This is a genomic window from Parahoeflea alexandrii, assembly GCF_024105735.1.
GTDB lineage: Bacteria > Pseudomonadota > Alphaproteobacteria > Rhizobiales > Rhizobiaceae > Hoeflea > Hoeflea alexandrii.
In genome coordinates, this window is record NZ_JAAAML010000005.1 from 1 (window position 1) to 113,167 (window position 113,167).

At 58.5% G+C, this 113,167-nt stretch carries 116 protein-coding genes and 4 pseudogenes (1 of these 120 cut by a window edge); 51 read left to right on the top strand and 69 right to left on the bottom strand.

Going from position 1 to position 113,167, the window contains the following annotated elements; all coding sequences use genetic code 11:
* Together scpB and GTW23_RS21990 are read right to left on the bottom strand one after the other, a co-directional pair.
* Positions 1–649, bottom strand: a 649-nt coding sequence (scpB, locus tag GTW23_RS21985) for an SMC-Scp complex subunit ScpB (protein ID WP_252917491.1), incomplete at its 3' end; no start/stop codon positions are given.
* A gap of 2 nt (positions 650–651) precedes the next feature.
* Positions 652–1,605: a DUF1403 family protein gene (locus GTW23_RS21990; RefSeq protein WP_252917492.1), complete on the bottom strand. Its 954-nt coding sequence runs from the start codon at positions 1,603–1,605 to the stop codon at positions 652–654.
* 125 nt (positions 1,606–1,730) lie between these two features.
* Between GTW23_RS21990 and GTW23_RS21995 the strand changes: the two genes are divergently transcribed.
* Positions 1,731–2,861, top strand: a complete 1,131-nt coding sequence (locus GTW23_RS21995) for a site-specific integrase (protein ID WP_252917616.1) — start codon at positions 1,731–1,733, stop codon at positions 2,859–2,861.
* 256 nt (positions 2,862–3,117) lie between these two features.
* Positions 3,118–4,221 carry a protein adenylyltransferase Fic gene (fic, locus tag GTW23_RS22000; protein WP_252917617.1) on the top strand — a complete coding sequence of 368 codons (1,104 nt, stop codon included), beginning with the start codon at positions 3,118–3,120 and terminating at the stop codon, positions 4,219–4,221.
* 240 nt (positions 4,222–4,461) lie between these two features.
* Here the strand turns inward: fic and repC are convergent, their stop codons facing one another.
* The 3 genes from repC to repA all read right to left on the bottom strand — a co-directional run bounded on the left by repC (position 4,462) and on the right by repA (position 8,220).
* Complete coding sequence (gene repC / locus GTW23_RS22005; protein WP_252917493.1) at positions 4,462–5,778, bottom strand: plasmid replication protein RepC; 1,317 nt, start codon at positions 5,776–5,778, stop codon at positions 4,462–4,464.
* A gap of 192 nt (positions 5,779–5,970) precedes the next feature.
* Entirely contained in the window at positions 5,971–6,966 is a 996-nt protein-coding gene (gene repB / locus GTW23_RS22010) for a plasmid partitioning protein RepB (RefSeq protein WP_252917494.1), read from the bottom strand.
* Positions 6,967–7,044: 78 nt separating this feature from the next.
* The gene (repA, locus tag GTW23_RS22015) at positions 7,045–8,220 is read right to left on the bottom strand and encodes a plasmid partitioning protein RepA (RefSeq protein WP_425602799.1); all 1,176 of its coding nucleotides are present in this window, start codon (positions 8,218–8,220) and stop codon (positions 7,045–7,047) included.
* A gap of 545 nt (positions 8,221–8,765) precedes the next feature.
* On the opposite strand from repA, the gene trbB reads away from it, so the two are divergent.
* From trbB to qatD, 17 genes are all read left to right on the top strand, one after another.
* Entirely contained in the window at positions 8,766–9,737 is a 972-nt protein-coding gene (gene trbB / locus GTW23_RS22020) for a P-type conjugative transfer ATPase TrbB (protein ID WP_252917496.1), read from the top strand.
* Positions 9,727–10,101: a TrbC/VirB2 family protein gene (locus GTW23_RS22025; protein WP_267660771.1), complete on the top strand. Its 375-nt coding sequence runs from the start codon at positions 9,727–9,729 to the stop codon at positions 10,099–10,101. The genes trbB and GTW23_RS22025 overlap by 11 nt, the downstream gene beginning before the upstream one ends.
* Positions 10,094–10,393 (top strand): conjugal transfer protein TrbD, encoded by a 300-nt coding sequence (locus GTW23_RS22030; protein ID WP_252917497.1) that lies wholly within the window; start codon positions 10,094–10,096, stop codon positions 10,391–10,393. Before GTW23_RS22025 ends, GTW23_RS22030 begins: the two co-directional genes overlap by 8 nt.
* Positions 10,394–10,399: 6 nt before the next feature.
* Positions 10,400–12,844, top strand: a complete 2,445-nt coding sequence (locus GTW23_RS22035) for a conjugal transfer protein TrbE (protein ID WP_252917498.1) — start codon at positions 10,400–10,402, stop codon at positions 12,842–12,844.
* Positions 12,816–13,616: a P-type conjugative transfer protein TrbJ gene (gene trbJ, locus GTW23_RS22040; RefSeq protein ID WP_252917499.1), complete on the top strand. Its 801-nt coding sequence runs from the start codon at positions 12,816–12,818 to the stop codon at positions 13,614–13,616. The genes GTW23_RS22035 and trbJ overlap by 29 nt, the downstream gene beginning before the upstream one ends.
* Positions 13,613–13,822 (top strand): TrbJ/VirB5 family protein, encoded by a 210-nt coding sequence (locus tag GTW23_RS22045; protein ID WP_252917500.1) that lies wholly within the window; start codon positions 13,613–13,615, stop codon positions 13,820–13,822. Before trbJ ends, GTW23_RS22045 begins: the two co-directional genes overlap by 4 nt.
* Positions 13,806–14,969 (top strand): P-type conjugative transfer protein TrbL, encoded by a 1,164-nt coding sequence (trbL, locus tag GTW23_RS22050; RefSeq protein WP_252917501.1) that lies wholly within the window; start codon positions 13,806–13,808, stop codon positions 14,967–14,969. The genes GTW23_RS22045 and trbL overlap by 17 nt, the downstream gene beginning before the upstream one ends.
* 8 nt (positions 14,970–14,977) lie before the next feature.
* Positions 14,978–15,640, top strand: a complete 663-nt coding sequence (locus tag GTW23_RS22055) for a conjugal transfer protein TrbF (protein WP_252917502.1) — start codon at positions 14,978–14,980, stop codon at positions 15,638–15,640.
* A gap of 20 nt (positions 15,641–15,660) precedes the next feature.
* Positions 15,661–16,485 (top strand): P-type conjugative transfer protein TrbG, encoded by an 825-nt coding sequence (gene trbG / locus GTW23_RS22060; protein WP_252917503.1) that lies wholly within the window; start codon positions 15,661–15,663, stop codon positions 16,483–16,485.
* A gap of 93 nt (positions 16,486–16,578) precedes the next feature.
* Entirely contained in the window at positions 16,579–16,965 is a 387-nt protein-coding gene (locus GTW23_RS22065; RefSeq protein WP_252917504.1) for a conjugal transfer protein TrbH, read from the top strand.
* Positions 16,962–18,266: an IncP-type conjugal transfer protein TrbI gene (gene trbI, locus GTW23_RS22070; RefSeq protein ID WP_252917505.1), complete on the top strand. Its 1,305-nt coding sequence runs from the start codon at positions 16,962–16,964 to the stop codon at positions 18,264–18,266. The genes GTW23_RS22065 and trbI overlap by 4 nt, the downstream gene beginning before the upstream one ends.
* 80 nt (positions 18,267–18,346) lie before the next feature.
* Complete coding sequence (locus GTW23_RS22075; RefSeq protein ID WP_252917506.1) at positions 18,347–19,051, top strand: autoinducer binding domain-containing protein; 705 nt, start codon at positions 18,347–18,349, stop codon at positions 19,049–19,051.
* 279 nt (positions 19,052–19,330) lie between these two features.
* Positions 19,331–19,456, top strand: coding sequence for a hypothetical protein (locus tag GTW23_RS23435; RefSeq protein WP_267660768.1), 126 nt, complete (start codon positions 19,331–19,333; stop codon positions 19,454–19,456).
* Positions 19,457–19,828: 372 nt separating this feature from the next.
* Entirely contained in the window at positions 19,829–21,751 is a 1,923-nt protein-coding gene (qatA, locus tag GTW23_RS22080; protein WP_252917507.1) for a Qat anti-phage system ATPase QatA, read from the top strand.
* A 328-nt stretch (positions 21,752–22,079) separates the two neighbouring features.
* Positions 22,080–22,652 (top strand): Qat anti-phage system associated protein QatB, encoded by a 573-nt coding sequence (gene qatB, locus GTW23_RS22085; protein WP_345780644.1) that lies wholly within the window; start codon positions 22,080–22,082, stop codon positions 22,650–22,652.
* The gene (gene qatC / locus GTW23_RS22090) at positions 22,649–24,013 is read left to right on the top strand and encodes a Qat anti-phage system QueC-like protein QatC (protein ID WP_252917509.1); all 1,365 of its coding nucleotides are present in this window, start codon (positions 22,649–22,651) and stop codon (positions 24,011–24,013) included. Before qatB ends, qatC begins: the two co-directional genes overlap by 4 nt.
* Positions 24,010–24,774, top strand: coding sequence for a Qat anti-phage system TatD family nuclease QatD (gene qatD / locus GTW23_RS22095; RefSeq protein ID WP_252917510.1), 765 nt, complete (start codon positions 24,010–24,012; stop codon positions 24,772–24,774). The genes qatC and qatD overlap by 4 nt, the downstream gene beginning before the upstream one ends.
* A 416-nt stretch (positions 24,775–25,190) precedes the next feature.
* Here qatD and GTW23_RS22100 read toward each other — a convergent pair whose 3' ends face one another.
* The 6 genes from GTW23_RS22100 to traA all read right to left on the bottom strand — a co-directional run bounded on the left by GTW23_RS22100 (position 25,191) and on the right by traA (position 32,435).
* Positions 25,191–25,520 carry a transcriptional repressor TraM gene (locus GTW23_RS22100; protein ID WP_252917511.1) on the bottom strand — a complete coding sequence of 110 codons (330 nt, stop codon included), beginning with the start codon at positions 25,518–25,520 and terminating at the stop codon, positions 25,191–25,193.
* A gap of 301 nt (positions 25,521–25,821) precedes the next feature.
* Positions 25,822–26,493, bottom strand: coding sequence for an acyl-homoserine-lactone synthase (locus tag GTW23_RS22105; RefSeq protein WP_252917512.1), 672 nt, complete (start codon positions 26,491–26,493; stop codon positions 25,822–25,824).
* Between the two features lie 86 nt (positions 26,494–26,579).
* Complete coding sequence (locus GTW23_RS22110; RefSeq protein ID WP_252917513.1) at positions 26,580–27,317, bottom strand: LuxR family transcriptional regulator; 738 nt, start codon at positions 27,315–27,317, stop codon at positions 26,580–26,582.
* 132 nt (positions 27,318–27,449) lie between these two features.
* On the bottom strand, positions 27,450–28,673 hold the full coding sequence (locus tag GTW23_RS22115) for a conjugal transfer protein TraB (protein ID WP_252917514.1): 1,224 nt from the start codon (positions 28,671–28,673) through the stop codon (positions 27,450–27,452).
* A complete protein-coding gene (gene traF / locus GTW23_RS22120) occupies positions 28,594–29,124 on the bottom strand; it encodes a conjugative transfer signal peptidase TraF (RefSeq protein WP_252917515.1) in 531 nt (176 codons plus the stop codon). The genes GTW23_RS22115 and traF overlap by 80 nt, the downstream gene beginning before the upstream one ends.
* Entirely contained in the window at positions 29,121–32,435 is a 3,315-nt protein-coding gene (gene traA, locus GTW23_RS22125) for a Ti-type conjugative transfer relaxase TraA (protein WP_252917516.1), read from the bottom strand. The genes traF and traA overlap by 4 nt, the downstream gene beginning before the upstream one ends.
* A gap of 256 nt (positions 32,436–32,691) precedes the next feature.
* On the opposite strand from traA, the gene traC reads away from it, so the two are divergent.
* From traC to GTW23_RS22145, 4 genes are all read left to right on the top strand, one after another.
* A complete protein-coding gene (traC, locus tag GTW23_RS22130; protein ID WP_252917517.1) occupies positions 32,692–32,955 on the top strand; it encodes a conjugal transfer protein TraC in 264 nt (87 codons plus the stop codon).
* 4 nt (positions 32,956–32,959) lie between these two features.
* Positions 32,960–33,175 carry a type IV conjugative transfer system coupling protein TraD gene (gene traD / locus GTW23_RS22135; RefSeq protein WP_252917518.1) on the top strand — a complete coding sequence of 72 codons (216 nt, stop codon included), beginning with the start codon at positions 32,960–32,962 and terminating at the stop codon, positions 33,173–33,175.
* A complete protein-coding gene (traG, locus tag GTW23_RS22140) occupies positions 33,162–35,072 on the top strand; it encodes a Ti-type conjugative transfer system protein TraG (RefSeq protein ID WP_252917519.1) in 1,911 nt (636 codons plus the stop codon). Before traD ends, traG begins: the two co-directional genes overlap by 14 nt.
* Positions 35,073–35,168: 96 nt before the next feature.
* The gene (locus tag GTW23_RS22145) at positions 35,169–35,429 is read left to right on the top strand and encodes a WGR domain-containing protein (protein ID WP_252917520.1); all 261 of its coding nucleotides are present in this window, start codon (positions 35,169–35,171) and stop codon (positions 35,427–35,429) included.
* A 31-nt stretch (positions 35,430–35,460) separates the two neighbouring features.
* On the opposite strand, the gene GTW23_RS22150 is transcribed toward GTW23_RS22145, so the two are convergent.
* The 3 genes from GTW23_RS22150 to GTW23_RS22160 form a co-directional block, all read right to left on the bottom strand.
* Positions 35,461–35,847, bottom strand: a complete 387-nt coding sequence (locus GTW23_RS22150; RefSeq protein WP_252917521.1) for a type II toxin-antitoxin system VapC family toxin — start codon at positions 35,845–35,847, stop codon at positions 35,461–35,463.
* On the bottom strand, positions 35,844–36,089 hold the full coding sequence (locus GTW23_RS22155) for a type II toxin-antitoxin system Phd/YefM family antitoxin (protein ID WP_252917522.1): 246 nt from the start codon (positions 36,087–36,089) through the stop codon (positions 35,844–35,846). The genes GTW23_RS22150 and GTW23_RS22155 overlap by 4 nt, the downstream gene beginning before the upstream one ends.
* A 107-nt stretch (positions 36,090–36,196) precedes the next feature.
* Positions 36,197–36,514, bottom strand: coding sequence for a DUF736 domain-containing protein (locus tag GTW23_RS22160; protein WP_035522475.1), 318 nt, complete (start codon positions 36,512–36,514; stop codon positions 36,197–36,199).
* A 511-nt stretch (positions 36,515–37,025) separates the two neighbouring features.
* Between GTW23_RS22160 and GTW23_RS22165 the strand changes: the two genes are divergently transcribed.
* A complete protein-coding gene (locus GTW23_RS22165; protein WP_252917523.1) occupies positions 37,026–38,051 on the top strand; it encodes a nucleotidyltransferase family protein in 1,026 nt (341 codons plus the stop codon).
* A gap of 385 nt (positions 38,052–38,436) precedes the next feature.
* Here GTW23_RS22165 and GTW23_RS22170 read toward each other — a convergent pair.
* Positions 38,437–38,591, bottom strand: a pseudogene (locus GTW23_RS22170) (DUF736 family protein); the annotation flags it as partial.
* Between the two features lie 198 nt (positions 38,592–38,789).
* Positions 38,790–39,764 (bottom strand): class I SAM-dependent methyltransferase, encoded by a 975-nt coding sequence (locus GTW23_RS22175; RefSeq protein ID WP_252917524.1) that lies wholly within the window; start codon positions 39,762–39,764, stop codon positions 38,790–38,792.
* A 277-nt stretch (positions 39,765–40,041) separates the two neighbouring features.
* Between GTW23_RS22175 and GTW23_RS22180 the strand changes: the two genes are divergently transcribed.
* The 10 genes from GTW23_RS22180 (at position 40,042) to GTW23_RS22225 (ending at position 52,101) form a co-directional block, all read left to right on the top strand.
* Positions 40,042–40,914, top strand: a complete 873-nt coding sequence (locus tag GTW23_RS22180) for a helix-turn-helix domain-containing protein (RefSeq protein ID WP_252917619.1) — start codon at positions 40,042–40,044, stop codon at positions 40,912–40,914.
* Positions 40,902–42,218 (top strand): MFS transporter, encoded by a 1,317-nt coding sequence (locus tag GTW23_RS22185; protein WP_252917525.1) that lies wholly within the window; start codon positions 40,902–40,904, stop codon positions 42,216–42,218. The genes GTW23_RS22180 and GTW23_RS22185 overlap by 13 nt, the downstream gene beginning before the upstream one ends.
* A gap of 263 nt (positions 42,219–42,481) precedes the next feature.
* Positions 42,482–43,261 (top strand): ABC transporter ATP-binding protein, encoded by a 780-nt coding sequence (locus GTW23_RS22190; protein ID WP_252917620.1) that lies wholly within the window; start codon positions 42,482–42,484, stop codon positions 43,259–43,261.
* Complete coding sequence (locus tag GTW23_RS22195) at positions 43,258–43,935, top strand: ABC transporter permease (RefSeq protein WP_252917526.1); 678 nt, start codon at positions 43,258–43,260, stop codon at positions 43,933–43,935. The genes GTW23_RS22190 and GTW23_RS22195 overlap by 4 nt, the downstream gene beginning before the upstream one ends.
* Positions 43,936–43,945: 10 nt before the next feature.
* Complete coding sequence (locus tag GTW23_RS22200) at positions 43,946–44,716, top strand: ABC transporter permease (protein WP_252917527.1); 771 nt, start codon at positions 43,946–43,948, stop codon at positions 44,714–44,716.
* Positions 44,713–45,870, top strand: a complete 1,158-nt coding sequence (alr, locus tag GTW23_RS22205) for an alanine racemase (RefSeq protein WP_252917528.1) — start codon at positions 44,713–44,715, stop codon at positions 45,868–45,870. Before GTW23_RS22200 ends, alr begins: the two co-directional genes overlap by 4 nt.
* A gap of 27 nt (positions 45,871–45,897) precedes the next feature.
* Positions 45,898–46,749, top strand: coding sequence for a transporter substrate-binding domain-containing protein (locus GTW23_RS22210; protein ID WP_252917529.1), 852 nt, complete (start codon positions 45,898–45,900; stop codon positions 46,747–46,749).
* Between the two features lie 1,367 nt (positions 46,750–48,116).
* Positions 48,117–48,740 (top strand): cytochrome b/b6 domain-containing protein, encoded by a 624-nt coding sequence (locus tag GTW23_RS22215; protein WP_252917530.1) that lies wholly within the window; start codon positions 48,117–48,119, stop codon positions 48,738–48,740.
* A gap of 125 nt (positions 48,741–48,865) precedes the next feature.
* Positions 48,866–51,538, top strand: a complete 2,673-nt coding sequence (mprF, locus tag GTW23_RS22220) for a bifunctional lysylphosphatidylglycerol flippase/synthetase MprF (RefSeq protein WP_252917531.1) — start codon at positions 48,866–48,868, stop codon at positions 51,536–51,538.
* A 14-nt stretch (positions 51,539–51,552) separates the two neighbouring features.
* Positions 51,553–52,101, top strand: coding sequence for a DUF1003 domain-containing protein (locus GTW23_RS22225; RefSeq protein ID WP_252917532.1), 549 nt, complete (start codon positions 51,553–51,555; stop codon positions 52,099–52,101).
* A gap of 11 nt (positions 52,102–52,112) precedes the next feature.
* Here GTW23_RS22225 and GTW23_RS22230 read toward each other — a convergent pair whose 3' ends face one another.
* The 4 genes from GTW23_RS22230 to GTW23_RS22245 form a co-directional block, all read right to left on the bottom strand.
* Positions 52,113–54,119 carry a bifunctional DedA family/phosphatase PAP2 family protein gene (locus GTW23_RS22230; protein WP_252917533.1) on the bottom strand — a complete coding sequence of 669 codons (2,007 nt, stop codon included), beginning with the start codon at positions 54,117–54,119 and terminating at the stop codon, positions 52,113–52,115.
* 84 nt (positions 54,120–54,203) lie between these two features.
* Complete coding sequence (locus GTW23_RS22235) at positions 54,204–54,755, bottom strand: phosphatase PAP2 family protein (RefSeq protein ID WP_252917534.1); 552 nt, start codon at positions 54,753–54,755, stop codon at positions 54,204–54,206.
* An 84-nt stretch (positions 54,756–54,839) separates the two neighbouring features.
* Entirely contained in the window at positions 54,840–55,607 is a 768-nt protein-coding gene (locus GTW23_RS22240) for a COG4705 family protein (protein ID WP_252917535.1), read from the bottom strand.
* 35 nt (positions 55,608–55,642) lie between these two features.
* Positions 55,643–56,143: a hypothetical protein gene (locus GTW23_RS22245; protein WP_252917536.1), complete on the bottom strand. Its 501-nt coding sequence runs from the start codon at positions 56,141–56,143 to the stop codon at positions 55,643–55,645.
* A gap of 470 nt (positions 56,144–56,613) precedes the next feature.
* Here GTW23_RS22245 and GTW23_RS22250 point away from each other — a divergent pair, with 470 nt between their 5' ends.
* Positions 56,614–57,000, top strand: a complete 387-nt coding sequence (locus GTW23_RS22250; RefSeq protein ID WP_252917537.1) for a PepSY domain-containing protein — start codon at positions 56,614–56,616, stop codon at positions 56,998–57,000.
* Between the two features lie 81 nt (positions 57,001–57,081).
* Here GTW23_RS22250 and GTW23_RS22255 read toward each other — a convergent pair whose 3' ends face one another.
* Entirely contained in the window at positions 57,082–57,459 is a 378-nt protein-coding gene (locus GTW23_RS22255) for a YkvA family protein (protein ID WP_252917538.1), read from the bottom strand.
* A gap of 156 nt (positions 57,460–57,615) precedes the next feature.
* Between GTW23_RS22255 and GTW23_RS22260 the strand changes: the two genes are divergently transcribed.
* The 5 genes and pseudogenes from GTW23_RS22260 to GTW23_RS22280 all read left to right on the top strand — a co-directional run bounded on the left by GTW23_RS22260 (position 57,616) and on the right by GTW23_RS22280 (position 61,970).
* A complete protein-coding gene (locus tag GTW23_RS22260; protein ID WP_252917539.1) occupies positions 57,616–58,299 on the top strand; it encodes a winged helix-turn-helix domain-containing protein in 684 nt (227 codons plus the stop codon).
* Entirely contained in the window at positions 58,286–59,641 is a 1,356-nt protein-coding gene (locus GTW23_RS22265; RefSeq protein WP_252917540.1) for a sensor histidine kinase, read from the top strand. Before GTW23_RS22260 ends, GTW23_RS22265 begins: the two co-directional genes overlap by 14 nt.
* Positions 59,642–60,591: 950 nt before the next feature.
* A pseudogene (locus GTW23_RS22270) lies at positions 60,592–60,801 on the top strand (helix-turn-helix domain-containing protein); the annotation flags it as partial.
* 21 nt (positions 60,802–60,822) lie between these two features.
* On the top strand, positions 60,823–61,080 hold the full coding sequence (locus GTW23_RS22275; protein WP_252917624.1) for a hypothetical protein: 258 nt from the start codon (positions 60,823–60,825) through the stop codon (positions 61,078–61,080).
* Positions 61,077–61,970 carry a helix-turn-helix domain-containing protein gene (locus GTW23_RS22280; RefSeq protein ID WP_252917541.1) on the top strand — a complete coding sequence of 298 codons (894 nt, stop codon included), beginning with the start codon at positions 61,077–61,079 and terminating at the stop codon, positions 61,968–61,970. Before GTW23_RS22275 ends, GTW23_RS22280 begins: the two co-directional genes overlap by 4 nt.
* Positions 61,971–62,473: 503 nt before the next feature.
* On the opposite strand, the gene GTW23_RS22285 is transcribed toward GTW23_RS22280, so the two are convergent.
* The 15 genes from GTW23_RS22285 to GTW23_RS22355 form a co-directional block, all read right to left on the bottom strand.
* Positions 62,474–62,791: a DUF736 domain-containing protein gene (locus GTW23_RS22285; protein ID WP_252917542.1), complete on the bottom strand. Its 318-nt coding sequence runs from the start codon at positions 62,789–62,791 to the stop codon at positions 62,474–62,476.
* A 772-nt stretch (positions 62,792–63,563) separates the two neighbouring features.
* The gene (locus GTW23_RS22290; protein WP_252917543.1) at positions 63,564–64,493 is read right to left on the bottom strand and encodes an ArdC family protein; all 930 of its coding nucleotides are present in this window, start codon (positions 64,491–64,493) and stop codon (positions 63,564–63,566) included.
* 276 nt (positions 64,494–64,769) lie between these two features.
* Positions 64,770–64,955 carry a hypothetical protein gene (locus tag GTW23_RS22295; RefSeq protein WP_252917544.1) on the bottom strand — a complete coding sequence of 62 codons (186 nt, stop codon included), beginning with the start codon at positions 64,953–64,955 and terminating at the stop codon, positions 64,770–64,772.
* 335 nt (positions 64,956–65,290) lie between these two features.
* Entirely contained in the window at positions 65,291–65,686 is a 396-nt protein-coding gene (locus GTW23_RS22300; RefSeq protein WP_252917545.1) for a hypothetical protein, read from the bottom strand.
* The gene (locus tag GTW23_RS22305) at positions 65,679–65,933 is read right to left on the bottom strand and encodes a type II toxin-antitoxin system prevent-host-death family antitoxin (protein WP_252917546.1); all 255 of its coding nucleotides are present in this window, start codon (positions 65,931–65,933) and stop codon (positions 65,679–65,681) included. Before GTW23_RS22305 ends, GTW23_RS22300 begins: the two co-directional genes overlap by 8 nt.
* A 108-nt stretch (positions 65,934–66,041) precedes the next feature.
* Entirely contained in the window at positions 66,042–66,629 is a 588-nt protein-coding gene (locus GTW23_RS22310; RefSeq protein WP_252917547.1) for a hypothetical protein, read from the bottom strand.
* Between the two features lie 701 nt (positions 66,630–67,330).
* Positions 67,331–67,594, bottom strand: coding sequence for a hypothetical protein (locus GTW23_RS22315; RefSeq protein WP_252917548.1), 264 nt, complete (start codon positions 67,592–67,594; stop codon positions 67,331–67,333).
* An 8-nt stretch (positions 67,595–67,602) separates the two neighbouring features.
* Positions 67,603–67,791 carry a hypothetical protein gene (locus tag GTW23_RS22320; RefSeq protein ID WP_252917549.1) on the bottom strand — a complete coding sequence of 63 codons (189 nt, stop codon included), beginning with the start codon at positions 67,789–67,791 and terminating at the stop codon, positions 67,603–67,605.
* Positions 67,791–68,657 carry a DUF7007 domain-containing protein gene (locus GTW23_RS22325; RefSeq protein ID WP_252917550.1) on the bottom strand — a complete coding sequence of 289 codons (867 nt, stop codon included), beginning with the start codon at positions 68,655–68,657 and terminating at the stop codon, positions 67,791–67,793. Before GTW23_RS22325 ends, GTW23_RS22320 begins: the two co-directional genes overlap by 1 nt.
* Positions 68,654–69,127, bottom strand: coding sequence for a hypothetical protein (locus GTW23_RS22330; RefSeq protein WP_252917551.1), 474 nt, complete (start codon positions 69,125–69,127; stop codon positions 68,654–68,656). The genes GTW23_RS22325 and GTW23_RS22330 overlap by 4 nt, the downstream gene beginning before the upstream one ends.
* A gap of 90 nt (positions 69,128–69,217) precedes the next feature.
* Complete coding sequence (locus GTW23_RS22335) at positions 69,218–70,897, bottom strand: ParB/RepB/Spo0J family partition protein (protein ID WP_252917552.1); 1,680 nt, start codon at positions 70,895–70,897, stop codon at positions 69,218–69,220.
* A 255-nt stretch (positions 70,898–71,152) separates the two neighbouring features.
* Complete coding sequence (locus tag GTW23_RS22340; RefSeq protein WP_252917553.1) at positions 71,153–76,258, bottom strand: Eco57I restriction-modification methylase domain-containing protein; 5,106 nt, start codon at positions 76,256–76,258, stop codon at positions 71,153–71,155.
* Between the two features lie 86 nt (positions 76,259–76,344).
* Positions 76,345–76,743, bottom strand: a complete 399-nt coding sequence (locus GTW23_RS22345; RefSeq protein WP_252917554.1) for a DUF3085 domain-containing protein — start codon at positions 76,741–76,743, stop codon at positions 76,345–76,347.
* Between the two features lie 8 nt (positions 76,744–76,751).
* A complete protein-coding gene (locus GTW23_RS22350) occupies positions 76,752–77,348 on the bottom strand; it encodes a DUF1419 domain-containing protein (protein WP_252917555.1) in 597 nt (198 codons plus the stop codon).
* 127 nt (positions 77,349–77,475) lie between these two features.
* Complete coding sequence (locus tag GTW23_RS22355) at positions 77,476–78,450, bottom strand: DUF3991 and toprim domain-containing protein (protein ID WP_252917556.1); 975 nt, start codon at positions 78,448–78,450, stop codon at positions 77,476–77,478.
* A gap of 429 nt (positions 78,451–78,879) precedes the next feature.
* On the opposite strand from GTW23_RS22355, the pseudogene GTW23_RS22360 reads away from it, so the two are divergent.
* Positions 78,880–79,163: pseudogene (locus GTW23_RS22360) on the top strand (transposase); the annotation flags it as partial.
* 436 nt (positions 79,164–79,599) lie between these two features.
* Complete coding sequence (locus GTW23_RS22365) at positions 79,600–80,064, top strand: hypothetical protein (protein WP_252917557.1); 465 nt, start codon at positions 79,600–79,602, stop codon at positions 80,062–80,064.
* 290 nt (positions 80,065–80,354) lie between these two features.
* Here the strand turns inward: GTW23_RS22365 and GTW23_RS22370 are convergent, their stop codons facing one another.
* The 11 genes from GTW23_RS22370 to GTW23_RS22420 all read right to left on the bottom strand — a co-directional run bounded on the left by GTW23_RS22370 (position 80,355) and on the right by GTW23_RS22420 (position 91,292).
* Positions 80,355–81,863 (bottom strand): multicopper oxidase domain-containing protein, encoded by a 1,509-nt coding sequence (locus GTW23_RS22370; protein ID WP_252917558.1) that lies wholly within the window; start codon positions 81,861–81,863, stop codon positions 80,355–80,357.
* A gap of 52 nt (positions 81,864–81,915) precedes the next feature.
* Complete coding sequence (locus tag GTW23_RS22375) at positions 81,916–83,316, bottom strand: multicopper oxidase family protein (protein ID WP_252917559.1); 1,401 nt, start codon at positions 83,314–83,316, stop codon at positions 81,916–81,918.
* Positions 83,317–83,416: 100 nt separating this feature from the next.
* Entirely contained in the window at positions 83,417–83,701 is a 285-nt protein-coding gene (locus GTW23_RS22380) for a copper-binding protein (protein WP_252917560.1), read from the bottom strand.
* A 39-nt stretch (positions 83,702–83,740) separates the two neighbouring features.
* Positions 83,741–84,226, bottom strand: coding sequence for a cupredoxin domain-containing protein (locus GTW23_RS22385; protein WP_252917561.1), 486 nt, complete (start codon positions 84,224–84,226; stop codon positions 83,741–83,743).
* Between the two features lie 39 nt (positions 84,227–84,265).
* On the bottom strand, positions 84,266–85,633 hold the full coding sequence (locus GTW23_RS22390; RefSeq protein ID WP_252917562.1) for a multicopper oxidase family protein: 1,368 nt from the start codon (positions 85,631–85,633) through the stop codon (positions 84,266–84,268).
* Positions 85,634–85,654: 21 nt separating this feature from the next.
* Positions 85,655–87,169 carry a TolC family protein gene (locus GTW23_RS22395; protein WP_252917563.1) on the bottom strand — a complete coding sequence of 505 codons (1,515 nt, stop codon included), beginning with the start codon at positions 87,167–87,169 and terminating at the stop codon, positions 85,655–85,657.
* Positions 87,166–87,399, bottom strand: coding sequence for a hypothetical protein (locus tag GTW23_RS22400; protein WP_252917564.1), 234 nt, complete (start codon positions 87,397–87,399; stop codon positions 87,166–87,168). The genes GTW23_RS22395 and GTW23_RS22400 overlap by 4 nt, the downstream gene beginning before the upstream one ends.
* 77 nt (positions 87,400–87,476) lie before the next feature.
* Positions 87,477–87,878 (bottom strand): hypothetical protein, encoded by a 402-nt coding sequence (locus tag GTW23_RS22405; protein ID WP_252917565.1) that lies wholly within the window; start codon positions 87,876–87,878, stop codon positions 87,477–87,479.
* 100 nt (positions 87,879–87,978) lie between these two features.
* Positions 87,979–88,392, bottom strand: a complete 414-nt coding sequence (locus GTW23_RS22410) for a c-type cytochrome (RefSeq protein ID WP_252917566.1) — start codon at positions 88,390–88,392, stop codon at positions 87,979–87,981.
* On the bottom strand, positions 88,389–88,784 hold the full coding sequence (gene cueR, locus GTW23_RS22415; RefSeq protein ID WP_252917567.1) for a Cu(I)-responsive transcriptional regulator: 396 nt from the start codon (positions 88,782–88,784) through the stop codon (positions 88,389–88,391). The genes GTW23_RS22410 and cueR overlap by 4 nt, the downstream gene beginning before the upstream one ends.
* A 105-nt stretch (positions 88,785–88,889) precedes the next feature.
* Positions 88,890–91,292 (bottom strand): heavy metal translocating P-type ATPase, encoded by a 2,403-nt coding sequence (locus tag GTW23_RS22420; protein WP_252917568.1) that lies wholly within the window; start codon positions 91,290–91,292, stop codon positions 88,890–88,892.
* 147 nt (positions 91,293–91,439) lie between these two features.
* Here GTW23_RS22420 and GTW23_RS22425 point away from each other — a divergent pair, with 147 nt between their 5' ends.
* Positions 91,440–91,916, top strand: coding sequence for a DUF305 domain-containing protein (locus GTW23_RS22425; protein ID WP_252917569.1), 477 nt, complete (start codon positions 91,440–91,442; stop codon positions 91,914–91,916).
* 89 nt (positions 91,917–92,005) lie between these two features.
* Here the strand turns inward: GTW23_RS22425 and GTW23_RS22430 are convergent, their stop codons facing one another.
* From GTW23_RS22430 to GTW23_RS22500, 16 genes are all read right to left on the bottom strand, one after another.
* Positions 92,006–92,542 carry a copper chaperone PCu(A)C gene (locus tag GTW23_RS22430; RefSeq protein ID WP_252917570.1) on the bottom strand — a complete coding sequence of 179 codons (537 nt, stop codon included), beginning with the start codon at positions 92,540–92,542 and terminating at the stop codon, positions 92,006–92,008.
* A gap of 150 nt (positions 92,543–92,692) precedes the next feature.
* Positions 92,693–93,727, bottom strand: a complete 1,035-nt coding sequence (locus GTW23_RS22435; RefSeq protein WP_252917571.1) for an acyltransferase family protein — start codon at positions 93,725–93,727, stop codon at positions 92,693–92,695.
* 118 nt (positions 93,728–93,845) lie between these two features.
* On the bottom strand, positions 93,846–94,586 hold the full coding sequence (locus GTW23_RS22440; protein WP_252917572.1) for a cytochrome c biogenesis CcdA family protein: 741 nt from the start codon (positions 94,584–94,586) through the stop codon (positions 93,846–93,848).
* 30 nt (positions 94,587–94,616) lie between these two features.
* Positions 94,617–95,417: a DsbA family protein gene (locus tag GTW23_RS22445; protein WP_252917573.1), complete on the bottom strand. Its 801-nt coding sequence runs from the start codon at positions 95,415–95,417 to the stop codon at positions 94,617–94,619.
* A gap of 18 nt (positions 95,418–95,435) precedes the next feature.
* Positions 95,436–96,062 (bottom strand): hypothetical protein, encoded by a 627-nt coding sequence (locus GTW23_RS22450; RefSeq protein ID WP_252917574.1) that lies wholly within the window; start codon positions 96,060–96,062, stop codon positions 95,436–95,438.
* A complete protein-coding gene (locus GTW23_RS22455) occupies positions 96,059–96,532 on the bottom strand; it encodes a copper chaperone PCu(A)C (RefSeq protein WP_252917575.1) in 474 nt (157 codons plus the stop codon). Before GTW23_RS22455 ends, GTW23_RS22450 begins: the two co-directional genes overlap by 4 nt.
* Positions 96,533–96,537: 5 nt before the next feature.
* Entirely contained in the window at positions 96,538–97,176 is a 639-nt protein-coding gene (locus GTW23_RS22460; RefSeq protein ID WP_252917576.1) for an SCO family protein, read from the bottom strand.
* Between the two features lie 62 nt (positions 97,177–97,238).
* Positions 97,239–97,538 carry a hypothetical protein gene (locus GTW23_RS22465; protein ID WP_252917577.1) on the bottom strand — a complete coding sequence of 100 codons (300 nt, stop codon included), beginning with the start codon at positions 97,536–97,538 and terminating at the stop codon, positions 97,239–97,241.
* Entirely contained in the window at positions 97,531–97,962 is a 432-nt protein-coding gene (locus tag GTW23_RS22470) for a hypothetical protein (protein WP_252917578.1), read from the bottom strand. Before GTW23_RS22470 ends, GTW23_RS22465 begins: the two co-directional genes overlap by 8 nt.
* 13 nt (positions 97,963–97,975) lie before the next feature.
* Complete coding sequence (locus GTW23_RS22475) at positions 97,976–98,533, bottom strand: TlpA family protein disulfide reductase (RefSeq protein WP_252917579.1); 558 nt, start codon at positions 98,531–98,533, stop codon at positions 97,976–97,978.
* Positions 98,534–98,589: 56 nt separating this feature from the next.
* The gene (locus tag GTW23_RS22480) at positions 98,590–99,192 is read right to left on the bottom strand and encodes a DsbE family thiol:disulfide interchange protein (protein WP_252917580.1); all 603 of its coding nucleotides are present in this window, start codon (positions 99,190–99,192) and stop codon (positions 98,590–98,592) included.
* A complete protein-coding gene (locus tag GTW23_RS22485) occupies positions 99,189–99,674 on the bottom strand; it encodes a c-type cytochrome (protein WP_345780645.1) in 486 nt (161 codons plus the stop codon). The genes GTW23_RS22480 and GTW23_RS22485 overlap by 4 nt, the downstream gene beginning before the upstream one ends.
* Entirely contained in the window at positions 99,671–99,802 is a 132-nt protein-coding gene (locus tag GTW23_RS23440; RefSeq protein ID WP_290129086.1) for a hypothetical protein, read from the bottom strand. The genes GTW23_RS22485 and GTW23_RS23440 overlap by 4 nt, the downstream gene beginning before the upstream one ends.
* Positions 99,803–99,806: 4 nt before the next feature.
* Positions 99,807–100,289: a DUF411 domain-containing protein gene (locus GTW23_RS22490; RefSeq protein WP_252917582.1), complete on the bottom strand. Its 483-nt coding sequence runs from the start codon at positions 100,287–100,289 to the stop codon at positions 99,807–99,809.
* 11 nt (positions 100,290–100,300) lie between these two features.
* Positions 100,301–101,239 (bottom strand): WD40/YVTN/BNR-like repeat-containing protein, encoded by a 939-nt coding sequence (locus GTW23_RS22495; RefSeq protein WP_252917583.1) that lies wholly within the window; start codon positions 101,237–101,239, stop codon positions 100,301–100,303.
* Positions 101,240–101,372: 133 nt separating this feature from the next.
* Positions 101,373–101,708, bottom strand: coding sequence for a hypothetical protein (locus GTW23_RS22500; protein ID WP_252917584.1), 336 nt, complete (start codon positions 101,706–101,708; stop codon positions 101,373–101,375).
* A gap of 504 nt (positions 101,709–102,212) precedes the next feature.
* On the opposite strand from GTW23_RS22500, the gene GTW23_RS22505 reads away from it, so the two are divergent.
* Positions 102,213–102,803: a transglutaminase-like cysteine peptidase gene (locus GTW23_RS22505; protein ID WP_252917585.1), complete on the top strand. Its 591-nt coding sequence runs from the start codon at positions 102,213–102,215 to the stop codon at positions 102,801–102,803.
* Here GTW23_RS22505 and GTW23_RS22510 read toward each other — a convergent pair.
* From GTW23_RS22510 to GTW23_RS22520, 3 genes are all read right to left on the bottom strand, one after another.
* Complete coding sequence (locus GTW23_RS22510) at positions 102,784–102,990, bottom strand: hypothetical protein (protein WP_252917586.1); 207 nt, start codon at positions 102,988–102,990, stop codon at positions 102,784–102,786. The genes GTW23_RS22505 and GTW23_RS22510 overlap by 20 nt on opposite strands.
* Positions 102,991–103,050: 60 nt before the next feature.
* Positions 103,051–103,242: a hypothetical protein gene (locus GTW23_RS22515; RefSeq protein WP_252917587.1), complete on the bottom strand. Its 192-nt coding sequence runs from the start codon at positions 103,240–103,242 to the stop codon at positions 103,051–103,053.
* A gap of 244 nt (positions 103,243–103,486) precedes the next feature.
* Positions 103,487–104,194, bottom strand: coding sequence for a heparan-alpha-glucosaminide N-acetyltransferase (locus GTW23_RS22520; RefSeq protein ID WP_252917588.1), 708 nt, complete (start codon positions 104,192–104,194; stop codon positions 103,487–103,489).
* A gap of 748 nt (positions 104,195–104,942) precedes the next feature.
* Here GTW23_RS22520 and GTW23_RS22530 point away from each other — a divergent pair.
* Together GTW23_RS22530 and GTW23_RS22535 are read left to right on the top strand one after the other, a co-directional pair.
* Positions 104,943–105,569 (top strand): DsbA family protein, encoded by a 627-nt coding sequence (locus tag GTW23_RS22530; protein ID WP_252917589.1) that lies wholly within the window; start codon positions 104,943–104,945, stop codon positions 105,567–105,569.
* Positions 105,570–105,578: 9 nt separating this feature from the next.
* A complete protein-coding gene (locus GTW23_RS22535) occupies positions 105,579–106,478 on the top strand; it encodes a peptidylprolyl isomerase (RefSeq protein WP_252917590.1) in 900 nt (299 codons plus the stop codon).
* A 340-nt stretch (positions 106,479–106,818) separates the two neighbouring features.
* On the opposite strand, the gene GTW23_RS22540 is transcribed toward GTW23_RS22535, so the two are convergent.
* Positions 106,819–107,085, bottom strand: a complete 267-nt coding sequence (locus GTW23_RS22540; protein ID WP_252917591.1) for a hypothetical protein — start codon at positions 107,083–107,085, stop codon at positions 106,819–106,821.
* A gap of 115 nt (positions 107,086–107,200) precedes the next feature.
* Here GTW23_RS22540 and GTW23_RS22545 point away from each other — a divergent pair, with 115 nt between their 5' ends.
* The 5 genes from GTW23_RS22545 (at position 107,201) to GTW23_RS22570 (ending at position 111,045) form a co-directional block, all read left to right on the top strand.
* A complete protein-coding gene (locus GTW23_RS22545) occupies positions 107,201–107,776 on the top strand; it encodes a copper chaperone PCu(A)C (RefSeq protein WP_252917592.1) in 576 nt (191 codons plus the stop codon).
* A 456-nt stretch (positions 107,777–108,232) separates the two neighbouring features.
* Entirely contained in the window at positions 108,233–108,577 is a 345-nt protein-coding gene (locus tag GTW23_RS22555) for a hypothetical protein (protein WP_252917593.1), read from the top strand.
* A 56-nt stretch (positions 108,578–108,633) separates the two neighbouring features.
* Positions 108,634–109,194 (top strand): L,D-transpeptidase, encoded by a 561-nt coding sequence (locus GTW23_RS22560; RefSeq protein WP_252917594.1) that lies wholly within the window; start codon positions 108,634–108,636, stop codon positions 109,192–109,194.
* A 125-nt stretch (positions 109,195–109,319) separates the two neighbouring features.
* Positions 109,320–109,988 carry a L,D-transpeptidase gene (locus GTW23_RS22565; RefSeq protein ID WP_252917595.1) on the top strand — a complete coding sequence of 223 codons (669 nt, stop codon included), beginning with the start codon at positions 109,320–109,322 and terminating at the stop codon, positions 109,986–109,988.
* 22 nt (positions 109,989–110,010) lie between these two features.
* On the top strand, positions 110,011–111,045 hold the full coding sequence (locus GTW23_RS22570) for a L,D-transpeptidase family protein (protein WP_324288326.1): 1,035 nt from the start codon (positions 110,011–110,013) through the stop codon (positions 111,043–111,045).
* A 215-nt stretch (positions 111,046–111,260) separates the two neighbouring features.
* Here the strand turns inward: GTW23_RS22570 and GTW23_RS22575 are convergent.
* Together GTW23_RS22575 and GTW23_RS22580 are read right to left on the bottom strand one after the other, a co-directional pair.
* Positions 111,261–112,301, bottom strand: a pseudogene (locus GTW23_RS22575) (IS256 family transposase); the annotation flags it as partial.
* Positions 112,302–112,369: 68 nt separating this feature from the next.
* Positions 112,370–113,167, bottom strand: partial view of a transglutaminase-like cysteine peptidase gene (locus tag GTW23_RS22580; protein ID WP_252917596.1) — the 3' portion only. Its footprint extends 246 nt past the window's final position; the window shows 798 of its 1,044 coding nt (coding positions 247–1,044); its start codon lies off the right edge, out of view; its stop codon occupies positions 112,370–112,372.

Genomic DNA, 113,167 nt, shown 5'->3' on the forward strand with positions numbered 1-113,167 from the left:
GTTCATTCTGAACAGTCTGGCGGCTCAGCAACCCCGCATCCTCTAGCGCCTCCATGTCGGGCAAGTCGCGCAGGGTCTCCAACCCAAATGCCGAGAGGAAGTGTTTCGTTGTTACGTAGGAATAGGGTGCGCCAGGCGTCGGACTGCGCGGCCCGGACGAAACAAACCCCGCGCCGCGCAGCGATCCGATCAGATCACGGCTGACCTCCTTGCCAAAAATCTTCGAGAGCTCGCTCCTCGTTACCGGCTGGAAATAGGCAATTGCCATCAGCACCATCGACTCAAGCTCGGACAGCACCGCGGCGGCCGAGCGCGTCGGCACGAAGGTGGCTCGGATCGCAGGCGCATAAACCGAACGGGTTCGGTGCTGCCAGCCGCCGGCGACCGAAACCAGCTCATAGGGCCTGGAACGAAGTTCCTCGCGCAGATCATCAATGAGTAAGTCAATGCTACAATCCTTGCCGACGACGCGCGCCAGAGTCTCGCGCGTCACTGGCTCCGCTGAGGCAAAGATCACTGCCTCGACCCGCATCATCCATTCCCGCCACCGCAATTCCGCCGGCAGATCCCCTAACTCCCGATCAAGCAGCCGTTCGGCTGCACCGTTCGCTCTTTTTTGGGATAGTTTTACTGCTGGGGCTCCGGTCATCGTCACAATCCATAAATCCGGAACGACGATCGGCCAGACAGCTCGCGCGCGGCGCCAAAACTCTGAAGTCGCTCGAACAGGCGGGTCGCGGCCCAACGGGACAGGTTGCTGCCACGCGCCGAGGCCGCAATCGCATCCTCATTGAGCAGTGCCTGGATCACCGGCTCAGCTCCTTTGGTGCGCACCTTCGGCGCTACGGCAAGAAGTTTTTCCGCACGGCGGTGGATCTCGCCGGCCGATCGCAGCGTCGAATTGGTGCCTTCGACCAGAGCCAAACAAAGCGCCCCCGCGAATGCGGGTTCGGCGGGGCGGACTCGTCCCCTGCCTCCGATTGTCCGGAAGGCAGAACCATAACGTTCCGACAGCAAAAGCGGGACAGGTTTTGGCCAGCCCAGTTTTTGCGCCAGGACATTATCGGCCAGCATAGAAGCCAGCACTTCAGCGTCCGGGCGAACGGCAGAAATCGCCGTTATCAGGTCCGCCACTGCGAAAGGCGCCGCCCGTCCGGACTGAAGCGCAGCATCGACCAGATCGGGAATCGCCGCAAGGTCCTCATCCCATCCGAGTGCCAGTAAGTCTGCGAGCTCTTTGACAAAGGTCGTGGTGACGCCACCGGTTCGTCCAGACACCTTCTGCATGGCGAGAAACAGCTTTCCGGCGGGTCCAGGATCATCACCCGGGGCAGTCAGCAAGACCGCGTCACGCAACGCGTGTTCGCCCTCGGTTCGGCCCATCAGTCGGGCGGCGACGGATGCACATTTGAGCGCCTGCCGGGACCGCCAGCACCCTACCCAGACGGGATCCAGCCGAACCAGATCGTCAAGTGATTTCAGGGCGATGCCGGCGGCAAAGGCTGCATCCGCCTCAGATACATCGCGCCCGCGCGCTTGCGACCAGCCCGGCAGGCTGAACCGTCGAATCGGTATTGACGAGAGTACGGGCGGCAACGAATCCATATCGATGACGCTACACCAGACGTGCGGTTTAAGCTACCGTTTTCACTTTTTTCCGCACTGCTTGCCGTGATCTTTTTATGAATGATAAGATTGCATTATCGTTCATTTTGCTCTTTATAGAGGGAATGGCCCAAATCAGCGAGCAAAACACCGAAAATGGCCCCCAGGAGCCTTCCGCGCCGTCTGACAGCACGGCGGTTTTTGGTGATGTTTCTGCGACCGAGATGCCGGCCGGTCTTCCCTCCCCTCCTCCGGAGACTGGTGGCGTGCCGGCGCATCTCCGCGACCTGACCGATCGCGCCCGCACCTATGTCGAGGCGGCGTCTTCCGCCAACACGCGCCGCGCCTATTCCAGCGATTGGAAGTATTTTACCGCCTGGTGTCGCCGCCAGAATCTTTCCCCCCTCCCCCCGGATCCAGAAGTTGTCGGTCTCTACATCACCGCTTGTGCGTCCGGGGCGGCCGAGCGCGGCGTAAAACCCAACAGCGTCTCGACCATCGAGCGGCGTCTCTCGGCCATCAGCTGGAATTGTACCCAGCGCGGCATGGTGCTCGATCGCAAGGATCGCGCCATCGCCACCGTCATGGCCGGCATCCGCAACACGCACGCTGCCCCGCCGCGGCAGAAGGAAGCGCTGTTACCAGAAGACCTGATCGCCATGCTGGAGACGCTGGACCGGGGAACCCTGCGCGGTCTCCGGGATCGAGCGATGCTACTGATCGGGTTTGCCGGCGGCTTGCGTCGCTCGGAAATCACCGGTCTCGATCTCGGGCGCGACCAAACCGAGGACGGGCGCGGCTGGATCGAGATCCTCGACAAAGGACTGTTGATCTCGCTGCGCGGCAAGACCGGCTGGCGCGAGGTTGAGGTCGGGCGCGGCTCGGCAGACGCCACCTGCCCGGTTACTGCAGTTGAGACCTGGATCAAGTTCGCAAAGCTCGCCAGGGGCCCACTGTTCCGCCGCGTCACCGGTAAGGGAAAAAATGTCGGGCCGGATCGGCTCAATGACCAGGAAGTGGCGCGCCTGGTCAAAAGGACGGCGCAGGCCGCGGGCGTACGTGGAGATCTATCGGAACGTGATCGGGAGAAGCTGTTTGCCGGTCATTCGCTGCGGGCCGGGCTTGCCTCTTCGGCGGAGGTCGACGAGCGCTATGTTCAAAAACAACTTGGCCACGCATCAGCTGAAATGACCCGCAAGTATCAGCGACGGCGTGATCGGTTCCGCATCAACCTGACTAAGGCTGCGGGGCTGTAGAAGCCTCCTCCCGGGTTAATCCCACCGAGGGAAGCGAGAGAACGGAGCTCTGTCCATCCTGAACGGAAAATCCGACGTTTTTGATTGGATGTCCGCTCTGGCGTCCAGTGTATGCTGATTACCTCGGCATCTGGACAACCGGCTTGTCGCCCTTAGCTTATGTCGATAGATTAGAATTCCATCGACACTAATTTGCCATATGTCGACACCGACGACATATCCCCCCGACATGTCGATCGAAGAAGGATTGATCGACATGTCGTTTCGCCCGGATCGCCCCTACAATGACCTCCCTCCCCTTCCCCCGCACCAAGATGTTGAGACAAAGGCAGTCCTGAAAGCCTGTATCGAGGCCCGTGCAGCACTGGCCGAGCTTCGCATATCAGGCCAGCTCATTCCCAACCAGGCCGTACTGATCAACTCGATCCCACTACTTGAGGCGCAGGCGAGCTCGGAGATAGAAAACATCGTCACTACGACCGACAGGCTATTCCGCTTCGCCAACGAAGCCGGCAATCACGCTGATCCTGCGACGAAGGAAGCATTACGCTATCGCACAGCCCTCAGCGAGGGCTTTCAGACGCTCAAGCAGCGGCCTGTATCGGCGTCAACGGCGATCACTGTCTGTCAGACCATCAAAGGCTTCGAACTGGATATCCGCGCAACGCCAGGAACAGCGTTGATGAACGAGGCAACGGGTTCAGTAATTTACACGCCCCCCGAGGGTCAGGCACTTCTGCGCGACAAACTCGCAAACTGGGAGCGCTACATTCATGAAGTCGAGGAAATCGACCCGCTGATCCGGCTCGCTGTGATGCACTACCAGTTCGAGGCGATCCACCCCTTCATCGACGGCAATGGCCGGACAGGACGGGTACTGAATCTGCTCTTCCTCGTAGACAAAGGCCTGCTGGACATCCCGATACTCTATCTGAGCCGTTACATCATCGGCAACAAACGCGCCTACTATGATCGACTCCTGGCCGTCACAACTCAGGAGGCGTGGGAGGACTGGATCCTCTACATGCTGGAAGCCGTACGCGAAACGGCAAATTGGTCGACAGCGCGAATTCGCGCCATCCGCGACCTGCTGGATCAAACCGCGGAGCATATCCGACGCGATCTACCCAAAATCTACTCGCGCGAGTTGGCCGAGGTAATCTTCGTGAACCCTTATTGCCGGATCGGGGATCTCGTGACAGCGGGCATCGCAAAGCGACAGGCAGCGTCGGTCTATCTCAAGTCCCTCACCGAACTGGGCCTGCTGCAGGAAATGAAGGCGGGCCGGGAAAATCTCTACATCAATCCGGCGCTACTTGCGCTCCTGAGCGAGCAACGCCCGGCTCGGCACAACCAATGAAACGCCCGAACGCCAGGCAGCACCTGAGATGACGCTGGATGCGGGGAATTTCATGCGTCCAATCCGGATCTCACCTATCGCGAAATCTCTGGTCAGCTTGGGTGCTTTCGTGAGTGGACACAGCGGGTAGCTCGGAATAGTCGCCCTCTTTTGTCAAGAACCTTATCGACCGAGCGCGCCGTTCCCGCCTGATCGATGCTGAAACCACAGCCAATGCAGCAATAGCCAAAGCGCTCATCATCACGATCTGGGCTTGTTTAGGGATTTCAGAAGCGCTTCCGAGACCTTATACTGTCCTTCCCCGCCCTTGTTGCCGTTTGGCGGCTCCCTATCGGTCGTGGCTGCCGCCTTGTCTGCATCCAGCTTGGTCCGCAGTAGGGCCATCACCATCGGCCAGGTCGAGAAATGCCCCTCTCTCGCCTTGTCGGTGAGGCTGCGCAGATATCCGCCAGCGCTGTTGATCTGATCGGACCGCTGCAAGATCGCCGCCAGCGTGATCGCCGCCTGAACTTCGCCCATGGCTTCGCAAGCTTCTCGCCACGCACTCGGACTGACCCCCAGCATCGGCCGGGCCACCTCTACGGCCGCCAAAAAATCACTCCAGTGGCGTATTCGACCACCCTGAGCCAAATCCATCAGGTCCGGGCAAGCGTCAAGCACGATCCCCAAGGGCAGCTCCCGCTTCGGCAAGCTCCGCAGGTTGTCGTTTTCCTGGGCGTTGCCGCCCGCTTCATTCTTTTTTTCAGAGCCATGTTCAGATTCAAATATAGAGTTTGGTTTTGAATTCTGTATGTGGCGTTCAGATTGGGACTCATTGGCGTCCATATTCTGTGTTTTCGTAAACAATTCCAGTATCTCATGCACCTCGGTCCACAACTCCTGGAGTTCGTCACAAAGGCTTTCGACGACTTGGCGTGGTGCCGTGCGAGGAAGCCGTGCAATAATCTCCTGGTAGATCTGACCAATACGGCCCCAATTGCCTGGAACGCCCTCCTCAATGCCGGCGTCGATCATCTTCACAACATCCCGACGAAGCAGTGTCAGGCGTTCCTTGGAGACCTTGAAGGCTTTCTTCTCGGCCTGAACCGCTTCCGCGAGTTGCTCGAACTCCTCGGCGCGGGCCACGATCGGCGAGAGGTCGAAGCCATAGGCCTGTTCGATCTCTCCTCCCCGGCCCTTGCGCGCGAAACGCTTTCCATTCGGGCTGTCTCTGCGAATGATCAGTCCGCAATCGACGAGGACGGCCAGGTGCCGGCGCAGCGTCGTGGGCGGCATACCATTCGCGCGTGCCATGAGTTGTTCATTCGACGGCCAAACGACCAGCGTTCCGTCGCCCGACAGCTCGCTCTCTCGATGGAACGACAGGAGCGCGTTGAGAATGGCTAGGGATCGGTCGGTGGCGCCCAGAAGGTCTCGAGCTTCACGAATCGAGCGGAAGACCTTCCACTTCTCGACCGTTGCCCCTTCGGGTATGGATTTCGCGGTGACTTGACTTGCCATTTGGCCAAGCGTCATCGGCCGCCGCCCAAAGGGCGTCGTGGAGATATGCGTTTGCATTTTCTTTCACCTATTACTAGGCAATAGAAAACTGCTCGCCGAAACGGCGCTCACGACTCAAAAGAGCCTTGACTGTGATTCCGGGAAGTGCGATTCTCTAGCTACCACACTAAGAGAGGGCTTCCGGAAGCGATTTCGGTGGCCTTTTTCTTTGCCAATTTCTGCCATGGCCGCCCGTTTACGGCCGTTGATTCACTCACCGCCCTCCTCTTTGTTTTGCTGAAATTCTTCGTAAAGGCGCTTCAATTGTCCCGAGAGGAACGCGCCAAACTGAGATGCATCCTTGGATTTCAAGGCAAGAGTGAAGGTCCGGCCGCTATCCTTTGTCGTCACTTTGACGGCAGCTTCGGACAGACTCCACACCTTTTCCGTCGCCTGCTTCGGCTTGGCCTTCTTTGTTCGAGAAGACTTGAGGCCATCGATAAGGACCGTGAATTGTTGGCTACCCTCTGCCTCAACGAATGCCTCACTCTGAACCAGCTCCAGCGCCGTTTCAGCATTTGTCGGCATTTGAACGAGTTTCTTCAGTTCTTCCCAACGGTCCCGGCCAACACCCTTCGCGGCGCCGAGCGCCTCGAGGACGGCTTCTGGCACAACATCAGCGACGGAGAGCATTCGAGAAAGCAAAGTGTCGTCAATCGTCAAAGCTGTCTTGATGGTAGCCTTGTCGATTCCGGACTCGAGCAAGCGCCGTGCATAAAGCGCCTTCTCGATGAAGCTCAGATCGTCCCTGGCTGAGTTCTCCTGACCCTGAGCGATGACGTGGGCAATATCTTCAAGCGGCTTGATGACGGCTCGAACTTCCTGCCCAAGCTTTCGGGCCACCCTAACTCGCCGGTGGCCGAATACTACAATGTAGCGGCCGCTTGTCTGGGGATGCGGCCGAACCAGAACAGGAGAATGCTGTCCGGCATTTTTGATGGCCTGTAGGAGTTCGCCGTCCTTTTCTTCGTCTTCGCCAATTCTATCCGCATAAGGGGAGGGGTCGAGTTTATCTGGATCCAGCGATACCACAATGTCGCCTTCCAGAACGCGCATCGAGCTCTCAGCAAGGTCGTCGAGGGACTGCATCATAGATCGTGAAGCGCCGCGGCGCGCATATTCCACACGCGATTCCGCCACTCCGTCCTGCTCGACGGGTTTTGCCGGACGATCTCCAATATTCGCAAGCAGGTGCTTTCTAGCCATGACATTCACCTAAAATGGGAGATATCGTATTGTTCTCTAACCTTTTTTCCGCAATCTGCACGGCTGTCAAAATGGCCTTCATTTGCGCCTCCATGCCGAGTGGATGAGAGAAGTTATTTCTCCGTTCACTGCATTGAGGGACTCAATGGCCCGGTCATAGGTCGAGCGAACGAACAACGCTCGCTCGACCTCATAGACCGTCTGCTTGGTTATGCCCGCATCGGAGATTGCGGTTGACTTGACCATCTGGTTGTTCAGCATTCTCTTACCAAACATTGCCTGCATGAAGCCCACCATCTGCGCTTGGGGCCCGTCTGTCGCCTCGTAGCGAGTCACGAGGTATCTAAACCAATCAAGTCGAACCTTGGCACCAACTCCTTTAATCGATTGCAGAATGCCCCCGAGCATAAGCAGGAATTGGCTCATGCTCATGATGTCGAGCATTTGCGGATGCACAGTGATGAGAACGCCCGTCGAAGCCGTAAGCGCCGTCAGTGTGAGATATCCCAATTGAGGCGGACAATCGATAACGACGATATCATAGCGGTCATCAACCTCTTTTAGCGCATTGGAGATGCGCGTGAAAAAAAGCCGACCCTCAGGTGAGCTCCGATCAGATGCGGCAAGTGGCGTTTCGTATTCGTACTCTTGGAGCTCCAAGTTCGCCGGGACGATATCCAATCCGGGAAAATTGGTAGTACGAATGACTTCTTTAATCGAACAGCGTTCGTTGTCGTATCGCAAAGCGTCGAAAAGGGAAGGATTCTTATCGAGCTCGGGTTGAACGCCATGAAGAGCAGTGAGCGATGCTTGCGGATCGAGATCAATAGCAAGAACACGGTGCCCCGTAAGAGCCAGATACTGTGCCAGATGGGCTGTGGTGGTCGTCTTACCAGATCCACCCTTGAAATTGACCACAGAGATGACCTGCAAATGGTCACCCTCACGTCGACGTGGGACATAGTCCTTCACGCCGCTACGTCCGTGCTTATCGAGATACTCGCGCAACTCCAGCATTTGTTCTGCGGTGTAGGAGCGCCTCCCCGACGATGAGACCGTTGGAACAGGACCTTTCCCATCCAAGTGCAATTTTTTCACGTGGTTCTGGGTAACGCCAATGAAGTCTGCAACCTCGGCCAACGAGAACAAGCGCAGACCCTTTTGCGCGTCAGGCGGGTACTGCTCGAGACGGAGCATATTCAGACGATCGGAGATCAATTCACCCTGCTGGATGATCTCCTCGTCGAAATCCATCGCATTTTGCTCATCGACTATTGACACCAACATCTCACTTCCATCGAAATAACGCTTTTTCCCAAGCAACATGCGGGAAAGCGTTATTACTATGGGCGATTCCGGTTCTGGCGCAAGCGGTTTTTGGTTAACGGTCTCTTAACACGGGCCAAACCATCGGCCTTCAGATTCTCTAGAAAAGCAGAATTTATCCAGTGTTTTCCGATACTTATTTGACGCCACGAATGCCTTTTTGGATATTTGCTGTCCCGGCACATCTGCCGGGGCGACTTCGCATGCCGTCGTTCGAAAACTATGTAGAGCGCAAGTTCCAGCCCAATCCCGCCGATTATCACCCCGACTCAGTGATCTGAGTCGAACTCAAGCCCCGCTCAGCGGATACCGCGCGAACACTCATCTAACCACCCCGGCAGATCTGCCGGGGTGACCGGTTCCTCTCATTCGATCAAAACCGCAACTCACCCGCAAGTAGCAACGGTGGATGCGATGCAAACAGGATTTGGCCGTGCCGAGCGGCACCAAAATTCGCCAATTGGAGTGGATCGATGAGCACGAATTCCTCCCATTCCAGGCTGGTCCGCAAACTGCGTGAAGCGTTGGGTGATGTGATCTGCGCGGCACTCGAGAACGACGATGTCGTTGAAATCATGCTCAACCCGAACGGACGGCTGTTTGTCGAGCGGCTCGGAGAGGGGATGGCAAGGATTGGCGAGCTGCAGGTGGGCGCGGCCGAGATCATCATCGGCAGCGTTGCACACGCCCTGCAGACAGAGGCGGATGACGAACGGCCTATTATTTCTGGCGAACTGCCGATCGGCGGGCATCGGTTCGAGGGACTACTTCCCCCGGTGGTGAGTGCGCCCAGCTTTACGATCCGCCGGTGCGCATCCCGTCTGATCCCGCTTGCGGACTATGTCAGCAGCGGCGTGATGACCGGGCTTCAAGCAAGCCTCATTCGACGCGCCATTCAGGAACGGCTGAACATTGTGGTCTCCGGTGGAACGGGGACAGGCAAGACGACATTGGCCAACGCAGTCATCGCCGAAATCGTCCAGTCTGCTCCATCGCATCGGTTGCTCATTCTGGAAGACACGGCCGAGATCCAGTGCGCGGCAGAGAACGCAGTTTGCCTGCACACGACCGACAGCACCGACATGGCGCGGCTTCTAAAAAGCACGATGCGGCTCCGGCCAGACCGCATCATCGTGGGTGAGGTGCGCGACGGCGCCGCGCTGACGCTCCTCAAGGCTTGGAACACAGGCCACCCAGGCGGGATCACCACCATACACGCCAACACCGCCCATTCCGCGCTGCGCCGCCTCGAGCAGCTGACCGCCGAGGTGAGCCAGCAGCCGATGCGGGAAGTGATCGGTGAAGCTGTCGATCTCGTCGTCTCCATTGAACGAACGGCAACCGGCCGGCGGGTCCGCGACGTGATGCGCGTCAACGGTTTCGACGGGACGACCTACGAAACAGACCACAATTCCCAGACCGACGAGGACAGCCATGCCGCATAATTTCCGCCGAAACGCCTCGATGGGAGCCATAGTTGCCGTGCTTTGCATTGCAGTCGCTTCTCCAGCCCTCGCAAGTTCTGGTGGTGGCCTCCCATGGGAGGGGCCGCTCCAGCAGATCCAGGAATCTATTACCGGCCCGGTTGCCGGCTTTATCGCGCTCGCCGCTGTCGCTGTCGCCGGCGGCATGCTGATCTTCGGCGGCGAACTCAACGACTTCGCGCGACGGCTGATGTATGTCGTGCTTGTCGCCGGTATTCTGCTTGGCGCGACCCAGATCGTCGGACTGTTCGGCGCATCGGGCGCCTCGATCGGCCTCCCAGATCAGGTGACCCCGGGCGGGCGAGGGGAGGGGACTGATGGCTGAAGCCGGCGCACCCCTTTCCCGCTCGCCCATCCATCGCGCATTGTCGCGGCCGAACCATCTGATGGGCGCCGACCGCGAACTCGTGCTTCTGACCGGGCTCGCCACGGTCATTCTCATCTTCGTGGTGCTGACCTGGTTCTCGGTAATGCTGGGCATTGCGATCTGGATCGCCGTTGTCGAGATCCTCCGGATTATGGCCAAGGCCGATCCGATGATGCGGCAGGTCTATCTGCGCCACATCGGCTATCGGCCGGCCTACCGGCCGACATCTTCGCCATGGCGGAGGTACTGACCTCTCATGGTAGCGCTCAAGCAATTCCGAAACTCAAAACCGTCGTTTTCCGACCTGTTGCCCTATGCAGGCCTGGTCGCCGACGGGATTATCCTGCTGAAGGACGGCTCACTGATGGCGGGCTGGTATTTTGCGGGGCCGGATTCGGAAAGCTCGACCAATGTCGAGCGCAACGAGGTGTCGCGCCAGATCAACGCGGTCCTTTCGCGGCTCGGGACCGGCTGGATGATTCAGGTCGAGGCGGTCCGCGTTCCGACGACGGCCTATCCGGCACGGAACGCCTGCCACTTCCCAGATCCTGTCACACGGGCGATCGACGAAGAGCGTCGCGCACATTTCGAGGCGGAGCGCGGCCACTACGAGAGCCAGCACGCCCTTGTTCTGACCTATCGACCGCCGGAACCGCGCCGGTCGACCATGGCGCGGTACGTCTTTTCCGACGAGGCAAGCCGATCGGAGACCTATGCGAACCGCGTCCTCAATTTGTTCCAGACCTCGATCCGTGAGGTCGAGCAGTATCTCGGCAACGTGCTTTCGATCCGGCGCATGGTGACACGCACAGTTAGCGATCCTCAGACAGGAAGCGAGGCGCGCTATGACGAGCTCTTCCAGTTCATCCGCTTCTGTATCCTCGGTGAGAACTACCCCGTCCGCCTGCCGGCGATCCCGATGTATCTCGACTGGCTGGTCACCGCCGAGTTCCATCATGGGCTTTCCCCGATGGTCGATGGCACCTATCTGACTGTGGTTGCTATTGATGGATTCCCGGCCGAGAGCTGGCCGGGGATCCTCAATTCACTCGACCTGATGCCGCTCACCTATCGATGGTCGAGCCGTTTCATGTTTCTCGACGATCAGGAGGCACGCCAGAAGCTCGAGCGCACGCGCAAGAAGTGGCAGCAGAAAGTCCGGCCATTCTTCGACCAGCTCTTCCAGACCCAAAGCAGCTCGGTCGATCAGGACGCCATGAAGATGGTGGCCGAAACCGAGGACGCGATCGCCGCCGCCTCGTCGCAGCTTGTCGCCTATGGCTATTACACGCCGGTCATCGTCATGTTCGACACCGACGAAGCTCGTCTGCGCGGTCAAGCGGAGGCTGTCCGACGGCTCATCCAGGCAGAAGGCTTCGGCGCCCGTATCGAGACGCTCAATGCCACCGAGGCCTATCTCGGCAGCCTGCCCGGCAATACCTATGCCAATGTCCGCGAACCTCTCATAAACACAAGCAATCTCGCCGACCTCATTCCGGTCAATTCCGTATGGGCGGGCAGTGCGACCGCCACATGCCCGTTCTATCGTCCCAATGCCCCGCCGCTGATGCAGGTCGCCAGCGGCTCGTCTCCCTTCCGGTTGAACCTGCATGTCGACGATGTCGGCCATACGCTGATCTTCGGGCCGACGGGGTCGGGCAAGTCGACCCTGCTGGCGCTGATCGCGGCACAGTTCCGGCGGTATGATGGGGCCCAAATCTTCGCCTTTGATAAAGGCAAGTCGCTCTACCCGCTGACCAAGGCCGCCGGCGGCGATCACTACGAGATCGGGGCAGGGGAGGGTGCGCTCGCATTCTGCCCGCTGGCCGAGCTTTCGACCGACGGGGACCGGGCATGGGCAGCCGAATGGGTCGAAACGCTTGTTTCCATGCAGGGCGTGACAATCACACCCGACCATCGCAACGCGATCGCTCGTCAGATAGCCCTGATGGCCCAGGCGCGCGGCCGATCTCTCTCGGACTTCGTGAGCGGTGTTCAGATGCGTGAGATCAAGACGGCTTTGCATCATTACACGGTCGACGGTCCGATGGGACAGCTCCTAGATGCCGAGCAAGACGGGCTGACGCTTGGGATGTTCCAGACCTTCGAGGTCGAGGAACTCATGAATATGGGCGAGCGCAATCTCGTCCCCGTCCTTCTCTATCTCTTCCGCAGGATCGAGAAGCGCCTGACCGGGAACCCAAGCCTGATCATCCTTGATGAGGCCTGGCTGATGCTCGGCCACGCAACGTTCCGTGACAAGATCAGGGAATGGCTCAAGGTCCTGCGAAAGGCCAACTGCGCCGTCGTTCTCGCCACACAGTCGATCTCGGATGCCGAGCAGTCCGGTATAATCGACGTGCTCAAGGAAAGCTGTCCGACCAAGATATGCCTGCCGAATGGCGCCGCGCGTGAATCCGGAACCCGCGAATTCTACGAACGGATCGGCTTTAACGAGCGGCAGATCGAGATCGTCGCAACCGCCATTCCGAAGCGGGAATACTACGTCGCGTCTCCAGAAGGGCGGCGTCTGTTCGACATGACACTTGGACCCGTCGCGCTCGCCTTTATCGGTGCGTCGGGCAGGCAAGATCTCAAGCACATCAATGAACTCAGCCAACAGCATGGACCGGAATGGTCCATACACTGGTTGCGGACAAGGGGAGTGGACAATGCGAAACGCATTCTCTCGATCGACTAAAATAGCCGTCGCGGCTCTGACGGTGGCCGCGTGGTTGCCGATCGTTCATGCCGATGCCGGCACCGTGACGGGCGGGGCGACCGAATGGACGCAGATCCTGAACAATACCGAGCTTGTCAGTCTCGTCGGGCAGTCGACCGAGCAGATCGGCAATCAGGTGACGCAGATCACGCAGTTGGCGGAGCAGATCCAGAACCAGCTGAAGATCTACGAAAACATGCTCCAGAACACGCTGACGCTTCCGAACCAGGTCTGGGGTCAGGTGGAAAGCGATCTCAACAGGCTACGCGGCCTCGTCAATCAGGGTCAGTCGATTGCTTTCTCAATGGGCAATGCTGACGATGTGCTTCGGCAGCGTTTCCAAAGTTTTGCCGATTTCAAGTCGGGGCTCACCAGCGGCGAGACGTTTTCCGCAAATTATCAGACCTGGTCGGACACCAATCGCGACACGATTGCCGCAACGCTCAAGGCTGCAGGTCTAACCGCGGACCAGTTCAGCTCCGAGGAAGCGACGATGAGCCAGTTGCGGTCGATGTCCCAAAACGCGGTCGGTCAAATGCAAGCGCTTCAGCTCGGCCACCAGATTGCGGCCCAACAGGTCGCTCAGGCCCAGAAACTGCGGGGACTCGTCTCCCAGCAGGTGACGATGATGGGCACCTGGTATCAGTCCGAACAAGCGGCCAAAGATCTCGCCCAGAACCGTCGCGAGGAATTCTTCAATTCAACCGCGCCCTCCACCTCGGGCGGACAGAAAATGGAGCCGCGCTGGTGAACAGGTCCATCATTTTCATGGCGATCGTCCTCACAGTTATCGGAATCGGCGGAATTGTTGTTTGGCAGATCGTGATGCCCTCCGATCCCACTTCGCATGTCAGCACATCAGCGCCGGCACCACAGATATTCAACACGACGGGCGGGCAGGAGATGCGTCCGTGCTGGAAGACAGATGAAGGTGAGGGCGATGAGGCGGAAAACTAAGGCCTTCTTTGCAGCTGCGCTCGCGCTCGCCCTGTTTGCAGGGCCCGCGTTTGCCCAAGAAGGCGCGCTACTGACCGATCTAGAGAACGAGATCGCAAGTGCTGCCCAGGGATGGCAGAGCACAATCCTGAACGCGGCGCGGTCGCTCTTCTGGATCCTCGCTGGCATCGAGGTCGGGATCGCGGCGGTGTGGCTGGCGATCTCGGCGGCCTCGCTCGACACCTGGTTTGCGGAGCTTGTCCGCCGCATCATGTTCATCGGCCTCTTCGTTTTCATACTTGAGCAAGGGCCCGACTTTGCAAAGGCCGTGGTTGACAGCCTGTACCAGATCGGCGCCGGCGGCGGTTCTGCATCGCCCGCCAATGTCTTCAATGCCGGTCTGCAGGTGGCAAGTGCCATGTCAGCCAAGGCCCAGTTCGGCCTGTTCGAGGATAACGCTCTGGCGATCGCCGCTGTCTTCGCAATGGTGGTCGTGGTCATCACTTTCAGCCTGGTTGCGGCAATCTTCGTTGCCGTCATGGCGGAAATGTATGTCGGACTGCTCGCCGGCATGATCATGCTCGGGCTCGGCGGGTCGAGCTACACGAAAGATTTTTCGGTCCGGTATCTCGTCTACGCTTTCTCCGTTGGCATGAAACTGATGGCGCTCGTGATGATCGCGAGGATTGGCTCTGAAGTCCTGATCGGCCTCGCCAATACGCCATCAAACAGCGACGAATTCCTCTCGACGCTGGCGATCGCCGGCATCTCTGTCGTGGTGTTCGTCATCGCCATGTATGTGCCGAACATTGTGCAGGGTATGGTGCAGGGCGTTTCCGTAACGGGCGGCATGGAAGCCATACGCCATGGCGGGCAGGCCGCGAGCTTTGCCGCCGGAGGAGCTGCGCTCGCCACGGGCGGGGCGAGGGCAGGGGCCGCGGCCTATTCCAATGCCCGCACCGGCGGCAGCTCGTTCGGTGCGGCCGCACTCAAGGGCATGGCAAGCGGTGTCGGCGCGGCTGGAGGTGCCGTTGCATCTGCTTCGCGTGACAAGGCGATCGGGGTGCCCGGCACCTGGGGCGCGTCGACGCTTGGTCTTGCCAACGCCAAGCTCGATCAAGGTCAGGGTCGTCCTGGCCCGAGCCCGAACCGTGACGAGAAAGCGTGACAGAGACCATGGCCAAAACACATCCCCCCGAAAACCCCTATCTCGCCGCACGTCAGGAATGGAACGAGCGTTACGGCTCCTATGTCAAGGCGGCGGCTGCCTGGCGGATCGTCGGTATCACCGGCATGTTCATGGCGGTGATCGGGTTCTCCTACGCGCTTTATCAAAGCACTCAGGTCAAGCTTGTTCCCTACATCGTGGAAGTCGACAAGCTCGGGACCGCCGCGACCATCGGGTTTCCGCAGCAGATCGAATATGCCGACGCCAGGGTAGTACGTGCGACGCTTGGAAGTTTCGTATCGAACTTTCGCTCGGTCACACCCGACGCGATAGTGCAGAAGCAATACATCGACCGCACTTATGCGCTGCTGAGATCATCGGACCCGGCGACCGAGAAGGTGAATGCCTGGTTCCGCAACAACTCGCCGTTCGACAGGGCAAGATCGAAGACAGTTGCCATCGAGGTCACCAACATCGTGCCGCTTTCCCACCAGAGCTACCAGATCGATTGGACGGAATATGAGCGGGACCGCAAGGGCAAGGAGATCAGTACCAGGCGGTTCCGAGGCGTCGCCACGGTGGCGTTGACCCCGCCACAGGACGAGGCGGTCATACGGCTGAACCCCATCGGCCTCTACCTCAAGGATTTTGACTGGACAGCGCAGTTGTGAGCGCGCGCAAGGATAGCAACATGAAGAAAAACATGCCCCCCGCCATCACGCTTTGCGCTGGCGTTATCGCCGCAGCCTCAAGCTTGCCGGTTTCCGCTGAGCCACTCAGCAACAATGAAGCCCGCGGGACACAGCTTTCTGGACAGTGGCAGCACAGCCGGGGCGTTGTAACGCGAGGGCCGGACGGGAAGGTGATCTTCCTCTATGGCGAGGTCCAACCCTCGGTCGTCTGCTCGCCGTTACAGGTCTGCGATATCGAACTTCAGGCCGGCGAGATCGTTCGGGACGTCCTTGTCGGCGACACGGTACGGTGGAAGGTCGATCCGGCAACATCCGGAGCGCCGAACGGACAGGCAGTGCATCTGATCGTCAAACCTGCCGAGGCCGGGCTCATGACGTCGATGGTCGTGACCACCTCGCGGAGGACCTATCACATCCAGCTCAAGTCTCATCCGACCCAGTACATGGCCCGTGTCGGCTTCGACTACCCCGAGGACATCAATGCACGCTTCGCCGAGATCAACGCACGGATCGAAGCGAGCGTCGTTCCCGGCGCCGGCGTTCCCGCCGACCAGCTCGACTTCTCTTTCCATGTCAGCGGGTCCGCGCGCTGGCGGCCGACCCGAATCTATAGCGACGGCATGAAGACCTTCATCCAGTTTCCGTCTTCGCTTTCCGGTCAGGATGCACCGGTACTGTTCGTCGTCTCCGGCGGCAATAACCGGATCGTCAACTACCGGATGAAGGGAACAATGATGGTGGTCGACTACAATATCGATCGAGCGATCCTCGTCTCGGGCGTCGGGCGCCAGCGGCAGAAGATCAAAATCCGGCGGGGAGGGTAGGGGATGTCGAAACTCCTCTCTTATGTTCGTTTTTCCGCCGCCTTCCTTTGCCTTGTCCTGCTGGCAGCTTGCCAGACAAAGGGGGGCCCGGGATTGATTCAAAGCGCAGTCACCGCCGAACTCTCAACCGAAGCCGCAAGCTCGATTGCCGCGGACATGGTGGAGCAGCTCGCGGAGCATATTGGACCCGGAAGCACAACCATTGCACTCCGCGGCAATGACATCGTGTTCGGCCCGGCGCTCGAGACGTCCTTGCGGGAAAAAGGTTATGCCGTTGTGACCGACCAGGCGACCACTCAAGCGGCAGTCGAACCGCTGGCCTATAGCATCGATCCGTTCGCAGACGGTGTGCTTGCGCGTATCTCGACCTTGAAGGTCGAGCTCACCCGGATGTACACACTCGGTACGACCGGTGCGAACGGAGCGGTACCCGCAAGTCCCTTGTCCGTCATGCAGCGGAGATCGGCGGGCAGGTCATGACACAATCGCTGAAGCTTGGTGGCGCCGGTGCCGAGAGTGGGCCAAGAATTCGCAGATTGAATCGTGTGCCGATCATCGTTGCGATCATCCTCGTCGTGGTCTTTCTGGCGGCGATTTTCTTTGGCCTATCCTCAAGGGGATTGCATTTCGGGGACCGGCAGATCGACACGTCGTCGTCGCAACCAGCCTCCAATGATGCCGAAAGGCTCAAACAGGGCGTACCCGACGGGATCATCGGCGAGCCGAAGGTCATTTCGATGCAACCGACGCCAGCGGTCGAAAGAGAAGAACCTACGCGTAACCCGTTCACTCCACCCGACCAGAATTTTCAGAAGACACCAACGCCGCAAACCCCAGCCCTCGAGCCTGAGGCCGTGTGGCGCGCCCGGCTTGAGCGCGAGCAGGAAGAACAGATGCTCCGCGAATATCACCGCCAGCAGATGGCAAGCATTCAGGCCGAGGAAGCCGCGGCCAATTCGCCGACAGCCGTCAATCTCAAAGGCCTCAATAACGAGAATGCGACGCCGGTCGCAGCATCACAACAGTCCGCATCGCCTGCAGGAACTTCAGGCAGTGCGATGGATCTATATGGCACTGCGTTGCAGGCCGGTTTTGGTGGACAGAATACCGATCCGAACGGGCAGGTTGGGAAGGCGCAGTTTTTCAACCAGGATATCGCTGATCTCGGCTACCTGCCGAATTCGGTTGTTCCGCAAATGTCACCATTTGAACTCAAACGGGGATCAGTCATTCCGGCGACGCTCGTCACCGGTGTCAACTCCGATCTTCCCGGCCGCATCACTGCCCAGGTATCGCAAAACGTCTACGACAGCGCGACCGGCCGGCGACTGCTCATCCCGCAAGGGGCAAAGCTGTTCGGGCGCTACGATTCCGATGTATCGTTCGGGCAAAACCGGGTGCTCGTCGTCTGGACCGATATCATCTTTCCAAACGGATCAACGCTGCAGATCGACGGCATGGCTGGCACCGATGCCGCCGGCTATGGCGGGTTCAACGACAAGGTCAACAACCACTATCTCCAGACATTTGGCTCGGCGATCCTCGTCGCCCTGATTGGCGCAGGGACGGACATGCTGCTCCCGAAAGACACCAGCACCGCGACGACGACGGACAGCGCCGCGGATGCTGCCAGGCGGTCCTTTGCCGAAACCTTCGGACAGATCTCGCAGGAAACCGTGTCGAAAAACCTCAATGTCCAGCCCATGCTCGAAATCAGGCCGGGCTATCGGTTCAACGTCCTGGTCGATCAGGACATCGTTTTCCCAAAAGCCTATCAATGAATCTGAGGTCGGAAACCCTCATACCTCAACGTGGCGGAGCTTGTTTCCGCAGCTCACCACCATGCCGGAATTTTGTCATCTTGAACGAGCTCCTCCTGCAATTGATCGATATGCTTTCATTGCCCCTTGAGGAGCGGGCGGCGCGGCGCGCCTTGCGGGATTTCGCCGAGGGCGCCGGCTTCGACTATTTCGCTTACCTGCATCTCCGTGGGCAAGAGAGCTTTGCTGTGTCGAACTATCCCAGGGAATGGCAGGAGCACTACGTCCAGAAAAACTACATTCGAGTTGATCCAGTCGTCACCAGGGCCAAGCATGGGCCGCCGATTTTTCAGTGGTCGGCGGACGAAGCCAGACGAATTGGAAGGCTCGATGTAAGGCAATTCTACAAGGATGCGGATAGGTTCGGAATCCGCTCAGGTCTGTCGGTCTCGGTTCCTGTCGGCTTCAAGAACAGGATGGTATTCACACTGGCCTCCGGTAAGTCGATGGTGTGCATCGACGAGGATCCCGATCCCGTCACCGCAGCGATGGCGGTGGCATTTGTCCATTCCCATCTCGCCTCGGCGACCCAGGATGCTGCCCTGGCTTCAGACATCCGCCTTTCACCGCGCGAGGCTGAATGCCTGCGCTGGTTCGCAGACGGCATGTCGATGCCGGACATCGCAGAAACGGTCGGGATAGGATATCGATCCGTGCGTTCCTATCTCGATGAGGCAACGCGAAAGCTTGGCGCGACAAACAGCCGGCAAGCCGCCTCGATCGCGATCCGGTTGGGGTTGATCTAGCGGTCTGGCTCTAACGCTTCGACCCCCCACGCAAGCAATGTTTGGATGACCGCAATGCGGACAAACGGGCCTGATTCATTGAGTCTCGAATTGGAATGTTGGGCGGAGACCAGTCTACACAGTCGATTTCACGAACGGCAAGATTGGGGCCGGGGAACGAACCCGCTGCGCGAGAGGGTGCGCGTGGCGGCTGAGGTGCTTTGACCGTCTACCGCAGGCGGATTGGACGGCGGTTGCCGCAGGCAGACCATGGAGGGTTTCTTCAACAAGGAGCCTGACATGCACAACCAATCAAACACGCCCGCGATCAGCCCGCTTCAGCAACGCCTGATCGATGACATGAACCTGCGCCACTTCGGGCACGAGACCTTCCGGCTCTTGCCAATTCTGTCGGCCACCCCCTAGTTAGGGATGCCGTCCGGATGGGCGAAGTCCGCTTACGGGCTTCAGCTCTGCCAACAGCCCGGTTCGTAGGCAACGCCCGAGCCATTCAAACCCATCCGATCCGGGCCTGGGGATCGTTATTGTTCTATACTCCATTTGATTGCAGCCAAAGTTTCCGTACAATCAATAGAATCTCAAACATCAGGGGGGGCATATATTGAGAACGATACTTGCAACGATTTCCACAGTCATCGAAGCCTACGGCGCAGCGGTGGCGCCTGGTTTCAATATAGCCAAATTGATGGACTTCAACATCGGGAATCTATTCGACAGGGAATACGGCCCTGCCAATACCGCCCGCGGCGCCTATTTCCACCTTCAAAGTCTTATTCAATGATAATTGCTGATAACGAAACTGCCGTTGATTATTTGTATTACGAGCCCATCGCGAAGACGGTGGTCAAGCTAATACAGGAAAAGTCGCAGGAACCGCTGACCATTGGGCTTCACGGAGACTGGGGGGCTGGCAAATCCAGCGCGCTGCTCATGATCGAGGAGGCGTTTAGCAGTGATGATCGGACCCTTTGCGTTAGGTTCAACGGCTGGCTTTTCGAAGGCTACGACGACGCCAAAGCCGTGCTCATCGAAACGATTGTCGCCGCGCTAGTCGCAAAACGGTCCGTTTCCACTAAAGTAAAGGAGAAAGCCGCCGAAGTCCTGAAGAACGTCAACTGGTTCAAGGTCGCGCGAACGGTTGGAGGCGCGGCTTTGACGTTCACAACAGGAATTCCCAGTCCTGACCTTGTCAAGGGTATCGGAGATGCTGCCAAGGGCCTGCTCTCGGATCCCACGAAGGCTCTCACCGGCGAAACGTTCACCAAAGTGTTGGATGGTGCGGCGGCGCATATAAAATCCGGGGAATCGGACACGGCGCCACAGAGGATGCACGCGTTCCGCAAGGATTTCGAGGACCTGCTGAACCTTGCCGATATCGATCGGCTGATCGTTCTAATTGACGACCTCGACCGCTGCCTTCCGCGAACTGCGATTGCTACGCTCGAGGCGGTCCGTCTTTTCCTTTTTGTTCCCCGAGCCGCGTTTGTCATCGCAGCTGACGAGGGGATGATCGAGTATTCTGTCAGACACCATTTCCCGGACTTGCCCGTCACGTCCGCGCCCGGCAGTTATGCGCGGAACTATCTGGAAAAGCTCATCCAGGTTCCGTTTCGGATGCCTGCACTGGGTTCCGTCGAAACGCGCATCTACCTCACGCTACTGATATCACTGACGGAAGGCCTGTCTGATGTGGATTTTCGGCGCCTGATACCTGTTGCCCGCAATGCGCTGAGACGCCCTTGGTTGGATACGGGATTTGACCGTGGCACGATCGAAAAGGCTTTGGGATCCCTACCGCCCCAAGTAGAGACAGCACTCCAACTCGCAACAGAGATCACACCGGTACTCACCGATGGTGCACGCGGAAACCCAAGGCAGATCAAACGTTTTGTAAATACACTCGATCTGCGCCTCACGATCGCCGAAGAACGCGGGTTCCGCGGCGACCTGCGGATGCCGGTGCTCGCTAAACTCATGCTAGCCGAACGTTTCGCACCAGAGGTCTTCGACGCCATCGCTCTCGACCTTGACGTAGACGGCAAGTCAAAAATCATAGCCGAGCTTGAAGGCAGAGCAGCGACAACTTCGAAACCCAAGACAGGCAGCAAGTCTAGTACCAAAGCAACAGAACCGTCGGGCAGCAAACTCGTCCAGGACTGGCCAAACCTCGAGTGGGCTAAGCGGTGGGGTCGCATTAAGGTTTCGCTCTCTGACGTGGACCTGCGTCCTTATTTCTTCGTAAGCAGGGACAGACGGACGGCGATGGCAAACGCAATCGCGGCTGGGCCTATCGAAGAACTCGTCGAACGGCTGTCCGCGACCAGTCTAGGTGCCAAGTCCGAGCCAAGAGCATCGCTCTTGGCTCTTACAGCTGTGGACGCAGAGCGTGTATTTCATGCTCTTTCCGCAAAAATCACGAATGCCGAGAACCTTAACTCGCGCCCCGCTGCCGCAGATGGCCTCGCAACTCTCTGCTCGGCTCGGCCCGAATTGCGAGACGCACTTCTCACCCTGCTAGACCGACTGCCCACAGCGACGGTCGGCGCGTGGGTGGTCACCGGCTGGGGAGCGGCAGTGGGCGTATCTCAAGCACCGAAATTCAAGGAACTCCTCAAGAAATGGTCGGAGCAGTCGGCCAATGACGTGCTGAACAAGGTCGCAACCCTTGAACTTTCCAGCTCTAAGGTAGGGAAGCGGTAGCATGGGCACTTCAGGTAAAAACAAGGGTTCGAAACGGGCGCTTACACCCACGTGGGTCGACGATCCGAGTCCGACCGCTCCGCCAAACCCGCAGCCGGCGGCGCCTGCTCCGAATCCTCCGCAACCCGGGCAACCGAGCAATCCGACGCAACCTCCCCAAATCCCTACACCTCCCCAGCCGCCGCGGGTGTTGCCCCCCCTCCCACCGGCCACGGCAGGAGAGCCTCTGATTGCTGCCAGGTCGGCGTTTTCGCGGGCGGCTTCGGGGTCCGGCGGAGGCGGCACCCGACAAGGCCTGGGACGGGCAGCCTCAAGATACGTTCGCGCAATGGGCGGCTCTTCGTCCGCGTCACGCGCGATGGGCCCCTCGCGCCGCGCCGCCGCAGGTATCGGACAGGTTGTCGGGGTGTTTGCCGAGGATGGAGCGCGCGAGGCTCTTCGCCCCTTCAATCTCGAGAATCTGGCGGGTTCACCTGTGAGCGAGGTCTTCATCGCCCTCACGGACGTGCTCTGTCCGGACGGCGGCACCATAGACGAGGCAATTGCACGGGACGCGGTCCTTGAGACCGCTGCAGAGCTGGCCGCCGGAGACGATATAGCGTTCGACGCCCTGACGCCGGCCGCGCTGGAAGCGATTTTTCTCGGGACGATTTCCCGCTCGATCGAGGCGAAACTCTTCAATGAGCTCGGCAACGGGGCAGTCACGTTACCGTCTGACGTATCCGCCATTCAGACGATCCAGAACACTCTTCACGACTTCATTCAGGGCAAGGTGAATGACGCCTTCAGCGCGACAGGTCGCACGTTGAGCAGCATTCCGCGAACCGAAATCGACCGGTTCGTAACAACGATCTATGAAGGGGCTTTTTCTCTGGTTGAAGCATTTGGAGATGCGTCATGAGGCGTTTCCATTTCATCGGGCGGCTCGGAGATGGCGACAACACTTCAGTCCCAGTCATCCAGAGGGATGCGGAGATCTGCGATATCCAGTTTGTCGATACGTTCGGAAGCCTCAACTTCGGTATTGGAGATGCACTCGCGATGCTTCACTCGCTCGGTCTGAAGCCAAGCGAAAGCGCTGTTGATTTCGTGATCTTCGCGGCCATGGTCACCGCGGCTGACACCACGGTTTCGAGAGCTCGGAACGCACAGAACGGATGGACACGCGAACTGGACGTCACGATACCGGTAGCCGATGTCGCGTTGTGGACTGCACAATCCGGGCTACTCGCTCGAACACTGCGTTTCCTGACGGGTGATCACTGGAGGCTGCTTTTCAGAGCGAGACCAGCGGGCTTCGAAAAACTCGTCGCGACCCCCGAGGAGCTCGATCTAACAACGTTCGATACCGTCTCACTTTTTTCGGGCGGTTTGGATAGCCTCATTGGGGCTATCGACATGCTTTCGGCCGGAAGTAACCCACTCCTGGTCAGCCACTATTGGGATTCGGAGACCAGCAAAGCACAGAAAGCCTTGCTGCATTCCATCGGGGAGAAGTTCCCGACGAAAGAGATCCGCTCGATGCGTGTCCGACTAGGCTTCGACAAGAACCACGCTCAAACCGGCGAGAAAGAGGACAGCCAAAGGGGCCGTTCCCTGTTGTTTTTCGGGCTCGCAACACTGGCGGCATCGGCGCTAAACAGGCAAATTGAGCTAAGCGTGCCTGAAAACGGGTTGATCGGCCTCAATGTCCCGCTCGACCCGTTACGGTTGGGCGCTCTGAGCACAAGAACGACACACCCATTCTACATGGCCAGAATAAATGATCTCCTTGGAAATCTCAGCATACCGGTGACACTGGTGAACCCCTATCGTCACAAAACGAAGGGCGAGATGGTTGCGGAATGCCGGGACCTTTCGTTCTTGCGCACGGTAGTTGAATACTCGATGTCTTGCTCTTCCCCCGCCAAAGCTCGCCACAAAAGGCTATCCCCGCGTCATTGCGGAACGTGCGTGCCTTGCCTTATCAGGCGGGCATCCTTAAACGCGGGTCTCGGTAGCCCCGATCCGACACTGTACACGCTGCCGGATTTATCCGACCACGTCCTTAATACTCGCCGCGCCGAAGGCGAACATGTACGCTCCTTCCAACTCATGATCTCCAAGCTCAAATCAGACCCGAAAGCAGCTAGCACGCTCGCTCGCATCCCTGGCCCTTTGAACGATGCGCCGGGCGAAATCGACGCCTATGTTGACGTGTTTCGGAGAGGAATTGACGAGGTCGGGGCGCTCCTTGAGCCGGTGAAAGCCAGACCCGAATGATGGTTTCCGCTCCACGCTATGTCGATTTTCACTGCCACCTCGACCTCTACCCCGATCTGGAGAACGCGATATCCAGATGTGAGATGTCCCGGACGGCGACACTCGCGGTTACGACAACCCCGAAAGCTTTTCGCCGCAACATGCAGCTGGCGAAGGGTAAGGAGTTCGTGCGGGTAGCACTTGGCCTGCACCCTCACCTGGTCGAAGACCGGTGGAACGAAATGCCGCTGTTCGATGCGTTGCTGAACGAAACCCGGTACGTGGGGGAGATCGGGCTCGATGCAGGGCCCCAATTCTACAAGAGCTTGGACAAGCAGACGGAGGTGTTCACGCACATCCTCAAGCTTTCCAACGATCACGGAAACAAGATTCTGTCTATCCACAGCGTGCGAACGGCCTCCAAGGTTCTGGACCTCCTCGAGAGGCATTTTTCAGGCGGCTCCGGTCGTGCCGTCCTTCACTGGTTCGGCGGCACACTTCCAGAGGCGGAGCGAGCTGTGGAACTCGGCTGCTATTTTTCCGTCAACCGCGCCATGTTTCGGAACGAACGCGGCCGCAAGCTCATAAGATCATTACCGATGGACCGGATACTAACAGAGACGGACGGCCCATTCGTCGAGGACCAAAACAAACCTGTACTCGCAGGCGACGTTGCCTATACCGTGAGCCTGCTTTCCGAGTTGTTCGCAACCGAAATTTCCAATATGCAGAGCAAAATTACGCGTAACTTTGCATCGGTTGTCTCTCACGAAGCGTCGTAACGATAGGGCTCAACGCTAATGCTCAGGTCCCCGCAAACTGGATCGTTTTTGACTGACGTTTTGCGCACGAGGTTCTGGGAGAAAGGGCGCATGCGGTGCAGAAATGACCGCTTTCGGCACCAGAATCCAAACCCTCGAATGTCCGAGATGGAGGCGCGAATCTGCCTTTAAGCCGATCATATGTCAGTAGCGCCAGCAGGTCAGGGTGTGATGCGCTCGGCACAGATCGCGGCGACAACTCTGGGCAGCGTCCCGATCGGAGATAGCACTTTAAGCCTATAGTGGTTCGAAGCCGAAACAATCATGGCAATCCCGTGCGTATGACAGAGATCCGGACAGACGAAACCAGATGGGAATCCCAATTCGGACTCTTCCGTTTGGGTCAATCCACTAACGTTCAGACTTGAGCGGGGCAGCTACTGGCGGATCATGTCTTCCGGGAGTGGCGGCATATAACCTAGCTTGTTGATGACGGTCGCAGCGATCGGATGGTGGGCCTTCATCATGACGAGCGCCAGGCGATATTCATGTCGGCGTTGGCCAACCAGGGAACCCTCACCACTCCCTTGTTCAAGAGTATCGAGCAGTTCATAGAGCTCTTGCGCTTTTGCCAACCGACATCGTTGTTCGCGAATGATGTCGATCGCAAGTCGCTCAAGCTCGTCTTGCTCAAGTTCCGCGAGGATCGTCTCAATGGCACGCTTTGAGCAATCGGGTTTGAGTTCCAGGCTGCGGATATCCGGCAATATTGCACCACCCCTTCGGCTTGGTCCGCGGTGCGCCCCCGCGAACGAACAAGATCTTGACCCCAAGCCGGGGGTTAGAAAACCGCCACAGACGGTCCCTGCGACCTTTAGCACCGAGGCACCTGGACATACGTCGCAGGCCCCCGGCCAATGGCCAGAGGATCCTCGGTGTCGGGTCGGCCGACACCAAACCGCTGTGGTGGGGTTTCTACGCCCCGAGGCGGCGCGTACCGCCTCGGGGAAAAGCATATTTCATCAGGATGATGAACGCCAGACGCCAGCCCGGATGTTTACATTGAAATTATTCGACATTCGCAACAAGTGCGGTTACCGACGCTGGAGCGATTGCACCATCAGCGAGAACTGATGAACGTAAATCACCGGCTGCTCCAAGCCGCGACCGCATGTCGGCGCCTATGTCGAACAGACCGGCATAGGTCATGACCTTCCCGATCCGCACTGGCGTACCGAGCTGTTCAAAACGGCAATCGATCGACCTGAAAATCCGCGCCATTCTGGCGTCGAAGACCGATACGATGTGTTCGATGCCGGCCCGTTGAGCGACTTCAACCATCCCGTACAAAAGCTCGACGGTAGTTTTGCTCACCATGTGGTTTGCTTCTGCCCGATCCCTCGCCTCGAAGATCTGCGGATTGACCGCAAATCGTGAGCTCTCCCAGATCAATGGGCTTCCGACCGTACCACCAGGCATCAGCACGGAAAACACGTCTCTGAGCATGTTGGGGCCGGTCGTGGGGAGCAGACGCACAGCGCCACGAAGCTGTCCTGACCTTTCATCGAGCGACAGAAGGTAGAGAGGGTCTTCTGCATCGAACCGGTCGATCTCCCGTCCGTTTTCGACTTTGACGTCCCAGCCAAGGCGACCAGAAAAGACTTCGGCCCGCATGCGGAACATTTCGTCAAACAGCTCTGGATACTTGTCCTGATCGGCACTTTCGATTGCGAATATCATGATGGTGGTCTCCGTTCATTGATTGATGACGCAGACACCAGTTATCGGCTGGGTTTCGAGACGAAAATCCGGCTCAACAGCAGGGTTTACAAAGGACCAAAAAGCAACCCTGCTCTATGAGCGATTGAAACGGCATGGGTATTGCTTGTGGCATGGAGCTTGTGGCGGGCGCTCTCCAGGTAGCAACGCACGGTGTGCTGCGACAGGCAGAGTATGACGGCGCATTCCCAGGCCGTCTTGCCCTCAGCAATCCATTGCAAGCATTCCAGTTCACGCGGAGAAAGACTTGCAGGCTCGCTCGCTTGTCCCTCGATGCAAAGCACACGATCGTGGATGTGCATCGCAAGGACTTGAAAGTCGCGCATATAGAGTAATTTCGCGCTTGCCCAGTCGCGGGCGGAAAGATCTGATGTGACGGAGAACAAGGCGCGATCGCCGCAGCGGCCGTGGACTGGAACTGTCAGGCCGCGGCGACCGATGCCGAATTCGCCGGCTTCACCAAAAAAGGTCTTCAACCGCCCCGTAGGCTTTCCGAACTCGTCCCAATCAAGGGGAAGCATACGGCGAAATCCAAGACGAACAACGGGATCGACATCGACATACTGCCGTTTCTTGTAATGCTCGACCCATTCGGGAGGATAGGTTACGGCAAGATAGGGATCGGTTTCATTTTGACCGACAACGCCAACAGCGAAATAGGCAATGGTATTCAATGCGTATCGGGAGGCCACGTCTTTCAAAAACCGGATAGTTGAATTCTGGTCGACAATGTCTGAAATTTTCGAGAGTGCTCCCATCAAATCGGAATCTGCGATTTTCTCCAACGTCCTACCTTTCCCGGAACCTGAGATTCGGGCGCAATATTTCCATTATGAGTCGCATATGCAATGCATAGTTGTCGAACTAGACAAGTTCTAGATCGTCAGCTTCCGAGCGTTGTTTGATGGAGAATCCTGTCAGGTATTAAAGGCGATCACGAGCGGCACGCCGAACAGCGATGCCCAGGCCCGGGCGGCCGCCTTCTGGATTGCAACGATGTTGGTGTCGCCGGTCCACCAGCCATTGCCGGTTGCCACAATGACGCTCGGTTCGTAGAGCATCGACTGCAGGATCGGCCAGACTATGAGCAGCTCGTAGCAGATCAGAGGAGCTATAAGCGTCCCGGCAAATCTACCGGTAGGCTTTCCATAGACATGGGCCGTTGCGCCACCCGATGCCCAGGGTTGCCACATCGAAACCGGCACGGGCATGCGCTCGCGGTAAAGGATTTCTGCGCCCTTCCCTGACACTTCGATCATGACGTTGTCGTAGCCCTCAGCACTGATAAGGATCGCACCCCCGTTTACCGTCACATCAAGGTCCTGAAGTGCGCGGACCCAGAGGTGGTCGGTGGTCGGTGTCCATATCCCGAATGCGCTTTCGGGAAGGACGATGTTTTTCACGCCGGCTTTCGCCGCGTCCTGAACCAATGCCAGCGTGGCGAGATGCTGCGCATAATCCGCGTGCTGACCGGGAGAGGCATAGTTGAAGTGCGTGTCAATGCCGATCCAGCCTTCCGGTGGATGCGGTTCGCTCCAGCCCTTAGCTGACAGTGCGACAAAGGCACCAACGATAAGAGCAACGATCTGCCATACCCGCGTCGTCATCGCAGATAAGGTGTGAGCCATGGCTATCAATCCAAACCAGCCGAGGCCCGGGAACAAGACACCAGCGGCCGTGATCGGGTTCGCCCAACCGGTGATGCCAAAAGGCGGAACGCTCATCAGGATCCATGCAAGCGCGTAACGCAACGGTTTGTGCCACCCGGACTTCGATGTCCAAATCAAGCTGTGCACGAGGACGAAAAGAACCGAGGCCGTGAGCCATAGACCGAGCCCGACCCACATATCACTCGCATAGAAAATTGAGACGCCAACAGGCAGCCCGCGCGACGCTGCAAGGAAATAGGCCAGCGCCACCAAACCCGCAACGAGCCGGTTGGGTGCAAACGCCCAGAGCGTCGGAAACAAGACAGCAGCGGGCAAGGCCAGCACTTCGCCACTCCAGGCAATCGCGCCGACAACGGCACTGCCTGCGATAAAGCTCAGGCAAACCAGGCCGTCACGGAACGAAGGTAAGGATGGGCGTCGCCAGCCCGAGAACACCATCGGCCGGGATCGGCCCGAAATATCGTGAGTCATAGGAACCTTTGAACGGTGAGTGGAGAAACAGAAACCCTGGCGGCACTACCCCCCCGGCGTAGGGCGTTATCGGCCTGCCCGAACCATCGTTTGGCTGGACCGCGGATCGCTGCAAATTCACTCCGTCGATCACGACAGACGCGCCGATTTCAATCGACTGTCCGGGGAGTGCGACGACGGTCTTGATCAACGGACTAAGCCAGCCTGGGCAAAGGCCCCGGCGCAGATATCCGCGCTCACGGGCCCATCGAAACTCGTGCGATAACGGCGGACAGATGAATACACGATCCCCGATACGAAAGGTGCGATTCAGCGCTTCGATGCGCCAAAGCCCAAGCGGAAAGCTCGGCGTCAGATTGATCCGCAGCCCGATCCCATAGGCTGCGACAAACAGGGCTATCGGAAGACAAAAAAGTGCCGTTACGACGGCAATGCGGTACCTCTGTGTCATTGCTTGAGCCCTTGGCTCTTACTGTGTGTTTGCCGCAACGCTTCCGATCCCTTCAGTGCCTGCTGGGTCCGTTGCTGGGCGATGAGCTGCTGGCCAGCGCGCATGAACGGCCAGGCAGCAGCAAGCTTCTGCTTCTCGGCCGGCGACATGTCCTTGGCAGCTTTTTCAAAGGTCGAACCCGAGGGGTCCCTAGCACCGTTGCCGAGCAAGGTCCGTTCTCCGAACCGTTCGGACACCGCCTTGTTGAAGGTATCAAGTTCGGCCTTCACCATGCGGTCGGCCAGGGCAAATCCAAGTGCTGCCGGTAGGTCGTTGCGGTCGATGGCGTCCCGCACCTTCTCCATGGCCCGCGCAGCCGCTGGCGACAGCGACGGAATATCGATCGAGGTGCGCTTCCGGTGTCCTTCCTCCTCGGCAGCGTACTTGTTCATCGCGTTCTGTCGCATGTCAAAATAGCGCTCGAGATCGTGACGGAGCGCAGGAACATTGATTTCGGCCACTCGGCGGTTTTCCAAGTCCGAGCGGCTTGCCAACAGACCATCGCGGCCGCGCAAGGCGCCGAAGCTTGCCGCGTTCCGTTCGATTTCGCTAAGGCGCTCACGCGCGACGTTCGCGTCTTCCAGAACGGTCTCCATACGCATCGCCTTGAAGGCGGATTCCGGATCCGCATAGACGAGCCGAATTCGGTCGGAGAGATTGTCCCACTGCTTTTGCAGGGCCGGATCGGCTTGCAGCTTCTCGTCGACCGCATCCAAGACCGAGATGGTGAAGCTGGAGATGCCTTTAACCATCGGCTCCGCCTTTCTGATAGATTGTTGTTGGGGTTGGTGAAGTGGATGATCGACAAGACCTAGCTGCGCGCCGGCGGTGCGAAGCCGGACGCCGAGATCGATGAGTCTCTGTTTCTGCCGAATGGTCCATTGGACCCGATCGCGCATCAGCGTACGGGCAACGCGAACGAGATGCAGGCCGCGATTATTGGCGAAGCGGAGCGCCTGGGCATAGAACCAGCCGCCCGCATAATCGAGCGTGACTTCCTTGCCGTTTTTTCGGGAGAGAAGTTTCTCAAGCCCCCCAGCAGCTTTGAAGGACCGTTCTCCATAGTAGACCGCCATGTCCTCCCGATGGCGGGTCATGGCAACATAGGTCAGATGCCGGTCGAGCGAGAGAGACGCCAGCACCTTTACCCGGTCGACGGTCGCACCTTGCGATTTATGGATCGTCGTGGCGTAGCCGTGATCGAGATTGCGATAGAACCGCTGATCGATGGTAACGCGGTGTGCGTCCTGGCCCTCGCCGATACTCGCAACCATACGGCCTGGTGCAGCCTCGACGATCTTGCCGATCATACCGTTTTTGACGCCAAGCAAGCCTTCGTTCTTAAGGAACACGATCTGGTCGCCAACGGCGAACTGCCGGGGTCCATCCTCGGTCTTGAAAGCGTGGCCTTCTTCGACCAGACCGCGCTCAACGAGCTTTTCACGCGCCATGATGTTGAGCTGGCGTACATCGCGGCGCAGATGCGCGAGTATCAAGGTTGATTTGTCCGGATCGTAGTCGCGGTTCCAGTCGGCAATCAGCGTTTCGATGGCGTCAAGCTTGAGCGGCCGCCCAATTACCCGGCCTTTCGCGCCATAAGATGACAGCGCTTCGGCAACGCGCCCGCGCGCCAGATCGAGCGAGGCGGCGCGCATCCAGTCTTCTTTCTGGCGATAGATGGTTTCGAGCTCGGCATAGCCGGTGCGTTCGACGATGGCGCGAAAGGCAGCACCCGCCTCGATGGGCTGGAGCTGCTCGGCATCACCGACCAGGACGAGTTTGGCGCTGGCCTTCGTGATCGCTTCGACGAAGGTCGCCATCTGTCGGGACGACACCATGCCCGCTTCATCGAGCACGAATATCGTCTTGCCATCGAGACGCCGGTGTCCCTGTTTCCAATTGAGCTCCCACGACGCCAGCGTACGGGAGGGAATGCCGGCCTCTTTCTCCAAACCCTCCGCCGCCTTACCTGCAAGCGCACCACCAACGACGTTAAAGCCGGCCAACTCCCAGGCTTCACGGGCAGCCTTCATCATCGTGGTCTTGCCGGCTCCTGCCCGTCCCACTATCGCTTCGATCCGCTCCGATCCTGCCACATGTGCAATGGCAGTACGCTGTTCTTCCGACAGCCGATCATGCCGGGCAAAGACGGTTTCCAGGACTTTCACCTCAACCGCGAACCCGTCCCTTCCCGAAAGCCAGTTTGCGCGGGAAATCATTTCGGCCTCGAGCCTGATCATCCCCCGGGTCGTCAGCCGTGCCGCGACCCGCGCCCCGGTCGCAAAGTCGATTGTCTCGTCAGTGAGTTTCAGGCATTCCGGGCTTTCCGTAATCCGAGTGAGAAGCCGCTGGAAGCGCTCCGGATCGTCGACATAGCGATGCAAGACCTTTGCTATATCGCGCTGATCGAAGACGCTTCGTTCGGACGTCAGTATATCGAAAACGAGTTCAGGCCTGTGCTCGATCCGGGCGGCGTTCTTATTCCGTTGGGCCTCATGCAATACCAGCCGTTCGAGATCGATCTTGTTTCCCGCATCGCCCGCCTTGCGCTGCAGCGCCTTTGCCGCAACGCCGATATGGGTTGTCGGCTCGAGGTCGATGCCGCGTTCGGCGTAGGACCGGCCATCGACACGGATTTCGAGGCCCGCCATGTCCAGATGCTGGTTTTGGAGATCGAGCCATCTCTGCCGCTGTTCGAGGAATTCCGCCTTCTCGCCGGACCAAAGTTTGTATTGGATTTTCCCGGTTTTGGTTCGAACCGGACTTCCATCCGGGCCAATCACCGCGACCTTCTTGGAACCGAACCCGTCCTGGGTGAGCGGGCGCAATGTCGTCATCAGATGGATGTGCGGATTGCCCGGATCGTCATGGAAGACCCAATCGGCCACTTGCCCGCGGGCAAGCACCTGCTCTGAGACGAACTGCCGGACCAGTGCGATGTTTTGGTCGCGGCTGAACTCGACCGGCAAAGCAACAATGAACTCCTTGGCAAGCTGGGCGTCACTACGTTTCTCGAACGCCTCGACCTTGTTCCAGAAGGCTTCCGCTGCCCCGGCAACCGAACGATCGGCGATCGTGTCCCGCGCCCATTTCGGAGCATCGGCGGGTAGCAGGAATTCTTCGTGGGCGAGGTTCTTCTTGTTGGAATAGTCGACGGTGCGCGCTTCCGCCTCGTGGTTCATCTTTGCGCAGTGGCGATAGGCCGCGGACAAAACGGCGCTGCGGCCGTTGCCACGAGAAATAAGCTGGGGTGTAAAATGCGTGATCGCCACGGTTCATCAGGCTCCTGCGAGACAAGTTCATCCTTGTTCCGCAGGCCGCCGCCCCGGCCCGACTGGGGCCGCAGCGAGCCACGTCGCCCCAGCGACGTATTACTGCGCCCTTGGACGCATTCCTTCGGAACGCTGGGATGATCTCTCATTGAGACGGGTCTCTCGACCCGGCATTTCTGCCGGGATGCGCTGAACGCGCACCCGGGCGATTCTGCTCATGCCTTTGGGGCATTAGTGACAATCGGGAGCAACCGGAATGAAGAAGCCATCATCCAGAATCAAAGATGAAATCGCCAAACTCCAGGAGCAGCTGAAGGCCGCAGAGACGCGTGAGGCCGAACGGATCGGCCGGATCGCGCTCAAGGCCGGGATTGGCGAAGTCGAAGCCGATGACGGCAAGCTGCTGACGGCGTTTGAGGACCTGGCCAAACGGTTTCGTGAACGCGGCAGCGAGACCCGGAAACTCCCTCCCGCGCAAAACCCGTCTGGCGCGGCTTCGCGCGCAAATAGCGAGGCTTGAGCGAATGCGACAAGCAAGCCAGTCCGACGCGCGCAAGAAGGATACGCGGGAGAAGATCCAGCTTGGCGGTCTGATCGCCAAGGCGGGGCTTCGCTATGAGAAGCGGGCGCTTGTGCTCGGATTGCTGATCGACGGCGCCAGCCGGATCAAGGCGGACGAAGCGGAGCGGGAACGGCTGACGGCGATCGGAGCGGAGGCGTTTTTAGATGACACCGAGTAAGCTCATTCTTCTGCTTGCGCCCGTCGGCATGATGATCGCCGTCTGCATCGGGTTAAAAGGTTCCGAAGCCTGGTTGGCGCAATTTGGAAATTCGGTTGAGACGCAACAGACGTTTGGGCGGATCGGCATCGCCATACCCTATGGCCTAGCGGCGGGTCTCGGCATCGTTTTCCTGTTTGCAGCGCGCGGAGCAATGGCGATTAGGTTCGCCGGATACGGTGTACTTACCGGTGCGATTGCCGTGATCGCCATTGCCGCGACGCGGGAAACTACACGCCTCAGCGGTTTTGCAGACGCGGTTCCGGCGGGACACAGCCTGCTCGAATATGCCGATCCTTCGACCGGCATCGGCGCAATGCTTTGCTTCGTCGCCGGCATGCTTGCGCTGCGCGTCGCTCTCAATGGTGATGCAGCGTTCGCGACAATGAAGCCGCGGAGGATGACGGGAAAGCGCGCAATCCATGGATCGGCCGACTGGATGTCCGTCGCCGCCGCCAGGAATATGTTCGGTGAGGGTGGAGGCATTGTCCTTGGCGAGGCATATCGCGTCGACCAGGACAGTGTGGCGAGCCAACCATTCCGGGCCGACGTCGAGGATACATGGGGCAATGGCGGGAAGTCATCGCTGCTCTGCTTCGACGCCTCGTTCGGATCGACGCACGGACTGGTCTTTGCCGGATCGGGCGGGTTCAAGACCACTTCGGTAACGATCCCTACTGCGCTCAAATGGGGTGGAGGGCTCGTTGCGCTCGATCCGTCAAACGAGGCCGCGCCCATGGTGATCGATCAGCGGCGGCGTGCTGGACATGAGGTTTTCGTGCTCAGCCCCAGGGACGCCTCGGTCGGGTTCAATGTGCTCGACTGGATCGGCAGGTTCGGCGGTACCAAGGAGGAGGATGTCGTTGCCGTCGCCAGCTGGGTCGTGACCGATACCGGACGTCAGACTTCAATGCGCGACGACTTCTTCCGCGCCTCCGCCCTGCAATTAATAACCGCGCTGATCGCCGACGTCTGCCTGTCAGGGCATACGGAAAAGGAAAACCAGACGCTGCGCCAGATGCGCATGAACCTGTCCGAACCTGAGCCCAAATTGCGCGAGCGATTGCAGAGGATCCACGACAATTCAGAATCCGCATTCGTTCGAGAGAACGTCGCCGCCTTCGTCAACATGACACCGGAAACCTTCTCCGGCGTTTACGCCAACGCGATCAAGGAAACACACTGGCTGAGCTACCCGAACTATGCTGCGCTCGTTTCAGGTTCGAGTTTCTCGACCGATGACATCGCCGGCGGCAAGACCGACATCTTCGTCAACCTCGACCTCAAAACACTGGAGACCCATCCGGGGTTGGCCCGCACCATCATCGGCGCGCTTCTCAACGCCATCTACAACAGAAATGGAGAGATCAAAGGCCGCACCCTGTTCCTGCTCGATGAGGTGGCTCGGCTCGGTTACCTGCGCATTCTGGAAACCGCGCGCGATGCCGGTCGCAAATACGGCATCAGCCTGCTTCTGCTTTTCCAGTCGATCGGCCAGATGCGCGAAACCTATGGTGGGCGGGACGCCGCATCGAAATGGTTCGAAAGCGCCTCATGGGTATCCTTCGCCGCGATCAACGATCCCGAGACCGCCGACTACATCTCGCGACGCTGCGGCAACACCACGGTGGAGGTCGACCAGTTGAGCCGTACATCGCAGATGTCGGGGTCGTCGCGAACGCGCTCCAAGCAATTGGCGGCACGGCCACTGATCCTGCCGGAGGAGGTGCTGCGCATGCGCGGCGACGAACAGATCGTTTTCACGTCGGGTAGTCCGCCGCTCAGATGCGGACGCGCCATCTGGTTTCGGCGCAATGACATGAAAAGCGTCGTTGGCAAGAACCGGTTCCATCGCTGATCGCGAGGAATGCGTATCAACGTTGTGAATCGATTGCCCGGCTTTGATTCACACAACTCATTGGACTTCGTTTGCTGCGTCGAAGAGACTCTTCGCATGCAGACATTCACTCCCGACCAGGTTCATCTTCGTCGCATCGACCCGGCCCAGAATATGCACCGCTTCTACAGCCTGAGCCTTCAGCCCACGCTGTTCGGCGGCGCGTCGCTCATTCGCGACTGGGGAAGGATTGGAAGACGCGGTCAGACGATGATGGAAACATTCGATACGAACGCCGATGCAGGGTCCGCGCTGCACCGTCTTGAGCGTAGCAAAAGGCGCCGCGGATATCGCGATGCGGCAGTACAGCGGCGCTGATAGCTTTGACGCCCACCGATGTTGCGAACAATCAAAAGCACCGGACCGGCGCCGGATATCGCGCGATCTTCTCGTCCACGGTCATCAGGACAATTTCCTCGGCAACGGCCTGCGAAATCAAAATACGATCGAAAGGATCCTTGTGTATGGGAGGAAGCACCAAAAGGCCAATCGCATGTTCACCGGTGATCGCCAGTTCATGATAGCCATTGTCCACCAAACCACGCCTAAGTAATCGTGGATCGACCGCGAAATCCGGGCGTCCCAGGCCTGTCTTGATAGCGACTTCCCAAAGACTCGCCGCGCTAAAGATCAAATCGTTGTCGGAGTTCTCGATTTCGGCACGCGCTTGTGCAGGCAACTGCTCTGGAGCGCTTGCCGCCCACAAAAGAAGATGGGTATCGAGAAGGAACCTCACGCATCGCCTCCAAACATTGCTTCGATGTCTTCGTCACCCATGCAATCGAAGTCATCAGGCACGGTGAACTGACCGGCCATGAAGCCGGTGCGCTTTGTTGCGCCGGGCATCGGTGCATCCAGCGCCATGACCTTTACAAGCGGCTTGCCCGCTTTGGCGATGATGAAGGGTTCGCCCTTCGCGGCCTTCTCTATCAGACGCGACAGGTGTGTCTTGGCCTCGTGGATATTGACGGTGTGCATAGCGGCGCTCCTGCTTAGTCCATTCAACTTAGTTCATATGCAGCCGAAGTTCAACACACCCCATCGCGCGGAAGGCCCCGTCTTGCGACGAGGCCCTCCTCCGGCGGTTAGTCGCGATTGCCGTTCGGGCGGGACCAGATCAGTTGCAGCCCTTCCTGACCGTCCACCTCGATCAGGGTTGCGTAGATCGGAGCAGGGAAGCTCGGATCGTCCAGCTTGACCGAGATGTAATCCCGCTCGGTTCCCTTCGCCTGCTTCTGCCACCCGGCGCCCAGTTCAACTGCACCGGAGAAGATGCGGAATTGTGGGCCGTTCTCGGAAGGGGTTTCGACGCGCTCGAGGCGGGCCTTGACGTTTAGGGCGAGGGTCTTGATCTGACCGGTGAAGCCATTCTTCGCGGTGGTGAAAGTGCCGATGTTTGCCATTGTCTTCATCCTTTCGATGTTTCGGGCCGCGCCTATCGCGGCCTCGATGGCTGTCAGGAGACCGGGAGCGATCGGCGCGCACCCCAAAGGGGGCGGAATGAAATGGAGGACGGCGAGGAGACACTTTCTTGACCCGCGAGGAATTCGAACCGAGTTCGAAGGGGAAGAAAGTTTCGGACCGCCGTTGCGTCATGCCGAGCGAGGCGAAGCCGTTTTCCGGTCAGACATGCCTCAATCGAGACCGCTTTGGGCGGCGCTTTGATGACATTCGAATGGGGATGAAGACCGGAAAATATCATACTCATACCGCAGATGCATAAAGGCATCGGACAGAGGAAAGCGGATCACGAGAATCTTGCGTCATGGTACGAGACCAATCTTCGCCATCTCTGACGGTTAACTTCACAAAGCCGCCCGTTTTGCAATTCGGTAAACGAAAAGGAATAAGTTGACCGATTGCACCGGTAAACCAATTAATATAAGTTTACCGAGGAAAGCAGTGGAGATTGAGATGGCCAATCTGAGTTCCGTGGCGCGATCCGCCTACAGTGATCTCTTGCGTCTCCTCAAAGACGACATGATCGCAAATGTCCACGGTTCCCTCGTCACCAAGAAACGGGGAGACAAGGCCTACTGGTACGCGGCCGAGAAAATTGGGAATGCCGTAAAGTTCTGGTATGTCGGCCCGGACGGGCAGGAAACACGCAGCCGGGTCGACCGAATGAACGAGCTGCGCGCGCAGGCAGCAGAGCGCAGGAAAGAGCGTTCCCGCCTGGCCCGATTATTGCGAGCGGAAGGCATGACGCCGGTCGACCGCGGAACGGGTGGCCTGTTGCTCGCCATGGCCAAGGTCGGAACATTCCGGCTCGGCGGTACACTCATCGGTACGAACGCTTTCCGTTTGATGGAAGGCGAGCTTGGAGCAACCCTCCCCCTTGGGAGCGTAGCCAACACTGGGGATATTGACATCGCGCAATTCGAACGCCTGTCCGTGGCGTTGGAAGACGCGGTAGAGCCTTCGCTTGCGGAGACCTTCTCTGCGCTCAAATTCGATCCTGTTGACGGTCTTGATCGAGACAGTGTCTGGCGGTGGCGCCAAAGTGGGCAAACAGGAATGATGATTGAGTTTCTGACACCCTCCTTTGATGCGGAAGAGGGAATTCGCGATCTCCCTGCACTGGGTGTCAAAGCACGCGCGTTGCATCACTTGAACTACCTGATCTCTGACCCGGTCAACGCGGTTGCACTTTACCGTGATGGTATCCTCGTTCAAATCCCGCGCCCTGAGAAGTTTGCAATCCACAAACTGATCGTAGCAGACCGCCGACGTGACGGCCCCACGTCCTTCAAGGCGGAAAAAGACCGTCAACAGGCAGCGTTTATTGTCTCGACTATGGCCGAGGATCGCCCGTCGGACATATGGGACGCTTATGAGGACGCGATGGCGCGAGGGCCCCGATGGCGTGAGAGGATCGGCCGATCGCTGGATCGTATGCCAGATACGCGCGACATATTGCTTGCCTGCAGGGCGGAGTAAACTCTAAAACAGTTTTCCTCCAACGACTCTGCCGGGGCTTTGTCAGAGGAACGAGTGCCGATCAATGAAGACCCGTTGGGGCATTTCCACTTCGCAAGCTTAGGCGAGCTCCGAAAACTTGTCTGGGGTCGGCGCTCGTTGGGCAGGCTTGAGGATTTGAACAAGGGATGATTTCTGTTCACCTTACCGATTGAGATATTGAGATGAGACTGGGCATTCAACACGGACGCCGGTGCAGGGTCCGCGCTGCACCGTCTTGAGCCCGGCACAGGCAGTTGAAATGACAAAGCGACATGCCTGATGACATGGACAGGGCTCTGCCCTGCGGCGAGGCCGTCGTGCAGAGCGCTCAGTCGCGGTTGCCAGTCGGGCAGGACCAGATCAGCTACAATCCTTCCCGGCCGTCCACCTCGCTCAGGGTTGCGTGGATCGGAGCCGGGAAGCTCGAGACGTCGAGTTTGACCGAAATGCAATCGCGTTCGGTCGCTTAGCCTGCTTCTACCACCCGGCACCAAGCTCAACTACACCGGAAAGGATGCGGTCATTACATATGCAGATCCAGACACGTTTCACGCGGCGTTCGCCAATCGGCCATTCCTCAATCGAGACCGCATTGACAGCTATCGCAGCCGTGAGCTGTGCGCAGGGCTATCAAATGCGTCTCGTTTATTCGCCGAGGCGAAGGAATGACCGGGGAGACGACCCGTCGCGTTCACAAAATTCGCATCATCACTTATGTTAAAGCGGTAGCTCGGTGTACGGCTCAGGTCCATAAACATACTCGAGCGGAATCGCGGGCTGAACCAGCAGCGAGAGGTAGCGTTCCAGCTTGTCCGCACTGTTGCTGGCAGCAAGGCCGTAGAAGTTGCCGCTGTTCCATGTGATGACACAATGCCTGAAGTGAGCGTAGACGGCTTTCGCCATGGCGGCCAGAGTCACTTCACTGTCATGCATGGTCGTGAGCACTTGTCGGGTTTTCCGCTCGATCTCGTCCAGCCCAAAGTATCTCGGTTTGTACCCGAAATCCTTTTGCGCCTCACGAGCCTCATAGTCGCGGCGATCTGCAGCCTGGAACTTCTCCACGAGGAGAAGAATGCCGTCATCCTTGAGATGTCGGGCGACGAAGGCGATTTGCTGGTGCCGGTTTGGTGAGTACATCTGGAAAGTCGTGTCCTCCAGGATTACATCGAAGCCGTCGGCGAATTGTTCCAAGCTTTCCTCTGAACGCATATATGCGTCTGTAAGCCGATGGAAAGGTCCGAGGTAAAACTGGGCATGCGGCGGATTGCCGAAAGCCATGAAGCACTTGTGATTCTCTTCATTCGGGCTGCAGGACAAAGACCGTATTTTCCCCTGACCGAGTTCTGAAATCGTCCGCGCCATGGTGCCTTCGGCAGTGCCGAGGCTGTAGAGCGAGATGTCGCGCGTGCTCTGCTGGGAGTAGCGCAACAGGGCGTGCGCCATTCGACACTCCTCTTCCAGGCGATATGGAATGCTGCCGTGATAGTGCTGGTCAAAAAATCCCTGCCGGCGTGCATGTAGCTCGACGATACGATGCAGGAGATTGTCATTGGGCAGCAGTCGCATATCCACCACCGGTTTGCGGATCGGGACTCCACCCCTGCCGGCCGCGGTCTCTGAAAAGAACCCGGCCAGGTTGTTGAGCCGCGGCGCCCGATCACATTCGGTAAGAAAATCGCTGAAATCCTGCATGATGGAGAACCTCACAAAAAAACAAGACGCGACGTTTCCGGCTGCGTCCCTGAGTATACGCAACGAGTTCCACATATATCCCAGTATCGCCTGGAGTTTCGTCGTAGCCTGAACGCTAATGCGGCGCTTCGCATGCTGCTTTCACGGCTATGCCCGATTGTCACCAAAGTGCCATCATCGCCCAACCTTGGGTTACTTCCCAGTTGCTGAACAACTCATGACCATCTTATAGATAGCCGCCTTGCAACGTTTAGGGAGGCAAAAATTCTTGTCGGAGATGTGTGGCTTCCAGCCCGACGAGGCCCGCCGTTCGCATCGCACCACGATCATTCATCAGCATCTGGACTGGGGAATGGTCCGGGCGGACATGGTCACGCGGACCGGATTGCGACGTCAGGAAACGCGGATCGCCGTCGACGATTATACTTTCCTGATCAACCTGCAGGGCGAAGCCAGGTCCGGTCAGGATTATGTGGATGGCCGCCGCGTCGGATTTTCCCCCCGCAAGGCCGGATCCCTCATCTTCCTGCCTGCCTATAGCGAATGGACTGGTTGGGACGAAGGAGACACGACCGGGTCATACCTGTTCGTGTCCATGGATGCGGATTTCGTTCAACAAACGCTCGGAAACGAGCATCAGGCAGTCTTGCGGCCGGCAATAGGTTTTCGCGACAGTATAATTGAAGCAGCACTTCAAAGGATTGCGACCGAGCTGAAGAACCCGGACCCGACGAGCGCCATGATGGTGGAAAGCCAGGCGGTCCAGATCCTCGTGCAAATGGTCAGACTGAACGATCTAGCCCACGAGCCGGTCAAGGGCGGGTTCTCGCCGTTCGATCTCAAACGGGTTATTGCCTTAATGGAAGAGCGCCTTGCGGACCCGCCCAGCGCTGATGAACTCGCTTCGGGGCTCGGAGTGAGCCGGCGACACTTCTTTCGAGCGTTCAAACAATCGACCGGCAAAACCCCCTCTGGCTACATGGCGGATCTTCGCCTGAAGCGCGCTTTGGACCTACTGACCACCACGGATCGGTCGGCAACCGATATCGCGTTGGAATGCGGGTTTTCGAGTTCGAGCCATTTTGCCTATGCCTTCAAGCGCGTTCATGGCACGGGCCCGTCCGAATATCGCCGAAGGTGGCGAAGCTGATGGCGCGCGCATGGTTGCTTCGCAGTGTATTGGCAAAGTTTCACATCTGCTCAAGCCGGTTGCACCACCGGTCTGGCCACGCCGATCATTCCGCGAGGATGCCGCCGACATCCTCGCCCGATTGTCCGAGGGGTGCGCCGCAGCGCAACAGCTTCAATTGGTTTCTTGCCTGCACATTCGCCTCGGCTTTGGGACGGAACGGTTACCACATTGCATGCGCGTGGATTCTCGTGGCCGAAGGGTTCGGGAGCCCGGCGGTAGCAGTGTATTTCGCCATCATCAGCGTGACCGAGCTGATGGCTAGTCCGCTGGCGGGCTGGATGTCGGATCGTTTGGATCGCCGCCTTTTGTATGTTTTCGCTGACGCCTTTCGCTTTGCGGCGATGCTGACGTTGGGAGCTATCTTGATCGTCGCTGACATGCGCTGGGCAATCTGGGTTTCCGCGGTTGTCTTTGCGAGTTGTGACCGGATAGCGCTTACCGCGTCACAGTCGATGATCCCGAGTGTCACCGCCCACATCAGACTGTCGACGGGCAATTCCATCGCATTTTTTCTGACGCAGGCGGGCAGTCTGTTTGCGGCAGCCTTGACTGGTCTTCTGCTGCACATTTCCACGCCAGCCTGTACTTTCGCGGTGCTGTCGCTGGCCTTTGCACTGTCGGTCGGCCTGATGCTGGCGGTTCGGCAGGAACAGGTCGTATTTCGGCCTGAAGCAACTGGGCCGGCGCCGCGCTTGATATTCGATGCTCAACTTCTTCAGCTCGGCGCTATCTATGCCCTTCTTTACACCGGCGGCGTCCTTGTCAGCGTTATTGGGCCGAGCTTCGTGATTGACGAGCTTCGCGGCACCGCCATTGTTTTCGGTCAACTCGAAAGCGCCTGGTCTGCAGGATCGATTGTCGGCGCACTTCTGCTCATCCCCCTTGTTCGTGCAGCGCGGGTGTCAGTGCTTCAATTCGTGATCCTCGGCCTGACTGCGTGCACCTTCGCTACCCTGAAGATACTGGACCTTCCGTGGTCACTTCTGAGCTTTGCTATCCTTGGAACTCTCTACAATCTCGGCCGCGTCGCTGTCGAAGTCATGCTGCAGTCTCACGTTCCGATAGCAGCTCTTGGCCGGGCAAAAGGCGCTTTGCACAGCGCGGGCGTTTTGCTCGGCGTCATCCTTTTCGGGTTCATAGCCATTGCCGGAAACACGGTGCGACCTTCCAGTGTTTTCCTCGCATATGCGGTCGTCCTGGCCGGTGGAACACTGATCCTGAGCATCTGGCGCGCAGCCGACACCAAAGACGACGCCCGATAAACGAACCGCTCCGCTTCTTCAGACCATCGAGGGCAGCGGACAGGCGCTGCCACCGACAGGGATCCTGACTACGATCATCTTGAACGTGCAGCGCCAGGCAGTTGCACCATCAATGCAATCCGGCGTTTGATTATTTGCTGATCAGATCGTGCATCCGCATCAATTTTCCGCAATCGCAGATCAATCACGCGTGGAATTGTCGGCTGAATGAATAACAGCCGAGAGACCCCGTGGTGAAAACCAATTCCGATGCCCTCCAATCAATGCCGGACCGGAACAACACGACAGCAGCGCTGCAAGTCGTAAATCTGAGAAAACGCTTCGGCCAGCTTGAGGTGATCAAGGGTCTCTCGCTTACCGCAAATCAAGGCGACGTTATCTCCATTCTGGGCAGTAGCGGCTCGGGGAAGAGTACCTTGCTGCGATGTCTCAATTTCCTTGAACCGCCGAACGAGGGCGAAATCTGGATCGGGGGACGGCAAATCCAAGCGCGCGCTGGCGCAACCGGCCAGCGGGAAATCAACGCGCTGCGCATCAATCTCGGCATGGTCTTCCAGACATTCAATCTCTGGCTTCACAAGACCGTGCTCGAGAACATCGTGGAAGCGCCCATTCATGTTCTCGGTCTAAACAAAGCGGAGGCACATCTCCGCGCCGAGGAGCTGTTGCTCAAGGTCGGTCTGGCGGACAAACGCCACGCCTATCCCTCCCAGCTCTCCGGAGGACAGCAACAGCGCATAGCGATCGCGCGCGCGCTGGCCATGGAGCCGGAGATCTTGTTGTTCGACGAGCCCACCTCCGCCCTCGATCCGGAACTGGTGGGCGAGGTGCTGAAAGTGATCCGCGCGCTGGCTGACGAAAGTCGTACCATGCTCATCGTCACCCACGAACTCAACTTTGCCCGGCAGGTATCGAACCGGATCGTCTTCCTCCATGAGGGGCAGATTGAAGAGGAGGGTCCGCCCGACGCCTTCTTTACCAACCCATCGTCTCCACGGGTGAGGCAGTTCCTTTCGTCCCAGCGTGACGGGTATCACCGATGACGTTGCTGCAGGGATTTGGCGACCAGATCGTCGCCGGAGCAATCACGACATTGCAGGTCGCACTGACCAGCCTCGTGCTCGGTATCGCAGTCGGGCTGGGCGGGGCCTTAGCAAAGGTCAGCGGGATCGGCGCTCTGCGGTGGCTTGCAGATAGCTACACAACAATCGTCCGCGGCATTCCCGAGCTCCTGATTATCCTGATCCTGTATTTTGGAGGCACGGTTGCGCTAACCGCGCTTTTGGGCCGGTATGTCGAGGTCGATGCGTTTGCGGCCGGCGTGTTCGCGCTGACGATTGTCTTCGGGGCTTATGCCACGGAGGTGTTCAGAGCCGCATTTCTGGCCGTGCCTCGAAGTCAGATCGAGGCCGCCCATGCGCTTGCGCTGTCGAAAGCTCTTACGTTTCGCCTGGTCATCCTGCCGCAAATGTGGCGCTACGCATTGCCCGGCCTGGGCAACCTCTGGCTGACGCTCCTCAAGGACACCGCGCTGATTTCCGTCGTAGGGCTCGAGGATCTCATGCGCAAGGCCAGCGTGGCGGCCGGCGCGACGCATGATCCGCTGACCTTCTACCTGACCGCCGCAGCCCTCTATCTGACATTCACCTCCGTCTCGCTGGCTGGCCTGGCGCTGCTTGAGCAGCGCGCCGGCCGGGGCGTGCGCATCTCAGAGTAAGAAAGCAACCATGAACTGGTACCTTGTCATTGACGTCATGCCGCGACTGTTGAGCGGCGCTCTCCTGACTTTGCTGCTGGCCGCCCTCTCCGTTCTCGCCGGGCTCCTGATTGCCTTGCCGCTTTCGCTGTTACGGTCATCGTCTTCGGGCATGCTTTCACGCCCGGTCCTCGCTTACACATTTGTGTTCCGCGGCACGCCACTGCTCGTCCAACTGTTTCTGATTTACTACGGCGCGGGTCAGATCGAGTGGATCCGGACCACCCCTGCCTGGACCATTCTCAAAGAGCCGTACTGGTGCGCTCTAATCGCGTTCTCGCTCAACAATGCTGCCTACACCACGGAGATCCTGCGCGGCGGGATACGTGCGGTTCCTGCGGGAGAAGTCGAGGCCGCAAAAGCACTCGGCATGTCGTACTCGTTGCGTACGCGGCGGATCGTGCTGCCGATTGCCTTTCGACTGGCCCTGCCCGCCTATGCCAACGAGGTAGTCCTGATGCTCAAGGCAAGCTCGCTTGCCAGCACTATCACCATCATGGAGCTGACAGGCACGGCACGCAAGATCGTCGCACAGACCTTTTCGCCCTATGAGGTCTTCATTTCCGCGGCCCTCATCTACCTTGCGATCACATTTGTCGTCGTCAGGGCGTTCGCCCGACTGGAGCGTCGTCTTGCGCATCACCTTGAGCGTACCGAGAAGAACAACGGCAAGGATCCGGTGCACAACGACCCCACGCAAGAGCTCGACAGCGATCCGGTGCTGCGTCAGGAGGCGAGATGATGACCCCCTCGTCTTCATCCGGGACCTGTCATCCCGGCCATATCGGCGATCCGGCACTAAGAGGAAGCTGGTATGAAATCGACCTCGGCGCCATCCGCCACAATTACCGGCAGTTGCGGGCGTGCCTTCGGCCCGAGGTCAAGATCTATGCCTGCCTCAAGCGCAATGGCTATGGCTGCGGTGCAGCCGCGGTTGCGGCAGCGCTGGCATCAGAAGGCGCGCATGGCTTTGCGGTCGCCTCGCTACTTGACGCCATATCCATGCGAAACACGGGCATCACGGGCCCGATCCTGCTCTACCCGGGCGCACTACCGACTGCCTGGCCAATGATCGAGGCGCTCGATCTTACCATCAGCATTTCGAGCATCGAGGAACTCGAGCGGTGGCGCGCCCGAAGGTCGAACATCCGCGTCTTCATCAAGGTTGATCTCGGCTTCTTTCGCGCCGGCGCAACTCCGCGTGAGGCTGTCAGACTTCTTGCCCTGGCTTCTGCCTGTCGCGACGTGCGGCTGGAGGGGGTCTATGCCCATCTGAGTGAACTGCCGACATCAAAGCCGTCGGACGCGACCGACCAGTTCACCCGCATGCTCGCGATACTCAAGGAGGCTGGTGCGAGAGGCATCCGCCCCGAAGTGGCGATGATTTCAAGCACGGAGAGCGTGCTCGCCCACCCGGAGATGGACCTCGACGCGGTCGATCCCGGAGCCTTGCTGGTTGGTCTGTCAGAGGCAGCCATTCCGATCCGGCACCTGGCCTTGCGACCGGCGCTCAAGACCATTTCGACGAGCCTCGTCGCTGTGAAGCATGTTGATGCATCGCTTGGCCCAGTCCCGGAAATTCCCGGCTTTTATGCTGGCATGAGGCTGGGTGTCGTGAATTTCGGCTGGGGGGACGGATATCCACGAAAGGTCCCCGACAAAGCCCAGGCTCTCATCGGAGGGAAAAGGGTGAGGCTCCTGCCTCCCGCCCATCTCGAACATCTGCGCGTCGATCTGACCGAGGTTCCGGACGCCCGTTTCGGAGACCAGGTCGTGCTTCTGGGACGACAGTGCGGCGAGGACATAACGCATGAGGAAGTGGCGTCCTTATGGGGAACCGACCTCGTCGGGCTTTACGGCCAGCTACGGGACCATGTGCCACGGATCTACACCTGAAGACAAACCGCAACGGAAGGAAGTGCGATGAAAACACTAAAGCTGATGATGTACACAGTGATCGCCACGGCGATCGTTGCTCTGGCACAGGCTCAGGACAACAGAACGATCAGGATCGCAACAGAAGGCGCCTTTCCGCCCTGGAACGCGGTCGATACATCCGGCAACCCTGTCGGGTTCGACATTGATGTCGGGGCTGCGTTGTGCGAACGCGCCAAGCTTGACTGCGAGTTTCAGACGCAAGCCTGGGACGGGATCATTCCAGGGCTTACCGTGGGAAAATACGATGCGGTCATGGCCGGCATGTCAATTACGGAGAAGCGAAAGCAGGTTATCGCATTCTCCGATCCCTATGCGCTTACATCCAACTATTTTGTCGTTCGCAAGTCACTTGACCTACCCGCCCTGGATGACAGGACAAGGATCGACCTCTCAAGCGAGACCGAGGAAGGCCGGCAGGCGCTCGAAACCCTGCAGGAGAACCTGAAGGGAACCAAAATCGGCGTCCAGGGCTCGACCAACGCCGAAGCCTTTGTCCAGGCGCACTTGAGCGATGAGGTGGAGATCCGCACCTATGACAAGCAGGACAACCTCAATCTCGACCTTGTCGCCGGAAGGATTGACGCGGGACTTGCGGACTTCTCGGTCTGGAAGGCCTTTTTGGAGTCAAAGGACGGCGCTTCTGCCGAGCTCTACGGCCCCCGAATTTCCGGCGGGCTGTTCGGTCCCGGCGTGGGTATCGGCCTGCGAAAAGAGGATACGGCTCTGGCATCGAAGTTCAACACCGCGATAAAGGATATCATCGCCGATGGTACATTGGAGACGATAAGTCTCAAATGGTTCGCCACGGACGTCGTCCCGCAACAGAGCGACAACTGACGAAAAGGCCGCCACGCGAATGCTATCGTGTGGCGGCCTTGGCCATACTGATCCGCTGCAACGCCCGGCCGCGGGCTGCCACAGCAGATCCAGATAGAAGATGTGAAAGCGACGCCCTCACGCGCCACCGCCGCGCCCTGCATGACAATGAAGAGCACCGGAGAAATCAGCATATCGCCGCCGCTCCGGCGGGATTTCGGGAGTTCTCGACACGACACGGGCGGTAACAAGGTCAGCCGCGGGAGCCTCAGCATAGCGCCCGCAGGGGAGGCGGAACCGACTGACCCCGCCCGGGTCGTTCCGTTTGCAGCAGCCATCGTCGCGACAGTCCGAACCCAATCTCGTCAGCACTCCGCTCGCAAAGCAAACCATCCCGAAAATGCCCCGACTTCGGTTCCATCGGCGCAACGGGAATGGTGGTTTGCGTGGGCAGTTTACTGCAGCGGTAAGAGATCCATGATTCCGGATCTGGTGCTGTCCGCGCAACGGCACCTATCTGCAGATAAAAGTCAAAAGAATCTGCTGTCTCGTTTTGACCCTGACACTCCTTGGAAGCTTAGGGCGTTGAACTGGCAAAGCGCTCTGTTGACGGCTGTAATTGTGGTACCAGCGCGATTGACAGGGGGCCGCACATTCTGCGGTACGGCCTAAATCGCGGGTGGCGAGGCCCGTCGCAATGACTGCTTTGCGCCCCAAACCGGTCATCCGCGCAATGGGACCCTAATCCCGAAAGCGGTCATTCGCTTCGCTCCGGGTTGATGTCCTCAAAGGGCGGGAAGCGGACATCTGGTGCGTCGGGAAAATGAATAATATGAGACCGATTGCGGTCAGCTCGCCCCGAGCTTATGTTCCGCATCTGGCCCGCCTTTCGCAATCCCAGACAGCGCCAAGCGACCTAAGTGTGGCTGATACCGCTTTTCTAGGAGGTTGAATATATTGCTATCGAAGAATCGACGTAAGGCAGCTCAAGAGGTAGTTTCGGGCGCATATCCCTCTTTACCAAAGTTCTAAAGCTTTGCTTGCCGCATGCGCCAATTTGATGAAGCTACAGAGCTGGGATTGACCGCGTTATGCAGATCATAACCCATCACGCCTGGAAAAGGATCGCGTTGCGCACAGTGGCTTTCTTGAAAAAGCCCTGCGGACAGAGCTGTCAGGTAAGAGATAGCCTCGGAGGAAGACGGAAACATTCGCACTTTCAAGGCGCGGAGGTTTTTTGTGCATTTCCCAAGAGCGGCAGAATTGCAGCAGCATCGAGAGCACCGGAGCCATTCACATTACAAATAGTTATAGTTCAGGACATCTGGCGAACAGGTTGAAGCAGTAGATCTTGCGGTGAGCACACCTGAAGATGCAGGACAGATGTCATGATCAAGCGTCACGAACGACACTCAAAGTTTACCCGGATTGCACACATAGGCCTGGCGCTGGCGATCATTTCCCAGCTCTTGACCAGCCTGGTCATGGTGCCGCCATCACCACCCAATGACGGCAGCATCCTCTATGAGATCCACGAATATGGCGGTCTTGCCGCGTTTGCGTTCATGCTCCTGTTCTGGATCGTTCTGACCACCCGCCGGATTGGCACTGCCCCGGGTAAGCTGTTTCCGTGGTTCAGCACGCGTCGCTTGATTGCGGTCTGGGAAGACGTCAAGTCGCATTCGCGGTCGCTGGTTCGCCTGCGCCTGCCTTCCTATGATGAAAACGGTCCGCTGGCATCGGCCATTCATGGTCTTGGGCTTCTCCTGATGACCGTGATGGCAGCCACCGGTACCCTCTATTACTTCATTAACACCGGCGATCCCGACGCAGGTGGCCTTGTCGGGGTCTTGATTCTTGTTCATACGACGCTCGCAAACCTGGTCTGGGCATACCTTATCGGCCACATGACCCTGGCAGTTGTCCATCACTTCACCGACAATCTGAGCCTGACGGAGATGTGGTCGTTGCGCGGCGAGGCTTCGCACGCATCGCAAGCGCCCAAACCGTGATGCGTCTTTGCCTTCCGGATGCAGCCTTGCACCTCCTCGGGCAAATTTGACGCTCCCGCCCTCACTGGATACGTTGATCTGGACGCTGCAATTGGTTGCGAATGCCAGGTCAACGTAAGATATCAATGACAAGCAAAGATACTCAGTCGACGGATTCGGTGCAGAATACCAGCCGATTGCTCAAGAACTATGGTTCGCTGCTGGCCAGCTTGCTGCTCTTCGGATTGGGTGCGTTTGCGGTCTACAAGACGCTCCACGGCATTGCGATTGCAGACGTCATAACCCAACTTGATCGTACCTCGCGGACCTCGCTTGCCTTGGCGGTTGCCGCAACAGCCGGCGGTTATCTCGCCTTGGTCGGATATGACTGGTCCGCTCTCCGTTTCATCGGCAGGCAGTTGCCCGTGACAACCGTGGCCCTGGGGTCTTTCACGGCCTATGCGCTGAGCAATTCCATTGGGCTTGCCGTGCTTTCCGGAGGGGCGGTTCGCTACCGCTTCTACCGCGGCCTGGGGCTCTCCCTCGCTGATATCGCCGTCGTCTCGACCTATTGCGCCATGGCGTTCGGAGTTGGGGTAACCCTCGTCGGTTTTGCAGCCCTGGCCTGGCATCCTGCGGCTTTGGAAAGCATCGTACCGCTCGCATCGACATCGATTCGATATGTGTCGATTGCCATATTCACGGTGACTATTGCTCTGGTTCTGTGGGGATCTTTCGCCGGGCGCGCCGTCGGCATTGGCCGGTTTTCTGGCAGTTTTCCGCCTCCGCGTGACATCGGGCTTCAGATCGCGTTCTCGCTTTTCGACATCGTTTTCGCGGCGGCCACGCTTTACCTGCTGCTACCGGCTGAAGCATCCGCAACCATCCATTATTCGACATTTGTCGCCGTATTTGCCGTTGCGGCCGTTGCAGCCGTTCTGAGCCATGTGCCTGGAGGGATCGGCGTTTTCGAGGCTGTGATCCTGGGCGCATTCTCCTCGGTTCCGGATCAGACTGCCGGCATCGCCGCAGCACTCCTCGGCTACAGGTTCGTCTACTACCTCTTGCCGCTGCTCATGGGCGTTCTCATCCTGGTCGTTCTTGAACTCCGGAGCAGGAGAAAGGTGGACGTTTTTCCCATTGGGGCAGCACGGCCCGCACTTTCAGCTACCATGTCGCTGACATCGTTCATTCCCGGACTGGCGGCAGCTTTGACTTTCCTGGCCGGTGCAATACTGGTCCTCAACGGGCTGGTGCCCATCCCGGCATCGATTCTCGATGAGTTGAAGCCTGCCATTCCCGCGGGTCTGTTCGAAGTCTCCAATATCGTCATGGCGATGGCTGGCGGCGTGCTGATCGTCATTGCCAATGGTTTGCGTGCGCAGTCCCGAAGCGCTCTTTATCTGGTCATCGGGATTCTCGGCGTGGCCATCGGGTCGCTTCTCCTCCAAAGACTGGACTATGACCTCGTATTGGCGCTTGCCTTGCTGGCCGGTCTGCTCTGGCTGTCGCGCGGCCATTTTGAGCGAAGAACCCCCATTTCTCTTGCGCAACGGCCGGTCGCATCCTTTGCACTGTGGGCGGCTTTTTCGGTTTGCGTGGCCCTGTTCTTCCTGTTTGCGCATCAGGACGCGGAATACTCGCATTCGAGGTGGTGGCAGTTTGCGTTTGACGCGAACATGCCGCGTGCACTTCGCATGGCGGGCGTGAGCATCTCTGTCTCGCTCATACTGCTGTTGTTCTTTGCCTTGAGACCGAAGCCGGGAAAGCCGTCCGGCGAAACTCCGGATAGTGAAACCCTGTATTCGATCCTGTCGAAGCAGGATGATGCTGATGCGAATTTTGCCTTGACGGGTGACAAGTCGTTCCTCGTTTCGGAGCGGAATGACGCGTTCATCATGTATGGCCAACATGGGCGGAGTTTCGTCGCCCTGGGGTCTCCGGTGGGAGACGGGAAATCGGCTGTCGAGCTTATCGATGCGTTTGTCACGGCCGCAGACCAGGCAAACTGTCGTCCCGCATTCTATCAGATCGCGGACAAAGATCTGGCGCGTTTTGTCGATGCCGGTTTCGTGCCGAGCAAGCTCGGGGAAGAGGCTGTGGTCAACCTCGAGACTTTCACGCTGGACGGTCCGCAACACCGAAGTCTGCGTCAGGCCTATAACCGCTCAATGCGCGCTGGCCTGACACTCGAGATTTCGGCGCCTCCGCATGCGCCAGTCCTGCTGGCCGCGTTGCGGGACATGTCCAATGAGTGGCTGGAAGAGAAGAAGACGCGCGAAAAGGGCTTTTCACTCGGCCGGTTTGACGAGGACTACCTGCAGAATTTTCGGCTTGCCGTCGTCTACGCAGCCGACCGTCCGGTCGCGTTCGCCAATATTTTCGAAACTGCGACCAAGCGACATGCAACGATCGATCTCATGCGCCATCTCTCGAACGCCCCGTCTGGAACGATGGATTTTCTCTTCGTCTCGGTGATGCTGACGCTCAAGGCCGAAGGCTTTGGCGAGTTTTCCTTGGGCATGGCTCCGTTAACCGGCCTGGATGCCACAAGACATCCGCGCATGTGGGATAGAGCCGCGGGGTCGGTGTATCGCTTCGGGGGGCATTTCTACAATTTTGCAGGGCTTCGCGCCTACAAGGACAAGTTCGACCCGACATGGCGCTCCAGATACCTGATGACCTGGGGCGGTATCGACCCGTTGCTGGTGGCAAACGATATCAATGCGATCGTCAGCGGCGGTCTGCGCGGGGCAATCTCGCGCGGCAGACGGGATGGGGCGGCGGAACATCATCGACCAATCAAACGGCAGAACTGACGATGGACAGAAATGTGCAACAGCTTGCGGAACACCTCTTGCAGACCGGGTACGACGACTTGCCAGAGCGGGAGCAGCGCGTCCTGAGACGAATGGCCAAACGGGTTGCAATCTCCCAGGACATCAATGACCTGTTCCATGAGAGGCTGTCCTTTGGCCAGCGATTGGCCGACGGCGTCGCGGCCTTCGGAGGGTCGTGGACCTTCATCATCTTGTTCGGCGTGATCCTGTTCTTTTGGATCGCGATCAATACCGTCGCACTGCCGAACAGGGATGTCTTCGATCCCTATCCTTTCGTGTTCCTCAATCTCGTGCTGTCGATGCTGGCCGCCATGCAGGCGCCCGTAATCATGATGTCGCAGAACCGCCAATCCAACAAGGACAGGCTCGCCGCATCGAACGACTATGAGGTCAACCTGAAGGCTGAGCTCGAAGTGCTGCAACTGCATGAAAAGATGGACCAGATCAGAAACGAACAGCTGTCGGAAATCCTTCGGACACAAGAGGCGCAGTCTGCTCAACTGAACTTGATTCTAAAGCGGCTGGATACGGTGTCCGAGTGATCTCGGCACTTCTAGTCCAGTTGAGTGGTGTAGGCGCGCAGCAGTTTCGCGCCGACCGCGAACCCGGACGCGATGGTTTGCATGGCTTTCGCAACCTTCGGCAACCCTCGTTCCGTCCCGTCCCCGTCGTGGCTCACATAGGATAGCCGGCCAAGCGGCCTGTTGACTGTTTCCAGGGTTATGGTTCCCAACCACAATAGCGTCCGTATCCGGCCGGCAACCTCGGTGGCGCTGTTCCAAACTCTCAGGACCAGTCGATCGTCCCCTGTTTCACCCGGATAGACCAGGCTCAGTGTGGGGAAGCTGCCGGATGCGATCAAAGGCAAAGGCGGTACCTCCGCCTGAGGAGTCGCACCGCTCAGAAACGCAGATACGGACTGAAGGCCCCACGGGCTTGCCTTGCGCCAACCCGATGTCTCCAACGCCTTTTGAAGATCTTCAAGCGGCCCCGCCCATTCCACGGAAAATGGCTCCCTCTTTTCACCGGAAAGGTCGACACGCATCCGGGGATGCCCGATGGTTCCGTTCTGCCACCATTTTGCGAGATCCAGTCTGGAGTGAGGCAGTGCGGCCGCATAGCGTTGCAGATCGGGACCGAGCCTGGAGTTCACGTGCCAGGCACCCGCGGAAGCGAGGACAAGCACGGGGATTGCCGCCAGTATCACGGGGTTCAGCTTTTCAAGCGGGCGGCGGACGAGAGCCAGGGCAAGCAGGGCAAGCCATGCGAGCCCAAACGCCATGCCGCCGACCACGTCGGAAAACCAGTGGGCCCCGAGATAAAGACGCGAGAACGCGATGGTCAGGACCAAGATGCCGGCGATGGCAGGAGCCATGATTGTGAAGCGGCGTCCCGCCTGCCACGCAATCAGGATGGCGATGGCGCCATACAGCACCATGTTCACGGTGCTGTGCCCGCTGGGAAACGAGAAAGCGCTCAAACCATCGTAGAGCCCGTCGACCGGGCGTGCACGATGCATGCCGACCTTGATTGCCGTATTGATCAGCGATGCTCCGGCAACGGCGGCCATGAAATAAATCGAGGCATGTTTTGCCCTCTTCCAGACCAGATAGCCGAGGATGGCCACGGAGACAGCAACAACCACGGCTGTGTCGCCGAGCTCCGTCACGACGACCATTGCGAAGTCGGTCGGAGCAGATCTGAAGCCCTGAAGCAAATTGTAGACTGCCAGGTCCACGTTCACGAGCGGATCGCGTGAAAAGACATCCTCGGCAATACCGAAAAAGACCCATGCGAACGCCACAACCGCACTACAGAGAATCCCGATGGCCCGGATTTCATTGCTGCCTGGGTCGAAAAGTTGCGAGACCATTCGAGAAACCGGGTCATCCTTCTGAGCAAGCCGGATCTGCACATGCGTGGCTGCACGCCGCAGAATGGGTATTCCCTTGCGCACGATCAGACGTATCGCATGGACGAGCAGCCAACCCAGGACCAGCAACGTGAACAGGAGCGCAGCGGCCGGTTTGGCTGCAGCACCAAGGGCGTGGAATGAGGCGCCGAAGAGGACCCCCGGCAGGATATGAGCCGGCGCCCAGATCAGTGCCGACACGATATTGACCGCATAGAAGCGGATGACCGGCATCATCATCGTGCCGGCCAGCAGTGGCACGAATGCGCGGACCCCCGGAATAAAACGCGCGAGAAAGATGCTTCTGAGGCCATATTTCTCGAAAAATCTTTCGCTGCTGCGGATCGACGAGGGATGGCGGGAAAACGGCCAGACAGAGAGGATCTGGCGATGGAAGCGATGGCCGAGCCAGAAGGCAAATCCATCGCCCGCGATCGCCCCGAGTACAGCCGCACCCATCAGCGGCCAGATCACCAGGACTCCGCTCGGAACCAAGGCGCTGAGCGTGATGATAGCTGCCGTCCCCGGGATCAAGGCACCGATGACGGGCAGCGACTCCGACATGGCCAGAAAGAAGACAGCGGTATAGGCAACATGCGGATGAAGGCGAAGAAACTCGACGAGTTGGGCAATCAGAGATGCTAGCATTTGGTCGAACCTGCGGTGACTGAAGGAGGATTGCAAGCCCCGGGGTCATGTTTCGTCGATCGGGATAAACGGAACGATGAACTGCTAGAAAATCTCGGTCAGCCTGCGGTCCAGTCTCGTCCCCTTCCTGTACAGGCCGGTAACCAGGAATGCTGCGAGACTCGCGGTGACGGCCCCGCCGAGAACATCCGTCAGATAATGTGTTCCGACATAGACCCTTGAAAAGCATATTATGCAGGCGACCATGAGGAATGCGCCACCCCAGCGCCTCGACCCCCGAAGCAGGAATGTCACGGCGATTGCCATCGAGGCTGTCGCATGGTCCGATGGAAACGAGAAGTCGGGGTTCGGAGCGATCAGAAGGTGGGTGAGGCCTGCATCGTAGGGCCTAATACGGTGAATGAAGATCAGGATGGCCTGATTGATGGCCAGTCCGAGCAGGAAAGCCATCCCCGAGGATATGAGCGTGTGGCGAACCCCCGGCCGGTCATCCTTCCTCCACCATTGCAAGGCGACAGCCAGGACCATGATCGGCACCCCGGCCTTCGTCAGATCGACAAGAAACATGTCGAGCAGCGACGACGTGCCGGCAAGATGATTGATCGCTCGCGTGAGCATGATGTCGTAGTGATGCATCGGAACACTGTCCTGGAAAATTGGGTCTCCGGAGCATCAATGTTGATGCTCCGGAGGCTGTGAGGGGGATGATCGCCGACAGATCTATTGCTGATAGGCTTCGATCGTTTCCGGCTTCCGGGTCACGGTCATGTAGATGACGATCAGCGAGATCGCTGCGAGAAAGCCGACGCTGGTGGCGATCGTACCGAAACCCATGCCGCCGAATTCCTTCGGTTGCGAGAGCAGGTCACCGAACGATGCACCCAGGGGCCGCGTGAGGATGTAGACGAGCCAGAAGCCGAGGATCGAATTCAGGCCCAGGAAGAAATAACCGAGGCTGAGCGAAGCGATGACCATGCCGAAAAGGACTCCGGCACTGCCATAACCGAGGCCGAAGCGTTCCGAGACAAGGTCGCCGGCCGCCGTGCCCAGGGCAAAGGTGAAGAGAATTGCCAGCCAGTAGAATGTTTCACGCCGGTTGGTGTAGATCGAGTGAATGGAGAGCGTCTTCTCGGAAGCGTACCACATTGCAAACGTGCCAATGAGGGCGGCGGTGAATATCCCGGTTGTGACTTCCAGCGGCACGCCGAAATTATCGACGAGATTATCCGTGATCAGCGTTCCGACGACACTGATCAGGACGACCGAAAGCCAGTAGGCCCAGGGTACGTAGCGCTGTTGTCCGAACTGCGTGAAAAGTGCGGCGACCAGGATGGAAGCCATGATGACTGAAGTGGCCGTCAGGCCCAGGCCGAGGTTGACGGCGAGATAGTCGGCGGCAGTCTCACCCATGGTGACCGCCAGCAGTTTGATGATCCAGAAATCGGCTGTTACTTGCGGTACGCGGTTTTCGAGAACGGTGGGTTCCATCGAAGTGTTCCTTTGTAATCTTGTATAGGGCGCGGTTATTGATTGAGCACTGCGAGGCCTTGTGCAGAGAATGCATCGGCTCGCTGGTCATCGTCGGCGTTGCAGCGTTCAAGGGCCTTAGTGAGGAAGTCCGCGGCCTTTGCCTTGCTTTCTGAAGAGATGCCGGCCTTCGCGGAAGCGGTCTTCAACTGTCCGATCAGGTCTTCGCAAGGGATCGGGTGACCGTTCAAATCGGTCACTGCTATTCCCTTGATAAAGGATTGTGTTCCAGCGGCGCCGCCGCCTATTCCCGAGCTGTCGAGGCTGGTTTGCAGATCGGCAAGAGCCACGTTGACCTTGTCCGCGCTGGGAGTTCCCTGGCGAAGCGATTTGAACACCGCGTCAGCTGCGGCATCGACATTGCCCCATGCCACAGTATCGATCGATCGCATGCGCGTTGCGTTGTCGTCCCATTCTTTTTCGAAGTCGGTTGCGCGCTTTTCCGCAGCCGTGAAGTCACCGGTGGCTGCGATCTTCTGAACATCGGTGGTGATCACCTTGTAGCTTGAAAGATCGCCGAGGCCCTGGCTCTGTGTCTGGGCCTGGGTTTGCGTGTCTGGTGCGGCGGGCGCGAAAAGGATCTCATAGGATGAGAACGCGGCGACCGGTACCGCAATCAATACGGTTGCGAGAAGGAATTGTTTCATTTTTGGCAGCTCCAGATTTGCGCCGGAAACATGGCCGCCGGCGCATTGTGATCGGTATCCGGTCAATCCGGCGACCGGTCGCTGGGAAAACGCCGGCTGCGGAAGACCGATGTCGCTGCTTGTAGGATGCGCGGAATACAGGTGCCTTTCGGCAAACATACGGATTTGTAAGCTTCGGGGCCGGGTGCGCTGGAGGTTGCCTTCAAATCGCCTTGTAGAATACCGATTTGTAAGTTCCCGGCCAAAGGGCGGTAATTACCACCACCCATCTTCTCCTTACGCGATTGGCATGGTGCCGATCCGTTCAAAGGAGAAAGACCATGAAAAAGAAAATGATCATTGCCGCTTCCATGCTGGCTGCCGGTCTGGGCGCCGCTGGAGCCACTTCGGCCCTGGCGGCTGGCGACGGCGGTACCGCCGATCAGATGGAAATCCAGGCACTTGGCTCGGTCAAGTTGTCCATGGTTGATGCAATCAAGGCAGCAGAAGCCGCACAGCCCGGCAAGACCGCCGAGACCCAGTTCGATCTCGAAAACGGGATGCCTGCCTACGAGATTACCGTCATCGCCGCCGATGGTACCGAGCACAACCTGATGGTCGATGCCAATACCGGCAAGGTCGAAAAGCTGGCCGCCAACGAAGACAAGGCCGGCCAGGATGGCGACGGTCACGAAGACGGTGAAGCCGAAGACGGCGACAACGGCTGATCGTCGTATCGGTGCTTGAAAGTCCGCCCGGCAAATGCCGGGCGGCGTGCCGTGGGAGCCGAAATGGTTCAACCGAGGTAACTAGACGATACCCAGAACAGCCGTCGTCAGAACCGAAAGCCAGATGATGACAATGACAAATGCGGCCAATTTGCCTCCCGTGAGCCTGGGTGCATTTCCGCGCTTGGCGGCAGCGAGGCTCTCTGACCAGATATCGCGTGGCGTTATTCGGACGCAGAGCATGATCAGGAGGGGCAGCAGGATCAGGTCGTCCGCATAGCCGACGATCGGAATGAAATCCGGAACAAGATCGATCGGGCTGATCGCGTAAGCGACGGTAATGAGCGCCAGCCACTTCGGCAGAGCCGGCATGCGTTCATCGCGTGCAGACAGGTAAAGCGCAAGGATGTTGTCCTTGACAGTCTTCGCCCACGACCTGAGCTTGGAAAGGGTCAGCATTTCTCCGGAACCCCGCAATGGGCACGACCTCCATGGGAGCACCCGTGCCCGCATTCTCCGTCAGTGTTTCTTTACAAAAATGTATAAATTCCGGAAGCTCCTGGAAATGATGTGAGGTTAGTTTCCGGGAAAACAGAAACGAGATGACAGGCTCCCATGCGCATTATCGTAATCGAGGACGATGAAAAGACGGCCAGCTTTATCGCAAGGGGGCTGACCGAATCCGGCCATGTCTGCGATGTCTTCCACAATGGCCATGACGGCCTGTTCCAGGCGACCCAGGACAAGGACAATTACGATGTGATGATTGTCGACCGGATGCTTCCCGGTCTCGACGGCCTGTCGATCGTGCGGGCCGCCAGGGCTGCAAAGGTCCGAACACCCGTCATCTTCCTGACAGCCATGGGGGGCGTGGACGACCGCGTGGAAGGGCTGGAAGCAGGCGGAGACGACTATCTCGTGAAGCCATTCGCCTTTTCCGAATTGCTGGCAAGATTGAATGCGCTAGCGCGCCGGCCGCCGGTCCAGGAACAGCAGACCGTTCTCAAGATCATGGATCTCGAACTCGATCTGGTCAGACGGCAGGCGCGCCGGGGAGGCCAAATCATCGATCTTCAACCGCGGGAGTTTCTGCTTCTGGAGGTGTTGATGCGCGCCGAAGGCAGGGTGCTCACGAGAACCATGCTCTTGGAGAAGGTCTGGGACCTGCATTTCGATCCGCAGACAAGTGTCGTCGAGACCCACATCAGCCGGCTGAGGGCAAAGATCGACAAACCGTTCGAGCTGCCCCTGCTTCATACCGTGCGCAACACTGGGTACAGCATTCATGCACCGCGCTAGAATGTTCCGGAGTACGCCGTTCCGCCTCGCTTTCGCCTTCGGCTCGCTGTTTGTCGTCACGACGCTGATCGTGTTTGCCGTCACCTACTTTCTGTTGCGGGCGGAAATCTACTCCTGGCTCGATACATCGGTCACCGAAACTTTTTCGGTGATCGAATCGAGCTATTCCCCGGGAGACGTGGAAGATCTGATCGGTACGATGGAATCCTTCAGCCGGCTGGACAATGGCGACCGCCGGGTCTTCTATCTCGGCTCGCCCGATGGCAATCGTCTGGCCGGAGACCTCAAGACCTATCTGCCCGTCGAGGGGCTAAGCACCGTATCCGCGGCCGAACTGGGTTTGGACAGCGAGGAAAGTTTCAGGGTCATCTCGGGTAAGGTCGACGGAACCAATCTCCTCGTGGGCCAGAGCCTGGAGGCAACGGAAGACCTTACGCAGATCCTGCTCATCAACTTCGGCTGGATGCTGGTGTTCACATTGATAATTGCTGCGATCTCCGGGGCCTATCTGACGAGACGTGCCCAGGCGCGCATCGATGCGATTGCGCAGACCATGGAAGATGTATCCGGCGGCGACATGTCGAAACGCATCGAGCTTGGCGGTTCGGGGGACGACATCGATGTCATTTCCGGCCAGATCAATGCGGCCCTCGATCGCATATCCGACCTTATGGAGGGAATGCGTCAGGTCAGTGCAGACATTGCCCATGACCTCAAAACCCCGTTGAACCGGCTGAAGCTGATCCTGGAGGAGGCAGTTCTGCAGGATGACCATGGCAAGCCGGTCAGCGGCCAGTTGCAGGAGGCCCTTCAGGAAAGCGATCAGATCAACGCAACTTTTCAGGCGCTGCTTCGCATCTCGCAGATCGAGGCCGGAACGCGCCGGCTTCGTTTCGCCGAAGTCGACATGAAGGACATCTTCGCGACCGTTGCGGAGATCTATGCAGATGTTGCCGAGGACAACGGGCAATTGCTCTCCTTCGACTTGTCCGGGACACCATCCTGCCCGCTTGAAGGAGACAGGGAACTGTTGACCCAGTTGGTCATCAATCTTGTCGAAAACGCGATGAACCATTGCCCGCCGAGAACGGAAATCAGACTGTCGCTAAACACGGAAAAAGGCGGTTGTACCGCGATCGTCTCGGACAATGGCCCTGGGATTCCCGAGGACGAGCGCGAAAAGATCTTCCGCCGGCTTTATCGCCTCGACAAGAGCCGCAACACACAAGGTCACGGTCTCGGTCTGAGCCTCGTCAAGGCGATTGCCGATCTGCATGACATGACCATCCGGGTCGAAGACAATCAGCCCGGCGCGAAATTCGTGCTGTCCTGGAGCGCGTGAGGTGCCTCGTCGGAGGACGGCGGAACTGACCTTCGGCCAAAAGCCTGCAGCCGCAGAGGTGAAAGGAAGATGCCACTTGCCAACCCATGTGCGACTCGAACCTTCAGAACGCTCGGATGAGTTCCAAAATTCCTTGGGCATTTCTCCAGTGACCACAACCGTCTCCGTTTTACGACCGCCTACGGAGTATCAGGATCACAAGAGGAACACCCAAGTATGGTGTAAGGCGGTCACTTTCGGTTCTCTCCCGACCACCCCCTTTGGGCCGATAGTGACGCCACGACGCCTAAAGCTGAATGTCTGCTTACTCGCCTCATTGCCATTACCTGCCTGACAGGTTGCGGCCCCAATCTGGTCATTGGTTTCCCCCACAGCGAGTGTCCGGGCTCTGTCCGATCGGGCTGCCCGTTCGAGACCATTAGCTTCACCGGAAGCAGCCAGCTAGGTGCTAAATTTCGTGTCCGGGCGTAATCTGGGATCTGTAAGCCTCCATGAGATCCGGGTAATGCCGCTGGCGGATCCGAAGCGGGATGTCGGAGGGTGGGCTATTCCCTCCGGGAACGCGCCCAGCCCTGTCGGTTCAGCGAAAAACTGACACCCCAACTTGCATGAAAGTGCCAGAATACGACAATCCTGCCGCGATCCCGCCTGCTAACCACACTTTTCCGTGTTGGCGCTCTAGCGATGTTGCTTCCTGTCGGCTATTTTCCGCCGCGAGGCAGTACGCGCTGCCTTGGGGCTTGGAAACCCCTCGGTGCGATAGGTGCTGGTCGATTCAGCACCAAACTCTCTGACCTTTGGGTCGGGGAGCCTGTGGCGTATGTCCAGGTTCCTCGGAACTAAAGGCCACAGGGCTGTCACCGACAGTTTCCAACTCCCCGATCAGTCGGAGGTAATAGTGAGTTCGCGGGGGCGCACCGCGAGAAACTCACCTTTCCGGGGAGCGGCCGATGCAACATCGGAAGATTGCGTCAACATCCAGATTTCCGACAGCGCCCGACAGGTCTGCAGGAAGTTCCGTCAAACAAGCGCCTCATCCAGCCGACATACATGTCGGCCGACAGATCACGGCAATCCGCATCCATTCCGACTTCTCGCAGCAGCGGCTCGCCGAAAAGATTGGCATCACCTATCAGCAGCTCCAGAAATACGAAAGCGGCAGGAACCGCGTGAGCGCCTCTATGCTCTATGAGATAGGCGCCGCGCTGGGTGTTCCCGCAGGCCGGTTCTTCGAAGGCCTGCCCGGCAACGTGACCGCAGTGGGCGAGACCCCGCAGATACTCGCTGATGAGCGCATCGTCTTCATCGCCAGTTCCCAGGGGCGCCGGCTTACGGAAGGCCTGATGCGGCTCAGTCCGGACGTGCGCTCCCGTCTATCTTCGCTGATCACGGCGCTGGCCAAGGACATGTCACAAGCCGATGGGGCGCGTTCGAGATGACCCGGGAACTCGTCGCTCCCTTCACGACGTTCAAGACCGGCAGCTGCCGGACCCTGTCGCGCGAGAGCAAATCCTGGGGTCGTGTACGGGCTGAGCAGGTTCAACGAACCGGCCTCAAGACAGAGGAGACGTCCCTCACCTCGCGGGATCATCTCGTTCTCCTCAATCTGAAGGGGAGTTCCGAGCGGGGTGATTATTCGCTGGACGGCAAGCCGGCCGGCTTCGCCCGGCGAAAACCCGGGTCGATCCTGTTCGTTCCTGCGGGGTGTCACTGGAAGGGTTGGGAAGCCGGTGCGGCCTCGGCCGCATACCTGTCGATCACAATAGATCCAGCCAAAGTGTCGGAACTGCTCGGTCGGGACAGCGTACGCAGGCATCCGACACTACGTCCGGATCTGGGTTTTGAGGATCCGGCGGTGATGCACGCGGTGCGGGGGATAGGGGCGGAGATTCATGATCGAAGCCCTCTGAGCACGCTGCTTGTCGAAAGCTATGTGTCTGCTATCTTCATTCAGTTGTTTCGCAAGCAGACAAACTATTCCGTTGTCAACAAGGCCGGTGGCTTGGCGCCAAGAAGCTTCAATCGGGTTATGGAGAAAATCGATCAGGATCTCTCCGTCGATCTGTCCCTTTCACAGCTTGCGGACGTCGCTGGCGTCAGTATTCCGCATTTCTGCAGGGCCTTTAAGCAGATGACCGGCTCCCCTCCATACGCCTTTATCATTGGGCGCCGGATCGACCGGGCAAAAGAACATCTGCGCAGCTCGGACATGTCTATCACTGACATAGCCCTCGATTGCGGCTTCTCGAGTTCGAGCCACTTTGCAAATGGATTTCGTCGCGAGGTCGGCATGTCGCCCGTGGTCTATCGCAGATCATTCTGGCAATAGAGCGGTCGTGAGGCAACTGCATCGAGATGTTGATCGGCTCGAACCCGGACGTTGGCGATCGCCTGGAGACAGCCGCCACCGACATTTCCGACGCTATCCCGCCCGGCGCTCGTCCCTCCCCCCGGCAGTGCGTCGAGCTGTGGCTGTGCCGAGGCATCAACGGGAGGGAGAAGATACATCCGCGTGATCGACAATTGAAGCCACGGGTAAGCGACGTACGAAAAAGCTCGGAGCTAAATCGCTCACCAAACGATAAATGCCGGGCTATTCATACCAGCGCCACCTGCAATTGAGGCAACACCGACGCCGGTCCCGGCGCACCCATTAAGGGAGCCATACGTTTGGGCATCATTTGAAAACCGCGCGGTCATCGAGAGCCAGGTTCACACGCCCGTCAAGGCGATATGGAAAGGTGGTTCCAACCGAAACGGCAAGAGCGATCACTGCCTGCTTACATGGAAAGGGCCTCGCCTTTGAGGCGAGGCCCTTGTCCTTGTGGGAGATCAGTCGCGGTTGGTGTTCGGACGCGACCAGATCAGCTGCATGCCCTCGTCGCCTTCTACCTCGACCAGGGTGGCGTAGATCGGTGCCGGGAAGCTCGGGTCGTCGAGCTTGACCGAGAGGTAGTCGCGTTCAGTTCCCTTGGCCTGCTTCTGCCAGGCGGCGCCCAGTTCAACGGCACCGGAGAAGATACGGAACTGCGGGCCATTGTCGGAGGGGTTTTCGACGCGCTCGAAGCGGGCCTTGACGTTGAGAGCGAGGGTCTTGATCTGGCCGGTGAAGCCGTTCTTGGTGGTGGTGAAAGTGCCGATGTTTGCCATTGTCCTATTCCTTTTCGATGTTTCGGGCCGCGCCCATCGCGACCTCGATGGCTGTCGAAGAGAACGGGAACGATCGGTGCGCATCCCCCCGGGGCCCTCGTTGCGATTGCGCAATGGGGTGGGCTCGCAGGGACCGCAATGAAATGGAGGGCGGCGGAACGGGGGCTTTCTTGTTTCGCGAGGAATGGCGGCGCAGCCGGCAGGGGAAGAAAGTTCCGTACCGCCGTTGCGACAAGCCGAGCGAGGCGAAGCCAATTGCCGGTCAGACATGCCAAATCGAGACCGCGTTGGGCGAGCTCCGTGAGATACGACGACAAAAGGAATGGGCCAGGACGCGGCGAACATGCTGACTGCCACCAGTAACGGTCGAACAATCGGCAGATCGATCCGGGCACAGTTCAAGGCAGAATGATTGCTGCATCGGGCATCCATGTGATCTGGGCCAGCCTCACCGCGTCTCCGGTGACCGGACGCGCGCCCGGAAAGGAGAGAACAGGCGTCTGTCCGAATGTGACGTTCCGCTCCCAAGCTTGCGCGGCTGTTGCCGGGGCTCTGCTCTGGTACCTCGTGATGTGGGCAGACAGGTGGCGCAGGTGCTCCGTCGTCGTGGGCTATCGTCGCGATCAATGGTGACGGTCATGGGCCCGACCGTGCCATTGACCGCCATCAAGGCGAGTGTCGTCGACTGGACGCCGGGCGCCGAGCGTTCGCGCACGCAGGCGCATGGCAGAGGGCGGTCCGCCCTCCGCACCAGCATTGGAGAGGGAAAGCATCAGGCCGCCTCCCGCTCTTTGATTGCTCGAGCCGGCTGAAGGCCGTGCAGATAGGTCACGGCGCGTTGTGCATGTGCCGCCGCCTGAAAGATCGCCCGCCTATCGTCCTTGAGGACCTTCAGCCAGGAGTGGAGGTAGCTCGCGTGATCCGGCCGGGGCTCGAGCTCCGGCACGATGCCGAGATCCGCGCACAGGAAGCAGCTCCCGAGCTCGGCAATGAGTTCTTCGCGGGCCCGTTCAGTGCGATCCGTGTGATAGCGCGAAAGATCGCGTCCGACGCGGTGTGCCGGCGCCGTCCAATGGGTTGCCTCATGGCTGAGAACGGCCACGTATGATTCCGCATCCCGGAAGCTTTCGAAGGGCGGCATCTGGATGTGGTCGCTTGAGCTGGCGTAAAAGGCCTTCGACCCGCCATGCCTGATGGATGCTCCGGTGTTCCCAAAAAAACGATCGGCATGGTCGATCCGTGACACCGGGTCGATGATCCGGTCCGGCCGGTGATAATAGTGATCCGGCAGTCCTTCGATCTGATCGCAATTGAAGACCGTGTAGGTCTTGAGAAACGGGATATCCCGCTCGACTTCGTCGCCGCGAGAGTCGGTTTCGGTCTTCGTGAAGCGGCTGGCATAGACCACGGTCGCACCGGTTTCCCCCTTGCGAACCTGTGCCCCGATCTGCACAGCCTGCCGGTAGGTCATCCAGAGCGGCGCTTCGAACCCTCGGGCGAGGCTTTCCGACCAGAGGAGGAGCACGTTAATGCCCGTGTAGGGCTCGCCGGTATGCCGGAGCGGTCGCGTAATCCGGCCTTCGAGCCCGCTTGCGCTCCATGGTTTCATCCAGGGCCGGACACCCTTTTCGAGATCGGCCACAATCGTCTCGGTGATCCGCGCATAGATATCGATGCGCGGGCTTTTCTCTTTCCTTTTCATTTTCAGACCTCCTGGTTTCAGGACCGCGCCGATCGCGGTCCGTCACGAGGTCCAACAAAGGCGGGGCTCAAGGCCGGAGCGGCACCCGAGCCGAGGCCCCGGTGCGCGCAGCGCGGCGGGGTGGCGAAGGGCCGCAACGAAGAGAAGGACGGCAAAGCCGTTGACGCTGCTGCCGGCTCCGCCTGGACCTTGCTCGGGACGGACCACGGTCGCGACATCCGCGACGCGGAAAGGGCGGCGCTGCGCGCCGCCGTTGAGGAAGAGAAGTTTGATCGGTCAGTGGACCGAGTGACCACCGGTGTAGGGGTCGTATTCGAAGAGGACAACGATCTCGGCGTCTTCGACTTCGTCGGCGGGAAGGACACCGTATTCGCCGTCGGACTTGAACAGGACGATCGGGGTCATGAGGGTCCGGGCGAGGTTCCAGGCGTGTTTCTGGGCGAGGAAAAGATCGTGCTGCATGTTCGGCTCCATCGTTGGAGCGGGCCAATCCCGCTCTTGATGGCTCCGTCAGTGTGCGGCTTAGCGGACGCGATCACCGCGCAGGCTAAAGCCAAGCGGCCGCAGCTTGCTAGCGGACCCTTTACGGGTTGATCGTGGAAGTTCGCGCCGCACAAGGAATGCCATCTCTCAAAAGAGCGGGATTGGGCTGCGTCCGAGATAGAGTTTCGGCCATGTGCGGTCGGTTTGGCCGGGCCGAGGCTGGATGGCCAGGTACGCTCTCCGGTCGCATGATGACAGGCCTAACACAGTGCGGGATACGAAGACTTCTTGTCGGGGAGAGTTCGGAGCGGATATCAGGTCCGCTTCACCGCCTTAATAGCGGACGCGCGGGCCGCTTGCTTGATTGTCATGGCTATCTCGCGGAGGAACGCCGCGCTGACAGAACCGATCGGCTCGGTGGACACGAAATCATAGTCCTTATCCATCTCGACGCGATTGAACTCGTCGAGAATGATCCAGCACGGCGCGGCGAGGCCGATGCGCCGGCACTCGATTTCAGGGACATGCAGCGCAAGCTGGCCGTCGAGCGGCTGCTTTGAGGTAAACGGAAAGAGAAACACAACGTCCGGATTGCCGGGCGTCTTGATGACGATGCAGACAGGGCGGGGCTTCCGGCCGGATTCCTCACCCTTTTCCGCTTCGCGATGCCAGAGATAGTGGAACTCGGCGACGTCGCCCTGCTCAAGCATCTTCTTTGGCAGGTTCGAGGATGGCGTCGATGCCGGACATCAACTCCGCATGGACATCGTCCGGGACATCATGCAGAGAATAGGACTTGGTCGGGCTCGGGTCGCCGCGCATGCGGTGATAATCGCGGGCGGACAGAACAAAAAGCTTCTCCTTACCGTGCTTGGTGAGGACGACCGGTTCGATCATTGCCGCCTCGAGGATTTCGCCCGAGGAGCGGTTCATGTCAGAAAAAGTGTACTGTTTCATCGCAAGGCTCCATCATTTTACGTAAAATAGGTATTTTACGTTGAATTGTCAATTCTGACCTCCGTAGCGTCATAGAAAAGGGCGGAGCCGAAGCTCCGCCCGAGCGGCTCAGCCAAGTGCCGCCATCTGCAGTTCGGCGGCCTTGCGGTCGACGGTCTGACCTGGGTTCTCGACCTGCCTTTGGAAGGGTTTCCACGCTTCGCCGACGACTTCTTCGTATGCGGTCACGACGCCCTCGGCTGCGCAGCGGAGCGCATGGGCCTGAATGCCCATATCGGCCGCGAATTCGCGCTTGCGTTGAGCATTGCTGTCGAAACCGACAGGTCCGTCGAGATCCTCGTCACGCGTATCGTTGGAAGACTTCGCAGTCGCGTCCCGAGCTTCTGAGACCGCGCGGGAGTAGAACTGGCCGGCACCATGAGCGGAGCCGACATAGGAGCCGACGATGCGCTGCAGGTGGATCTGCATGGCCCGGTCACCGAGGCCTTCGTTCAGGGATTCGGCCGTGTCGACGATGATCTTGTGGTGGAGATCGCGGATGCCGTCGCTGTCGATGACGGGAAGGCCGAAACTTTCGGAGATGAGGGAGGCCTGGGCACTGTCGGGGCAGGCGAGCCGGACCATTTCGAGAGAAGCGCCCTTGCGGAGTTGGACGATCTTGCCGGATTGACGGGAGGAACGAGCGTTGCTGGTCATGTGAGATCCTTTCCTTCACTGTTTGACCGAAGGCTCGAGCCGGCCCCTGCCGGCCCTCCCTTCGGGCGCGGGCAAAAGAACCCGGCGGAAAGACGGGGGCTTCAGGGTCCGCGCGGACCAAGACGAGCGAACCTGTCCTGCGGGCCAGCAGGGCTTATCAAGCCCTCGCGCAGTCCCGCGGGGCCGGTTTGGCGAGGATGGGGCGTGCGGCCGCACCGCGGCGCGTCAGCGGCCTTGAAGGCTCCGGCCGCCGGTTTACGACCGCGACCAGAACCGAAGGGAGGCCGGCAGGGGTGGCATACTACCGGCACTCAATGTGAAGGAAATGACCGTGACCCGCCGCACATGCTCCTGCCGTTACAATGCGGTTTGCACATCCGCTTTGGCAGTCGGTCCGTTGCTGATGGTCTTTGCCCTGACGGCTGTGATCGCCCGCTCCTGCCGTGAGAGCTTTCGGCTGAGCGCATCAATTTCACCGCGCCGCTCGAAGCTGAGCTCATCGACATAGGCTCGGAATGTGGCCACATCGCCCCGGGTCCATCGGGATCCCCCGCGCGTCCGCGACCGGGCCTTCGTCCTGGCTGTCGTGGTCATGCGTTCCGCCCTGGCCGAAATCTGCCGTTCGATCCGATCAAGGTGCGCCCTCGTCTGCCGGTGCGCCGATTCCATCCGACGCAGCAGTTTCGCTCGCTTGGCGGCCATCATGATGCGGCCCGTTTCGGCACGACTCGGGGCCATCGTGGGAATTGCGTGGTCCCGGGTCTGTAGTCGGACGGAATGGTAACCGGAGCCATGGACGCAGCCAGGTCTTCGCCGGCGACGGCCCAGTCGAGGATGCCGCCTGTAGCCGGCACAGGTGCCGCGGGCTGGTCGAGTTGTGCCTCGAGAGCGGCAATGATTTCTGCACGCGGATTTGGACCGTTCGTATCGACGATAAGGTGGATGGCAACGAGAAAGGTGCTCATGAAGAGGGTCACACTTTTGGATGGACGAATTCGGGGGCGCGGATCGAGATGAGAACGGCGCGTTTCCACGCGTCGGCGCCGACTAGCCGACCGCTGTGGCGCCTGTGATGGATGACGAGCCGGGGATGGGCGTCCTCGAGCCTGAAGCCGGCGCGCCAGCCAAAGGCTGAGGCGATGAGTTTCCAGTGGACCGGCATCACCGTCCCCATCCGACAAAGCTCGACGGACCTTCGTAGACTTCGTGCCGGTCGGGATCGACGACGAAACCGAAACGGCCGATCTCGTATTCGTCGGAAGGAACGAGGAACCGGCGTTGCTCGGTCTCTCGGTCCCGGTGGCCGCCAAGGGTCGCGATGACCTCCACATGACGGCCGTGGTGCTCGGACCTGATGGCGGAGATCACAATCCAGTCGCCCGCGTGCCGCGCATGAAAGGCACGCCGGTCCTTTTCATGAGACTGGCCGGGCGCGAGCACGGTTGCGAAGATCGCTTCCCAGGCATCGGGCCAGCTGTCTTTCACGGTCTGCTCGGCGCAACGCCGTTCGAAGCTCGTGAAGAGATGCGGAAAGCTTAGCGCGACGATCGCCCATTCAGCGTCTTCCTCATACCAGCCGCCGGGCCGGCGAAGTCGCCGGTCGACCTTCGCATTGCGGTCGGTCGCAAGATGGAAGCCGCCATGGCCAGCAGTCGAATGGCAGACGACACCTTCGGCAAACACCGTCGCGCCCTGCGATGGTCCCCACGGCGTGTTTGCGTGGGAGCGGATTTCGTGCCGTCCGAGCGCCTGCCTCTCACGGATGTGCTCGGCCTGTTCGAGCACCTTGGCGCGGAACGCCTCTTGATCGGCGAGCACACCGCCATGCCCGTAGAAGTCCTTGCGGAGCAGCTCATCGAGCGGGCGGCGTATTCGCCAGGCATGCCCAAGAAAGTACGTTTCGGCGTGACCGGGCAGCATGGCGAAAGCGGTATCGTCGAACTGTGCAACCGGAAACCCTTCGACACTGATGGCGAAACGAACCTTCGGCCCCGGCGTCAAATCTGGCCCTTTTTGATCGGAGGTCATGCCGCCCTCCCCTCGCCGCCATCGGTAGCGGCTTCGTCGGCTGTCACTTCCCGCAGCACGGCATTGGGATAGCCGTGACGCGACAGCCACTCGTCGGCCGCCTGCAGGTTCTGGGCGACATGGACCAGCTCGCCGGCGTCACCGGGACGATCGAGCACGAGGATCGCGCCGGCCGTCGGCCGCTCGACGACCGAGAACTCGAGCCCGCTATCGACCGAGAAGGTCCTGAAGACCCGAAGTACGATGACCGCCTTGCTGCCGAAGTCCCCCTCGTGAAGCGTGAAGCTGGCCGGGATGGTGGTCTGGCCAACGACGGTGGCGGCCTGTTTCTTGACGAGCCGGCCCGTATTGTTGTGGCGCTCCCAGGCTTGGAGCTTGCGGCGGTGCCGCTCGGGTGGGCGCGGCGTGCCGTCGGAATAGCGGATGATCGCACCGAGCGGAGCGGTGTCGGAGATCAGTTGCGCGGACATGGGTGATGTCCTCCTGTTTTCGGGATTGGAAACGAAAGCGCCGCCGGACGATGCCGGCGGCGCGATGTGCGTTCGGAAGGGAGGACGCCGCTATTCGGCGGCTTCGCGGAAACCTTCTGAGACGGCATCCGGGTCGATGTCGCTCTCATCCGGCTCTTCGACGGAGCCATCGACGTCGGTGGCGTCTTCATCCTCGACGATCTCGTTGTGGGCCTTCCAGTCGGCGAGTTCGTTGGTATCTGGCGCGAACAGCGCCGACGCATGCACGAAGCGTTCTTGGCTGAAATGCTCGACAAGCGCCGCGCGGGTGTCGCGGACCTTGTTGCGCGGCAGCACCGAAGTGTCCGCGCATGCGCCTTCGAGGGCCTGCCGGGAGAGGCACAGAAGGAAGTCTTCGGTCCCCATGTTGGGCAGGAAGCTGTCGGCCCCGACGACGGCGCCGGCGATCCGCGAGACAATGCCGCTGTTCGACATGTTGCGGCGGCACGACAGCACCTCGATCAGCACCGAGCGGACCGCGACGCGGAGCGTGTCCTTGTCGAAAGTGAGATTGCCGGCTTCGTCCACGAGCATCGCGGCATGGGGTGCGATCTGGCTGCGGAACGAACCGCTATTGCCCGAGCCGGAATCGACGCGAACGTTCTGACCGGCGAAGGCGATGACGAGCAGCGCCATCAGCGTGTCGTCCTCGATCGGCGCGCGTTGAAGCGCTTCATGCAGCGCATCGGTGCGGAAGTCCCCGATCATGTCCTGCCCCTTCTGGGTGACATCGGGGCGCTGCGCCGGCGCGAGGGCGCGGCCCTCGCCACCCTTGCCTTTCGCCGACATTCCGTTCGCTGTTTGGGGCTCGGGCATCCGGTAGACGACCGACTGCACCTTGCCCTCGCGGTCGAGATACATCGCCGTGCAATCGGACTTCTTCGGCTTGCCGTAGACCCGCTCGGCCTTCTTCGGCAACTCCGGCTGACCCCAATTGTTGGACTCGGTGATCATGCCGTTCTTGGGCAGGTTGTTGGTCATCCACTCCTGCTGGGCGCCGAGGAAAGCCTCAACATCGGTCGTGTAGCGGCTGTCCTCGTCCGCGGGCGCGAAGAGGTCCTCGACCCAGGCGATCCCGTAGGCTTGCGCCAGCTCGTCGTCGAAGCTGGCGTCACGCGCATACATGCGGGTCTTGGAGAGGCCATTGGCGACCGACCACCACGACGTGGTTTCGTTCTTCTTGGACTTGTGGGCCTTCCAGACCTCCTTCTGTTCGGCAATCGAGGCGGCGGCAATGGTCCGGAGCTGCCGCTCATCCGGCATGTCGCCCTTCGCCATCTGGTCGAGCATGGCCGGAAGCACATTGGCCAGCAGCCGGAGCTTCTTGATCTGGCGCACCGAAAGCGACAGCGCCGCCGCGATCCCCTCTTCCGTCCAGCCGAGCGCGACCAGCCGCTCGATCGCGCGCCACTGGTCGACTGGATTGAGCGGTTCGCGGGCGATGTTCTCGACCATGGAACGCATGGCGCCGCCGTCGGCGGCGGGATCGGTGACGATGACTTCGATCTCCTCGAGCTCTGCCGCGATCGCGCCCCTGGTGCGGCGATGGCCGGCTTGGATGATGAAGCCGTTGCCGCCATCGGCTTCGGGAGAAACCACGGGCGGCTGGATGATACCGACGGCCTTGATGGTCGCGGCCAACAGCGCATCGCCCTGCGGCGTGGATTTGGACTTGCGGGCGTCGTCGGGATTGTCCTTGAGCGCGCGCGGGTCGATCTTGATGATATGCATGGGAAGCTCCTGGTTAGGGTTGAGGACCCGGCATGCCGCCGGCTCCCTTTCTCGTCTTCTTCTCGAAGACATCCCCGGGACCGCGGAGCGGGCGGACCGGTGCAACTGCGGCCGAGCGTCCCTGCCCGGCCGGACGAGCGGGGCTCACAAGCCCTGCGAAGGACGACGGGCCGGGATGGCGCAGGCGGCGGTTGAGCATGAGCGTCACCGGACCCGACCGGTCTGCGACCGGTCCCCTCCCGCTCTTTTCATTTCTCAGGCCGCCTCCATGGCTTCCTTCCCCTCCTTCAGGACTTCGTCCGCCAGATCGGCCTCGATGCCATCGAGCTGCCGGCGTTTGTCGGCCAGCTCGTCTTCAAAGCCGAATTCGCCACCCTGGCGGGACTGGTAGGAGGCCAGCCGGCGCTTGGCGTCGTCGAGCCGGAAGCGATACTGCGACCGCTCGTCTTCGAAACCGGCCAGCACATGCTCGATACGCGAGACCGCGCCGAGCGGCGTGACGGTCAGGGCGAGATCGATTTCGGTCTCCGCGCCGGTCCGTGCGAGCGCGACGTCATACTGGAATTCGTCGTTGCCGAAGCGCTGGCCGGAGAAGACGAGATCGAAACCACCGATTGTCGCGAGTGTCGTCTCGTCCTCCTGCCGCAGATGCACGAGGGTCATGACTTCCTTCATCAGCGCGCGGCCGGCGGGCTTGCGATCAGTGAAGGATTGTCCGGCAACGGTCATTGCGAAGGCATTGCCGGTAGTCGGAACCCGTCGTTTGATGTCTTCACCGATCTCCGCAATCCGGCGGGTGTCGTGCTCGATATCGCGTTCGGCGTTGCGGATCTGCCGACGAACGGCGAAGAGATCGTCGCGATGCGCCGCGCGTAAGCGTTCGAGCCGGGCAATGTCGGCTTCAAGTCCCGCCTTCTGCATCAGGCGCTGATCGCCGGAAGCGATCGCTTTGGCCATGGCGAACTGGTTGGCCTGGCCTTCGCCGAGATCCTCCAGCCGGCGAACGGACGTGTCGCCGGACAGCGCCGCGGTAATGAACCGGGCCTTGCGCTCGTTGTTCTGCCACATCTGCGCGTCCATCGAGCCTTCGGTGGCGTAGGCGAAGATGTCGATCTCGTCATGCTGATTGCCCTGCCGCTCGATGCGGCCCTCGCGCTGTTCGATCTGCGAGGGGAGCCAGGGAACGTCGAGGTGATGCAGCGCCTTGAGGCGAAGCTGCGCGTTGACACCAGTGCCCATGGTCTCGGACGACCCGATTAGGAAGCGGACCCTGCCGGCATTGACGTCAGCGAAGAGCCGATGTTTCGCCTCCGCCTTCTTGTAGTCCTGCATGAAGGCGATTTCCGAAGGCGGAACGCCGAGGCGGACGAGCTCGTCGCGAATCCAGCGATAGGCGGAAAAGCCGCGTGATTTCTCGACGCTGATCGTGCCGAGATCGGAGAAGATCATCTGTGCCGCGCCCGGCAGGTCGAAGGGTTTTCCTTCGCGGGTCAGGTAGGTATTGGCAGCCGTCTCGCGCCAGATGCGGAAGCTGTTCTCGATCAGCTTGTTGAGCTTGTTGTCCGATTCATTGTCATTGTCCGGATCGACCAGTCGCAGATCGATTGCCGCATGACGGCCATCGGTGATGACGGACAGGAGGATGTCGTCGCCGGGCTGGGCCGGCCCCTCGCGTTTCTCGATCGCCTTGATGCGGGCCTCGAGCACCTGCTGGTAGAGCTTGAAGTCATCCGTTGGTTTGGCGGTGACGATCTGGCGCCTGCCGGTCGCGAGGGCGGGGATGTTCACATATTGCTTCAGATCGCCCGGCAGCACGACATCGGCGAAGGAGCGGAACATGGCGATCAGCTCGGGCACATTGACGAAGGTCGCAGAGCGCGAGACGGGCTTGTATTTGCCGGAGGGCTGCAATTCGAGTTCGGTCGCCACGTCGCCGAAGGTCGAGGCCCAGGCATCGAACTCGTGCAGGCCCCGTTCTTTCAGCGCCTCCAGTCCGAGGAAGCGCTGGACAGAGAACATCTCGCCGAGCGTGTTGGTGATCGGCGTGCCGGAGGCGAGCACGAGCGCCCGACCGGGGTTTTTCGTCTCGATGAAGCGGGATTTGACATAGAGGTCCCAGGCGCGCTGCGAGCCGTTCGGATCGACGCCCTTGAGCGTCGACATGTTGGTGGCAAAGGAGAGTTTTCTGAACTCCTGCGCCTCGTCGGCGATGATCTGATCGACGCCTATCTCGGAGATGGTCAGGAGGTTGTCCTTGACCGAGCCGAGCGCCTCCAATCGGTCCCGCAATCCTTCCTTCAGCCGCTCCAGCCGCTTGCGCGACACCCGGTCGTCGCTTTCGACCCGGGTGAGCAGCTCCTCATAGAGCGTGAGCTCCTCCTCGATCATCTGCTTTTCGAATTCGGCGGGGACGGCGATAAACTTGAAGGCCGAATGGGTGATGATGATCGCGTCCCAGGCAGCAGTCGCCGCACGCGACAGGAAGCGGTGGCGCTTGTCTTTCGTGAAGTTGGTCTCGTCGGCAACAAGGATCCGTGCTGTCGGATAGAGCGCCAGGAACTCGCGCGCCGCCTGTGCGAGGCAATGGCCGGGCACGACGAGCATGGCTTTGGAGATCAGACCGAGCCGGCGTTGCTCCATGATGCTTGCTGCCATCGTCATCGTCTTGCCGGCGCCGACGGCGTGGGCAAGATAGGTCGAGCCTGATGAAATGATCCGCCAGATGCCACGCTTCTGGTGCCCATAAAGAACAAAGGCGCTGCAAGCGCCCGGTAGCTGAAGATGGTCCCCGTTGAAGGATCGGGGCGCGATATTGTTGAAGCGGTCGTTGTAGACCCGCGCCAGCCGGTCGGTCCGGTCCGGATCGGACCAGATCCAACTCTGGAAGGCGGTCTTGATCTTTGTGAGCTTTTCCTTGGCCGCCTCGGTGTCGACGATATTGAGAACCCGGCGCTCACTGTCGCCGTCCTTCACCGTATCGAAGATCTGCGGTATACGGCTGTTGAGGGCATCGGCGAGCAGTTCGCCGGCGTGTCGCCGCTTGGTGCCCCATTCCGACGTGCCCTCGGCGCGGTAGGCGAGCATGCGGGCATCGAACGTCCAAGAGGCGAGTTCCGGCATGTGACGAATGCGGATGTCGGTCCCCATCGTCTCCTTGACGAAGTCGACGACATCGGAAGCGGGGATCCAGGGGGCGCCAAGACGCGCGGTGATCTCGGACGGGCTGAGATCGGCCGGTTGGACCGCCTCCAGAGCCTCGACATTGCGCTTGTACGCAGGATCGATTTCGGCGGCAGCCTCGGCAATCGCCAGCTTGTCGCGCACGGGGCCTGAGAGATAGGCGTCGGATGTCTGCCATGACCCATCCGCCGGATCGCGGTAGATCGCGCTGCCCAACTCCTCGATGACAGTCTCTCGGTTCTCATGCAGCAGCTCCGCGATATGATCGATGTCGACATGGCCGCGCTCGTTCAGGACGACGGCAAGCGCGTCGGTGGCACTGGTGATCACGGGTGGCGACGGCGGGGCAATAACCCGCTCGGAAAAGATCGGGCCGGGCTTCGCCGTATCCGTGTCGAGATCGTAGGTCTCGATGGAGGCGACCAGCCAGCAGTCCGGATCGTCGAGGAAGGGCTGCAGGTTCGGGCGGCGATGCGTCTCGCGCGTCTCCCCCGTTGCCTCGTTCTCGGTGATCGACACCTTGGTGTGATTGATCGGCCCGAAATCCCGCACGAAGCTCGACCAAGCAATGCGCAGTTTGACTTGAAGGTCGCGCCATGGCTGATCGGTCTCCTGGGCCTTGAGGACCGCGCGCACCGCGTCGCGGACCGGGATCAGCTTCCTGACGATGTTGATCTGTTTCTCCGAAAACCCCTCGCCGGACCGGCCCTTGCGGACGGGAAGCGGAGCAGGCTTGCCGTCGAGCACCTGCATGAGGCCCTTTGATGCGTCGAAGACAAAACTGCCCTCGCGCACATGGGATTCCTTGGGGCTGGCGACGTTCGACAGGGTCGTCCCAAGCTCGAGATCGAAATCGATCTCGGCAGGCTCGCCGTCATAGAGGGCGGTCGGAAGCGATCGGATGGCGGCATCCAGGGCGGCCTCGAGATCGCCGTCACCGGCGAGGCAGGTGTAGGCTTCGCCGAATGGACCGGATGTGATGGCGTGGCGGCCGAGCACATGATCGGGGTGGCTGACGAACCAGCGATTGACCTGGACGGCCTCGCTGTCCTCACTGGCGGCAATGATCTCGGCCAGGTCTAGCCAGCTCGGGTCGCCTTGCGGCTCGCCGGGCTTCCGCTTGCGGAAGAACAGGATGTCGACAACGACGTCCGTGCCAGCATCGGCGCGAAAACTGCCTTCGGGCAGGCGGATCGCGGCGATAAGATCGGCCGACTTGGCGATGTGTTCGCGCGCCGTGGCGTTAGCCTTGTCCATGGTGCCAGACGAGGTGACGAAGGCGGCCAGCGCGCCGGGTTTCAGAAGATCGATCGACCGCGCGATGAAGTAATCATGCAGAAGCAGACCCATCGACCGATAGGCGCGATCGGACCTTACGGTCCTGTCGGAAAACGGCGGGTTGCCGATGGCGAGATCGAAATGCGCCGAAAGTTCGGTGTGCGCGAAATCACCATCGAGGATCCTGGCGACCGGCTGCAGGAGCCGGGCAATCCGCGCGGTCACGGGATCGAGCTCGATGCCAGTGACCAAGGACGCATCGCGGAGTGCCTCCGGCATGAGGACCGGAAAGAGACCCGTCCCGATCCCCGGTTCGACAACACGGCCGCCGCGCCAGCCGAGGCGCTCGAGCCCTTTCCAGATCGCCCGGATGATGAACTCGGGCGTAAAATGGGCATATTGCGTGCAGCGGGCGAGCGAGGCGTAATCGGCCTCGCTCACGGACGCCTGCAGCTCCTCACCCAGCTCATCCCATCCCTTGCGGAACCCCTCCTCTCCGGGCCGGGCGAAGACGGCATTCGCCAATTCGGAGGCGCCGAAGCCGGTGAACCGGATGAGCCGCTTCTGTTCTGCCGCTGTCGCCGGCCGATCCTCGGCCGCGATCGCCGCGGCCAGGGCGATGGCTTCGAGATTGTCGCGGGCGCGGGCCTTCCAGCCCTTGGCCAACGAACGGCTTCCGGAAAGATGGAAATTGCTGCCGCGATCGGGCGCTTCGGCCAGTTGTCGTTTCGCGGGCTGTCGGCTCTTGGACCGCTTGGCCGGTGCTGCCGGCAGCGGAACGTCCTTGTCGGGTTCGATCGCCGGACTTTCGGAAAAGGCTGTGACGCCGAAGCCAAGTCCGGAACTGAGCCCGCTGTGCGAACTGCCGAACATGTCGAGGGTGAATGGATCGTGGTCTGACATAGTGATGTCTCCTGTGAGGCGGGCGCACGAAGCCGCGCCGCCGGGCGAGTCGGCAGCGTCGGAGACGTGCAGAATTGGAAGTGCGATTAGCGGGTGATCAGCGAGAACGAGATGTCGTTTTCGGTGAGCTGGATGCCGAGATGGGTGATCCCGAAGCTGCGGTTGAAGCTCGGAACCAGCAGATCGGCATCGATGAACTCGATGCCGTCATCGCCGCCGAAATGCCGGCGCTTGTAGTCCCACCAGTCGGTATCGCCCTTCGGGTGGCATTCGGTCGAATAAACGACGAGCGGTTTCTGGCCCTCGGCAAGCTTGCCATTGGAGATGATGTAGACGCCCTCGTCGCCGACGAGCCAAAAGCCGGGCTTTTCGCCCTCTCCCGGACGGGTGCCGTAATAGGGATTGCGGAAGCCGCCATTGGCGGCGGCATCCTCTTCGCCGCGCGCGATGACCTTGCGCACTGAAAGAATCGGAAATGTGAACATGGCCCACCTCACGCTGCTTCAGGCAGCGGCAGGTGGCGCAGATGCACCGGCAGCTTCTCGGAGATCTGCTGATCGCTCAGGCTCTCGAGCAGTTCGAACCGTGTACCCGGCTTGGCGTAGACGATGACAGTGCGCTTGCCGCGATGCTCGGGCCGGAAGTCCGCGTCGGCATAGCCGCGATACTTGTCGTGGGTGGCGCTCCAGATGTGCTCGATGCGCTCGTCGCGGGTCATCGCCTTGACCGGCTGCCGTTCGCGCTCGACGATCGCATCGCGCACCTCATAGGGCGAACGCGGATCGGACAGATCGCAATAGGCGTGGAAATACCGCGTCACGCCATTGATGCTGAGCGTATAGAAGACACTGGTGATGCTGCCGGTCCGGAATTCGCGCATGGCGAACATTTCGCCGCGCATCCAGAGCGGCGGCAGGATTTCGAGCATATAGTCATGCTCGGTACGGGCGATTTCGAACCATTCCCCGGCGTAGAGGGCACTGTCGTCGGTCTGCCAGCGATCGGGTCGCTGCGCATGGCGGTCGAATAATCTGAACATCTGATGGCGGCCGGTGATTCCGAAATGGATCTTGCGGATGGGAGAGGTCATGGCGGGCTCCTTTGGGGCCTGTCACGGGCTGGAGCGCGGCGCACCCTGTCGGCATCACCATCTTCTTCAGCCCTTCCGGACCCCTTCCCGCGGCCGCCTCTCCGTCCGGCCGGGTCAAGGGCCGGCGTCAGCCGGGCGGAGCTTCACCCTTGAGGCGGCCGGCGGGCATGCGGCAGCCGTCCCTCTCTTCCTCCCTTCCATCCATATTGCTTCTTTTTGCCTTCAGATCCTCGTTCCAGTCCTCCAGCTCCGGCCGCAGCCGCAGGAACCCGCAACCGGCATCGGCGGCGAGCGCCTCGAGCCTCTCGGCAAAACTCTCCCCTTGCGCATTATTGTCGGTGGCCGCGACCAGGAGGGCGTCTGCCCGAACGGCGAGGTCGAGCAGGGCCTCGGAACTCGCCGGCGACCAACCGCCTCCGGTGCTCAAATAGCGCGTGTCGGGACGCTGGTCCTCGAGTGCGGCAAGGCTCATGGCGTCGATTGCCGCCTCGGCGACGCAAAGCCGCGGCCCTCCGGCAGGCCCGAACCGGAAAAGCACTTTCGCGCCACCGGTCGCAAAACCACGCCAATCCGGCCCGCGCTCTTCCCAGCCGGTCACGGCTCCCGCGCGATCGCGGTGCGCCGCCCACATGCTGCCCCGGGGGCCTTCGCGCAGGATATCCCGGGTGATGGCCGATCTCAGAATCGCTTCGGGAATGTCACGCTCGTCGCGCAGATAGCACCATGTGGCCGATCCGCGCCAAGGCTTGCGCCGCATGTCCCAGCGTTCGGGGATGGTAAGGTCGGGTACGCGCTCGCGCGATTGCCGCTTCCATTCCGGTTCTGACGGAACGAAGCCGACCAGATCGGCGACAACATAAAGCGCCGCCGCAAATGGCAGGCCATCAAGATGCTCTACGAGACGAAAGACGTCGCCCTTGGCGTCGGACAAGGGATCGAACCACCCCTGGCCGTCATGGATGACGACAATGATCTCGTCGCCCCGGCGGTATTTGACCGCGCGGCGGGTGCTTTCCTTGGGGTCGACGGCAAAGCCGGCAGTCTCGAGCACTGCACCGCAGGCGACCTTTCCCCTCAGCTCTTCCAGATCTGCTTTTTCCATTCTCTTTTTCCGCGTCCGACGCGGTCCTCTCTCCGGTTTCCGCTCCCTATTCTTTTCGGGGCGGCAACCCGAAGGCCGCGAAGAGCAAGGCAGGACAAGGGCGCTTCTGGCAAGCCGGCATTTGTGCCGGGTCGCGGTTTTCGGGGCCAGGAGCGGCGAAGCCTCCCTTGCCGGCCGCTGCGCGCAAGCGGCACCCAGCAACTTTCCGGTTCTCCTTGACCCTCCCGGTTGCCCCCGCGTCAGGGATGGCGGCACGGATGGGGGAAGGCCGCTTGCGGGCTTCAGCTCTGCCAAGAGCTCGGCCCGAAGGGCGATGCCAGACATTCGGCAAAAAGCGCTCAGCTTTGCTGGCGCACCAGGCGGCATCGTTCCGATCGCCCTCAATCAATCTCTCCCGTCAGTTCCTTCCGTCGGCCGATATTGACATCGATGTGTACGACATCCGGGCCGCAAGCATCAGCGGCCGGGAAGACGATCAAGGACATCCGGCGCGCTACACGCAAGCATCATTCAGCCGAGGACAAAATCCGTATTGTGCCGGAGGGCCTGCGTGGCGAGGACAGCATTGCCGCGATTTGCCGCCGTGAAGGGATCGCCGAGAGCCTGCATTATAACTGATCGAAGTAATTCCTCGAAGCGGGCAAGAAGGCTTGCAGGCGATACTGCCCGCTTCGGCGACCAGCGACGAAGTGAAGGCTCTGCGCCGTGAAAGCTTCCAAATCTGCTGAAGCGCAGTTTGCGTTCATTTGCAGTCAGCCTGATGAGCAGAACGGCGGTGAAGCCGATAGCAATCATAACGAAAAGAATTAAGGCGCAGGCGACACCCAATCACCTCCGGTTAAAGCCACGGCATGGTAGGTGTGGTGGCGAATTCACGCGGTGCGCTCAAACAGCCGCACCATGCGTTGCATTACGAAAGAGTATGATTGGAGTGAACCCCTTGGGCTGGACCACAAGACACAAAAAACTGATACATTCTGCGGGCCGCAATCGGAAAAGGTTAGATAATTCCCCGCAAAGCAGTGGCTTGCGAATTCAATGCCCAATCAGCTATCAAAGATGCACCGGCCCAGCACTTGACCTTTTCCCCACTGGAACCTTTAGGCTGATCCAGCAATCAAACTCCCCTTCAAATGTTAAGGACACCAGATGGGCCACGTGACCAGACTTCCCGAATTCTCTGTTATCGTATTTTCCTTCCTGCTCCACTTCGTCTGGGAGTTCTGGCAGGCGCCCACCTATGCGGGCATGATCGAGATGAACCATTGGGACGGCATCAAGCTCTGTTCTTCGGCAACATTCGGGGATGTCGGGTTCGCCTTGACTGCGTTCTGGATTACCAGTGCTGCCGCACGATCCCGCTTTTGGTTTGAAGCGCCCAAAGCCTGGCAGACGCTGTTGTTCATCGGAGTAGGCATCGCTCTGACTGTTGGTTTTGAATTTTATTACACCAACATATCGGAGCGCTGGACCTACTCCGATCTCATGCCACTGGTGCCGCCGTTCGGAACAGGACTGAGCCCGCTGCTGCAGTGGATTTTCATTCCGCTTGCCGTGGTCTGGCTTACACAGCGGCAGGCTGTGGGGGCCAAAGCTATGGAGGCAGGAAAATGATGACCGAGACAATGGGCGGCGGGTTTATGGGGCTTGGTGGTGTCTGGATGCTGCTGATTGCCATTCTGGTAATCCTGGCCATTGCCGCTCTGGCCAAATACCTCATGAAGTGAGGTTGCAATCCGCTCGGTCGATGACTTGACAGGGCGAGCATTCGGTCAACGGGTTACGTTCGCTTCTGCCGTCAGGCTGCGCATAGCGTTGAGGCAAGTCACGGACAGCGCAGCATTCCGGGTGATGCGCGCTTTGACGACGGTAATTCCATCAAATGCGACCAACCGCGCGCGTGGCTAACTCACTGTGAATTGTCCCATCATGCCAGCATCCTCGTGTTCGAGGATATGGCAGTGATACATGAACGGGGTTTCCTCGGATGCCGGCTGTGTGAACTGAACAAGCAGCTCCGTTTGGCTGTCGACAACGACCGTGTCCTTCCACCCCAGGCTCTCCGGCCGCGGTTCTCTTCCGTTCTCACTGATCACCTGAAAGGAGACACCATGAACATGAAATGGATGCGCGAGCATGCTGGTGCTGATCACCCATTTCTCGGTGTCGCCGAGGCGCACGCGCTCGTTGATGGTTCTCATGTCGAATGGTTGCCCGTTGATGGCCATTCCGCCCATCATGCCGCGACCCATTCTGCCTGATCCCATCATTCCGCCTCCCATGCCCATATCGAGAGAGAAGTTGCGCAGCTTTGACACCTTGGCGGCTGTGAGGTCAGGTTGACCTCCGCCGAGTACATCGGGGATGCGTGTGACTTTGGCGGCAAGCCGCTCGTCGACCACTAGCGGAAGCACTTCGAACCGCCTGGCCCCGGTTATATCATCGAGCAGGCTGCGGGTCCTTCCCATCATGCCGCCCATACCCGCATTGGGGTCACCCTCACTCATCAGCGACATGCCATGACCATCCGAGAAGTCGACCAGAATCTCTGCACGTTCTCCCGGTCCGAGCCGGAGCGTCTCAAGCTGTACCGGGGCTGGCAGATATCCACCGTCCGTTGCGATCAAGTGAATGGGTCGGTCGTCGCTGGAAAACAGTGAATAGATCCGCGCATTCGAACCGTTGATCAATCGTAGCCGCACGACTGCCTTCGGCACAGCGGCAACTGAACCTACCTGACCATTGACCAGTATCGTGTCGCCGGTCATGCCATGCATGATGTCCATCATTGAGTTGGCGTAGACAAGCTGGCCGTCGCTGGAGAACCGGCGATCCTGAAGCAGCAGCGTCAGGTCATCGACACCGTAGGTGTCCGGTAGGCCTCGTTCGCGGTCTAACCCGTCTGCAACGTGCAACACGCCAGCCAGACCGGCGTATACATCGCGCGCGGTTCGACCATGGATGTGGGTATGAAAAAAGGCGGTACAGGGACGCTGTCCAATTTCCATGTCCGGCGACCATACCTCTCCCGGTTTGACGGGAAGGTGTGGTCCTCCGTCGTGATTGCCTGGCACCACCAGACCATGCCAGTGCGCGCTGACCGGCCAGGACAGTCCGTTTTCCACACGCGGCCGCAGTGCTCCATTCCTTATCCGAACCACGGGTCCGAGATAGGCTTGATTGAAGCCAATCGTCTCCGCTTGATGGCCCGGAAAGAAAGATGTTGTGCCTGACTGGGCGGTGACCAGGAATTTTCCTGTATCGACTGTGTCAATCAGCGGCGGAAACTGCAACACTGGGCGGTTTGCGGCATCGGTTGCTTGAGACGTGAAGCGGCCATCTGCCCAAGCGTACAGAGCGCCACTGACTGCAAGTGCCGCGCCACCGGCAAGCAGGTTCCGTCGTTTTATCATTGACATTTTCCCTTCGAGAGACTGGCTCTGAGGTCATCAGATTACACCCGCATCAGACCACCTTGAACCAGGTGTTCATGCCCGCTGCTGCGTGTTCAAGCATGTGACAATGGAACAACCATCTGCCAGGATTGTCGGCCACGAACGCGATCTCGGTTGTCTGATCTTGCCCGATCAAGAAAGTATCCCGCCATGGCTTTTCCTCATCAACTACAGATCCGGATCGGTTCAGGATTTGGAAATGATGACCATGGACATGCATGGCATGAACCCAGGCGGTCCGGTTTACGGTTTCAATCAGAATGGATTCGCCCTGCCGGGCCTCGAAAAACGGTTCCTCGGCGAGATTGGCCACTCCGTTGAAAGCCCAGGCCTGTCTCGTGGTACGGATATCATCCCCCTTGAGCTTCTTCCCCTTGTAGGTGATGTCAATCATACCTCCCATCGCACCGCCGGTCATTTCCAGGCGGATGCGCCTGGCGTTGGCCAGGTCCGGTTCCGGCAGAACATTGGGTTGCAACTTGATCGCGGATCTCGGCGCTTTTGTAGTCTCGGCATCACTGACCGAGAATCCCGCCATAGGATAAGGCCTATCACCGGAGACTTCTTCAATGGTGAAATCGCTTTCGGCCACCACCATCAAATCCACGCGCTGGGCTGGCCCCAGCATGAGCGGGGCATAGTCAAACTTCACGGGCCCCGCGAATGATTGGCCATCATAACCCAGGAGCGTCGCGCCGAAACGGTTTGGATCTATTTCAAAGATGCGTGCATTGGCCGCGTTGATGAGCCGGAGGCGATAGGTCTGGCCCCGGACGAGATCGGTCACCCGGCGGCTTTGACCATTGACCGTCAGCCAGTTGCCCAGCCGTCCGCCGTGGGCCCATTCCATCATCGATCCAAGGCTTGCGACATCAAGCACGCCTTCGCCTGCCAGCCGCCAGTCATCAAGAACAAGAGTAATGTCGTTTGAGCGCTCGAAAGCGGGCTCGGTCTCATCAATGATGAGAGGACCGTAAAGGCCGCGAGCAACCTGGTTCCAGCTCTTGTTGTGGGCGTGGTACCAGAAGGTGCCTGCATCGGGAGCGACAAAATCATAGACGAAAGAGCCGCCCGGCTCGACCGGTTTCTGGGTCAGCCCGGAAACGCCATCCATCGCGTTGTCGATACGAATGCCATGCCAATGAACCGATGTCGGCTCTTCCAGCTCATTAGTAAAGCGCACCTGGATGCGCTCACCCTTTTTCACCCTGATTTCCGGCCCGGGTGCGGATCCGTTGTAGGTCCAAAGATCAGACGTCGGCGCATCAGGCAGGTAAAGCCGCTGCTTTGAAGGCGCGGCAATGAGATCAAAGAACCCATCCTGTGATTTTGCCAGCGACAGTGCAGGCAATTGGGAGGCCACGAGACCGGAAGAGAAACCGGCAAGCAAACGACGACGGGAAAGTTTCATCAGAGGTCTTTCAGCCCGGCAATCCGGGAGCGATCTTGGCGACAAACAACAGATGCAGATGGCGGGAAACCTTGATTTTCCGCCATCTGCTTTTCGGATGTTACTTCAGTTCGGTCACGGTCAGTTTGCCTTTCACCCGGTCGGCGATGAACTCGATGGCATCACCTGCCTTCATCTTCTCCAGCATGGCCGGATCAAGTGTGCGGAACACCATGGTCATGGCGGGCATGTCGAGATTGGCCAGCTCCTCATGAATGATGGTGACCTTGCCAGCCTTGATGTCGACCTTCTTGACAGTACCTTTGGTGTACTCGGTTGCAAAAGCTGCCGAACTGCCGGCAACGGCGATCATGGCAGCGATCATGAGTGTCGTGAGTTTTCGCATTCGATTTACCTTTGTTTGTATCTGAAACGATAGATTTGATCAGTGACCGGCGACGGTGATGTCACCCTTCATTCCCGATTCATAATGGCCGGGAATAAGACAGGCGAACTCAAACGGACCTGCATTCGAGAATGTCCAAATCACTTCGCCATCCATGCCTGAGTCGAGGCGTACTGAATTCGGATCGTCATGCTCCATCTCGGGCATCTTCGACATCGCAGCTTTATGCGTCATCACGTTTTCATGATTGTCGAGCACAAACTCATGTTCGAGTTCACCCTTGTTCATCACTGTGAAGCGGATGGTCTCGCCTTTCTTGACGTTGATTTCCTTGGGCTCGAACAGCATTTCACCGTCATCGGTTTCCTTCATGATGACTTCGATTGTCCGGCTAACTTCGGATGCTTTGCCGGGTTGACCGACAGCCATCATATTATCGCCAGAACTGCCGGAATGGGTTCCATCGGCGGTCGCCAATGCTGTCATCGCCAGGAATGATGCGGATGCAATCAGGAGAGTTTTCATAGATGTTGTTCCTTTCGTGAACACTTCGGGTCGAAGGGGTTAGCCATTGCTGCCGGATTTCACCGGCGCTGGCGTGATTGTTGTTGCGGCATCGGTTGCCTTGGCAAATTCCGGCAACTCGCCGGTCCACTCATAAGCCTGGGTCCCGGGCGGGTTTTCGTACCAGCCGGGATCACTGTAATCGCCGGCGGAGATGCCCTCGCGCACCTTGACGACGGAGAACATGCCGCCCATTTCCAGCGGCCCGTAAGGCCCCCAACCGGCCATCATCGGAATGGTGTTGTTGGGCAGTTCCATCGACATTTCCGCCATGTCGGCCATGCCCGCGGTTCCCATCGGCATGTATTCGGGCTGCACGACCCGGATCTTTCTGGTGACCTTGGACTTGTCGACACCTATGAAGGTGGGCACGTCATGGCCCATGGCATTCATCGTGTGGTGGGATTTGTGGCAGTGGATGGCCCAGTCGCCTAGGTGCACTGCGTCAAATTCATAGGCCCGCATTGCCCCCACCGGGATATCGATCGACACTTCCGGCCATCGGGCTTCAGGCCGCACCCAGCCCCCATCAGTGCAAGTCACCTCGAAATCATAGCCATGCATGTGGATCGGGTGGTTGGTCATGGTCAGGTTGCCGACGCGCACCCGGACGCGATCGTTCTTCGACACCACCAGCGGATCGATGTCGGGGAAGATACGGCTGTTCCATGTCCATAAGTTGAAATCGGTCATGGTCATGATTTTCGGCACGTAGGAGCCGGGATCGATGTCAAAAGCGTTGAGCATGATCAGGAAATCCCGGTCAACCGGCATGAAGGCCGGATCCTTCGGGTGGACGATGAAGAAGCCCATCATCCCCATGGCCATCTGCACCATCTCATCACCGTGCGGATGGTACATAAAGGTGCCCGACTTCACGAGATCAAACTCATAAATGTAGGTCTTGCCGGATGGAATCGCAGGGTGAGACAACCCAGCGACGCCATCCATGCCTGACGGCAGAATCAGCCCGTGCCAGTGCACGGTTGTATGTTCAGGCAGCTTGTTGGTGACGTAGATCCGCACCCGGTCGCCCTCGACCGCCTCTATGGTCGGACCGGTGGATTGGCCGTTGTAGCCCCACAGATAGGCGGTCATGCCGTCTGCCAGTTCACGCTCCACCGGTTCGGCGACAAGGTGGAACTCCTTGACCCCGTTGTTCATACGGAATGGCAGGGTCCAGCCGTTGAGTGTGACAACCGGGTTATAGTCCGGACCGGTGGATGGCATCAGCGGTGCCTGGGTCAGCGGGCTTTCCATCAGCGCCGCGTCAGGCAGTCCCATATTGGTTGTTTTCGACCAAGCGGTCGAGGAGACAAGGGCTGCTCCGGCAGCACTTGCACCTAGCAATTGACGTCTGTTCATCATGGTCTTTTCCTTTCCGGAAAGTTAGTGGCCGCCGCCACCGGCATCGCCAACGGATGGGGCTGCAGCTGAGCTGCCTGCTCCGGTTCCGCCGCCATAGATCGCCGCTGACAGATTGACATCAGCCAGCCAGAATTCACGCTTGGCGTTGATCGCCAACATCAGGGTTCCGATCTTGGCGCGAGTGTCGGCGAGAAGTTCGAAAGTATTGGAAATCATGCCGTTGTAGGTCAGCAGCGATTCCGCCTCGATCGTGGTGCGCAACGGGACCACGGCATTGAGGTAGTGCCGCGCGATTTCGTGCGTCGAACTGTACGCGGTATGGGCCGACCGCGCCTCGGAGCGGATGGTGACGGCTTTCTCCGCGAGCAGATTGGCCGCTTGCATGTAAGCAAGCTCAGCCTTGCGCAGCCGCGCCTTGCCGCTGTCGAAAATCGGGATCACGAACTCCAGTTCGAGCTGCGGCGTGACAACCGTTTTCCGGGTCTTGGTCTCTTCCAGATTGCCGCCGGCAATCTCGTATTCCGTCTCGATCTCACGTTCGGCTTCAAAGCCGGAAATGATCTCCAGATCCGTGACAAAACGTGTGGCTTCAGTGAGGCCATAGCTCTTGGCAACAGCTTCCAGTTCCAGTTTTGCGACGCGAAGATCGACCCGGTTCTCAAGCGCTTCCTGCTCGATCCGGTTTTTATTGATGAGTCCGCGAGGCAGCCGCGGAAGCTTGTCGGGGACGTAGTAGTCGACCTCGCTGCCCCACAGCCCCATGATCCTTGTGAGCTCTTCCTTGGCCAACCGCGACGCCAGTCGTGCTTCAGCCATCTGCCCGGCCAGTTCGGCATAAAAGGCATGTTCTCTTGCTTGGCCGCCCTTTGGAAGCGCACCGCTTTCGCCAAGTTTCTGAGCAAGCTCGGACGCCGCATCGGCTGCAACCTTGGCCTGATTGAGGTACGCGACTGTTTCGAACGCCGAAACGGCATTGACCCAGGCCCGGCGTGTGTCATTTGCAACCTTGAGGGTTGCATCAACCGCCCGCATCTGGGCCTGCCGGAAGCGCGTATCTGCGATATCGACGCGTGCCCGTCGCGTGGCGAGCGACAGGATGTTGGCTGCGATCATGCCTTCGATGGCACGATAGGCTCCGAGCTCCGGGGCGCCGATACCGAGCAGGCCGATCGAAACCCTCGGGTTTTCCGGCAGACTTTGCTGCCAGGCCTCTGCTGCGGTCATGCCGATACCGGCATAAGCTGCCTGCAGGCCCTTGTTGTTGAGAAGCGCAACCTGAACAGCGGTGTCGGCATTGATGGTGTTCTTGTGCACCAGGCCATGGACGCGTTCAGAAACCGCCTTAGCCTGATGCTTGTTTTGAAGCCAGACTGCTTCCTTGCCCTTGGTGCCGATGGAGACAGAAGCTGCGACAGGGCCAAAACCGGCTTCCCTGGCGGAATATCCGGCGAGTTCCTGGTCGCTGACGCAGCCCGCGAGAAACAGGGTCGCGGAAGACACGACAGCGATGGAGGCAGACCTGCGGAACACGCTCATGAGCCGTCTCCCCCGCCGGGAGCCTGGCTGTCATTCTGCTGCCGCCAGGGTTTTGGCTCCACGGCCACACGGTGCGTGTAGCCCTCAAGAACCGTGTGATGGTGCGTGCTGCGAATGCCGATCGCCGGGTCGGCGGGCGAATTGTCCGGCATGATATCGGCAGGCCTGCCCGCAGCCGTGCAAGCGGCGAGCGCCAGCGGCATTGCAGCCGCAAAGAGAGTACGAAACATGATTGTCCTACTGCGATAGAAGTGCGGTTGGCCGATTGAAACCGGCCACGGTGCCCGATAACAGGCGCAGCTACACTTCAGGCGCGCGGAGGACGTTCCGGCAACGCCATAAGCACGACCACGAATTCAGGTGCGGCTTCGTTTTCGAAACTCTGGGGAGCTAAGCGATCCACAGCCGCAACGTCATTGGCACAAAGGGCCACGAAACAGGTCGCGGGGCAGCAACGGTCTAGGATCGAGTCTGGGCCTGCTGGAACAGATTCTGACGCGAACCCGGCTGACGCGTCTTGGGACTGATGGACGGCAGCCATTCGCTGATCGCCGGACATGTTCCCCATCATCGTGTGATGCCCGCCGACGGCCTGAGCCTTAATCATAGCCGCCGCATTCAAGGAACTCGGCACGATGCTTGCAAAAACAAACATCAAAACCAGAAGCATGCGCCCGTGACAAAACCTATGACGAATCAGTTTGCTCATCTTCGAACTATTTATCCAAAATTGGCGCAGAACAATGGCCCGTGTCATCACAAGCCTGTGAAAGTATACTTGCGTGTCGGATGGCCGCATTCGGACCACGTCAGTTTATCCCGTTGGCGCGTTGAAGTTCGCGGACATAGACGATGATTGTGTCGAGTTCGAGGTCGGTAATCTCGTCGACCGCCGGCATGTCACCAAACTGCCAATGATGAGCGCGGACGCCATTTTTCGCGGCCAGAAGAAACGAGACGTCGCCATGATGACCGGGTTCATAGATCTTGTGAACCAATGGGGGTGCAATACCGTCCTGACCTGCGGCGTTCTTGCCATGACAGGAAGCGCAGGACCGGTTGAACAGCGTCTCGCCTTCTTGCGCCTGCGCCGACAATTGCGGAATCACCACATTCGCCATCGCTGCGCCCGTCGCGTGACGCTCAGGCGGCTGAAAGCTGCGGTAGATCAGAAAGACGCCGACAAGCAGGATGATGCCTATCAAGAGAGCTCGCCGATTCATCCGAACGCGCCCTTGGCGATCTCGTCAATAATCGGGCAGTCGGGCCGGTCATCGCCGTGACAGTGGTCCGCCAGGATCTCGAGCGTGTTGCGCAACGACTTCAGCTCCTTCAGCTTGCGATCAATCTCAGAGATTCTTTCCAGCGCCAGTTCCTTCACATCCGAGCTGGCGCGGTCTTTGTTCTCATAGAGCGAGAGCAGCGAACGGCATTCCTCGATGGTAAAGCCAAGGCTTCTTGAGCGTTGAATAAGCGCCAGCCGGCGGACATCCTTGCCATCATAATCGCGGTACCCGTTGGTCGCACGCGCCGGCTTGATGAGGCTGATATCCTCATAATAGCGGATCGTCTTGGCTGGAAGGCCGGTCGCATCTGATGCCTGGCCGATATTCATCGTTAATCTCCTTGCTTGGGACCCTCTCGCCTAAGCCTGCTTGCCAGATTCAGGGATCGGATCTGCGACTTGCCTGAAATCATAAAGCTTCCACCCGCTGGAAGGTCAAGCGTCAAGCTTGACCGATCTGAGACGCAGCGCGTTGGAGATGACAGACACCGAAGACAGGCTCATGGCCGCTGCCGCAATCATCGGCGACAGCAAGGTTCCGGTGACCGGGTAGAGCAGCCCTGCGGCAATTGGCACGCCGACGCTGTTGTAAGCGAAGGCGAAGAACAGGTTCTGCTTGATGTTGCGCAATGTGGCTTCGGACAACCTGCGCGCTCTCAGGATACCGCCCAGATCACCCTTTAGCAGGGTGACGCCGGCACTCTCGACAGCCACATCGGCCCCCGTGCCCATGGCAATACCAACTTCAGCCGCTGCCAGTGCAGGTGCATCATTGACGCCGTCACCGGCCATCGCAACCTTGTGGCCAGCCTTGTGCAACTCATCCACCAGTGCCTTCTTGTCTTCAGGCAGAACTCCGGCACGCACTTCGTCGATGCCCAGCTGATCGGCCACCGCGCGGGCTGTGGTCTCGTTGTCGCCCGTCGCCATGATAATCTTGAGACCAGCCTTATGCAGCGCCCTGATGGCATCCCGTGTGCTGGCCTTGATCGGATCGGCAACAGCGATGAGCCCCGCGAGCTTGCCATCGACAGCGACATACATCGCTGTCTTTCCATCCGAGCGAAGCGCATGGGCCTGTTCATCGGCAGAGGCGCAGTCGACACCGGCAAATTCCATCATTGCCGCATTTCCTAGCGCAAGTTTGCTGCCACCTGACCGTCCAGACACACCTTTTCCGGTGACGGCCTCGAAGTCTGATACCGGTTTAGCCTCGATCCCGCGGGCGGCAATGCCTTCGACAATAGCCTCCGCCAGCGGGTGTTCCGATCCTGATTCAAGACCCCGGACAAGCGCCAGCATGTCGGCTTCCGAAATTTCCCCGAAGGTTGCGACATCGGTCAGGGCCGGCTTGCCTTCGGTCAGGGTCCCGGTCTTGTCGACGATCAGCACATCAACCTTTGCCATGCGTTCGAGCGACTCAGCGTCCTTGATGAGAACCCCTGCCTGAGCGCCACGTCCGGTGGCCGTCATGATCGACATCGGCGTGGCCAATCCCAGCGCACAGGGGCAAGCGATGATCAGCACTGAAACAGCCGAGACAATGGCAAACACGAATGCCGGATCGGGACCGACCAGCAGCCAGATCACGAAGGCCAGGACAGCAACGATCACCACCGCGGGCACGAAATAGGAGGCAACACGGTCAGCGAGCCCCTGGATGGGAGCGCGGGACCTCTGTGCGGACGATACCATCGCAACGATCCGCGCCAGCATGGTTTCATCACCGACCTTCTCGGCTTGAATGATCAGCGATCCGTTCTTGTTCAGAGTGCCGCCGGTGACAGGGTCGCCTTGAGTTTTCTCCACGGCAAGCGGCTCGCCGGTGAGCATGCTTTCATCAACGGAACTGCGGCCATCGATGACAACGGAATCCACCGGGATGGCTTCGCCGGGACGAACGCGCAGCCGGTCTCCGCCAACAATGTTTTCGAGCGGCGCGTCATACTCCTCGCCATCCGGCAGGATGCGGCGGGCCGTCTTGGGCGCGAGATCAAGCAGCGCGCGAATGGCGTCGCCTGTACGTTCGCGGGCTCTGAGTTCCAGCACTTGGCCGACAAAGACCAGCGCGACGATCACCACTGCCGCCTCGAAATAAACCGGCGTGTGGCCACCGGCCATTTGCAGCCCCTCCGGGAAAAGGTGCGGAAGAAATGTGGCGATGGTCGAATAGAGGTAGGCCGCGCCGACGCCGATCATGATCAGCGTCCACATGTTGAGGTTCCATGTCCTGATCGATGTCCAGCCGCGATGAAAGAATGGCCGCGCAGCCCAGACAATTACAGGCGTTGCCAATGCGAACTCTAGATAGAGCGTAAAGATTTCGCCAAGCCACTGACGAACGGGGAGCCCAAGCATCGGCGCCATTGTCAGAATCAATAGTGGAATTGCAGCACCGGCGCTGACCCAGAGCCGGCGGGTGAAATCCACCAGCTCATGGTTCGGGCCGTCGGACAGCCCATCCATAGGCTCCAGCGCCATGCCACAGATCGGGCAGGTTCCTGGGCCTTCCTGCACGATCTCGGGATCCATCGGGCAGGTGTACAGAGCGTTTTTCGCTGCCGGCTTCTTCTTCCGGGCCTTGTTGCCGGAGAGATAGAACCAGGGATCGCGCTCGAACTTGTCGTGGCAACCGGTCGAGCAAAAATGAAACATGTCGCCCTTGTAGTCGAGCGTCGGCTTGCCCTTGTCAAGTGCGATATCCATGCCGCAGACGGGGTCCTTGACCTTGCCATCGCATGGTACGGTGGCCGCCTCAAACAGCGCTTCGGCGTCAACCGCCGGCTCCTCGCCGTGGTCTTCCGGATGCGAGTGCTTGCAGTTTTTATGATGGTCCATGATGCCAATCCTTCCTGACTTCAAATGAAGCTAGTTCTTCCAGTGACCGGAAGGTCAAGTGATAATTTCAAACTTTCTTTGGTGCCGGATGGAACCTTCCAGCACGGGAAGGTCGTTAAGCCCACACCACGTTATATGGAGGATCGAATGGCATATTCACGATTTCTCACGATGATTGCGACATCCACGATCATCATGTTCGGACTGATGTATCTCAACACCTGGGACATCAGCCACCTACGGTTCAGCCAGACCAGGATGTGGATGGCCCTGTATATGGGTGCGGCAATGACGGTGGTAATGCTGGCCTTCATGCTCGGAATGTATTCGAACCGAAAGGCCAACCTTGCGATCGTGGTTGGATCGGTCATCGCGTTCAACGCGGGCCTTTACCTTGTACGGAGCCAGGATACGGTCGACGACGTAGCCTGGATGAAGGCGATGATTCCGCATCATTCCATCGCGATCATGACAAGCACGCGCGCCGATATCAGCGACCCGCGGGTGCGCAATCTGGCGGATGAGATCATAGAGGCCCAAGAACGGGAGATTGCCGAAATGGAAGCCCTGATCGCGGACCTGAATGGCGGCCCCGCAGCCACACCCATGATAGATGGTAGGTAGTCGGAATATCCGAAGTCATCGAGGACCTCCAAGATCTCAAGGCAGGCTGAGATCAAAAGACCCGATGGGCTCGAGGAAAAGCCCCTGATTCATTCGCGGCTCACCCCATCTACGTCGCCGTGATGGTGATCCGTCAGCTTCTCATTCAGGTGCAAGACCTTCGCGGACACGACGATCTGCACACCATCTTCGAAGATCAATGTCATCTCTACAGTTTCCCCTGCAATCAACTGATGCTCAGGCGCTGACAACATTAGATGAATGCCACCTCGCTTCATCACGAGTTCTGAATTGGCGGGAATGGGAAGCATGCCTTCGACCGGACGCATACGCGCAACACCGTCTGTGAAAATGGTTTTGTAAACAGCGATGGATCCAAACGAATTACTCTTAACGGCGCGTAGGTCTGCTTGACGTGTGGTTCCGTTCCAAATGACCAGATACCCAGCCATTGCCCATGTATCGCCTTGAGGGATGACCACTTCCGCATGCTCGATCAGAATGCCTGTGTTCCCTTGATCCTGCCTTCCCTGAGACTGTACCGGCTGCACGCCCAGCGCCAGCGAGAGGCCCGCAAGAAAAATGCTGCTAAAATACAAATTCAACATTCCATTATCGAACGACATGTTTAGATGATAAGACTTCCACCCGGTGGGTTCAAGTCGCTACCCGGAAATACTAACCTATATCTATGTTCAGCATGTACATGTGCTATGAGCGCAAATGAAACAGGCATAACCTCTGGAGTATAACTGTATGTCCGCCCAGCGACGAACCTACTCAGGTCTGATGCGGGCCCATTCTGCTCGCACAAATAGGAAGCGCCCGTAACCGGTCCAGTTAATTGCCAAATAGAGCATAATCGGGGCTATCAAGGCTACCAAGAAAACCGCGAGGCTGAGCGGCCCGGTTTGGGCAATTAGGCCGGAACTCATCATTATCTCTCGAAAGATGGACATGGGAATCGTGAAAGCAAGATAGATGACAAGCGAGTGTTCCCCTATCCAGCGCAACCAGCCAGTATATCTCCGGCCCATCAGAACCACACTAAAGGCGCAAAGGGCAATCGCCCCAGCAACACCGAGCATGATATGCAGCGGTGGAAACGCCGCATATCCCATGCGAGTTTCGGCCGGTAGTAACTCGAAACTCGGTAAAAACACCAAAAGTCCATTGACAACGAACCAGATCCCCAGTGCAGCGATTGCTTTCTTCTGATTTTCGGCTACCCAGCCCGCCATCCGGAAAATCTGCGGAGCGAACGCATAGCCGATGTAGAAGAACAAGAAATAGGCGGAAAACTGCGTCACAATGTAACTTGAAACGTTGATCGGAACGATCTGCAAACCGGTCGCGACAGCAATCACAAGCCAGTGCGGCACCCGAAATTGCCACAGCAGCTTCGCGGCAATGGCGAACACGCCGAGCATGTAGACAAACCACAATACCCCGTAGGGCTGGACAATGGCGCTGGCAAGATCCGCAGCCATGGCTACAGGATCGCGAGCGAAAACGCCCACCTTCAAAGCAATCATGATGAAAGCCCACAAAACGTAGAAATACATGTAGTGGACGAACCGGCGATCTACGTATCTGCGCCAGGGACGCTCAATACCCGCAGAGAGAAATAGTCCGGAAATAAGAAAAAATTCTGGCATTCGGAAGGGCGTTGCAAACGCAATCACATAGTGAAGAAACCCAACACTTCCGGTATGCCTGCCGACGTTGTATACCGCATACATCATCACGACCAAGATGATCGACACGCCCTTCGCAATATCAACCCATTTCATTCGATCTGCATTATTCATTTACCCTCCGATCGATTACTCAAGATCATCACTGTTCAATCCTGTTTGAGCCCCGGTGTGCAACTTCCGGCACCTAGAGTATCAAATCACGATTTTGTTTGGCTCTCGTCCCCCAGACTCAACCAATCGAAGACAGCACTGGAAACGTCTCCAGGAGCCAGAAAGCGAAGGAAGAAAGATAGCCAGTCATCATTGCGACTCCCATCAAGATCATAACCGATCCGGCGAATGTCCGCAGGATACGGCCGAGATGTCCGAAGGACTTCAATCTGGCTGCCAGGGCGCCGGTGAAAACGGCGGCAAGCAGGAACGGCACACCGAGGCCCAGCGAGTAGATCGCTAATAGTGCGACACCGTCTGCGACTGATGCGGATGCCGCGCCAACTGTCAGAATGGCACCGAGGATCGGACCGATGCAGGGGGTCCAGCCAAAAGCGAAAGCCAGGCCGAGCACATAGGCCGAGACGGCCTTGCCGCCGGGCAGATCCAGATGAAACCGCGCCTCGCGCATCATCAATCTGGGCCGGATCGTTCCGAGCATGAACAGCCCGAACAACGTGACAATCCCGCCCCCGACGATGTTCATCTCGAAGCGGTAGCGAAGCAGCAATTGCCCCAACGCTGTAGCACTGGCCCCAAGGATGACGAAGACGGTTGTGAAGCCGAGCACGAAGCAAAGGCTGAATCCGAGCGCTGCGCTTCGCGCGACAGAGACCTCACCTGAGGGTGATGTAATAGTCGACCGGCCGGCGACATAGGAAACATATCCCGGCACCAGCGGCAGTACGCAAGGCGACAAAAACGAGACGATGCCAGCGAAGAAGGCGCTCAGGATACCAATATTCGAGAGTTCAGGCATTCGGACGGCCTTTCAAGCCTTCTTCCGAGCTCACTGGTCACCGCTTTCGCGGGCACGCTCGATAAGCGTTTGCATGGTTTGCAGGTCGGTGGCACCGCGCAGGATTTCCTCGCCGATAACAAAGCCCGGCGTTCCGTTGATCCGCAGCGCCTGGGCGAGCGCAAGATTGCGCGCGATTTCAGCGTCGACCGCAGGTTCGGCCATATCGGTTCGCAGCCGCTCGACATCCAGGCCGATTTGCCCAGCAACCGCCATGACTCGTCCCTCATCGGCAGCTCCTGACACCTGCATCATTGCCTTATGAAACTCTGGGTAGAGGTTCTGCTTGCGGGCCGCAAGCGCTGCCCTGGCCGCGAACACGGAGTTCGGCCCGAGGATGGGAAACTCCTTGTAGACGATGCGAAGTTGCGGATCGCCTGCTTCCGCCGCCGTCATCGCTGGCGCAACCTGGCGGCAATAGGAACAATTGTAATCGAAGAATTCCACCAGGGTCACATCGCCTTGCGGGTTGCCACCGACCGGACTTTCCGGGCTGTTGAGGAGTTCATCGCGATGGGTGGCAAGAGCCGCCTGCGCGTCTGTCTGTTCAGCTTCCCGCTGACGCTGATCGAGGTTCCGCATGGCCTCGACAATGACTTCCGGGTTGGCAACAAGATAATCGCGGACGCGCCGCTCAAAGGCATCTTGTGGCAGCGTACTTGGCGAGCCCCGAGGCGGCTGGTCCGCTTTGAACCCCGGATCAAGCAAATACCAGGCACCCGCAGCAACGATCAACAGCAGGGGCAGGAGAACAAAACCGAGGCCGCGCCTCATGAAATTCAACTGTTGCATGACTTTTCTTTTCCTCCCTTAAAACCAGCCCGTGAGCCGTTCCCACCAACTCTTCTTGACCGGCGGTTTCGGCGCGTGAGCGTTGTTGGTGAGCGCGTTTACGTAAAGGGTCAGGTTCGTTTTCTGAAATTCGGCACCATGAAAAAGCGCGGCGTGGCGCCCATTACGGTCAATGACATGCACCATTGGAGACGTTCCGGTGCGGCCACTCAGCGCGGCGAAACGGTCAGCTGCAGCGACGGCCGTCGCACCGGCAGATGGAACGGCCAACCTCCAGTTTGCATCGTCCCAAGGGGCCTCAATTGGCGCATCGGCGTCCTGAACGGTAACGAAGGTCACCATCTCCTTCATTGGTGAAACATTCACTTGCGCCTGAACGGCAGCCAGGGCGGCTTGCTGTTCAACGCATGGATCTCCACAGCCTTCGGGAACAAAGCTGATGATCACAATCTGATGGTGGAGGTCACCAAGCCGTAGCGGATCGCCATTTTGAAGCTCGACATCAAGGGCTGGCATAGTCGGACGATCCGCGGCCTCGAATGCCGGCTCTTTTTCGGTCATCACTTCGTCAAGACGCTCTCCCGGGTGGTTCGCGAATGCCGGTTGCGCGGCCAACAGGAGGGACAGAAACAGGAATCGGATCATTGCCCCGCTCCCTTCTCCGAATTCTCGGGTCCGTCGGCAGCTATGCCAAGTACGGAAACCTCAACGGTTACCTCCCCGGATTTCTCGAAGCTGAGCGTCATGGAAAACGTCGCCCCCTCATCGAGCTTGTCATGCAGCCCCATCAGCATCATGTGCATACCGCCGGGCGCGAGCGTCACCCGCTTGCCGGCCGGTATAGCGAGCGCACCGACAAGCTTCATTCGGCTGACGTCGCCATCTTTCTCAACTGCATGGATCATGACTTGGTCGGCGGTTGGAGTCGTTACGCCCAGGAGCCGATCATCCGTGGCGCTCTCGATCGTAGCGTAGGCGGCCGCCGGTCGCGACGCGAGGATGCTCGCCCGTGCCCATGCATCGAGGACACGCACCGACTCCTCGGCTGCTACCGGAGTGGTCACGGGCGGCGATATCAACCAGATCGCCATCAGGAGGATAATCGTTTTCTTCATTCTTTTCACCTGTTCATTCGTGTGATGATCTGGGAAGCCAACTCCTGTGCCGACTGCTCTCCCTCGCGGAATACAGCCTCATACCTGCCTTCGGGCGTCATCAGATACATGTGCCCGGAGTGGGCCATGAGATAGCCGTCCGGAGCGGAGGCCTCTTCCATTTTTTCGTAGTAGACGCGGAAAGCATATGCGGCCGCAGCAGTTTCAGCCTCTGTCCCTGTGAGACCGATCAGGTCTGGGTGAAACGCTTGAACGTATTCCTTCATGACCGCAGGCGTATCGCGCGTCGGGTCGACGGTTATGAAGAACGGAGCGATACGTTGGGATTCGGTCCCCAGCCGATCCAGCACCTCGGCCATATAAGCAAGCGTGGTCGGACAGATGTCAGGGCAGTGAGTGAACCCGAAGAAGACGAGTTGCCAGCGCCGCTGGAAATCTGCTTCCGTCACGCGGGTGCCATTGTGATCGAGCAATGAAAACTCGGAGTGGACTGCCGCTTCTCCAACCGTTAGGGGGCTCGACGGATCGCGAAAGTCGATCGTCCGGACAAAATATGCGCCACCGAGTGCCAAAGCGGAAGCGGCCACCAGCAACCACAGGCCATAGCGAATACGTCTCAGTTGCGTTGTTCTGCTTGATGTCATGTCAGTTTCTCTCGTGAATCCCCGCCTGGATATTCGGTCCAGGCGGGGTAGTTCTCGACGTCCTATTGGTCTTGCGATGTCTTCATGTCGTCTTTCATGCTGGCCATCAACTTGGTGCACTGCTCCATCATCGGCGCCATCTGGGCCATCATTTTCATCATGCCCATCATGCCATCCATTCCGCCCATACCGGACATTGCGTCCTGGTCCATCATACCTTTGTTGTTCCCCATGCTGCCCTCTTCCATCATGGAGCCTTGGGCGCTTGGAGTTTTGTGCTCCGCAGCTTGAAGGGTCGGAACTGCGGCGAAGCTGAACATCAGAACGGCGGCCGCTGTGAGTGACTTGATCGGTTTAATCATCTGTCGTTTTCCTTGTCTGGTTGGTTTCGGATAGGGAATACCGGGACGAAACCGCAACACTGACGGTTTGTGCGTCTGGCCCGGTTTGGTTCGGCAAGAGGCTATTCTCGGCTCCGCCAGGCAATGAAGATTCACCGTCTGCGGCAGCGATATTTCCGGCCTGGTTTGACTTGCAGGAACCGCCGGTAACCTTGTTCATACAGAGTCCGAGCGCGCACATGGCGACACACGGCAGTGCTGTGAGGAGCAGCGGTGCTATACCTGCGGCGGCCAGCCAACTCCAATTGAACGCAAGACCGCCGGCGATCGCGACTGCCGCAAGTATGAGGTATCCTCGGCGGCCGCCGAGGTAGTAGCGAAGGGCGTAGAGAACGTCGCGGCCAAGCGAACCGTCTTCTGTATTGGATTGTCGTGTCGTCGCCATGAGGGCTTCCTTTTCAGTTCGAGCTCAGATGGGTTTTGAGAAACGCGACCATCTCGGGCGCGTCCCACTCGGCTGGGCCGACGAGCCGCCCCAGTTCTTGTCCTTCGGGGTCGATGAGGAGCGTCGTTGGCAGGCCGACGGCCGCAAGGTCGAACGAAGCCTGCATCGACGCATCGATGTAGAGACCGAGATTCCGGATACCAATCTCGGTATAGAACTTGCGGACCACTCCCGCCCCGGCCCGGTCGACAGAGAGAGGCACAACCTCGAAACCGGGGCCGCCGAGTTCTGCCTGAAGCGCGTCGAGCGTTGGCATTTCCTCGCGGCAGGGCACACACCAGGTTGCCCAGATGTTGAGCAGAACGGTTGTGCCTTTGAAGGAGGCTAGCGTGAGAGTCTGACCGTCCCCGTCCTCGAACGTGATTTCGGGAAGCGGTCGGGGCGTTTCGTGCATGACGAAGGAGCGGGGCAACATCGTCGCGGCTCGTTTATCGCTGATCGGGTGGGCACCAGAAGGCTTATCGCCGTCGATGTAAATCATCACGGCTGTGACCGCGAGCGCAGCCACCATGAGGACACATGCCGCAAGAGCGGCCAAGATTGTGCGCTTTGCGTGCAATAGGCCTGTCATGGACCAGCCTCCCGCATCTCCCGGTCCGCAGTCCGCTGGCGCAATGATTCCACCAGCGGCAGGATGGTTTCGGCGAGCACCTCTTCGTTCACCGGCCCGATATGTTTGTAGGCGATGAGCCCGTCCCCATCCACCACGAAGGTCTCAGGCACGCCATAAACGCCCCAATCGATCGCCACGTGCCCACTGATGTCGGCGCCGGTGCGCGTGTAGGGGTCCCCGAGGTTGTCCAGCCATTGCGCCGCATCGTCCGGCTGATCCTTATAGTTCAGGCCGTGCAGCGGCACGGTGCCTTGCGCCGCCAGCTTCATGAACAAGGGATGCTCTTCCCGGCAGGCGACGCACCAGGAAGCAAAGACATTGACCAGCGACACCTCTCCTTTAAGATCATCACTCGACAGCCCAAGTGATCGCCCCTGAACCGGCGGCAGATCAAAATCGGGCACCACCTTGCCGATGAGCGCTGACGGAAGACTGCCAGGGTCTTGGGTCAGGCCCCAGGCCAGAACGATGGCAAGCGCCGCAGCGACAGTGAGCGGCAGGAAGGCCAGGACCCTTCGTCCCGTTTCGGCGGCGGACTGTTCCCTGTCCATGCTCATGGCCCGCCTCCGGCCTTGGCCGTCACTCGAGCCTGTGATTCCCGCTGGCGCTCGGGCCAGGTACTCTTGATGAACGCGAGTACTGCGGCGATTTCCTCGTCGCTCAGGATGTCCTCGAAGGCGGGCATGTCGCTCTCATAGCCCGCAACAACACCGCCGACGCCGAGCTTGGTGATGTCGAACAGGTCCTGATCCGAGTGATGCCAGGTGTGGCCGCTCTCGTCATGAGGCGGCGCCGGCATGCGGCCGTTCTCCAGCCTGCGCCTCCAGTCCGGCTGACCCTCTAGATTGGCGCCATGGCAGGAGGCGCAGTTTTGCGCATAGACTTGGCTTCCAACAGTGATCTGCTCGTCCGTCACGGATTGACCCAGCACGGTCAGGCCTTCTGCTCGCGTATAGTTGCTTTGCGGTTGCCCATTTACGGCGATAGCTGTCAGACCCGAAAAGACGACAGCGGAAAGAAGGACAATCATCCGCCTCATTGCCGCTCCCGCAGAAATTTCACCAACGCGAGAATACCGAGGACCAGAACAGCGAGGCTCAGAAGCCAGAAAAGACCACCTCCGGCCATCATCAACCCCATCATGGAGCCATCCATCATTCCGTTCATGCCATCACTCATCGGAATAAACCGCGACGCCGTTCTTGCCGAAGGCGTAGGTCTTCAGCGTGCCTGTTTTTGCTGGTGCCATGCCGGGAGCATTGCCCGGCATTCCAGGCAACGTGATGCCGGTGACATCCGGACGCTCGCTGATCAGCCGCTCGATGATCTCGACAGGCACGAGCCCGCTTACGACATAGCCGTCAATCTCGGCCAGGTGGCACCCTATTCCCCGCTCGGGAACACCCATCTCAACAGAGCGCTTGTCGTAAGCGCGATCGTCGACGCGCGTCACGGAAAAGCCGTTCATCTCCAGATAGTCGGCATAGGTATCGCAACATCCACAGCCGGGGTCGCGCCAGATTGTAATCGCTTTCGCACCAGCTACGCTAGCACTTGCGTCTTTGGGAGCTTGAGCCGAGGTCATGGCGGTGAATGCCACACTACCAATGGCAGCCAAGGCCGCAACGGTTGCGGCGACAATGATCTTTTTCATGATATTCTCCATTATTGGCTTGCGAGCGGGATCCAAGACAGACCGCCATCGCGAGTTTGGGTGAGGCCCTCCTTGGTGAGGGCAACGACTTGATCGGCATTGTTGGGATGGACGGCAATCGCATCAGTGCGGAAAGATGAGCGTTGCTCCCATACGACCCCGGCGTCCGAGGAAGCCCACACTCCGGAAGGTAGGGCGGCATAGAGCCTCATCGGAACCGACGCTGCGCTCACCAAAGCGTGGATAGGTTCTCCGTCCGGCAACGGTGCCTCCGGCGCAGGCGCTGCTCCGGATACCAATGCGTCCATCGCATCGCCGGGCTGCACGTCCTGCCAACGGCAGAAACAGTCGGGCACGCGGGTGAGACCCAATTCAGTTCCAGCGTATAGCCAGATGCCACCCATGCCCGAGGCCAGATCGACCGAGGTCAATGCGGTCAAGTCGCGTTCGGCATCTGCCAGCCAAGGCCGGTCCATCGCGAACACCCAAGACCGGCCAGCATCTTCGCTTTTCCATAGACCGTCGCCATGAACGGAGACATACAGGGTATCGGGGTTTGAAGCAGCCGCTGCGACAGCAGTTACTGGAGCCTCGGGTAAGCCCTGGCTTCTCGCCTCCCAGCTCTGCCCGCCGTCTTCGGATAGCGCGACGCCCCCATTGGACAACCCCGCCGCAATCCGACCGGCACGGTTGTTGTGCGTTGCAAGCGAAAGAATGTTGCCGCCCTTCGGACCGGGCAGCGGTGTCAACACTCCGCCATCGTCGCGGCGGGTAAGCCCAGCACCTCCGACGATGATCGCATCGCCATCGAAGGCTATTGCGGAGAGTGTTTCGCCGGGCGCGGCACGAGCTGTCCGGTTTAGCGAAACCGAGAGCACTGCACTGGCCCCGAAAGCCACAGCGGACGTGATAAAGGCTCGACGCGTTGGCGTCGGTAGAAGAAATGTCATGATATTCCAACTATTCTGAGGGGAACTCAAACCCGCAGCGCGCGAACCCCGCGATGCTGAGTAGGACTATGAACGATCAAATTGATCGCGCATGAAGTCAGCCGCAGCTAGCCGGAACGGAGTCCGGGCAGCTTCAGCTCAGGATTGTGGATCTTGGAGGGTAAGGGTTCGGCAGTCCGGTGCGTCCGGTCATGCTCCGATCAACCGATTTTTCGGTAATCGTCACAGCCGCAGGCAGACCGAGTTCGCCAGATGGCAGGATGGCCGACAAGGGAGAAACGCAGATATAATCGCACGAAAGCATGTTGTCGCTGCCGTCAGGGCAATCCTGGCAGTCGCCCATATCGTTGTCGAAGGCGGTGAGTGCCATCGTCGTGTTCATGCTGGCGGAATTCGCGGTATGCACGACCGAGCCCGCCGCGAACACGGCGAGCATGAGGATCGTTAGAATGCGGACATACCTTTTCATGTCCTATTGATTACCCTGAAACCCCGTTCCCTGTCGATACACGTTTTGTCGCACCGTCAGTACGGGCTCAAAAACGTGTCAATTGCCAAAAAATGACGGGGTCAATTGGAAGTATCACAAGAGTGTCTAGATCATTTCACGTGTTCTTGATGCGCACTGCAAATTGTCGAAGTGCTGTCCGGCCCTATCTGGATTTCAAATACGATGGGCGCGTGTTTTCGCACTGAGCCGCTAAACAAAGCCATCACGATACACGGCACACCAGATATCATGACGGCGTCCAGGTCTCTCAGTTCACATCCATTGGATGAAAAGACCACCACAAACGGGACGGCACCCTCATCTCGACTGATCGAAGATTGAGGCTATCCAATAGTTTCCAATACGTGCGTCACCATTCCAGTATTTGAATCGCATTTGAGATAAATACAAGCCACTGATTTTTCACAGTTTTTATCTGTTTCTCGTAGTTTCTTTCCATCAACTTTTGGGGAAAGGTTCAACATGGGAAAGTCAATTATTGCGGCAGTTGCGCTCGCTTTGTCCTGCAATGCCGCCAGCGCCAATGCACTCCATCTCAATCCAACGCAGCCCTCCAGCGTCGCGAATATGGTGACATTCGGTAAAACAACGATTCCAATAGGTTATTATGATTACTGTCAGCGCTATGCGGACCGCTGTGACCGCCCGGCAAATGGTCCGATCGTCAAGCTGACGCGCGAACTTTGGAATGACATTATTCAAACCAATTATGATGTGAATACATCCGTTGCGCCTCTAACCGACAACGAAATTTTTGGGGTAGAAGAGCGTTGGGAGTATCCCAAGAATGTTGGCGATTGCGAAGATTACGCACTTGAAAAGCGCAAGCGCCTAAATCAACGGGGCATACCGCTGGGTGCACTATCAATGACGGTTGGACGGGATGCAAATGGAGGCGGACATGCGGTCCTCACCGTTATCACCGATCGGGGGGATTTCGTTCTGGACAATGTCGAACAGCGGGTTTTGCTTTGGAAAGACGCCGAGCTCTATTTTCTAAAGCGCCAATCACAACATGATCCCAACATATGGGTCAGTCTCGTTTCGGGTTGAGTTGTTGGCCATTGGCCAACAACCACACGGCTCCTGTGACTAGCGCCAGAAAGTATGTGGCAAACTCTCCGTACAACGCTTCCATCATGTTGTGACCACCGACAAGGCAATAAACGCCGAACACGATTGCAAGGGCCAAATAGGCCGCAGAGACGGCTACAACAAAAAGACCGATGCGTGGCAGCACGTGAGAATTCCCGATGGTTTCGATCGAGAAATTATGAATGTACCGCTGGAGTAACGCCAATCACTTGTCGGTGACCGCCCGTGAAACGGGAGAACCTGTCTGGGTTTCTAACTGCAGATGAGAATAGCTCACGAAAAACATCGTTGCAGTGAACCCAAATAGCACCAACATCAGAAGGATGTTCCCGCGCTTGCGCCGCTGAGCCAATATACGCGACTCCATGATCGAAAGTTGCGCATTCGCATCAGTCATAATTTTCATCCTTTGCCCCATCCTGCATTTCTGCATCGATCGATACACGATAGTTTGTGTTGGCGGAAGGCAATTCAACCACAAGGAACTGCTGTTAATTGCCTAAAAAAGTGTGTGACCTGGAACCAAGTTCCCACCCTCAATCAATGGCCGGCCCCTAATCTCAAAATGAGGGAATCTGAGCGCTACGTCAGGCCGTTTCCCCATCAGCCCGGAGAGCAATAGGCGGTACGTTCCGGACTGCTTATCGGGCGAATGGTAGTATTATCGCGAGAAGCACGGGTTGGTGGACCAAATAGATCACCAGGCTGTGGCGCCCCATCCAGACAAAGGGCAAAAATCTTCTGTTCTCATGTGTTTCCAATTGGATGATACGACCATAAAGGCCGGACGATAGGGCGGCCTTGGTTGCCCCAATTGCAACTATCGTAAGCCCGACCCAAGGAAAAATGGGCACATAGTCGTTACTTGGAGGGGGAGTAGCCGCAAAACCTATCCATGCCAGCCACCTCGTATCGAACGCCGCCGCGTTGACCAGCCATGGCAGAAGGATAACAACCAGGCCAACTGCAGTGGGTATGATCGGGTGAGATCGGAGAAACAGAACCCCGATCAACGTTGCAGCAGCGATTGCGTGGAGTATGCCGAAATAGACGAAATTGCCTGGGAAGAAAGCATAGGTGAGCGCCGATATTAACGCCGCCGAAACGACGATGACCGAAAGCCTTCGCACGAACGAGCGCCACCGCATGTGCTGCGTGTGGGCGAGTACGAGGCTTATTCCAACGAGAAACATGAAAGTTCCTGCGAGCGTCCGGCCGAACAAGAGCCAAGCGGGATGGCCTGCAAGCCCAACGTAGATGCCTGCATAATCGAGGTCCCAGACGAAATGAAACACGACAACTCCGAGGATTGCAATTCCGCGCAGCACGTCAATTGACTGGAGGCGCATATGTGCCACCCGGTTCACGGTTAGACGCGATGTAGGTTGTGTCGTATCCATCCCGAGGTTCTAAAACCTCATGCTGGTAGAGGTTCAAGCCCCAAAAAGACTTCCCTTTTCATACGCGAGCCTGAGGACAATTTTTTATTTGGTGCGCTGCTGTTTTACTCAAGCGTCTGCAGATGCAGTTTATCCCGTCGTCGATGCGGCAACAGTGTCGTTTGCGGCGCCAAGGTCTGTTCTCTGCGGCTCTGATCGGATCGCAAGTCTGAATTCGATCCCATCGTCAGAACGCAGGGATGGGCTAACGAAGCTACCGGAACAGAGGAGTTTGCATGTCGGCAGGCCAACAATTGCCGACTCGCGCAATTGTCGCTGCTATCTAACATGTTTCCGTACCGCCTCCTCAACAATGGGCTCATCGCAAGAGCGCGTGAAACATTTTAGATTTCTGGCTTGTGCAAAGCAGCAAATATCTCTGCAGCTTACACGCGACTATTTCCGCAAGTCCCATCGACCCGCGCCGAGAAAGCCTGAAAACAGGAATGGCCGAAGCGGACACCGCCTACCGAGATAATCGCCAAGCAAACGGAACTGGCCAAATACAGCGCAGAGAACAGAGGCATGCCACCTGCCATCGACAATCCGCTCGGCACGCGCCCTACGTCTTCAAGGATGGGATGTTCAACACAAAAAACTGCTTGAACCTCTACCTGCCATAGCTTTTACGATGATTTCGCATCTATCAGGAGCTAACATGAAAAGACGTTTCTTCCTCACCGGCGTTAGTGCGCTAGTAGCTATTCCCGTGTCTGCTTCGGTCGTGCGCGCGGCCACAATGGAGGACATGCTCAAGCCCGGACCTCTTCCTGAGCAAGTTTTCGGATCGCCGGAGGCGCCCGTAACTGTGATTGAATACGCCTCATTGACATGCCCACACTGCAGGACTTTCCACGTAAACACATGGCCCGCTGTGAAACAGATATATGTCGATACCGGCAAGGTGCGGTTCATTATGCGCGAATTTCCCTTCGACCCGCGCGCACAAGCTGGATTTATGCTCGCCCGCTGCGCAGGAGAGGGTAATTGGTATGCAACCGTCGATCTTCTCTACCGTAGCCAGGACAGATGGGCGCGGGTGGCGGACCCCGCCTCTGCTTTCAAATCTATTATGGGCCTGACTGGCATGAGCGGGGAAAAAGTGGAGGCTTGTCTGACAGACCAGTCCATTTTGGATAAAGTTTCTGAAGTGATGGAAACTGGCAAATCTTATGGCGTGGATTCAACTCCAACCTTCTTCATCAACGGCGAGGAGCACAAGGTCGCACTCACGATTGATCAGTTCAGCGAGATCATCGACCCAATGATCCCGGCAGCACAGTAAGGGATGGCTATGACAATAGAATCATACACTCAATCCGCCACGCTGCGACACTGGAGCAAATTTCCATCCGCCGCCTTGCTTATGCTTACCCTTACGATGGCTGCGGGGGCTCCAGCGCTCGCGCAGAACAAGAATGTCGTTGCGCGTGTAAACGGCACGGAGATCACCACGGCCGATGTCGCATTTGCCTCCGAAATGTATGCCAACCAGATGGGCAGCATGCCTGACGATGCTCGCCTCTCTGTCATTGTTGACGAGTTGATTCGGCTTCAGATTGTTTCTGACGCCGCCAGAGCCGCCAGGGTTCCTGACGAGGACTCATACAAGCGGCAAATTGCGTTCTTTGAAGCACAGACCCTGCGATCTGTCTTTTTGGACGGGGAGGTGGCCAAGCGTGTTGACGATGCAGCGGTTCGCAAGGCGTATAATCTCCAGGTCACGAAAAATCCGCCTACAGAAGAATTCCGCTTGCGCCATATCCTTCTGGAAACGGAAGCTGAAGCTCGGGATGCGATAATCGCACTTGAGGAAGGAGAGGATTTCGCAGTGGTCGCCTCTGAACGATCCAAGGACGAGGCTTCGAAGGTAAATGGCGGAGACTTGGGCTACCTTGTTTCCGGTCAGACCTTGGTGGAGATCGATACGGCAGCTGCCGAACTCGAGCCCGGCCAGTTCACACGTGAGCCCGTGGTCAGCGCGTTCGGATTTCACCTTTTGAAGCTTGAGGAACGGCGTACCCGTCCAGCACCGCCATATGAAGCTTTAGCGACGCAGATAAGAGCTGCACTCGAATCAGCCGCAACGCGGTCGATTATGACGGAACTCAGAGTGGCCGCATCTGTCGAGAAACTGGTTCCTGATGTGTCACCCCCGGCTACTGATGACGGCCACGGCCACGCGGACAATTAGGAGACAACAGGTGGTCACCCGACGTTTCATACTGTTCGGCCTGATTGGCGCTGGTGCAGCACCCGGGTTTTCCTCCGCCGTTGACAAACCACTTTTGTTGATCCGCTCTCGCGGTCCCTAATATATGCATGCGTCTACCTGGACGTCTGGGAAACTGCTTCACAAGCAGGTGCAGCAATAAGAATGTGCGTCATGTTCTACAATCTACAGCACGCCCATTCAGCACTTGGCAGGAAACCGCCAACCGTGGTCTACTGGTCGTAAATGAAGGCAACCTGATCGAAGCAGTAGGCGCAATTACTAACAAAATCTGCCGGGGACAAACGACCATGACTGGAAGCTAGTCAAGGATATTGCGCTCTCTACCCTTCTCGGGATTGCTACGGAACCGTCGCTCAGCAACAATGAAACCGATCTGGTCACGACGTTCCGCGGTAGAAAGCAAGAGAACACCAACAGCTCCGATCATCGGCTGGTCGATCTTGCGTTGGCGATCAAGGCACACTACGGCTGGCCACTGCATGTCATGATGTGGCGGAATATTGTCCTCTCGCCATTCACGAGTTAGAAATGCTTTACGCGCTGCTTCAGCTGCACAAATCGCCATATTTCTCCCAGAATATCCGATATGGCGAAAGCCATATCCTATCATCCGACGGCGCTATACCGGGGTCCCCGCTGCACGAGAAATCAAATCTTATCCTAAGGGCTAGCCAATTTTGATGGAAAACGAAAGATATCCGACACAGATACTCTTACCCGCCTTCTTGAGTCGCCAAAATGGAAGATGCACTTCCATCAACAAATCCACCTATCTTGGTCGCTGGATCAGCGGTGTCTCATGTATATTTATGTATACAGAGGGTTATGCAGAAGAAGGGAATTTGTATGAAGACCAGATTGTGGTCGAACATGCGGAGATAGTGATCCCGACACTCAGTGGAGATAAATTGTCTGGCTACTTTTCGATCTGGAACGGTACCGACGAGTATTTATGGATCGAAGGTTTTGAGAGCATTCAGTTTGCTACCATCACCCTTGACGAGCCGACGGGTGTGAACGGTAACTACCTTTCGAAATCAGAACCTATTCCAAAAGCCCTTCCTCCAAAAACCGAACTGGTTATGTCAAAAGGAGGCGTGCAACTATCCATGAATTACGTGGAGAATCTGATCGCTGGCGACACAATTCCTGTCACTGTTTACTTCACAAACACTGATGCAATTCAGGTGCTTGCCAAAGTTCTGCCAGCTGCCGCAATTCCGACAGAACATCATCACGGAGAGCGCGACGGATAACTTCGTGAGATCGCGTCACAGGTCGTCAAGGTAACCGAGAATATTTCTTTCTGAACTCCGATCAAGCTTGTTGAGCCGAACCTCAGAGCTTCCTCCAGAATTTGGTAGCGTTCGTCAGCCGGGACCTTTGCACGATTCAACATGACCTGGCTCGCAATGCCAATGGCCACTACAGATCCGACACAGCCGACCATCAGAGCTGAGTTCATCGTGCGTGGTTGAAGAACAGCGCGTTGCGCGAAGCTTTCTCGAATTCCTTGGCCAGTCTGCAGCACCACTCAAGCCAATCGATAATCCGCTCGACCACCCAACGTCTCAGCGGAACTTTAAATAAGTCTTGGCTATGTCGGTTCGCTTGACGGCTTAGTCAACAGAACGACCCGCTGGCTTTCTCTTCACGAAAAGTTAATCGCAAACCTATAGACAATCGGGGTCTTAGTAGCCAAAAAGAATGCCATGAACCGAATTGTGCCCTTCACTTTAGCTTTGTTCCTCGCGCTTTCAGCGTTGACGCACTCCTTTGGCGGGGGCTACATTTTTAGCGAACTCCAAAGCACAATCGACTTGGTCGAATGCAATTCCAATGTCGCAGCTGCTATGCGTGGCTCTGATACGGTTCCGCTGAGCGAAGATACAGAAAGCAAGAAATCCGTGCATTGTCAGATGCACTATGCCATTTTCGCTGAACTGGTTGCCCCCCTGATCACCTCTGAGACCCGGGAACATGCCGCATTTTGGAAAACAGCGTTCCTCTCTAATGTGGGATACGTAGTCCCAAGGCCGCCAAACGCTCACGGTTGAATGTCCATTGCGCAACTTGCGCCCATCGGCAACGTTCAACAACGTGAGTATAAAGCATGATTTCGAAAAGAAGACTTATGCTCGGCATCGGCGCCGGCATTGCATTATCTTTTGGGTTACCCTCATATGCCCATACTGATAAATTCAAACTAGACGAGAAATTCGAACCGCAGACCGTTCGCTATAGCGGTTACAAGCCCGGTACCATCATAATTGATCCAGAAAATCATTTCTTGTACTTGCAGCTTCCATCAGGCAAAGCTCGCCGCTACGGGATTGGAGTGGGGCGAGCCGGCCTGGCTTTCAAGGGGCAGGCTAAAGTCGGTCGGAAAGCAGAGTGGCCATCATGGACCCCCACGGCCAACATGATAAAACGAAATCCCGGCAAATACGCACGATTCGCCAAGGGAGTGCCGGGTGGGCCCAACAATCCATTGGGATCCAGGGCACTGTACTTGTACAAGGACGGACGCGACACACTTTACCGCATTCACGGCACGACGGAACCGTCTTCAATCGGTCGCTCAGTGTCCAACGGCTGCATCCGCATGATCAATGAGCACGTCGAAGACCTTTTTGAACGGGTACCAGTCGGTGCGCAGGTAGTCGTTCAATAATCTCACCCCATTTTCAGCATACAAGCGATTGCTGGCCGAAAATCGTTTCCGGAATATAAGGCTCGTTCTCCATCACAAAATTTCTTAACGGGTCCAATAAGAAAGTTCACGAAAGTTGAAATGATATGAACCGTCGTCAATTCATTCATGGGGCAGCCAGCACTTCAGTGCTGGCCTTGTCCGGGTGCTCTACTGCCACCAAAGTCGGCCAATCGGTTGAAGAACTACCGACCACTCAGAATTCGTCCAACATTATGACAATGTACGGATCCATGCCTGAGGAGAGGTTCCCTCTTCCAGCAATAGAAATAAGCAAGGTGCCATCAAAATTCAGAAGGCGTCAGGTGAATTTCACCAGTCCATATCCAGTTGGAACCGTTATCGTCGACACAAAGACATACTACCTGCATCTGGTCCAAGAAAACGGAAAAGCGATGCGATACGGCGTCGGCCTCGGTAGACAGGGCTTTGAATGGTCAGGTGAAGGTGTCATCCAGTGGAAACAGGCTTGGCCCAAATGGACACCGCCTGAGGAAATGATCGCACGGCAACCAGAGCTGGAGAAATGGAGCGCCGACAATGGTGGAATGCCGCCAGGGCTCAGCAATCCACTTGGCGCGCGGGCACTCTACATCTTTCAAAATGGCAAGGATACGCTGTATCGCATCCATGGATCACCGGAATACTGGACAATCGGCAAATCTGTCTCAAGCGGGTGTGTTCGCATGATCAACCAGGATGTTGTCGATCTTTATGGTCGCGTTACCAGCGGAGCCAGACTGATCGTAATCTGACGCTATGCGCAGGAAACGGAAGATGATGCTGCCGATGATTGAAAAGGAGCGCCCCATGGGCCAAGGATTCCGAACCAACGTGATCGGCATCCTCATGGCGGGCCTTGTCTTGTCGGGATGTGTGACGAGTACGCTGGATCTTGACGGCCGAGGCGACATTCCTATTCCGCAAAAGACACTTGCCAAAATGCGGGATATGGGGATGAGGTCCACAGACCCCGTACTGGTTCGCATCTTCAAGCAGGAGAGCGAACTGGAAGTCTGGAAGCGTGATTCGACCGGCAAATACGCACTGATGAAGACTTACCCGATGTGCCGATGGTCCGGTCAATTGGGTCCGAAAAAATTTGAGGGTGACCGCCAGGCTCCAGAGGGATTTTACACAGTCAATTTTGGCAGGTTGAACCCAAATTCTCAGTATTATCTTTCCTTCGATCTCGGTTATCCGAACAGGCTGGAGCGTGCCAAGGGCTATACAGGTTCTGCCCTGATGGTTCATGGGGCATGTTCATCGTCGGGTTGCTTTGCGATTTCCGACAATTATGTCGCAGAGGTCTATGCCGTTGTCAGAGACGCATTGCAGGGCGGCCAACAGGCCTTTCAGGTCCAATCCTATCCCTTTCGGATGACGCCGGAGAACCTTGCCGCGCACAACGATAATCCAAATTTCGACTTCTGGATAGATCTCAAGGCGGGCTATGATCAGTTTGAAGTACTGCGCCAACCGCCTCGGTTTCAGTTTTGCGAGGGCCGCTACAGGTTTGGAGAACCGGTCAACGGCGTGACATCTGTTGATCCGCTCGGAGACTGCCCAGCCTTCAAGCCGGAAGATCAGCAAGTAGTCGATAAATCGACTGGAGACATCAAGAAAATGAGAAGCCTGCTCAACGATGTCCAGGGACCTGGCCTTGCCTATTCGGATGGCGGTATGAACCCGGTTTTCCGAAAGCTTCTGGCAAAAAAAGGTCCGCAATATTTATCGGAAATAACATCATCGACATTGGTCCCGGTCAGCCGACCGAAAGCAGCCCTCGCGGATCCCTTCGTTGCCGACTAGTTGCGGGCCAAAGTTGGTGCAACATGGGAACTATGATTGCCTGCCTCAAGAGCTGACTAGACAGACAAACTATGAACTATCGACGGCTAATCCAGCCTATCCAGGGCAGAAAAGAGCTGCTGACACCCGCACCGGTTAGCCCGAACATGAACGTGTCCCAGGACGTGGTGTAGCTTCGGCGTTCGCCGTGCCCTCCGGACAGAGCCGGGAATGGGTCAGCTTGCCGCTGGCAGGCTGATGAGCGGATCATCGCTCATCGTGGCGATGGTCTCAAGTGTCATGTAACGGGATCGCTGGACGGCCCATTCGTCGTTCTGTTCGAGCAGGAGTGCACCGACCAGTCTGATGATGGCATCGTCGTTTGGAAAGATGCCCACGACCTCTGTTCGTCGCTTGATCTCGCCGTTCAGTCGCTCGATGGGGTTGGTGCTGTGAAGCTTGGTCCAGTGCGCCCTGGGAAAGGTCATGTAGGCGAGCACGTCCTGCTCGGCGCTGTCCATGAGACTGGCGAGCTTGGGCACTTTCGGCCTGATCTGGTCAGCGACATTGCGCCATTGTGTGCTTGCAGCCTCGGGCGAGTCCTGGGCGAATGCGGTGGCGATGAAGGCTGAGACGACGCGCCGACCACTCTTTCCGGCATGGGCAAGCGCATTGCGCATGAAGTGGACCCGGCAACGCTGCCAGGTCGCGGAAAGAACCTTGGAGACCGCAGCCTTGATGCCTTCATGGGCATCGGAAACGACGAGCTTGACGCCGCACAGGCCCCTTCTTGTCAGCTTGCGCAGGAACTCGGTCCAGATCGGCTCGGCCTCGGATGTGCCGATCTCCATTCCGAGCACCTCGCGTCGACCGTCGGTGTTGACGCCGACGGCGATGATGACCGCGACAGATACAATGCGCCCGCCGCGCCGGACCTTCAGGTAGGTGGCATCGATCCACAGATAGGGCCATTCCCCTTCGATGGGCCTGTCGAGGAAGGCCTTCACCTTGTCGTCGATCTCTTGGCAGAGCCGGGACACCTGGCTCTTGGAAATGCCGCTCATACCCATGGCCTTGACCAGATCATCGACCGAGCGGGTCGAAACGCCTTGGATGTAGGCTTCCTGGATCACCGCCGTCAGAGCCTTCTCCGCCATGCGGCGCGGTTCAAGGAAGCTCGGGAAATAGCTGCCGGTGCGGAGCTTCAGAATGCGCAGCTCGACTGTTCCGGCCCGTGTTTCCCAGTCCCGGTCGCGATAACCGTTGCGCTGGGCAAGCCCAGGGAAACCATGGGACCGAATTCATTGCTGGATTACCTTCTGGAAACAGAGAGCATTCCCATGTCTCAGAACCCAGCGCCCGGCGCTATTGCTGCGAGGCCCTTGAAGGATGCCATGTGGTTGGACCCTCCGCCCTTGTAACCGAAGACATAATTTGCGGTACCGGATATCGAAAACAGCGGCGCGTAGCTAGGCTTTTCTGTGTCTGCTTCAATGGCATCGGTCACGTTGTCGAGGATCAGATTGCGGTCTTCAAGGCTGACGGACAGAACGGCGTGGAACAAGCGACGGCTGGTGTCCTTGAGCACGACGATTTCCATGACGTCCATCGGGACGCCGAGGCGCGCCAGCACAGCCATTTTCAAGATAGCGTAATCTTCGCAATCGCCGCTGCTACGACCCAGAATTTCATTTGGCGTTGACCAGTAATCAGTTCGGTCATGGTTCTGATCATCGGTCTTGTAGGCGACCATGCTATTGACGGAAACCGAGACGTGGCGGAGTTGTTCGCTGATACTTGATCCGTTCAGCGCCAGGCGATCGGCGAGGTCTGCACACTGATTGATGCAGATGGCTGACGGGCCAGAAGCTGCTGCTTTCCGCATCAATACGGATATGCGGGCACCGCTCTTGATCTTGCCGAAGCGGATCCTGTAGGCACCGAACAGTGGTAAATCTTCGCGAATTGCCTCGCTGAGCGACGCGCCAGCCGATGCTGTTGGCACTGAAATGGAGGCGGTGGTGATCTGGTCCTGACTGGCAGTCAGATCGCTGGGTGCCTGGTTATCTGCCGGGCGCGCGGCGGCAAGGGCCGCGAACGCCTGCGGAGCTGCAATGTCAAAGGCAGGATCAGGATCAAAGCC

Coding starts and splice junctions, on each gene's coding strand:
- GTW23_RS22465 (WP_252917577.1), bottom strand. CDS start 97,538: ATGATTAAACCGATCAAGTCACTCACAGCGGCCGCCGTTCTGATGTTC.
- GTW23_RS22180 (WP_252917619.1), top strand. CDS start 40,042: ATGTGTGGCTTCCAGCCCGACGAGGCCCGCCGTTCGCATCGCACCACG.
- GTW23_RS22300 (WP_252917545.1), bottom strand. CDS start 65,686: ATGCTTGAGCAGGGCGACGTCGCCGAGTTCCACTATCTCTGGCATCGC.
- GTW23_RS22195 (WP_252917526.1), top strand. CDS start 43,258: ATGACGTTGCTGCAGGGATTTGGCGACCAGATCGTCGCCGGAGCAATC.
- GTW23_RS22570 (WP_324288326.1), top strand. CDS start 110,011: ATGATGCTGCCGATGATTGAAAAGGAGCGCCCCATGGGCCAAGGATTC.
- GTW23_RS22485 (WP_345780645.1), bottom strand. CDS start 99,674: ATGAGGCGGATGATTGTCCTTCTTTCCGCTGTCGTCTTTTCGGGTCTG.
- GTW23_RS22280 (WP_252917541.1), top strand. CDS start 61,077: ATGACCCGGGAACTCGTCGCTCCCTTCACGACGTTCAAGACCGGCAGC.
- GTW23_RS22380 (WP_252917560.1), bottom strand. CDS start 83,701: ATGCGAAAACTCACGACACTCATGATCGCTGCCATGATCGCCGTTGCC.
- GTW23_RS22355 (WP_252917556.1), bottom strand. CDS start 78,450: ATGGAAAAAGCAGATCTGGAAGAGCTGAGGGGAAAGGTCGCCTGCGGT.
- GTW23_RS22565 (WP_252917595.1), top strand. CDS start 109,320: ATGAACCGTCGTCAATTCATTCATGGGGCAGCCAGCACTTCAGTGCTG.
- GTW23_RS22210 (WP_252917529.1), top strand. CDS start 45,898: ATGAAAACACTAAAGCTGATGATGTACACAGTGATCGCCACGGCGATC.
- qatC (WP_252917509.1), top strand. CDS start 22,649: ATGAGGCGTTTCCATTTCATCGGGCGGCTCGGAGATGGCGACAACACT.
- GTW23_RS22405 (WP_252917565.1), bottom strand. CDS start 87,878: ATGAGCAAACTGATTCGTCATAGGTTTTGTCACGGGCGCATGCTTCTG.
- GTW23_RS22310 (WP_252917547.1), bottom strand. CDS start 66,629: ATGACCAGCAACGCTCGTTCCTCCCGTCAATCCGGCAAGATCGTCCAA.
- GTW23_RS22275 (WP_252917624.1), top strand. CDS start 60,823: ATGCTCTATGAGATAGGCGCCGCGCTGGGTGTTCCCGCAGGCCGGTTC.
- GTW23_RS22555 (WP_252917593.1), top strand. CDS start 108,233: ATGAACCGAATTGTGCCCTTCACTTTAGCTTTGTTCCTCGCGCTTTCA.
- GTW23_RS22055 (WP_252917502.1), top strand. CDS start 14,978: ATGGCCAAAACACATCCCCCCGAAAACCCCTATCTCGCCGCACGTCAG.
- GTW23_RS22370 (WP_252917558.1), bottom strand. CDS start 81,863: ATGATAAAACGACGGAACCTGCTTGCCGGTGGCGCGGCACTTGCAGTC.
- GTW23_RS23435 (WP_267660768.1), top strand. CDS start 19,331: ATGCACAACCAATCAAACACGCCCGCGATCAGCCCGCTTCAGCAACGC.
- trbL (WP_252917501.1), top strand. CDS start 13,806: ATGAGGCGGAAAACTAAGGCCTTCTTTGCAGCTGCGCTCGCGCTCGCC.
- GTW23_RS22175 (WP_252917524.1), bottom strand. CDS start 39,764: ATGCAGGATTTCAGCGATTTTCTTACCGAATGTGATCGGGCGCCGCGG.
- GTW23_RS22200 (WP_252917527.1), top strand. CDS start 43,946: ATGAACTGGTACCTTGTCATTGACGTCATGCCGCGACTGTTGAGCGGC.
- GTW23_RS22480 (WP_252917580.1), bottom strand. CDS start 99,192: ATGAGCATGGACAGGGAACAGTCCGCCGCCGAAACGGGACGAAGGGTC.
- trbB (WP_252917496.1), top strand. CDS start 8,766: ATGAGCACGAATTCCTCCCATTCCAGGCTGGTCCGCAAACTGCGTGAA.
- GTW23_RS22330 (WP_252917551.1), bottom strand. CDS start 69,127: ATGTCCGCGCAACTGATCTCCGACACCGCTCCGCTCGGTGCGATCATC.
- GTW23_RS22265 (WP_252917540.1), top strand. CDS start 58,286: ATGCACCGCGCTAGAATGTTCCGGAGTACGCCGTTCCGCCTCGCTTTC.
- GTW23_RS22540 (WP_252917591.1), bottom strand. CDS start 107,085: ATGGCGATTTGTGCAGCTGAAGCAGCGCGTAAAGCATTTCTAACTCGT.
- qatD (WP_252917510.1), top strand. CDS start 24,010: ATGATGGTTTCCGCTCCACGCTATGTCGATTTTCACTGCCACCTCGAC.
- GTW23_RS22515 (WP_252917587.1), bottom strand. CDS start 103,242: ATGACTGATGCGAATGCGCAACTTTCGATCATGGAGTCGCGTATATTG.
- trbI (WP_252917505.1), top strand. CDS start 16,962: ATGACACAATCGCTGAAGCTTGGTGGCGCCGGTGCCGAGAGTGGGCCA.
- GTW23_RS22325 (WP_252917550.1), bottom strand. CDS start 68,657: ATGACCTCCGATCAAAAAGGGCCAGATTTGACGCCGGGGCCGAAGGTT.
- mprF (WP_252917531.1), top strand. CDS start 48,866: ATGACAAGCAAAGATACTCAGTCGACGGATTCGGTGCAGAATACCAGC.
- GTW23_RS22435 (WP_252917571.1), bottom strand. CDS start 93,727: ATGAATAATGCAGATCGAATGAAATGGGTTGATATTGCGAAGGGCGTG.
- GTW23_RS22430 (WP_252917570.1), bottom strand. CDS start 92,542: ATGTCGTTCGATAATGGAATGTTGAATTTGTATTTTAGCAGCATTTTT.
- GTW23_RS22255 (WP_252917538.1), bottom strand. CDS start 57,459: ATGCTGACCCTTTCCAAGCTCAGGTCGTGGGCGAAGACTGTCAAGGAC.
- GTW23_RS22530 (WP_252917589.1), top strand. CDS start 104,943: ATGAAAAGACGTTTCTTCCTCACCGGCGTTAGTGCGCTAGTAGCTATT.
- GTW23_RS22145 (WP_252917520.1), top strand. CDS start 35,169: ATGCAGACATTCACTCCCGACCAGGTTCATCTTCGTCGCATCGACCCG.
- GTW23_RS22215 (WP_252917530.1), top strand. CDS start 48,117: ATGATCAAGCGTCACGAACGACACTCAAAGTTTACCCGGATTGCACAC.
- GTW23_RS22500 (WP_252917584.1), bottom strand. CDS start 101,708: ATGAAAAGGTATGTCCGCATTCTAACGATCCTCATGCTCGCCGTGTTC.
- GTW23_RS22560 (WP_252917594.1), top strand. CDS start 108,634: ATGATTTCGAAAAGAAGACTTATGCTCGGCATCGGCGCCGGCATTGCA.
- trbJ (WP_252917499.1), top strand. CDS start 12,816: ATGCGAAACGCATTCTCTCGATCGACTAAAATAGCCGTCGCGGCTCTG.
- qatA (WP_252917507.1), top strand. CDS start 19,829: ATGATAATTGCTGATAACGAAACTGCCGTTGATTATTTGTATTACGAG.
- GTW23_RS22105 (WP_252917512.1), bottom strand. CDS start 26,493: ATGATATTCGCAATCGAAAGTGCCGATCAGGACAAGTATCCAGAGCTG.
- GTW23_RS22240 (WP_252917535.1), bottom strand. CDS start 55,607: ATGGAACCCACCGTTCTCGAAAACCGCGTACCGCAAGTAACAGCCGAT.
- GTW23_RS22115 (WP_252917514.1), bottom strand. CDS start 28,673: ATGACTCACGATATTTCGGGCCGATCCCGGCCGATGGTGTTCTCGGGC.
- GTW23_RS22320 (WP_252917549.1), bottom strand. CDS start 67,791: ATGCCGGTCCACTGGAAACTCATCGCCTCAGCCTTTGGCTGGCGCGCC.
- traC (WP_252917517.1), top strand. CDS start 32,692: ATGAAGAAGCCATCATCCAGAATCAAAGATGAAATCGCCAAACTCCAG.
- repA (WP_425602799.1), bottom strand. CDS start 8,220: ATGGATTTCGACGAGGAGATCATCCAGCAGGGTGAATTGATCTCCGAT.
- GTW23_RS22030 (WP_252917497.1), top strand. CDS start 10,094: ATGGCTGAAGCCGGCGCACCCCTTTCCCGCTCGCCCATCCATCGCGCA.
- GTW23_RS22260 (WP_252917539.1), top strand. CDS start 57,616: ATGCGCATTATCGTAATCGAGGACGATGAAAAGACGGCCAGCTTTATC.
- GTW23_RS22440 (WP_252917572.1), bottom strand. CDS start 94,586: ATGCCTGAACTCTCGAATATTGGTATCCTGAGCGCCTTCTTCGCTGGC.
- GTW23_RS21995 (WP_252917616.1), top strand. CDS start 1,731: ATGGCCCAAATCAGCGAGCAAAACACCGAAAATGGCCCCCAGGAGCCT.
- GTW23_RS22455 (WP_252917575.1), bottom strand. CDS start 96,532: ATGAAGAAAACGATTATCCTCCTGATGGCGATCTGGTTGATATCGCCG.
- traG (WP_252917519.1), top strand. CDS start 33,162: ATGACACCGAGTAAGCTCATTCTTCTGCTTGCGCCCGTCGGCATGATG.
- GTW23_RS21990 (WP_252917492.1), bottom strand. CDS start 1,605: ATGGATTCGTTGCCGCCCGTACTCTCGTCAATACCGATTCGACGGTTC.
- alr (WP_252917528.1), top strand. CDS start 44,713: ATGATGACCCCCTCGTCTTCATCCGGGACCTGTCATCCCGGCCATATC.
- qatB (WP_345780644.1), top strand. CDS start 22,080: ATGGGCGGCTCTTCGTCCGCGTCACGCGCGATGGGCCCCTCGCGCCGC.
- trbG (WP_252917503.1), top strand. CDS start 15,661: ATGAAGAAAAACATGCCCCCCGCCATCACGCTTTGCGCTGGCGTTATC.
- GTW23_RS22350 (WP_252917555.1), bottom strand. CDS start 77,348: ATGACCTCTCCCATCCGCAAGATCCATTTCGGAATCACCGGCCGCCAT.
- traD (WP_252917518.1), top strand. CDS start 32,960: ATGCGACAAGCAAGCCAGTCCGACGCGCGCAAGAAGGATACGCGGGAG.
- GTW23_RS23440 (WP_290129086.1), bottom strand. CDS start 99,802: ATGAACGGAATGATGGATGGCTCCATGATGGGGTTGATGATGGCCGGA.
- repB (WP_252917494.1), bottom strand. CDS start 6,966: ATGGCTAGAAAGCACCTGCTTGCGAATATTGGAGATCGTCCGGCAAAA.
- GTW23_RS22425 (WP_252917569.1), top strand. CDS start 91,440: ATGGCATATTCACGATTTCTCACGATGATTGCGACATCCACGATCATC.
- GTW23_RS22235 (WP_252917534.1), bottom strand. CDS start 54,755: ATGCATCACTACGACATCATGCTCACGCGAGCGATCAATCATCTTGCC.
- GTW23_RS22505 (WP_252917585.1), top strand. CDS start 102,213: ATGGGAAAGTCAATTATTGCGGCAGTTGCGCTCGCTTTGTCCTGCAAT.
- repC (WP_252917493.1), bottom strand. CDS start 5,778: ATGCAAACGCATATCTCCACGACGCCCTTTGGGCGGCGGCCGATGACG.
- GTW23_RS22460 (WP_252917576.1), bottom strand. CDS start 97,176: ATGACATCAAGCAGAACAACGCAACTGAGACGTATTCGCTATGGCCTG.
- GTW23_RS22335 (WP_252917552.1), bottom strand. CDS start 70,897: ATGCATATCATCAAGATCGACCCGCGCGCGCTCAAGGACAATCCCGAC.
- GTW23_RS22490 (WP_252917582.1), bottom strand. CDS start 100,289: ATGAAAAAGATCATTGTCGCCGCAACCGTTGCGGCCTTGGCTGCCATT.
- GTW23_RS22165 (WP_252917523.1), top strand. CDS start 37,026: ATGGCCAATCTGAGTTCCGTGGCGCGATCCGCCTACAGTGATCTCTTG.
- GTW23_RS22395 (WP_252917563.1), bottom strand. CDS start 87,169: ATGAGCGTGTTCCGCAGGTCTGCCTCCATCGCTGTCGTGTCTTCCGCG.
- GTW23_RS22025 (WP_267660771.1), top strand. CDS start 9,727: ATGCCGCATAATTTCCGCCGAAACGCCTCGATGGGAGCCATAGTTGCC.
- GTW23_RS22295 (WP_252917544.1), bottom strand. CDS start 64,955: ATGCAGCACGATCTTTTCCTCGCCCAGAAACACGCCTGGAACCTCGCC.
- GTW23_RS22230 (WP_252917533.1), bottom strand. CDS start 54,119: ATGCTAGCATCTCTGATTGCCCAACTCGTCGAGTTTCTTCGCCTTCAT.
- GTW23_RS22410 (WP_252917566.1), bottom strand. CDS start 88,392: ATGAATCGGCGAGCTCTCTTGATAGGCATCATCCTGCTTGTCGGCGTC.
- GTW23_RS22535 (WP_252917590.1), top strand. CDS start 105,579: ATGACAATAGAATCATACACTCAATCCGCCACGCTGCGACACTGGAGC.
- GTW23_RS22250 (WP_252917537.1), top strand. CDS start 56,614: ATGAAAAAGAAAATGATCATTGCCGCTTCCATGCTGGCTGCCGGTCTG.
- GTW23_RS22375 (WP_252917559.1), bottom strand. CDS start 83,316: ATGAAACTTTCCCGTCGTCGTTTGCTTGCCGGTTTCTCTTCCGGTCTC.
- GTW23_RS22160 (WP_035522475.1), bottom strand. CDS start 36,514: ATGGCAAACATCGGCACTTTCACCACCGCGAAGAATGGCTTCACCGGT.
- fic (WP_252917617.1), top strand. CDS start 3,118: ATGTCGTTTCGCCCGGATCGCCCCTACAATGACCTCCCTCCCCTTCCC.
- GTW23_RS22345 (WP_252917554.1), bottom strand. CDS start 76,743: ATGTTCACATTTCCGATTCTTTCAGTGCGCAAGGTCATCGCGCGCGGC.
- GTW23_RS22450 (WP_252917574.1), bottom strand. CDS start 96,062: ATGATCCGATTCCTGTTTCTGTCCCTCCTGTTGGCCGCGCAACCGGCA.
- GTW23_RS22290 (WP_252917543.1), bottom strand. CDS start 64,493: ATGAAAAGGAAAGAGAAAAGCCCGCGCATCGATATCTATGCGCGGATC.
- GTW23_RS22385 (WP_252917561.1), bottom strand. CDS start 84,226: ATGAAAACTCTCCTGATTGCATCCGCATCATTCCTGGCGATGACAGCA.
- GTW23_RS22285 (WP_252917542.1), bottom strand. CDS start 62,791: ATGGCAAACATCGGCACTTTCACCACCACCAAGAACGGCTTCACCGGC.
- GTW23_RS22340 (WP_252917553.1), bottom strand. CDS start 76,258: ATGTCAGACCACGATCCATTCACCCTCGACATGTTCGGCAGTTCGCAC.
- GTW23_RS22155 (WP_252917522.1), bottom strand. CDS start 36,089: ATGCACACCGTCAATATCCACGAGGCCAAGACACACCTGTCGCGTCTG.
- GTW23_RS22545 (WP_252917592.1), top strand. CDS start 107,201: ATGGAAAACGAAAGATATCCGACACAGATACTCTTACCCGCCTTCTTG.
- GTW23_RS22475 (WP_252917579.1), bottom strand. CDS start 98,533: ATGGTGGCTGCGCTCGCGGTCACAGCCGTGATGATTTACATCGACGGC.
- GTW23_RS22365 (WP_252917557.1), top strand. CDS start 79,600: ATGGGCCACGTGACCAGACTTCCCGAATTCTCTGTTATCGTATTTTCC.
- GTW23_RS22400 (WP_252917564.1), bottom strand. CDS start 87,399: ATGTTTCGTACTCTCTTTGCGGCTGCAATGCCGCTGGCGCTCGCCGCT.
- GTW23_RS22390 (WP_252917562.1), bottom strand. CDS start 85,633: ATGATGAACAGACGTCAATTGCTAGGTGCAAGTGCTGCCGGAGCAGCC.
- GTW23_RS22190 (WP_252917620.1), top strand. CDS start 42,482: ATGCCGGACCGGAACAACACGACAGCAGCGCTGCAAGTCGTAAATCTG.
- traF (WP_252917515.1), bottom strand. CDS start 29,124: ATGACACAGAGGTACCGCATTGCCGTCGTAACGGCACTTTTTTGTCTT.
- GTW23_RS22520 (WP_252917588.1), bottom strand. CDS start 104,194: ATGCGCCTCCAGTCAATTGACGTGCTGCGCGGAATTGCAATCCTCGGA.
- cueR (WP_252917567.1), bottom strand. CDS start 88,784: ATGAATATCGGCCAGGCATCAGATGCGACCGGCCTTCCAGCCAAGACG.
- GTW23_RS22470 (WP_252917578.1), bottom strand. CDS start 97,962: ATGGCGACGACACGACAATCCAATACAGAAGACGGTTCGCTTGGCCGC.
- GTW23_RS22445 (WP_252917573.1), bottom strand. CDS start 95,417: ATGCAACAGTTGAATTTCATGAGGCGCGGCCTCGGTTTTGTTCTCCTG.
- GTW23_RS22035 (WP_252917498.1), top strand. CDS start 10,400: ATGGTAGCGCTCAAGCAATTCCGAAACTCAAAACCGTCGTTTTCCGAC.
- GTW23_RS22420 (WP_252917568.1), bottom strand. CDS start 91,292: ATGGACCATCATAAAAACTGCAAGCACTCGCATCCGGAAGACCACGGC.
- GTW23_RS22315 (WP_252917548.1), bottom strand. CDS start 67,594: ATGAGCACCTTTCTCGTTGCCATCCACCTTATCGTCGATACGAACGGT.
- GTW23_RS22305 (WP_252917546.1), bottom strand. CDS start 65,933: ATGAAACAGTACACTTTTTCTGACATGAACCGCTCCTCGGGCGAAATC.
- GTW23_RS22495 (WP_252917583.1), bottom strand. CDS start 101,239: ATGACATTTCTTCTACCGACGCCAACGCGTCGAGCCTTTATCACGTCC.